This window comes from Photobacterium damselae, assembly GCF_003026815.1.
Taxonomy (GTDB): Bacteria; Pseudomonadota; Gammaproteobacteria; order Enterobacterales; family Vibrionaceae; genus Photobacterium; species Photobacterium damselae.
The window spans coordinates 1-95,051 of the sequence record NZ_PYOG01000015.1; the positions used below are offsets into that span (position 1 = coordinate 1).

Below are 95,051 nucleotides of genomic sequence, written 5' to 3' on the forward strand. Positions count from 1 at the left end.
ATCAAGAAAATGAAGAAGCATTTTCACGTCAAAAAGGTACGCAATACCCTCAAGTTAGAATGGTTTGCCAGATGGAATTAAGTAGTCACCTTATTACTGCTAGTGCCTTTGATAATTACAATACCAACGAAATGGTATTGGCTGAAAAACTCATCGAAACGACACCAGATCATAGCGTAACAATGTTTGATAAGGGGTTCTATTCATTAGGTTTATTAGATAAATGGCACACTACAGGTACAGAGCGACATTGGCTTATTCCTCTTAAAAAGAACGTCCAATATGAGGTCATTCGGCCTTTAGGCCGCAACGATAAGCTTATACTATTACATAGTAATCCAAGGGCTAGAAAATTATGGCCTAACTTACCATCCTCGATTACAGCTCGACTCGTGACTCGGAAAATTAAAGGGAAAGACTACCAAGTCTTAACGTCTATGATTGACCCTTTACGCTATCCTTCGAATGATATTGCAGCCCTCTATGAGCACCGATGGGAAATAGAATTAGGTTATCGAGAACAAAAACAATACATGTTGGGTAATCGTCTCACATTACGAAGTCGTTTACCTGAATTGGTCCGACAGGAGCTTTGGGGGATCTTATTAACATACAATTTGATTCGATATCAAATGGTTGAACTGTGCTTCAATTTAAAAGGGAACTACCTTCCTTATCAATTGAGTTTTAATGGAACATTAGCCCATGTATCAGCCTTATTAGTTGGCTTACCATACTCAAGCCCAGGAGCTATTCCTCGCCAATTAAAAGGCTTTCATGCTATGGCTGAAAGTTTAATTCTTGAAGGGCGAAGGGAAAGATCTTTTCCAAGGGCAGTTAAGCCAAGACCCCAACGGTATCCCAAGAAAAAGAATGCCGTTCACTCTTAAGTGAACGGCATTAGTCTCGATATGAGGCCGTTTTTTTATGGTTGGGTTTAGCACTTATTTGGCTTGATGGGCGCGTAATGAGTGGCGCATGTCTAAATGGGGAATATCATCTTCAAGATAGACCTCAGAGAACGGAGAAAAGCCATGCTGCTGATAGAAATCTTGCAGGTAATGTTGGGCTCCAATCTCAATCGAATGTTGAGGCCACAGACGATAACAATGCTCAATAGCCTGCTGTATGAGTTGGTGTCCAAGTCCTTGCCCACGAGCCGATTGAGCTAAAGCGACACGGCCAATACTGCTTCCTGGATATGAGATGGTCGGTGCCAATAGACGGGCACAAGCAACCAGTTTTTGTTCTTGATAGCCCAATAAGTGATAGACATCCTCTAATGTATCTTTGCCATCTAATTCTGGATAAGGACAGGTTTGTTCAACGACAAAGACATCAACGCGGAGACGCAACAACTCATACAGTTGGTGGGTCGTCAGTTGAGAAAAAGGGAGAAGTTGCCACTGAGTCATTGCTATGCTTCCATCTGATTGAAAAAACTACTCTATTCGGATTTATGGGTTACTGCATTAACTTATGTTAAGTCGGATCTGTTAAGAAGATTTCTTTAATCTGGCTTTGATTCGACTAAGACTTATCGGACTGATGCCAAGGTAAGCGGCAATATGTTGATCCGTGAGTCGCGGTAGCAGATCGGGAAATTGTTGGCAAAACAGAATATAGCGTTGCTCTGGGCTATAGAGCAGCATGAATCGTTCTTTATGCTCTTTGTGAATCAGTTGGTTTTCGAGCAGTTTTAGATAAATGGGGTGTCCTTGTTTGCGCCATATTTGTACAGCAGCAAGAGGGATTTCTACTACGATAATAGGTGTTAAGCTCTCAACCAAATAGGGTGAAGGATGCTGCAAAATGACACTTTCAAAGCCGATGATCCAATCGTGCTCCCAATAGAATTCTTTGCTAAATTCTTTTCCATCTGCAGTGAGATAACTGGCTCGGCATAATCCTTCTAAAAGAAAATAGACCGACTGATTGTGCTCACCTTGATGAGTCAGAATATGACGAGTTGGTAATTCGAGCAGTGAGGCGCTGGCCAGTAAGTTATCGATTTCCGTACGATCAAACTGGTGCTCGATTAAGTATTGACGAAATTTTGTATCCATAATTTTTATAAAAAAACGGCTCTATTTCACTAGAGCCGTTGTTATTTTATTGGTTCTCAACCGTTTCAATAGTTAATGGCCACCCCATATCTGTTTGACGAGTTGCTTCTTGTTGCAACTCCGCTTCAGTTAATGGATTTTGGGTAAGCCATCCTTTGGTTAAGGTCAATGTTAGTTTGTTATCTGTTGCGTTTATCTGAACATCGGCTTGGCAGCGTTGGTCGCGACGATGACATAAAATCACCGCGAGACGCAGTAATCTCAATAGGCGCGTAGCACTTTGAGCAGATAAAGCATGCTGCTCTGGTAGGCTTGATAGCTGTTCACGGAAACGGCGCAGTAGCTCAGCAATTAAATGCTTTTGCGCTCGCGTAAAGCCCGGTAAATCCAGATGATTGATTAAGTATGCAGCATGTTCGCCACTTTTCTTAAATTCAATGCTGATCCCGATTTCATGTAATTGGGCTGCGGCAAATAGCAGTGACTGGGCTTGTGGCTCAAACTGCCATTCTGCATCGCAATCTTGCAATAACGTCATTGCGGTTTTTGCGACTTCTTCTGCGTGTAAAGTATCAAGCTGAAAGCGTTCTTGAACACTGTGTAACGTACGTGTACGGACATCATGATGGCGCATTTGGCTCATCATCTCATACACCATACCTTCGCGCAGTGCGCCGCCTGCTAAGGTCATTGAATCAATGTTGAGTGATTCAAATAGAGCGATCAAGATTGATAATCCGCTTGGAAAGACCAGAGCTCGCTCTAAAGTGAGGCCTTCAATATCGAGATCTTCTAGTCGTTCATACTGCATTGCTTGACGTTGTAGACGTTTCAATTTGGCTAAGGTGATAATTTCATCCATGCCTTGCGCTAACATGATCTCTTGTAGCGCTTGAACTGTTCCACTTGCACCCACACAGGTTTCCCAGCCCAATTGACGGTACTGTTCAACAATAGGGGCAATGGCCATTTTTGCCGCACTGATAGCTGCATTGAAGTTTTCAGCATTTAAGTGACGGTCTTTAAAATAGCTTTCAAGCCAAGTAACACAACCAATTTTGAGGCTGGTTAATGCGTTTGCCTCAAAACCTGTTCCGATAACAACTTCAGTACTCGCACCACCAATATCCACGACAAGACGTTTGTCGCTCCCCCCAGAAGTATGAGCAACTCCTTGGTAGATGATACGAGCTTCTTCTTTACCAGGGATCACCACAATGGCGTATCCTAGGATATCTTTTGCTTTGGCAAGAAACTCATCGGCATTGACCGCTGTACGTAGCGCTGCTGTTCCTACAATGCGAACGTGTTCACTCGGAATATCCTGGAGACGTTCAGCAAAGAGGCTTAAGCAATCCCAGCCGCGTTGCATCGCTTCTAAGCTGAGTTCGTTGTTGCTGTTAAGACCCGCAGCGAGGCGAACCTTACGCTTAATTTTGGCCAAGGTTTGAACATGACCATCGACTTCACGAACTACCCACATGTGGAAGCTATTGGAGCCTAAATCAATGGCGGCGTATAACGGTGATGTTGAGCTTCTTTCCATAGACATAATTCTTTACTACTGTTGCTGCTGTTTTTTCTGAGCAGGACGGCGGCGATTACGCTGACGTGATTGACCTTGGCCCTGTTGATTACTACGACGACCGCCTTGTCGTGGAGTGCGAGTAATACGAATAGGTTCTGGCAGATCTTCAAGCAGAGCAGAGGCATCATACTTTGATAATGGAATGGAATGCTCAATATAGGTTTCGATACCCGGTAAATTGATTGCATACTCTTCACAAGCAAAGCTGATCGAGTGACCGCTTGCACCTGCACGACCAGTACGGCCAATACGGTGAACATAATCTTCACAGTCATCAGGAAGATCATAGTTAAATACGTGCGTTACTTGAGGAATATGGAGGCCTCTAGCTGCGACGTCGGTTGCGACTAGGATATCAATATCACCTTGAGTGAATTGTTCCAAGATGCGAACGCGTTTTTTCTGTGGTACATCACCAGTTAATAGACCAACACGGTGTCCGTCGGCGGCTAAATGGCCCCAAACGTCTTCACAGCGATGCTTCGTATTAGCAAAAATAATTGCGCGATCTGGCCATTCTTCTTCGATCAACGTTTGCAATAAGCGCATCTTATCGTTGTTAGATGGGTAGAACAGCTCTTCTTGGATGCGATGACCAGTTTTTTGCTCAGGTTCAACCACAACGCTTTCTGGCGTATTCATATGTTCAAATGCAAGTTCTTTTACGCGATAAGATAGCGTGGCAGAGAACAGCATATTGCGACGTTGATCCGGTGCAGGCATACGACGGAATAAGAAGCGAATGTCTTTGATAAAACCTAAATCGAACATACGGTCAGCTTCATCAAGTACAACGGCTTGAATCGAACGTAAGTCGATCACTCGCTGCTTGTAGAAATCGATGATGCGACCACAAGTACCGATAAGAATATCAACACCGTCTGTCAGTTTCTTTTGCTGCTTCTCGTACGGTTCGCCACCGTAAGCAAGACCTGCCGTTAGGCCCGTACTTGCAATAAGAGGTGCGGCATCGTTATAAATCTGGATCGCCAATTCACGCGTTGGAGCAAGAATGATTGCTCGTGGCTGGTTTGGCTTTCGCTCTTCTGATGCTGGAGTCTCCAGTAAATGGTTAAAAGTCGCGGTCAAAAAGGCTAAAGTTTTGCCTGTACCCGTTTGGGCCTGTCCCGCAATATCATGGCCGGAGAGCACTACCGGCAATGCCAAAGCCTGAATCGGGGTACAATTATGGAACCCTTTTTCTTCTAGGCCTTTCAAAACCAAAGGATTTAACCCTAGGTCGGCAAATTTCTGCTCTGTGATATGAGTCGTCTTCATACATATAGAATATCAGCTTAGGGTTGCAATACGAAACGGATTCAATTCAAATAGGAGATCGATTTGCCGGTAAAATGAAATCGGCTGTGAAAATCAACCATTGGAGTGGAAGATGAGCGACAAGATTGTGCAGCTTACAGATGCAAGTTTCGACAGCGATGTAGTTAACGCTGCTGGCCCTGTATTAGTTGATTTCTGGGCAGAGTGGTGTGGTCCTTGTAAAATGATCGCGCCAATTCTTGATGAAATCGCTGAAGAGTATGAAGGCAAACTGACGATTGGTAAGTTAAATATCGATCAGAATGCTGGAACACCACCAAAATTTGGTATCCGTGGTATTCCAACACTACTGCTGTTTAAAGACGGCAGTGTTGCAGCAACAAAAGTGGGTGCGCTATCTAAGACCCAGCTTAAAGAGTTCCTAGACGCGAACCTATAAGCCGCTTTTTTTGCAATCTGCGCACAAATTCCCAGTTGTGCGCAGAGCATCTTCGGTCTATGCTAGACGGAGATGAGATTTAGTGCTAACTTATTGCACGTTATTTATACACACGAACACTTCTTGACCAGCTCCATTGGTCAACCGAATTCTCAGTTTTTTCAACTTAACTTACAGAACCCCTATTTTGACAGACAAGAAACCCACCACTATGAATCTTACAGAATTGAAGAAGCAACCTATTTCTAATTTGGTTGCACTTGGTGAAAGCTTAGGATTAGAAAACCTAGCGCGTTTGAGAAAACAAGACATCATCTTCTCTATCCTCAAACAGCATGCAAAAAGTGGTGAGGACATTTTTGGTGATGGTGTTCTAGAAATTCTTCAAGATGGCTTCGGCTTCCTCCGCTCTGCAGACAGTTCTTACCTTGCCGGTCCAGACGATATCTACGTCTCTCCAAGTCAAATCCGCCGCTTCAACCTTCGCACTGGTGACACAATTTCAGGCAAAATTCGCCCACCTAAAGATGGCGAACGTTACTTTGCACTACTGAAAGTCAACGAAGTTAACTACGATAAGCCGGATAACGCTCGCAACAAGATCTTGTTTGAGAACTTAACTCCACTACACGCAAATGAACGTATGCGTATGGAGCGCGGTAATGGCTCAACAGAAGACATCACAGCTCGTGTTCTTGATTTGGCATCGCCAATCGGTAAAGGTCAGCGTGGCCTGATTGTTGCGCCACCGAAAGCCGGTAAGACCATGTTGCTACAGAACATCGCTCAAAGCATCGCGCACAACCACCCAGAGTGTGAGTTGATGGTATTGCTTATCGACGAACGTCCAGAAGAAGTAACCGAAATGCAGCGTCTAGTAAAAGGCGAAGTAGTTGCTTCAACGTTTGATGAACCAGCATCTCGTCACGTACAAGTGGCAGAAATGGTTATTGAGAAAGCAAAACGTCTAGTAGAACACAAGAAAGATGTGGTTATCCTACTTGACTCCATCACTCGTCTTGCGCGTGCCTATAACACCGTAGTTCCATCATCAGGTAAAGTATTAACTGGTGGTGTGGACGCTAATGCCCTTCACCGTCCAAAGCGCTTCTTTGGTGCAGCTCGTAACGTAGAAGAAGGCGGTAGCTTAACAATCATCGCAACAGCACTGGTTGATACTGGTTCTAAGATGGATGAAGTAATTTACGAAGAATTTAAAGGTACAGGTAACATGGAACTGCACCTATCTCGTAAGATTGCTGAAAAACGTGTATTCCCAGCGATTGATTTCAACCGTTCTGGTACTCGTCGTGAAGAGCTACTGGCGAAAGCTGATGAGCTACAAAAGATGTGGATTCTGCGTAAGATCGTTCACCCAATGGGCGAGATCGACAGCATGGAATTCCTAATCGGTAAACTGTCTATGACTAAGACAAACGATGAATTCTTCGATGCAATGCGTCGTCAGTAATCGTTTATTTTAGCAGTACACAGTGAAAAGCTCGGCCTTAAACGGTCGGGCTTTTTTATTGGCTGAAATCTATGAAATTGCTGCTATTCCTTGATTTTAATGCGGTTATTTGCCGTGAAATAGCAGCGATTTAAAGGTGAGTATTACTCAACATCTCGCTATACTGAGCGCAACATATTGATCACTTGGTAAGCGACATGAAGTTTCAAGATTTACGTGATTTTATCGATTATCTCGAAGCACAAGGACAGTTAAAGCGTATCAGTCATCCGGTTGACCCTAACCAGGAGATAACGGAAATTTGTGACCGTACTTTGCGAGCAAAGGGGCCTGCATTACTGTTTGAAAACCCGATTGGCTACGACATTCCTGTTCTGGCTAACTTATTTGGTACTCCTGAACGAGTGGCGATGGGAATGGGGCGAACCGATGTAAAAGAGTTGCGTCAAGTGGGAGAGTGGCTTGCTTATCTCAAAGAGCCTGAGCCACCGCAAGGCTTGCGTGATGCCTTTAATAAGTTGCCTGTGTTTAAGCAAGTGCTCAATATGCCGGTTAAGCGTCTGCGCAAAGCGCCATGTCAGGAAGTGGTGTGGCAAGGGGATGAGGTTGATTTAGATAAAATCCCAGTTATGAGTTGCTGGCCTGATGATGTGGCCCCTTTGCTTACTTGGGGGCTTACCATCACGAAAGGACCGAATAAGAAACGTCAGAATCTAGGAATTTATCGCCAGCAAAAAATTGCGAAGAATAAAGTCATCATGCGTTGGCTCGCTCATCGTGGTGGCGCGCTAGATCTGCGTGATTGGATGGAGACCCACCCAGGACAACCTTTTCCTGTAACTGTGGCATTTGGTGCTGATCCTGCCACGATTTTAGGTGCTGTAACACCAGTTCCAGATACTTTATCTGAGTACGCCTTTGCTGGATTATTGCGTGGTCGCCGTACAGAAGTGGTGAAAAGTCTAAGTAATGATCTTGATATTCCAGCCAGTGCCGAAATTGTCATGGAAGGATATATCGATCCCAATGAGTTTGCTTTAGAGGGCCCTTATGGAGATCACACTGGTTACTACAATGAGACAGAACAGCATCATGTCTTTACGATTACCCATCTTTCTATGAAGCAAAAGCCTATTTATCACAGTACTTATACGGGACGTCCACCGGATGAGCCTGCGGTATTGGGTGTGGCATTAAATGAAGTGTTTGTGCCTATTTTGCAAAAGCAATTTCCTGAGATTGAAGATTTCTATTTACCGCCAGAAGGGTGTTCCTATCGTATGGCGGTGGTGACCATTAAAAAGCAATATCCCGGTCATGCGAAACGGATCATGATGGGGGTGTGGTCGTTCCTACGCCAGTTTATGTACACCAAGTACGTAGTAATTTGTGATCATGATGTTGATGCGCGGAGCTGGGATAGCGTCATACCTGCCATTACCGCAAATATGGACCCAGTTACGGATTCTTTATTTATTGATCATACTCCTATTGATTCATTAGATTTTGCCTCTCCTGTCGTTGGGCTTGGTTCTAAAATGGGGTTAGATGCGACACGTAAATGGCCGGCAGAATTAATTGGTAGATCTCCCGATTGTTCGGTAACTGAGGTTATCGATTTGATTGCTAAAGAGGCCCAGCTGCGTGAGACATATCCACAAATCATTGACTGTTATTTCCCGCCACAAGCAAAAGATCATAGTATGGCTCTAGTGAGTATTGATAAGCAGGCGGTGGGTGATGGTAAAGCGATGATTGAAGCGCTTTGGCATCAAATGAGCCAATTTACGACGCCTAAATTTGTCATCATTTGTGATGGTGATGTAAATGTCCGTGATTGGAATGATGTGATTTGGGCTATTACCACTCGCATGGATCCAACCCGTGATACGATTTCAGTTCCAGCAGGGGCTACATCTAGCAAAATGGGTCTTGATGCGACCAATAAATTGCCGGGTGAAACAGAACGAGAGTGGGGTACCCCCATAGTCAAAGATCGGAAAATCGTTGCCAAAATCGATGCGATATGGGAACAATTAGCCATTATTAAATAATAGGGTTGGAGTTTCTCTGGTTTGTCGAATAAGAGAGATTACCAGCTAGAATCTATCTATGTATCAAGTTCACCTGTTGCCGTTAAATATAAAATTTGTGGTTGATGATAAGCAAACCCTATTGGAGGCAGCGCTCAACGCAGGTGTGGCTTTCCCTCATCGTTGTCAGGTTGGCGTATGTGCGATGTGTTTATGTCGTATGGTTGAAGGCGAAGTATTCTATCAGCTAGAGCCGATGTTAACTGAAGATGAGATCGAACAAGGTTGGATTGCGCCCTGTTCTGCCTATGCAAAAAGCGACTTGGTACTGGATTTACGAGGATAATAAATACATGAAATGCGAAGTAACGTCAGTTGAATCGGTGGCATGCCATACCTATAAAATTTTATTAAAACCTGAGCTTCCGGTTGAGTTTAAAGCTGGCCAGTATCTGCTTGCTGTGATGGGAGAAAAAGATAAGCGCCCATTTTCGATTGCCAGCAGTCCATGTCGCGATGGTGAATTAGAATTACATATTGGTGCTGCTGAACATAATGCTTACGCCTTAGAAGTGGTCGATGCGATGAAAGCGGCATTAGAGCAAGGGGAGGCTATCTCGATTGAAGCACCCCATGGCGAAGCGTGGTTACGTGCCGATAGCGATAAACCTTTACTGCTGGTTGCTGGTGGTACTGGATTTTCTTATGTACGCAGTATTTTAGATAACTGTCTAAGTCGTGGTTTTACTCAACCTATTTTTATCTACTGGGGCGGTCGTGACATCTGTCAGTTGTATGCTAATGATGAGTTACAAGCGCTCGCAAAACAGTATCCAAATGTCACCTATGTACCTGTGGTTGAAACGGCACCAAGCGATTGGCAAGGGAAGATTGGTAATGTGTTAGACGCGGTAGAGCAAGATTTTGTTAGCCTTAGCGATTACGATATCTATATCTGTGGTCGTTTTGAAATGGCAGGTGCTGCTCGAGAGCGTTTTACTAATGGAAAAGGTGCGATACGTGAGCGTATTTTTGCTGACGCCTTCTCGTTTATCTAGACTCTTTTTCTAACTATCTCATCTGATTTTACCGCTTAACGATCATCGCCACCGATTAATGGTGGCGATGTACTTTTCTCATTATGGTGTGAGGTTATAACTTCTCTGCGCCTTTAATCATCTGATTGATCGCTACTTTGCGTTTTACCCAAGTCTCGTTTAACCATAGCGACGCCATAATAATGATACCGCCCACGATTAAACGGGGGTAATCAACATCTCGATTCCAAATAACAATATTCACAATCAGACCTGCTGGGACCAAGGCGTTATTCATTATCGCCAGTGCCCCTGCATTTACCATGGTCGCGCCTTTGTTCCAAATAAAGTATCCCAATCCCGAAGCAACAGTACCTAGGTACACGAGGATCCCCCATTGTAAGTGAGATGTTGGCAGCTTTGAGCTATTACCAAAGAGTAAATACATTGGTAGCGCCACGGCAATTGCACCTAAATAGAACCAGCCAAATACTGTGTGTTGAGGTAAGTCTTGTGGCTCTTTTTCAATGATTTTTTTGTATCCCACTTGGCCTATTGCAAAGCAGAGATTCGCCCCTTGGACAATACAAAAGCCCAAAATAAAGTTTTGGTTGATGCCTTCAAATTTAATAATGGCTGCACCTAATACTGCAATGGCGGCGGTAAGAAGATACCAAGGTGAAAACTGGCGATTTAGAGCGTCGTAGATCAGAGTGACATAGATTGGGGTAAAGATGGTAAATAGTAGAACTTCAGGCACCGATAAATAGAGAAATGACTGATAGTAAAAGCAATACATTAAACCGAGTTGGAAGGCGCCAACGGCCATCAGTTTAAGTGCGAGAGAAGGATGAAGATGCTTTGAGCGTAAAAATGGAGCAAAGACTAAGGCTGCTAAAACGACTCGGGTTAAAACCGAAAACCAAGCATCGACTTGTCCTGCTAAATAAACGCCAATTAGACTAAATGAAAAAGCCCACAACAGAGTAACTGCAGATAAATATCCCATAATGAGAACGATCTTTATTGGTTAGAAAAACTGCAGTGTAGCGAATATTAATGGAGAAACAAAAACGACCAGTACAAAGACTGATCGTTTAGCATTCATATCATGATGATGTTATTTAAGTGGGACCATTAATAGGTCAACCGGAGTGCGATTAAGCAGCTGCTTGGTTGAAGATAGGATCTTACTCCAGAAGTCTTGGTGGTGACCACAGACAACCAATTCAACATGCAGATCTTTAATTGCGTTGCAAATTTCATCACTCAGATCACCACTGCCAACTAAAGTATGAGCAACAGGATATCCTGCTTTTTCAGCTAATACTTGTAGCTGTTGTTGAGCATCGTTTGCAGCACGATCTTGGGTATCACTAAGGTTAATATCAATCAAGCCAGTGTAAAGCTCAGCATAATTGACATCAATATGAATCAAAGACAGTTGAGCATCGAGTGCCTTGGCGAGATCTGCGGCTTTTTTCAATAAAACAAAGCTCTCTTCAGACAAATCCACTGCCACGAGAATGTGTTTGTAAGCCATAACCTGCGCTCCTTAATGGTGGTTTTTCTCTATCCTAGCACTAGACTTAAAGAAAAAATATGGAGCAGATCCCAACTTATTCGCCTTTTGTGTGATTTATTATTTTACTAATTTGAAAATGAATTTTTATTGTATTTTTCGTTAGTTAGCTAAAATAATCAAAGAGATTGTCAAGATGTCTCATGGAGAGTTGCAATCTCAAGTATGCACAGTAACAATGTCTTTATTACACTAAAATAGAAAGGAGTAATACGATGTTAGCTCAAGCAATGGTTGAGAAACTGAACGAACAAATTAACTTAGAGTTTTTCTCTTCCAACCTGTACCTACAAATGAGTGCTTGGTGTGAAGATAAAGGCTTTGAAGGTGCAGCCGCATTTTTACGCTCACACGCTGTAGAAGAGATGGAGCACATGCAACGTCTGTTCACTTATGTGAGTGAAACGGGTGCGTTACCTATTCTTGGCACAATTGCTGCACCAAAACATGAGTTTGCTTCTCTAGGTGATGTATTCCGTGAAACTTATGAACATGAGCAGTTAATCACTGAAAAGATTAATAAATTGGCGCATGTTGCTTTTACAACACAAGATTACTCCACCTTTAACTTCTTACAGTGGTATGTGGCAGAACAACACGAAGAAGAGAAACTGTTTAAAGGTATTTTAGATAAAATTGAGTTGGTTGGTGAAGATGGTAAGGCGCTATTTTTCATCGATAAAGATCTTGCTGAAATGGCAAAGTCTGGCTCAACTTCAGTAATGGACACTCAAGCGGGTTAAGTCTTATTTAGCATGGGCGTAGTTAGTTTCGCTACGCTCGATAGCTTTTCCCCGCTGGTGAAGGAATATTAGGGGGACCCTCTATGATAAGTGGTGATGCATTTTTGCTTGCTCTGTTTTTGGTTGCTGCCGTGAATACCGCTCGTTATGTCAGTACATTACGAACTTTATTAATGGTGATGCGTGAGTGTGATCCTCTTTTGTACCAACAGGTTGATGGTAGTGGCTTTTTTAAGTCACAAGGGAATGTGAGTAAGCAGATTCGACTGTTTCATTACATTCGTAGTCACCAGTATGAGAAGCATCACGATCCCGTATTTATGGCCAAATGCATTAAGGTTCGTCGCCTCTTTATCCTTGCCAGTTCATTTATGTTACTGTTTTTTATCTCCATTTTTGTTGTCGCCTATTTGGGGATTTAATGACGTTCGACGAATAGTTATCTCAAGCTTTTCTACGGTTGGTATTTGGGCTTGAGATAGGTAAAATACCGTCTAAAGATGAAAGGATGCTAGTTTGTTAGCATCCTTTTTTATTGTCGATAGTCAATTAGAGCAAACAACAATGGCAAAAAAGTTTGATGTAGTGGTCATAGGTGCAGGGGCGGCAGGTTTAATGTGTGCGGCTGAAGCGGGTAAACGTGGTCGCTCGGTGCTGGTGGTTGATCATGGCAAGAAACCCGGCCGTAAGATTTTGATTTCGGGTGGTGGTCGCTGTAACTTCACTAACTATGATGTCAACGCTAACAACTATGTTTGCCGTAATCCTCACTTTGTTAAATCAGCTCTGTCGCAGTATACCAACTGGGACTTTATTGCCATGGTTGCCAAATACGATATTGCTTATGAAGAGCGAGATCATGGTCAGCTATTTTGTCTGGATTCAGCAAAAGATATCGTCAATATGTTGCTGGCTGAATGCGATCAACCAACAGTTTCACAACGTTACCAAGTTGATGTTCATAATATCGAACAGACAGATTCGGGTTTTCGTTTAATGCTAAATACCGAATCAGTTGAGTGTGAATCTTTAGTGGTCGCAACCGGTGGTTTGTCGATGCCTAAACTGGGAGCAACTCCATTTGGTTATCAGATTGCCGAGCAGTTTGGTCTGAAAATGGTGCCAACTACCGCAGGTTTAGTGCCATTTACCCTGCATGTTGAAGATAAAGACGCGTTTGCTGATCTCTCTGGTATCGCTATTCCTGCCGTGGTTGAAACGGAAAACGGGGTGAGTTTTAAAGAGAACCTACTGTTTACCCATCGCGGTTTATCCGGCCCGGTTATTCTTCAAGCCTCTTCTTACTGGTTACCAGGGCAAGCAGTGACTATCGATCTATTACCTGATGTTAGCTTAGATGAAACATTTAATGCGATGCGAGAAAAGCATCCGAATCAAAGCTTGAAAAACTCATTAGCCCGTTTGCTTCCTAAACGTTTGATTGAGGTTCTGATTGAACGAGGCGATTTAGTCGATAAGCCACTAAAACAGTTTAATCCAAAAGATATTAGCCAGATGCACCAGTATTTCCATCACTGGACGATTGCGCCTAATGGCACCGAAGGCTACCGAACTGCAGAGGTCACTCTTGGTGGCGTGGATACGGATGAGCTGTCATCAAAAACGTTAGAAGCAAAGAAGGTAAAAGGTCTGTTCTTTGCTGGTGAAGTGATGGATGTGAGCGGTTGGCTTGGCGGTTATAACTTCCAATGGGCTTGGAGTTCAGGCTTTGTGGTAGGGCAAAACGCATAATTTTGCTGTGAATGATGAAATTGCTCAAAGATATAACTTGAGTAATTTCATCTTATTAACATTTATTTTTACTATTTTGATTAATAAACCTTTACAGCGACACAAATTCCCTGAATAATGGCCGTGCTCTGTTGTTCAGAGTTATTAATGAAACATCAAGTCAAAGTAAACCCTCAGTATATCTTCATTTTTGTTGCCATTCTTAGTGTTCCTTCGGTTTATCGTCACATTCAATAATTCAAGCTCAGTGCAAGTGCATCGTAAATTTTTTACGATAACATTATGAATTATATTTAAATAAGGGACAGATTATGTCTAAAGCAACTGGTATCGTTAAGTGGTTCAATGAAGAGAAAGGTTTTGGTTTTATTTCTCAAGACAATGGCGGCGCTGACGTATTCGTTCACTTCCGTGCAATCGCTTCTGAAGGCTTCAAAACTCTAGCTGAAGGTCAAAAAGTATCTTTTGACGTTGAGCAAGGCCAAAAAGGTCCTCAAGCTGCAAACGTTGTAGCTCTATAAGATTTTATTGGCGTAGATAATTTCTATCTACGCCGATTTCCCCTCTCTCTGTAATACTCGCACTATTTCTCATCAAAATCGCTACAAGTTCTTCGTAATTTCTATTCTTGCTACATCTGCTTTTTGTATTTGTCGTTATGTCCTAGTTTACTTTTTTCTTCTTATCGATTTTATAAAATAAGCAGTAATCCCAATAAGGAATAATATGTCTCGTTCAGTAGGTCGTAAGCGTTTTTGGTTTCAGCAAAGTCGCCAAACAAATAAAATATTAAGTAGCAAATAGGAATTATAAATAATGATTATTAATTTTGATTTATTAAAAGAAAAATGCAGTTGGCAGTCGGAAATTCATCAGTTAAATAGTGATATTTTACGTCGACATATATTACTAAATGGTAATGTCGATGATTTAGATATGAAACTCACTTTTTGTGAGCAAAGTGGAAGTGGTGAGATTTTAAATAAAAACAATGAGTTTATTGGTTCATTTTCTATTAAATCCGCCTAATTAATCTGAATATTTAGTTTAGCTTAACCTTTCCCCTCTACCTTTCAATAAATTTATTCCATAAAAGCATGTAAACCTCTTTTGTGCTCTCGTTTTTTATAAAATTACCGCTTAAGATATTATTATCATTCTAAGTGAGTTAACGATGTTATGAAACGACGATACGGTTTTACACTTATCGAGTTAGTTGTCGTTATTGTCATTGTTGGGATTTTAGCTGTCGTAGCGGCTCCAAAATTTTTGCAACTGAGTCATGATGCGAGAGATGCAGACCTTGAAGGTTTAGCAGCAAGCCTACGAACATCAACCGAAACTGTGTATGGCAAAGCTGCTATTGTTGGAAAAGAAACATTACCGAATGCAACCGTTGATGGAGTAGCAATCGCGAATGGATATCCAACAGCCAAAGGGATAACGACAACCTTACAAAATACCCATGATTGGCATATGGTGACCGTCACTCCCAGTGATTTGGGTAATTGGCTCGAATCTTCTATGCTACGAAAAATTAAAACGGGCTTAACTTTTTTTACCTTAAAAGCGTATGGGGAAAAAGGACAGAGCCTTAAGCAGCAAGTAAAAGCCATTGATGCTGGACAGTGCTATGTCGTGTATGTCGACGTTGCCCATAGCGATTCCTCAAAGACAGGTAATAAAACTAAAAATCCAGGTTGGTTTTGGGGATTTGTGTGCGGCAAGATATTAGCGCCATTAGGGATAGATAAGTATGTACCTTGGTGTCCGACTCATCAAAAAAGCGATGCGAATTCACACTTAAACAGTAATCCAACCCAACCTGCTATTGTTGTGGTCGATAGTGGCTGCTAAGTATGAACATGATGCGGTGGGCAGAGGTTCACCGCTCATTTTTTGCTACCCTTTATGGCTAAGGTTTTACATTTCGGCTGATTGGGTTTTGCAGTGAGATCAGCGTTTCTGTTGATTGAACTTCATCAATCGCTTGCAGTTTATTGATCAACACATGCTGTAACTCTTCAATTGAACGGCACATTAGCTTTACAAATATATTGTAAGCTCCAGTGGTGTAATAAGCTTCAACAACCTCATCTAATTGGTTCAATTTCTTCAATGCCGAGTGATAATCTCGGGCCGCATACAAGTTAATACCAATAAAACAGCAGACGTCATAACCGAGTAATTTGGGGTTTACTACCACCTCAGTGCCAGTAATGATGTTGGCTGCTCGCATCTTTTCTACCCGAACATGGACCGTTGCTGGGCTAACATTAAATCGCTTCGCCATTTCAGCATAAGGGGTTCTTGCATCACTCATTAACGCAGCAAGAATATCGCGATCCAGTTCATCAAGGCGGGGTGTTGGCGTCATGTTAAGTCCTTTTTTCTGGTTTATTTCAACCATTCTTCTGTCAATAATCCATTATATTTCGTTGTTAATAGTAGTAAACCAACGGTTAATAAAATTACAATACAGCTTTGGTGGCGATGAAAGCCAGATTTAGCTTAGATTGGATGAATAAGGCGGGTAAGTGGTACTACGTTGGTTTTCTATTGCGCTTTTCTTGATCTCAACATCCGTGTTTGCCGATAGTGTAAAGACGCAAAATGTTTTGGTTATTCACTCGTACCACCAAGGTTTAGGTTGGACCGATGCGGTGCAATCTGGGCTTGAGGATATCACTGCCAATAAAAATATCGCACTTAATGTCAGTTATATGGACAGTAAGCGCTATCAGTCTAAAGCCTATTTACATGAATTAGTGGCCATTTATCGCATCAAACTTCGTAGTGAAAAATACAGTGCCATTGTTGTTACTGATGATCGGGCACTATGGCTCATTGATCAATTGGGTAGTGAAATAGGTAATACACCCGTTATTATTGGCGGTATTAATAATTACTCAGCCAGTAAACACCAATCGATTGCTAAAGTTGCTGGATTTATCGAGCTGCAAGATGCTGGCGATAATATTCAATTAGCACTTAATGTGAAGCCCAATCTTAAGCAAGTTTTCCTTATTGCCGACGATACCTTAACGGGTAAATCAATGTGGCAGTCTGCTCGTAATTATCTACGCCAGCATCCTAACCCAGATATTACTTTTACTCGTATGGGGCAGTACTCATTCAAAGAGATGTTCGATCAAGCCAAATGGCTTCCCCAAGACTCTGCTGTGATTTTTCTCAGTTACTTTATTGATGGCTTAGGAAACTACATGCCAAGCGATGAGTTTTTATCGCAATTTACTGCAAATGCATCAGCTCCTGTATTTGTTCCATACAGTTATATGCTCAATTATGGCGCTTTAGGTGGCGTGGTAACCAGTGGCTATAAATTAGGGCTAGGGCTTGGCGAGTTATTAGAGCAAGTGCTACAAGGAAAGGTTACCCATTACCCTTATATTCGTCCCAATAAAAATGAAGTGATGTTTAACTACCAAGCTTTGAGTCGTTGGGGGATCAGCATTGGTAATGAACAAGCTTTAGTCGTAAATCGTCCACTATCTTGGTTTGAACGTCACCATAAAGAGCTTAAAACATTGGGATTTGTGGTATTGGTGATGGGCTCGGTGATTATTTTATTGAGCCTGATGATTCGCCATTTACGCCGCAGTGAACAACAATTACAGCGCAGCCAAGCTCTATTTGAAACGGTATTTGACCAGAGTTTTCAGTATATAGGGATATTGGACTTACATGGCCATTTAGTTTCAGCGAACTTAGCTCTACAAGAGATGCTTGGTGATGATGGCGTGAAGTTTGATCGACCAATTTGGCGATGGTTATGTTGGAACAGTGATACCGCAAGCCAACTTAATCAGGCTTTTTTAGCAGCAGATACTGAATTTTTACTGCGTTTTGAAGCAAAAGCACAAAGTCAAAACGATGGTATTCGAATTCTTGATATATCACTGAAAGCCATGCCATATCAGGCGGCAACAGAGCCTCAAATTCTGTTTGAAGCTCGGGACATGACCAGTCGTCGGCAGATGGAGCAAAAACTGCGCGAACGTGAAGTGAGTTATCACTTACTGTATGAGCAGCAGCCTGTTATTTTGCTAACGATAGATAATAGCGCAAGAATTCAATCGGTTAATCAGTTTGCTGCGGATCTGCTTGGCTACCACAAGCGGGATCTATTAGGGCATAAGATCACTGAATTTTATCTTGAAGGCATTTTACCTCCGCACCAAATTATTTCTCATTCAGGGGTAGAATCACGAGAAGTATGGCGTCGTCAGGTGCAATATCGTCGAGCCGATGGTGAAACGGTGTGGGTGCGTGAAACGGTTCGTCAGGCTCAGGCGAAACATCAATTGTTGATTGTGGGAGAAGACATCACATCAACTCGTGAATTAGAACAGCGCCTAGCTTATCAAGCCAATCATGATTACTTAACTGGGTTGTACAACCGCAGCTATTTCGAATCACAGTTGGAGTTAGCGTTAGATGAAGTCCAACAGCAAGATGTCCAACATGCGATGCTGTATATCGATCTGGATCAGTTTAAGGTTATTAATGATACCGCAGGCCATGAAGCTGGGGATGAGGCTCTTAAGCAGGTTGCATTAGGCCTACAAAACTTGGCAACGGAAAATACGATTCTCGCCCGTTTAGGTGGTGATGAATTTGCCGTTATTCTACGTCATTGTGATGAAGAGCAAGCGCTCGCTTTAGGGCGGAAAATTTTGCACTTACTCGATGATGCCGAGTTTCTATGGCAAAACACCCGTTTCAATTTTAGCTGTTCATTGGGTATTCGCTTAATTGATAAAACTGCAGGCTCTCCGCAGCAAGTACATGCTCAGGCGGATACTGCGTGTTATGTGGCAAAAGATGAAGGACGTAATCGTCTCCATCTCTACCGTCCTGATGATGAAGAGCTTAAGCGCCGCGAACATGAAATGCATTATGTGAATCGGATTCGTCGTGCTCTTGTAGAGTGTCGCTTTGAACTGTATGCCCAGCAGATTGCGCCTATTGGCCGTAGTAGTAAAAATCATCATTATGAAATCTTACTTAGAATGCGAGAGCTAGATGGTTCTATTGCTTCTCCTGGTGTCTTCATTCCTGCTGCTGAGCGTTACAATCTTGCCCATCTGTTGGATCGTTATGTCATTCAACAGGTATTAAGTTGGTATCAACAACATCCTGAAGCGATTGAGAAGTTAGGGCACTGCTCGATTAATTTATCTGGGCAGTCAATTGGTAATCAAGAGTTTGTAAAGTTCCTATTACATCAAATTAGACATAGTACGGTTCCTGCCAATAAAATTTGTTTAGAAATTACGGAAACCGCGGCCATTGGTAATATGACTCAAGCAATCTCTCTATTTACACAGTTAAAAGAGCTGGGATGTTTGATCTCTTTAGATGATTTTGGCTCGGGGTTATCGTCTTTTGGTTATTTAAAACGAATGCCTGTCGATGTGCTAAAAATTGATGGCATGTTTGTACGAGATATAGATAAAGATGATATGGATTTCGCTATGGTTAAAGCGATCAATGAACTGGCGAAAAAAATGGGTAAACAGACAGTTGCAGAGTTTGTCGAAAACAAAGCCATTTTAGATAAGCTCGAAAGCCTAGGTGTCGATTACGCCCAAGGGTATTACTTTGGGCAGCCTAAGCCCTTAGCAGAGTTGGTCGACGATTTAAGCCAAGAACCTGAACCAATGATATAATCACTTTGAAATAATCATAATCACCGGAGAATACCGTGCACATCGCTTTAATATGTGAAGCACCAGAGCGACAATCAGAGCTCGATACCTTGGCACAACGTTGGGGTTTACACCATGATGACAGCAGTGAGTTTGCGTTAGTATTAACGACAGAGCAGCTGGAACTTCGTAAATTAGATGAGCCTAAATTGGGTGCGGTATTTGTCGATTTAGCTGGTGGTGCGGTAGCCCATCGTCGTAAGTTTGGTGGTGGCCGAGGCCAAGCAATTGCTAAAGCCGTTGGTTTGAAAAGCGGGGTTAACCCTATCGTATTAGACGGTACTGCGGGATTGGGACGTGATGCGTTTGTGCTCGCATCGCTTGGTTGTACCGTATATATGGTTGAGCGTCATCCTGTGGTTGCAGCGCTGTTAGATGATGGCTTACAACGGGCGCAGAATGATAGCGAGATTGGGACTTGGGTTGGAGACCGAATGCATCTACTGCACGCTTCAAGCCATGACGCTTTATATCAATTGGCAGAGCAAGATGGCTTTGTTGCTCCTGATGTCGTTTATCTTGACCCTATGTTCCCTCATAAAAAGAAATCGGCGCTGGTTAAAAAAGAGATGCGCGTTTTCCAAACATTAGTTGGTGCTGATTTAGATGCCGATGCTTTGTTTGCACCTGCGATGGCATTGGCAACAAAACGTGTTGTCGTTAAACGCCCTGATTACGCAGAATTCTTAGCCGGAGAGCAGCCATCAATGGCCATTGAAACTAAGAAGAACCGTTTCGATGTGTATGTTAAATCTGGAATGAAAGCGTAATTAAATCGAGCAATAAAATTTCTAGTATTACGAATCATTATCGTTTAATGTGAGAGGAATATTTCCGTTGTCATTGAAGGAGTGCTATCAATGACTAAATCACTGTGTAAGTATCGTCGTGCTGAAATATCCGATCAGTTTGCATTGATATCGCAGATTGTGAGTGAGCCGAATTATATTTGTAGTAGCTGTACACGCGTTGCCAGTGATAAAGCGTATTTGTGCAAGCCCAGTGCGCTTATTCAGCATAAAGTATTGCTGAATCCTGCACCTTTAGCTATTACTGGGCTAGCAACAGCAGAAGCTTTGATTGTTGATAATAATATTGAAGCCTTGCCTCAACCCTCGGCTGTAGGGCAAGCTCGATTGGAAACACTGGCTGCGGCACAAGCGGAACCGGAACTTGAGGTTCAGGAACAAGAATGTGTTGTAACGAAAGCAAAGAAATTGAAAAAGCTGGCGAAGAAGAAAGCCAAACTGCTGAAGAAAACCGCTAAGGCCGTTAAAAAATACGAGAAAGCCCTCGCCAAAGCAAAGTTAAGTATGGGTATTTAACTGTCCCGAATAAACAAAAAGGCCTCCCAGTGATGTGGAGGCCTTTTTATTAGTTTGATTCTTTGATCAGAACCGCGGTCATCAAGCAAGTAATTACAGAAATTACAATGCCCGATACGATTAACCAAGGAAGCATATCCATAGCCAATTATCCGTCTTGTGAGCAATGAGAAACCATATTGAACAGGTTTTACAATTTGTTAGCAATGGGACAGATATAAGTTGAAATGGCTGTTAACAGTTAGAAACATCTTTGGTTATTTATTGCGATAATCATCGGAATTTGAGATAAAAAAAGCGCCCATCAGGGCGCTTTTAACTCATTTAAATCTTGGTGGTAAATGTTAAATTTTGGCTGGAAGTGCCAAATTTAATGCTTGGAGAGATGCCTGAGCTGCACCTTGGCTATCATCAAGATTTTCTAACGTTTGTACTAGGTGTGCATAATCTGAAACATCTGGACGCAACGCCACTGCTTGAGTGAAGTGCTCTTTTGCTTCTTGCCACTTACCATTTGCAGCGAACATTTGGCCTAATGCACTATGAGTTGCTGCATTACGGCTATCATGGCGAAGTAAGTCTTGTAGGCGAACAATCGCAGGATGGTTATCTGATAGCTTTAGCTTAGGCACTAGGTTAATCAAAGTGTCATCAGATGTCTTCTTCAAGTATTCGCGAAGCACAGTGTAAGCGTCGTTGTCTGCATTGCAGTTAATCATCTGCTCAACAAAAGCGGCAACTAAAACGGATTGCTGTTTTAGCTTACGATTTAGACCATTCCAGTGACTCATCAAGCCATCGCTTCCAGACTGTTTTGCAATCTGTACCATTAGGCCGCGCTGAGCATCAAGTTCAAGCTGGTTTTTGGTCTCTGTGGTGATAACGCCATCTTTTTCAAGTTGTGGCAGAATCTCAAGCAGCGCTTTCCAATCTTCTAGTTGGATATAGCACTCTTTAAGTAGGTTCAGCACAATCAGGTTACGACCATTATCACGCTTAATTTCTTGAAGAGTCGCTAGAGCTTGCTCATATTGTTGCTGGCGAATTTGCAGTTTTGCACGAACTAGACCAACCGCTAGGTTTTGACCGTCACACTCAGCAGCGCGCTTTAGGTACTCATCACGTTGATCGGTATTACCCAACTCTTGTGACGCTTCTGCTGCAGCTAAGTAGTTCAAAACAGGAGCATCACTGTTTTTTGCCGCTTTTGTTACTAATTTCTCTGCTTGCTTCCAATCACCTTCGATAACTTTTACTAAGCCATCTGCAGTAAGAGTTCGTGCTTTACGTGCTTTACGCTGGCTGAACCAACCGCGAGTTGAGCTACCCATGGAAAATAGACCACGAAGGATAAATTCAACAACAAAGAATAGGGCTAGCAGAGCAACAATTAAGATAACCAGAGTGGTTAGGCTCATCTCAATGGTTTGCTCGGCAAATGAGATCAGTACATAACCCTGGCTACCTGCCAGGTCTGGACCGACAACAATACCTGCAATTAAGGCTGCAATTAGGAGGAGCAGTTTTATCATGCTTGATTCTCCTGTGATACTACTTGAGGAGCACTCTGTGTTTCTGTTGCTTCAGTTTTAACTTCAGTCTCTACTTTAGCTTCAGTTTTTGGTGCTGCTTTTACTTCAGAAGCTGCTGGTTTTACCGCTTCTGCTTTACTCTCTTCAGTCGCTAGGCTCTTCACTTGGCTGCGTAAACGCTCACTAATGATGTTAGTTAAGATCGCTTGTGCTTTAAGCTGCTTAGGATATACCGCTTCAATATTTTGGTTTTCTAGCTGCTCAAGTGTTTTGACAAAGCTTTGTACCGCAGGTGATGACATGTCGTAGTACTGTTCAGCCCATTTTTGCGCTGTGATCAGTGACTGTTTGTACACTTCGCCTTGTTCGCGGTAAACCGCACGAATGGCAGTTTCTAGCTTGTTTTTAATGTTCTCTTGTAAGTAGAAATCTTGTTGTGGCGATAGTAGTGGAACAACATTACCGTCACGCTTACGATAGGTGATGAAGTGATCGCTGAAGTTTTCTAGCGAAGTCATTAAGTTCACTTTCCAGTCATTGACTGACTGAGAAACAGTTTGTGCTTTTTGCTCAAGTGCTTTTGGCATTAAAGCGTTAGCAAGAGGCAGGGAATCAACGTGTTGCTCAAGACTCGTTAAGCGTAATACCAAACCATCACGATCAACACGGGCTACCGCTTTAAGTGAAGTGATATCATTGTTTAGTGCTAAACGTAGATCTTTAAGGCTCGGATCGTTCAGTTCTGCAATACGGTGATCTGCCGCTTCTAGTAGCACTGTTGCACTATTAACATCGTGCTCTAGCCACAATTTACGACCTGCCATTTTGGTTAGGTAATCGGCTTCAGCCAATAGCCAGTCGTTTGGACTGCGACCTTTCATTTCAGCCAGAGCCATCTGTAGGCTAGAAATGGATTTCTCTTGTTGGTTTAGCGCAACTTCAGTGCTGGTTAGAGTCGTGTTTACTTTACTCAGAACACTTTGTTCATTACTTGCTAGTGAATTTTTCAAGCCACTTAACTGATTTTGCAGCGCAGTGATTTGAGCTTCTTGAGCGAGGCTTTGTTGGTGGCCGTGATAATACAGGCCACCACCTAGAGCAATGACAAGCGCGATAGCAATCAGACCGGTTTTGCTGCCACCACTTTTTTGTTGTGGTGCCGGTTTAGGTGCTTTTGGTGCAGTGTCCTTTGCAGCTTTCGTCGGTTGAGCTTTTGCACCGGATGGTGCTTGTTGCTTCTCTGCAGCGCTGTCATTGGTTATTTTTTTTTCAGTCATCCGATTATCCCATCGTGCTCATATTGCTTAGGAACGTGAAGAGTGCTTGATTTGAGGCACTACCCACGGTGGAAATATGTGTAAAACCAAGTTGTGAAGCTTGGTCGGCGATACGTTGGCTTGGTACGAAAAGATGGCAATTGAGAAACCAAGCATGATTATGTTGCGGTACGAGTTGGTGGAGAAAAGCAAGTTGCTCACCGCTGGTAACCACCAATTTATCGACCTGTTGTTGCTGCCAAGAGTCTGCCAATGTTGTGCCATCTAATGGCAGCCAGCAACGCTGATAGGTTTCACAATAGTGAACTTCAGCATGGCGAGCGATTAGCTCTTGACGAATAAGCTCTCGACCGCCATTGCCGCGTAGAATCAGTACTCGACGATGGCGAATCTGTTGCAACTCTGGGAGTGCTAAGAGCCCTTCACTATCACAACGGTGTTGCGGCATTAAAACGCTTTGACCGGTAACTTTTGCTAAAGTTGCGGCGGTTTTATGACCAACGGCCATATAATGCACGTTTTTTGGCCAGCTCGCACCTTGTGACTGTAAATAATTGTGCGCTAATTTGACTGCATGATCACTGACTGCAATCAGAAAATCATCAGATTTTAGCCAATTTAGTTGAGAAATGAGTAGATCTACTTCATCTCCTGACGTAATAGCCAGTAATGGTTGATGAATTACGGTTAAGCCCACCGCACAAAGCTGGTGAGCTAACTGTTCGCCATCAGGGCTAGGCCGAGTTACTAAAATGGTCATTAGTGTTCTTGATATAGGCGCTCAAGAATAGGTTTTGCGCCATCGGCTAGCAATTGCTCTGCTAGTTGAGTACCTAAAGCTTCTGCATCGTTGGCAGAACCGCTAATTTCACCACGGACAATTTGGCTACCATCAGGTTCACCAACAAGCGCTCGTAGCCAAATTTGATCGCCTTGCAACTCAGCATAGCTACCAATTGGCACCTGGCAGCCACCTTGAAGGCGGTTATTCATGGCGCGCTCACATAACACACGAGTTGCGGTTTCTTGGTGGTTTAGGGCCGCAAGTAGATCTCGAACGCGAGTATCATCTAAACGACACTCAATGCCTACTGCACCTTGGCCCACAGCTGGTAAGCTAGTTTCAGGCGCAATAGCTGCACGAATGCGGTCGTCCATTTTAAGACGCTTTAAACCCGCACACGCCAAAATAATTGCATCGTATTCGCCATCATCGAGTTTACGGAGGCGAGTATTTACGTTACCACGCAGATCTTTAACAATCAGATCTGGACGTTGTGAGCGTAGTTGACATTGACGGCGAAGGCTTGAAGTACCAACAATTGATCCTTGAGGTAGCTCTTCTAGTGAGTTGTAGCGGTTGGAAACAAAGGCATCGCGAGGGTCTTCACGTTCACAAATAGTGACAAGACCAAGACCTTGTGGAAACTCAACGGGAACATCTTTCATTGAGTGAACGGCGATATCGGCGCGGCCTTCTAGCATAGCCACTTCGAGTTCTTTTACAAACAGCCCTTTACCACCTACTTTTGCCAATGGCGTATCTAAAATAACATCACCTTTGGTGACCATAGGAACTAGCTCTACGACCAAGCCAGGATGCGCTTTTTCCAGTTCTGCTTTGACAAATTCTGCTTGCCACATTGCTAGTGGACTCTTACGAGTGGCAATGCGAATAGGGGTATGGGACATAGTAAAAGGACCTATTAACTGACAGTACTTAAATGAATGTAGACTAATCCTACCACTCATTGCCTATCTGGGTCATGAACTTGTTGTTGTCCTGTTATTTCCCTGATGTTCGTCGTATTATTATTGAGATTTTTGTGAATAACATCACGGTTACTGCGAGCGATCAACAGCTTAGAGAATGGCTACTGCTGACTTATAAGATTCATACTTATTTAATAGGGAAATTTTCAAAATCTGAAGATGACTCATGAGTGCTGAAAAGCTGAGTCATATAGCGTCATTAACTTTACGGGTAATACAAAAACTGTTAAATTGATCACGTTTTTGCTCACAGGTAGCACACAGGCTGCCATATTAATGACAAGATTTGGGCCGCTTAACGCTGGCAGCTCTTGGAAGAGTAATTTGCATAATTATATCAAGACGTTAAAGAGTAGATTAGAGTCGTTTAATCAACTGCGTATTGAACGTGCACGCATTGCGATGGATGCGCAATCAGTACAGGTTTTTGACCTTCTACCAGTCTTACTTCATATCAATCATCCGGCTTTACCTGGATACCTCGACGATGAGGTACCGCAGGGGATTGCTGGTTTCTCACTTTCTCATACTCAACAGCAGTTTGTTGATGACTGTGGTTTGACAGCAGACAAGGTCGTTGCGCCTCTTAACATTGCTGATGATCTTTGTCCGATTACTGGCTTATATGCGATGGGCAGTACTGCCTCGATCGGTCAAAGCCTTACCAGTGATTTAGATATTTGGGTCTGCATTCGTGCCGATCTGTCATCTGAGTTGCGCCAAATCTTAGACAGTAAATGTTCCTTGGTTTCAGAGTGGGCAATGAGCCAAGGGGTTGAAGCGAACTTTTTCTTAATTGATGAAAATCGCTTCCGTCACAATTTCTCAGAAGAGATGACCGGAGAAAACTGTGGTTCTAGCCAGCACTTGTTATTGTTGGATGAGTTCTACCGTTCAGCCGTTTGTTTGGCAGGTTTACCGTTGCTTTGGTTTATGGTGCCACCTGAGATGGAAGAGTGTTACGACCAATATGTCGATTACCTTGAACAGCAAGGTCATATTCGTCGTAATGAGTGGGTTGATTTTGGTGGGGTCAGTCGTATTCCTGCTGAAGAGTATTTTGGCTCAAGTTTGTGGCAACTTTATAAGAGTATCGATTCTCCTTATAAGTCGGTATTAAAAGCGATTTTATTGGAAGCGTATTCTTGGGAGTACCCACACACTCAATTATTGAGCTTAGATGGTAAACGTCGTTTCTTTGCTGAAGATCGCACTGAATACTGTATGGACGCGTACTATTTAATGCTAGAAAAAGTGACGCGTTATCTAGAGCGAATTGATGATCATCGCCGCTTAGATTTAGTTCGTCGCTGTTTTTATCTCAAAACACACGAGAAGCTAACTCGAACTCCAGCGTTGGGTTCAGTGGCTTGGCGTCGTCGTGTGCTGGAGCAACTAACCGAGCAGTGGCAGTGGACTCCAGCTGATCTGTGGGCGCTCGATAATCGCCGTAACTGGAAAGTAAATCAGGTTAAACAAGCGCATAACGAACTGCTTGATGCGTTAATGTTGAGCTACCGTAACCTGATTCGATTTGCGCGCCGCAATAATATTACATCAGCGATAAGCCCTGAAGATATCAGTATCTTAGCGCGTAAACTTTATGCGGCATTCGAGGTGCTACCGGGTAAAGTGACTCTGCTTAACCCTCAGATATCCCCCGATTTGCATGAGCAAGATCTGACATTAATTCAGGTTCCTGCGGGCCGGACAAATACTGCAGGTTGGTATCTGTATAAGCAGCCATTAGAGCCGTATGCCATCTTGGGTCAGCCAGCTCTTGAGCATAACCGTTATCTCTCTAAGTTGGTGGCGTGGGCTTATTTTAATGGCTTATTAACCGAGTCGACATGTCTACATACTGTGGTTCGTGACAGTGATATGGACATTGATAAGCTGTATCAGTTGGTGAGTGATATTCGCAATACTTTCACCATACGCCGACCACAACCAAGCTTGCAGGCGCTATCGAGTCCGTGTGAAATTCGTCAGTTGGGTATCTTTATTAACTTAGAACAAGACCCAACCACGGAATTAAAAAATCGCTCATCGGTTCGTTTTGACTTTAAAAATACCGACATCTTTAGCTATGGCCCAGAGCAACACTGCTTAGTAGGGAGTGTGGATCTGGTCTATCGTAACTCATGGAATGAAGTTCGTACTTTGAACTTTAAAGGTGAGAGTGCGATGTTGGACGCATTGAAAACCATTTTGGGTAAGATGCACCAAGATGCCATACCGCCAGAGTTGGTTGATGTTTTTTGTTACAGCAAGCATATGCGTGGTTTGATTCGAAACTTAGTGTACCAGTTGGTGGCTGAGTGTATTGAAATGCGTTTAAAGCCTGTAGAACAAGAGAAACGTCGCCGTTTTAAAGCCATTCGTATTGGCAACCAGATGTATGGTCTGTTTTTTGAACGCCGTGGTGTTTCGGTTCAGAAGCTGGAAAATTCCATCGATTTTTATCGCAGTATTTCTGCAAACAAGCTGATTGGTTCGGCAAATACTGTAGTGGAAATGGGAGAAGAGCCTCATCCACCTGAAATTGTTGATGCTTATGCCAGTGAAGGTCTAATTCAGTTCTTCTTTGAAGATTGTGATGACGGCTTCAATATCTATATTTTAGATGAAACCAACCGCATTGAAGTCTACCGTCAGTGTGGTGGTGACAAAGATGAATTGGTGCATGGGGTAAACCGTTTTTATACTTCAGCACAAGACCGCTTTAGTTACAGCGCGAATTTCATCAACTTTAATTTGCCGCAGTTCTACGACATCGTTCATAACGAGAAAGGGGTACAGGTGTTACCTTATAAGAGTGGTCAACAAATGCAGCGTCGTCCGCAAACGGGTAATAACAATACGTTGCCAAATATTGCTAATTACTCGCCTCGTTAATTTTGCGGTATAGATAAAAAAGCCTTCAATTTGTGAAGGCTTTTTTGATCGTGAGGCAAAAAGAGATTGGGGCTTACCAATCGACCGATTCGCCAGCATGTAGAGAACATTCACGTTTGACTACATCGAAGAACTCATCACCACTGCGAGTGCAGCGCCATTGACCATCTTGATACTGGAAGTGATAACCCCCTGATTTTGAAGCTAGCCACAGTTCGTGCAGCGGTTCTTGGCGGTTAATAACAATCTGACTGCGATTTTCAAACTCAAGAGTTAATACGTTACCTGTGATTTCAGGTTCAATATCTACCCCTGATTCTTCAACGCCTTCTTCTATCGCCATAAAAGCTTGTTCAGCCAATTGATGGTATTCTGTATCGTTCATCCCACGCTATCCTATTGCTTTTCCTGCTCTGAGTGAGATTATAAAGGGCATTGACAGGATAATCACGGCTTTATAAAAAATGCGTAAAGGTTTAGTAGCAATTTTCATCTTCACAATCTTGGCACTTACTGGGTGTGGTCAAAGTGGCGCGTTGTATATGCCAAAAGATCAACCGGATCAGTCTCAAGCTCAATAACGGTATTGAATAGGCACATATTAACAGGGAAGAAACACATTGGATTATTTTAATTATCAGCAAGATGGCCAATTGTGGGCCGAGCAAGTTTCGGCACAATCATTGGCTGCGCAGTATGGTACCCCGCTTTATGTTTACTCTCGCGCAACGTTAGAGCGTCATTGGCAGGCGTTCGATCGGGCCGTTGCTTCTCACCCTCATTTAATCTGCTATGCGGTAAAAGCTAATTCAAATTTGGCGGTCTTAAATGTGTTGGCAAAACTGGGCTCGGGCTTTGATATCGTATCATTAGGGGAACTTGAGCGTGTGATCGCCGCTGGTGGTGACCCAAGTAAAGTGGTGTTTTCTGGCGTGGGTAAAACTGTGGCCGAGATGACTCGCGCTTTGTCTCTTGGGATAAAATGTTTCAATGTGGAATCTGAGCCAGAACTTGAACGATTAAATCAGGTGGCAGCAGAGCTAGGTGTGATTGCACCTATTTCGCTACGTATTAATCCAGATGTGGATGCGAAAACTCACCCTTATATTTCAACCGGCCTACGTGATAATAAATTCGGTATCACTTTTGAGCGAGCATTAGATGTGTATCGCTTAGCCCACCGTTTGCCAAACCTTAATGTGGTGGGGATGGATTGTCATATTGGTTCGCAACTTACCGAAATTACCCCATTTATTGATGCCGTTGATCGCCTGCTAAGCTTAATAGATACGTTAGCCGACGAAGGTATTACTATCGCTCATCTTGATGTTGGTGGCGGACTTGGGGTGACTTATGATCAAGAACAACCTCCTGAGCCATCAGATTATGCCATCGCGTTATTGGAACGTTTAAACCAGTATCCAGAATTGGAGCTGATTTTTGAGCCTGGTCGTGCCATTGCCGCTAATGCCGGTATTTTGCTAACTCGGGTTGAGTATCTAAAACATTCGGAATATAAGAACTTTGCCATTGTTGATGCCGCGATGAATGATCTGATTCGTCCGACACTTTATTCAGCTTGGCAGGCCATCATTCCAGCCTCTCCTCGTCAAGGTGAGATGCAGACTTACGATATTGTTGGGCCAATTTGTGAAACGGGTGACTTTATCGGTCGAGATCGTCAACTTGCGCTGGAGCCCAATGATCTTTTAGCGGTGCGCTCAGCTGGAGCTTATGGCTTTGTTATGGCCTCAAACTACAATACTCGCGCCCGTGCCGCAGAAGTCATGGTCGATGGTGAGCAGAGCTATTTAGTCCGTCAACGTGAAACACTACAACAGTTGTGGCAGGGTGAAAGCCTGCTACCAGAATAAGGAATGTCATGCAGATTAATTTCTCCAAAATGCATGGACTAGGTAATGACTTTATGGTGGTCGATGCCGTCACCCAGAATGTGTTTTTTTCTCCTGATATGGTGCGGCGTTTAGCTGATCGCCACCGTGGCATCGGCTTTGACCAACTTTTGATTGTCGAGCCACCTTACGATCCGGAAACCGATTTTCATTATCGTATTTTTAACGCCGATGGCAGTGAAGTTGAGCAGTGTGGCAATGGTGCTCGCTGTTTTGCTCGTTTTGTTTCAATGAAAGGTTTAACCAATAAGTACCATATTTCAGTCAGTACTAAGGCTGGAAAGATGTTACTGAAATTGGAAAATGACGATCAGGTTACGGTCAATATGGGTGTGCCGATTTTTGATCCGGCTAAGATTCCATTTCGTGCTAACCAAGCCGAAAAAACCTATATTTTACGCGCTGGTGATCAAACCGTATTTTGTGGTGCTGCCAGTATGGGCAACCCTCATTGTGTAACCGTTGTCGATGATGTTCTTACCGCTGATGTCGAGACATTGGGTCCGCTGCTTGAGTCTCATGAGCGTTTTCCTGAACGGGTAAATGTGGGATTTATGCAGGTAATTTCTCGCAGTGAAGTAAAGTTGCGCGTCTATGAGCGTGGTGCTGGTGAAACCCAAGCGTGTGGCAGTGGTGCCTGTGCGGCAGTGGCAATCGGTCGTCAACAGGGCTTGCTTGATGAAGAAGTGACGGTTTCGCTACCTGGTGGTGATTTGCGTATTCGCTGGAACGGTAATGGCTCAAATCTCTTTATGACAGGACCTGTGGCTCATGTATTTGATGGGCAGGTGCTGCTATGAATGCTTCGTCATCACTGGCAGAGCAAGCAAGTTGTGATGAATTAAGTGCCGAGCAAGTCGCTTCTTATCTGCGTAAAGAGCCAGATTTCTTTGCTCGACACCCTGAGCTATTGTCTCAGATCCGAGTCCACCATGATGAGCGTGGTGCCGTATCGCTGGTGGATATTCAGCTAGAAAAATTACGCGGCCAAGTGACACAACTGCAAGATCAATTAGAGCAATTAACCGATCAGGCAAAACGAAATGATCAATTGTTTCAGCAGTTTTCTTCGTTACAAGCCAAGTTGATGCAAGCTCGTTGTCTACAGCAAGTGATGCCTTTAATGGAGCAATTTGCTCAGCAGTATCAACTGAATATCAGTATTCGGTTATTGGCGGAACCTGAAGCAGCAAAACCGCTACTGAAAGAGATTAATAGTGATGTGGCTTGGCTGTTGCGAGAGTCTTTTACTCAGTTTCAACGCTCATTTATGCCGCAGCAAAATATCTATCTTGGGCGACTTCGTCATGGGCAAGCCGCACTCTTTTTCAGTCAACCGCCAGATTTAGGCTCTTTTGCATTACTGCCATTAAAGCAGCATCAGACGCTTGGAGTTCTGGGTTTTTCCAGTACCGAAGGTGGCCATTTTCACCCTGCGATGGATACGCTTTTTTTACAACAATTAGCCATCGTGATGAGTTCGCAACTTGCATTATGGTTGGATGAGGCAGCACTGTGACGAACCCTGTTATACCAACATCATTAAGTCGACCTTTAGAACGCTTTTATGAATATTTGCGCAGTGAGCGTGAATTGAGTTTACACACTCAACAAAACTACAAACGTCAGCTTTCAACCATTGCTGAACAGTTGGTTGAGATGCAAGTGACTTCGTGGCAGCAATTGGATGCGGGTTGGGTGCGTCAGATCGCCAGTAAAGGCATGCGAAGTGGGTTAAAAGCCAGTAGCTTAGGCATGCGTCTTTCGGCTCTGCGTAGTTTTCTTGATTTCTTGGTGTTTCAAGGCGATTTAAAAGCTAACCCAGCGAAAGGGGTTTCAGCACCAAAGAAAGCTCGCCCATTACCGAAAAACCTCGATGTGGATGAGATGGATCAGCTGCTCAGTGTTGAGGGCGATGATCCGTTATCCATCCGAGATCGTGCGATGATGGAACTGATGTACGGTGCCGGCTTACGTTTATCTGAATTGGTCGGGTTGAATCTAAAAGATATCCAATTGACAAAAGGTGATTTACGGGTGATTGGTAAAGGGGATAAAGAGCGGATAGTCCCGTTTTCGGGCTTGGCAAAAGAGTGGGTTGGCAATTGGTTAAAGGTGCGGGCAACTTTAGCCCATAGTGATGAACCGGCGTTATTTGTTTCTAAGCGTGGTATGCGAATTTCTAATCGTAATGTACAAAAACGAATGGAAGAGTGGGGACAAAAACAGGCCGTTTCAAGTCATATTAATCCCCATAAATTGCGTCACAGTTTTGCCACACATATGTTGGAATCAAGTGGCGATCTACGTGCAGTACAAGAGTTACTTGGCCACGCTAATCTATCAACCACTCAGATCTATACTCACTTGGATTTCCAACATTTGGCCAAGGTTTATGATGAGGCTCATCCTCGCGCCAAACGTGGTCGCCGATAAAAATCGTGTTAATAAAGTAGGAACAGCATGCAACAACTGCGATTAGAAAATTCACTGAACGGGATTAAAGCGCTCAGCTTCGACTTAGACGATACACTTTATGATAATCGAGAAGTTATCGTTCGAGCAGAGCAAGCTATGCATCAATGGTTGGCTGAGTTTGATGAGCGTTTTTTGTTATTCCGTGATGGTTTCTGGCCTCAGTTAAAGCAACGTTTGGCTCTAGCCGATCCTTGGTTAAAGCACGATGTTACCTTATGGCGCTATCAGTCGATTAAAGTGGCATTAATGCAGTTAGGTTATCGAGAGGCGGCTGCGGCGTTGGCCGCTGATCGTGCAGTTGAACATGTCCTTGCCGTGCGCAACCAAGTTGATGTCCCACCTCTTACTCATCAACTTCTCACTCAATTGAGCGCACATTTTCCACTGGTAGCAATCACCAATGGTAATGTGGATATCGATAAAATTGGTTTAGGCACGTATTTCCAGCACCGATTTTGTGCCGGTCCCGATGGGCTCGCAAAACCGGATTCCAACCTATTTGATAAAGCGGTACATGCGCTGCAAGTGGCACCAGAGCAAATTCTTCATGTTGGCGATCATCCAATTAGCGATATTCAGGGCGCTCAACAGGCTGGATTTAAAACCTGTTGGTTTAATGATAAAGGACGTGATTTTAGGGCATTAAGCTCTGACATGAAGCCAGATATTGAGATCCACCAATTGGATGAACTATTGCCTTTAGTGGCGATGAGTTCGGTTAATGAAAGCATTAAGTGAGAAAGAGCCCGCCCCAAAAAGCGGTTTCTTCAACGTTTATCATTGATTGTTTTATCGGTTATTGCTGATGTTTTTTAACTTATGTTTCGCTAAGCCTAGAACATGAGTCGTAGTTTGCATTGTGATAAGCGGATAAAAAGATAACGGAGCATTCTTTTTTTCAGCTGTTATAATTGCAATCCTTGTATAAATAACCAGTAACTCACTATGGATATCTCCCTCCTGTTAGATGGGCTCAATGACAAACAAAGAGAAGCGGTAGCAGCACCGTTAGGTAATTACCTCGTTCTGGCAGGAGCCGGTAGTGGTAAAACACGCGTGCTTGTTCACCGTATCGCTTGGTTGATTGCTATTGAGCAAGCGTCGCCGTACTCAATTATGTCGGTGACATTTACCAACAAAGCGGCTGCTGAAATGCGTGGTCGTATTAATGAATTGATGGAAGGCTCAACTTTTGGAATGTGGAATGGCACGTTCCACGGTTTGTGTCACCGAATTCTTCGTGCCCATTATCTGGATGCTCGCTTACCTGAAGATTTCAATATCTTGGACTCTGACGATCAGCTTCGTCTGCTGCGCCGTTTGATCAAAGCGCAAAACCTAGATGAGAAGCAGTGGCCACCTCGTCAGGGTGCTTGGTATATCAATGGCAAAAAAGATGAAGGGTTGCGTCCTCATCAAATCGAAACCTTTAACGATCCGGTAGAGCAGACTTGGCAACGCATTTATGCCGCTTATCAAGAAGCGTGTGACCGTGCCGGCTTAGTCGATTTTGCTGAGTTGTTGCTGCGTGCGTTTGAATTGGTTCGAGATAATAAATTCATTCGAGAGCACTATCAGGCTCGCTTTAAGCATATTTTGGTCGATGAGTTCCAAGATACCAACAGCATTCAATTTGCGTGGCTACGTTTAATGGCAGGGCCAGATTGCCACGTGATGATTGTGGGTGATGATGACCAGTCTATCTATGGTTGGCGTGGTGCCAAAGTGGAGAATATCTCTCGTTTCTTACGTGAGTTTCATGACGCTAAGTCTATCTTCCTTGAGCAAAACTACCGTTCAACTGGCAATATTCTAAAAGCGGCTAACGAACTGATTGCCAATAACAATGAGCGCATGGGTAAAAACCTATGGACTGACGGTGCTGATGGCGATCGCATCTCCCTTTATTCTGCATTTAATGAACTGGATGAAGCGCGCTTTGCTGTTGGTAAGATCAAAGAGTGGCGCGATCAAGGAGGCACTCTTAATGAAGTGGCTTTCCTTTATCGTAGTAACGCCCAGTCGCGTGTGTTGGAAGAGGCGTTGATTCAAGCAGGTATGCCGTATCGAATCTACGGTGGCATGCGATTCTTTGAGCGTCAGGAAATTAAAGATGCATTGTCTTATCTGCGTCTGATCAGCAACCGTAATGACGACACGGCTTTTGAACGTGTGGTGAATACCCCAACGCGTGGTATTGGTGATCGCACGTTGGAAACCATTCGTTTAGCTGCTCGTGATCGCAGCATGACCATGTGGCAAGCGAGTATTGCTCTGTTAGATGATCAGGTCTTGGCAGGTCGTGCGGCTAATGCTTTGCGCCGTTTTATCGAATTGGTAGATGCGCTAGAAGATGACACCGCCGAGCTTGCTTTGTATCAGCAAACCGATGATGTGATTCGTAATTCAGGACTTCGGGCGATGTACGAGCAAGAAAAGGGAGAGAAAGCCCAAGCGCGTATTGAAAACTTAGAAGAATTGGTCACCGCAACTCGTCAGTTTGAGATCCCAGAAGAAGCACAAGAGATGACTCATCTAGCAGCGTTTTTATCTCATGCCGCTTTAGAGGCTGGTGAAGGTCAGGCTGACGATTTTGAAGATGCGGTGCAACTGATGACCATGCACAGCGCCAAAGGTCTGGAGTTTCCTCTGGTCTTTATGGTAGGCATGGAAGAGGGGATGTTCCCAAGTTCACGCACGACAGAAGAAGTGGGACGATTAGAAGAAGAGCGCCGTTTGTGTTACGTGGGTATGACCCGTGCGATGCAAAAGCTCTACTTAACTCATGCAGAAATGCGTCGCTTGTATGGTAAAGATAATTTCCATAAGCCATCTCGTTTCCTAAAAGAGATCCCAGAACACTTTATTGATGAAGTTCGGATGAAGGCGCAAGTATCTCGCCCTGTGAGTACTGGCCGCTTTAGTCAAACCACAGTTAATGAAAACTTTAATCAAACGGGTTTTAGTTTAGGTCAGCGTGTGGAGCATCCAACCTTTGGTGAAGGCACTATTATTAATTACGAAGGTAGTGGCCCTCAAAGTCGAGTTCAAGTCGCCTTTAATGGTCAAGGGATTAAATGGTTGGTCACTCAATACGCTAAGCTAACCGCAATCTAATGTGACAGAAAAAGTAAAACGCCATCGATGAAAGATGGCGTTTTTTATTATTGTCCAATCACTTTGCCTTCTCGGCGTGGGTCTGCGGCGCCAATAAGCTGAATTGAACCATCGGATTGGGGCTTAAGCGCAATCGCCTGAACGCCTGAATTCAGATCTTTTATTTGCACCTGATATCCTAACTTTTTGAGTGGCTCTGCCCATTGTTCTGCCTCTGTGTTTTGTTCTAATTCATAAGAACCAAAACGGTTATTCATATTGGGTAAATCAATGGCTTGTTGCAGTGATAAATTCCAACTTAAATACCCCAATAGGGTTTTGCTGACATAACCAATGATCTGGCTACCACCTGGGGATCCTATTGCTAAATATGGTTGGCCCTGTTTTAGCACTATCGTGGGTGCCATGGAGGAGCGTGGGCGTTTACCGGGCTCAACACGATTGGCAATTGGCACGCCGTCCACTTGGCTGCGAAAAGAGAAGTCAGTCAGTTCATTATTAAGTAAAAAGCCTCGAACCATTAAGCGAGATCCAAAGCCATTTTCGATAGTTGAGGTCATTGAGACGACATTCTTTTGCTTATCGACAATAACAAAGTGGGAGGTTGAGGGAAGTTCAATCGCTTGGTCATCGGCTTGCTTGATAGCTTGAGGCCAACTTGGCAGTCCGGGCTCGACCTGGGCTAAGGCTTTTTTTCCCTTAAGTAGTTGCGCTCTTTTTTCTATATATTGCGGTGCTAATAACCCCTGTTTCGGCATAGGTACATAGTCGCTGTCTGCCATATAACGGCCTCTATCGGCGAAAGCCAAACGAGAAGCATCGGCCAATAACCGCCAGCTAGTGATATTATTGGGGCCTAATTTTGCCATTGGGTAGTGGCTAAGCATCGCCATAATTTGACCGACGGTTAAGGCTCCTGAACTGGGTGGACCCATACCGCAAATCTGATATTGATGATAAGGCGCGCAAATAGGCTGGCGTTGTTTGATCTGATAAGCTGCTAAATCTAACACACTGAGCACACCTGGATTGGTTGGAGCTTGACGCACGGTTGCCACAATATCTTTTGCTATGGCTCCCTGATAGAAGGCTTTAGCGCCATGTTCGGCAATTTGTTTGAGGGTGGCTGCGTAATCTGAATTAGTAAGAAGTTCTCCACTTTGGCGCGCTGTGCCATCAGGATGGAAGAAATAGGCGCGGGTTGGGGCAAATTTGCTTAAACTCTCTTGGCTTTGGGCTATCGCATTGGCCAGTCGTGGCGAAACAATAAAGCCTTGTTGTGCCAGTTTTATCGCCGGTTGCACCACACTCTTCCACGGCAATTTTCCCAATTGTTGATGGGTTTGCCATAGCAGTTTTACCGTACCAGGGGTTGCAACAGAGCGACCTCCCACCACGGCATCAAAAAACGTCAGTGGTTGGCCTTTATCATCGAGAAAAAGTTGGGGTGTTGCAGCAAAAGGGGCGGTTTCTCGACCATCAAAGCTGGTGAGTTTTTGCTGTTCTTGATCCCAATATAGCAAAAAAGCACCACCACCAATGCCCGACGATTGAGGTTCTACTAAGCCTAAGACCAGCTGGATAGTAACCATGGCATCAATGGCATTACCACCTTGCTGCAATATTTCAGCTCCAGCTTCACTGGCATAGCTATTAGCTGTGGCAACCATCCATTTTTGTGCAGTAATTTGCTGTTGTTGGGTTCGAACATCACCAAGTTCTGGGGCAATATGATCGCTGGTCTGACTGACGGTTGCGATTACAGTATGACTCAGTAGCAGTCCAGAGAGAGCCAATAATAGTTTTTGCGCAAGTTTTGCCATCATCTCATCCTTGTTTAGATAGCTTTGTTGTGAGCAAGAATAGCAAGAACTTGCTCTTTGAGCTTGATTATTCATCAAATATTGGGAGGGGGGTACGTATTTCCTACTCGATAGTTTTATGTCGCGTTTCATTAAGGGCGTGGTGGCTGAACCTAGCATCTTGAGGTGAGTTGGGTATAGAATGACGCCTTTGTCTTTTTTGTTATTGTCGTGCTGTTATGACCCAAACTTCTTTCTGCGATCATCCTACACTTGCTCAAGCACAAACTCTGCTTGAGGATGTATTTGGCTATCAGCAGTTTCGAGATGGGCAACAAGACATCATTACCACGGCTCTCAATCGCAGTGATAGCTTGGTTATTATGCCAACTGGGGGCGGAAAATCGCTCTGCTATCAAATTCCTGCATTATTGCTCGATGGCCTTACTTTAGTTATTTCCCCTCTGATTTCTTTGATGAAAGATCAGGTTGATCAGCTGGTGGCGAACGGAATTCAAGCCGCTTGTATCCATTCAGCACTGACGCGAGATGAAATCGAAACAGTATTTTCGCAGTTGGAGAGTGGTGAGCTAAAACTGCTGTATGTCTCTCCTGAGCGCGTATTGATGCGTGATTTTATTGCTCGATTGCAGCAGGTAAAGTTGGCGCTATTAGCGGTGGATGAGGCACATTGCATCTCTCAGTGGGGGCACGATTTTCGCCCTGAATACGCAGAATTAGGTCAACTTAAACAGATGTTTGCTCCGTTGCCAGTCATGGCATTGACAGCAACGGCAGATGAAACAACTCGACAAGACATTATCTCTCGTTTGGCTCTTGAGCAGCCTCATATTCATTTAGGCAGTTTTGATCGCCCTAATATTCGCTATACCTTACTTGAAAAATACAAACCGCTATCGCAACTGTTGAGCTATCTCGCCAGTGTTCGCGGCCAATGCGGCATTATTTACTGTAATAGCCGTAAACGGGTGGAGCAGATCTGCGAAAAACTGTGTGAAAACGGTCTAAGAGCGGCGGCTTATCATGCGGGTATGAGCGTAAATGATCGCGCCTATGTGCAAGAAGCTTTTCAGCGAGATGACATTCATATTGTGGTGGCCACTGTGGCGTTTGGTATGGGGATCAACAAACCCAATGTCCGTTTTGTTATCCATCATGATATTCCCCGTAATATAGAGTCATACTATCAGGAGACAGGACGAGCAGGACGAGATGGCCTACCGGCTGAAGCGGTATTGCTCTATGATCCTGCGGATATGGCTTGGCTCAGGCGCTGTCTTGATGAAAAGCCAGACGGTGCAACGCGTGAGGTCGAAGAGCATAAACTCAATGCTATGCGGGATTTTGCCGAAGCTCAAACCTGTCGACGCCAAGTGTTGTTGCATTATTTTGGTCAACACAGTGAGAAACCCTGTGGTAACTGTGATATTTGTTTAGATCCTCCCAAACAATTTAACGCAACGGAAGTGGCTCAAAAAGCATTGTCGTGCGTATATCGAGTGCAACAAAGTTTTGGGGTGAACCACATTATCGAAGTGCTACGAGGGATGCAAAACCACCGTATCCGCGACCATGGCCATGAGTTACTCTCCACTTACGGTATTGGTCGTGATTTTAGCCATGAGTATTGGCTCAGTGTGCTACGTCAATTAATCCATCGCGGTTTATTGGTGCAAAATATTCAACGTAACTCGACATTGCAGCTAACCGAGCAGTCACGCAGTGTTTTACGAGGAGAAGTTGAATTGATGTTAGCCGTGCCTCGATTAGATACCGCGGCACGAACTGCAAAACACGATAAGCTAGCTCAACGTCATTATGATAAGAAGTTGTTCGCCAAACTACGTAAATTGCGTAAAGCCATCGCTGATGATGAAAACCTGCCACCTTATGTGGTCTTTAATGATGTTAGTTTGATGGAAATGGCTGAGCGGTTGCCGACATCTCACGGTGAGTTTTTAGCAATCAATGGAGTGGGGCAGCGTAAGTTAGAAAAGTACGGTCAAGTCTTCTTAGAGTTGATTGAAGATCATCTTACGGCGGTAGAAGGGTTATTCTAACGTTCGATAGATAAAAAAAGGCCGAACTTATCCAAGTCCGGCCAAAAATGCGTTAAAAAACATAAACAGGTTATGTTCTATTCGCTACAAAACAGCTTGCGTATTTGGTGAGAGTTTTCATCATCACCCACTGCTTCATCTAAACGTGACGGGACTCGACGCCTAGACATTGAAGCAGTGAGCGTATAAGACCACGTTTTTTAAAAGGTGACCATAGTCTACTTATGGTTTGAAACGCTAAGAAACACTTGGTTACAAGTCTTGTGCTATAGAGTCGATGAAAGGAGAAAACATGCTTAATTTTCGCCAAATCACTACCCTTAGTTATTCGCAAAGTTATCCGCAAAAGTTACAGTTTATTATTCCCAATTTTGATTTTGATCGGTTTGCTGTATATGGCGAACAGATCGCTGCTTTGTTGGATTGTCGTATTCTTGAACGGGAAACCAATGCCGATTTGCAGATCTGGTTACTTGATTTTGAAGGGTGCCATTTATTGCTAAAAGGGGAGTATTACAGCCAAAGCATATGGTTAGAAGCGCTAGATGATTTGGGTGAAGAAAACTTAGTCTTTATCGCTCGTTTATTTCGTAGCAAGATTGATTAAAGAGCCAGCGAATAAGATCTAGCATCTTAAAGTCACTTGAGTATAATCCTTCCCTTCGTCGCTGCGTGGGGGTGAGATCCCGAGATAGGCAGTGAATTTAGTTTGGGTTCCCTCTCCCCCAATGACAAAAAGGTGTAGCATGACAGATCGCTATTCAACCGCCACATCCATTCCGAGCAACATTCAATCTTCTTTTTCTGCAGCACAAAAACAGAAGGCCTTAGGCTACTTGGTACTGTTTCACCTATTGGTGATTGCATCGAGTAACTACTTAGTTCAACTGCCTTTTACTGTATTTGGTTTTCACACCACTTGGGGCGCTTTTACTTTTCCTTTTATCTTTTTAGCGACCGACTTAACAGTACGTATTTTAGGTGCACCTATGGCGCGTAAAACCGTATTGATGGTGATGATGCCCGCGTTGGTCATTTCCTATATTTTATCGGTGCTGTTTTTCCAAGGGGAGTACCAAGGCCTAGCGCATCTTGGTGAGTTTAATTTATTTGTTGCTCGTATCGCGATTGCGAGCTTTATGGCTTATCTTCTTGGCCAAATTCTGGATGTTTCGGTATTTAACCGTCTGCGTCAATTAAAGCAGTGGTGGATTGCACCAACCTGTTCAACTATTTTTGGTAATGCGATTGATACGTTAGCGTTTTTCTCTATCGCGTTTTATCAAAGTCCTGATGCGTTTATGGCTGCGAACTGGACCGAAATTGCTTTGGTCGATTACAGCTTTAAATTGATTATTAGCTTGGGTCTGTTTGTGCCAATGTATGGTGTGCTACTTAACTACTTAGTCCGTAAGTTAACGACCTTGCCAAGTTACAATAACTCACCGCAATCTCAATACAGTTAATTGATTGAATAAAGCCGACACTCAATGTCGGCTTTATTTTTAAGGGGGGAGGGGAATTTATCATTCGTATCTGTGGTGATACTGAGTTATTTAAAATCTTAACAAAGGTTAAGTGCAGTTTTTATTTGGTCTAAATATAGATTTGTTAGGGGTGGTGCTTTATAATAATTAAATCGAGTAGCCATTATAGCGACCGATGTATTATCAATAACTTATTGAATTAACATGAAGAATGGTGATGAAAATGATTGAGACAGTTAGTTTTTTAAAAAAGAATGCTGCCGCTCTTCCTTTATCTGAACCTTTGACGATCACGCAAAATGGCAAACCATCTTATGTTGTGATTTCTTATGAAGAACATGAGCGTAGAGAGCAAGCTATTGCTATGATGAAAATGCTTAGTTTTGCTGAGTCTGATATCAAACAAGGTCGGACATCGTCAATGGAATCACTAAAGGAAAGGCTGGCGGCTCGTAAAAGATAGAGACGCTAATGATTAAAACAAAGCTGGTTTCCTTAAGTACTTTTGAAAATACAACTTTTGATCTTATTGATTACTTTTCACAATGGAATGATGAAAATAAGGTCATAGAACGAGTTGAGAATTTAATTGAACAGTTTGAATCTACTGTTTTAGTCCATCCTGAAATGTATCCTATATGCCAAGATATAAGAGAATTTTTTGGGATTGTTGATTACCGGATATTCAAATCAGATGGGCTTAAAATTGTATATCGTTATGATGCATCTCATGATGTTATTTATGTTATGCTTATGCTTAGTGATAAACAAGATATGCAAAAAATCTTAATAGATTACTGTATTGTTCATAAATAGTTAGTGTTCTTGATTTTTAAAGGCCGCCTATCGAGGCGGTTTTTTCTTATCTAGAAGCTTAAAATCCCCAATCCCAATCAATCCCTTATTCAATTAAATGAAAATAATTCTCAACAAATGCTTGCATTGTAAATGAGAATTGTTATTATTAAACCGCACTCAGGGAGAAGGCGCTAAGTAAGGCTTTTTTCTTTGAAGGCACGACATTGCTCACATTGCTTCCAGTGTACTTCAGCACGGTTTGTTATTGGTGTAGGGCTGATAACAAAGAACCAATTTTGCTGAGCGGCGTTTCCCAAAGTAACGCCGCTTTTTCTTTTCTAGCTATCTGCAATTTTTTACTTTTCTCTTTACCTGACTCCTGCTTGATCTTTTACCTCACGATCACCTAACCCTCTTGTTCCATAACTTCAAGATGCTGATTGAGATCCTCACCTCTGATTAAAATTCAAATTAAACAATGTAGCGCAATAGCACGCTTTTAATTCGTTTAATTTAAGATCATCGGGGGGATTTTGTTGTGATAGATCCTGTTTGTCGATCACGCTTCAGTGGATAACTTTTGATAGCTCACCGTAAATTAATACTAAATAATCACATTAAAGGCATTATTACTCTGTATTACGAGAGAGGTGATTGAAATAGCAGCAATTCATTTGGTTTTGGTTGTCTTTAACAACAAATTAGAGGGTTTTTGTGCAGGAAAATAAAGAGTTTTAATTATTTTTCCACAAGACTTGATCTTTTTTGGATCGAGGATCTCTAAATTTAACTGTATTTAAGTCATTGAAATATAATAGGGTGGTTAGAAAACGTTGTTCGAAAGTGAAAAACGATCAAACGGTTAAAATTAAATACTAACAAAGTTATCCACAGATTTAAGGGCGATTTATAGGGTTATCGGTGGGAAAACAGGTTATCCACTGTGGATGTGATATTTCCTATCGATTCGTGTTAAGGTGGCCAATAAGCTTTTACAATGACGTCTATCTTTGAATTAATGTTAACGTTTTTCGGCTCAAAGTCGGTTAATATTGATGATAACAAGCTCTTAATCTGTTTCTCGATAATATAAGCATAATCCTATGGCGACGATTCCTGAAAATCCATTGATCCTTATCGATGGATCCTCTTATCTATACCGTGCGTACCATGCCGCACCTAATTTCACTAACTCAGAAGGTCAACCTACTGGCGCTGTATATGGTGTGATCAATATGCTTCGTAGCATGTTACGCCAGTTTTCAACCGAACATATTGCCGTTATCTTTGATGCCAAAGGTAAGACATTCCGCGATGAGATGTTTGCGGACTATAAAGCGAATCGTCCACCAATGCCTGACGATCTTCGTGGTCAGATCGAACCGTTACATGCAGTGATCAAAGCGATGGGCTTACCATTGATCTCTATCTCTGGTGTTGAAGCCGATGATGTGATTGGTACGCTAGCAACTCAAGCCTCTAAAGCAGGTATGCCGGTTCTGATCAGTACTGGCGATAAAGATATGGCGCAGTTGGTGGATGAAAATATCACTCTGATCAATACCATGACAGATGTTGTGATGGATCCTGCTGGAGTTGTTGAAAAATTTGGTATTGGCCCTGAGCTTATTATCGATTACCTAGCCTTGATGGGTGATAAAGTCGATAACATTCCTGGTGTTCCGGGAGTTGGTGAAAAAACGGCAAAAGCACTGTTAACCGGTATTGGTGGTCTGGATGCTTTGTACGATCGTTTGGATGAGATCCCAGCTCTTGGTTTCCGTGGCTCAAAAACCATGCCAAAGAAACTGTTGGATAATAAAGAGGGGGCTTACCTTTCTTATCAATTAGCAACCATTAAACTGGATGTTGAGCTTGATATTACTCCGCAAGAGCTAGTTAAAGCAGAACCTGATGTTGATGAGTTAACTCGTCTATTTGGTCAATTGCAGTTCCGTCGCTGGTTAGAAGAGATGCTAAGTGGTAGCGATGGTAAAATTGTTGCTGATGAGAAAGCTGCTCAAGCGGTTGCTTCTGAAAAAGTCATTGCCCCTGTCATTGATCGCAGCGGTTATGAAGTGATTCTAGATCAGAGCCGTTTTGATGCATGGTTAGAGCAATTAAAATCAGCTGAAGCTTTTGCCTTTGATACTGAGACAGACAGCTTAGATTATATGGTTGCTAACTTAGTCGGTGTTTCATTTGCAGTGGAAGAGGGCAAAGCTGCTTATGTTCCAGTTGCTCATGATTATTTAGATGCGCCAGAGCAGTTAGATCGTGACTGGGTGTTGGCACAGCTTAAGCCATTACTGGAAGATCCTAATCAGGCGAAAATTGGCCAAAATCTAAAATACGATGCGAGTGTTATTGCTCGTTATGGTATTGAGATGCAAGGTATTAAATACGATACCATGTTGGAATCTTATGTGTATAACAGTGTGGTTGGTCGTCATGATATGGACAGCTTGGCACTGCGTTATTTAGAGCATAAGAATATCAGCTTTGAAGAAATTGCAGGTAAAGGCAAAGGACAGTTAACCTTCAATCAGATCGATCTTGAACAAGCCGGTCCTTATGCGGCAGAAGATGCTGATATTACGTTGCGCCTGCATAATGCGCTTTATCCAAAAGTTTCGGCGGATGAGAAACTACTGCATGTATTTAGCGATATTGAAATGCCGCTAGTACCAGTTTTATCACGTATGGAGCGCACTGGTGTTTTGATTGATAGCATGAAGTTAAGTGCTCAATCACAAGAGATTGCTCAGCGTTTGGATGAATTAGAAAAACGCGCTTTTGAAATTGCCGATCAAGAGTTTAATTTAAGCTCTCCTAAGCAGTTACAAGCGATTCTATTTGAAAAGATGGGTTTACCTGTTCTTAAAAAGACACCATCAGGCACACCATCAACTAATGAAGAAGTACTGCAAGAGCTTGCTCTAGATTACCCACTGCCAAAGCTTATTTTAGAGTACCGTGGTTTAGCTAAACTGAAATCGACTTACACCGATAAGTTACCAAAAATGGTTAACCCAGCGACAGGTCGAGTGCATACCTCTTATCACCAAGCGGTTACTGCGACAGGACGTTTATCTTCAAGCGATCCTAACTTGCAAAATATCCCGGTACGTAATGACGAAGGACGTCGTATTCGCCAAGCCTTTATTGCGCCACAAGGTTATAAAGTATTGGCAATTGACTACTCTCAGATTGAACTGCGCATTATGGCCCACCTATCTGGTGATAAAGCCCTGTTGGATGCGTTCTGTCATGGTAAAGATATCCACGCGGCAACAGCTGCTGAGATTTTAGGTCTACCTTTAGATCAAGTATCTAGTGAACAACGCCGCCGAGCAAAAGCGATCAACTTTGGTTTGATCTATGGCATGAGTGCTTTCGGCTTGGCTAAGCAGCTTGATATGGGCCGTGGTGAAGCGCAAGAGTATATGAATACTTACTTTGAGCGTTATCCAGGTGTGCTTGAATATATGGAAACCACTCGCACCGTTGCCAGTGAACAAGGTTATGTTGAAACCTTGTTTGGTCGCCGTCTATATCTACCTGATATTAAATCTCGTAACGGTTTGCGTCGTAAAGCTGCAGAACGTGCTGCGATCAATGCTCCAATGCAAGGTACTGCTGCCGATATTATCAAACGCGCGATGGTGCTTGTTGATGAGTGGATAGGTCAGCAAGAATCGGGTCGTGTTCGTCTATTAATGCAAGTGCATGACGAATTGGTATTTGAAGTACAAGAATCAGAAATTGAATCTGTTGCCCAAGAGATTAAAACTCTTATGGAATCGGCCGCTCAATTGGATGTACCTTTGATTGCTGATATCGGCTATGGCGAGAACTGGGACCAAGCCCACTAAGCATTACCACTTCTAATCGTATAAAAAATAATAGCTAGCTGAATCAGTTAGCTATTTTTTTGTTAAAAATAACCGCTTACAAAATTACCATTTGTAAAATTTACTTACGAGAAAGTGAAAAAAAACTACAAATAGGGGTTCCAATATCTGAGCAATTGATATACAGTTAATGACGTAGGGTACAGAGGTAAGATGTTCTATCTTTCAGACCTTTTGTTTCACGTTATTGGATTTGGCTGATTCAGCCGCCCCAGTCTGGTTTTAGACTGGGGCGTTTTTTATTGGGCCTAATTCCACATTTCTCGCTATATTCCATACCCAATCTACTCTTCTACCATAGTCGCAATTTCTTGCTATTTTTGCTTTTAATCGTTGAAATATTAGCCATTAATCGCTATTTATTATTGTTAATACTCATATTCTTTCGGTTCTTGTGTGATTTAGATCTGTTTTTGCTCGTTGTTTAGAGTAAATACTTTAAATTCTGTGCTGAGCCGTTATAATGAAACTAGCTTCTTGTTCATATTTGTTTTTGGTAGACGGTTTTTATTGCCGGCTAGCCAGCAAATCCATGAAATAGCCACTCTTAATTGTTGAGAGTGGCTTTTTTTTATCCATTCTCAATGCCTTTCTAAAAAGCCTTTACTCTTCCTTATGTTAATAAAATGTTGTGTTGCTTTGTTACAGAAATAATATATTTAGCTAAATAAAGGTCGGTAGTTAATTAACCTAGAAAAAGAAGGGGATTAGGATGAGTGTACTGAAAAATAAGTATGAAAAGTGACCGAAGTGAGGGTAAATTGCTTGCTTTGATGGGGGAAATCATCGATCCTTTTTGGATAATAAGAAAACCTCCTATTTCTCTCCCCTTGCCCCACCTGCTGGTGGGGAATTTTTATTGGCTCCATCCATAGAGCCTCAGAATAAGATGCAGACTTAATTACTCTCCTGCATCATACTCTTCGCCAGCTTCCATTGCCGCTAGCATTCTTTGGCGCTCAAGCTCTGGGCCAAACCAAGCATCAAGCTTATGACGCACTTGATCAACACCGATGCCTTTAAGTGAAGAGAAAGCTTCAACTTGTACATCGCCAGCCACATCTGCTAGATCTTTACGAACCTTTAGTACTTGCGCCTTACGAGCACCACTTTTTAATTTATCTGCTTTAGTTAATAGCACTAAAACAGGTAAGCCACTTTCAACACCCCAATAGATCATCTGTTGGTCGAGATCTTTTAGTGGGTGACGAATATCCATCAGTACAACTAAACCTGCAAGGCACTCACGCTTTTGAAGGTATTCACCTAGAGATTTCTGCCATTTGATTTTCATCTCTAGTGGTACTTGAGCAAAACCGTATCCAGGTAAGTCGATAAGGTTACAACCTGATTCCACTTCGAACATGTTGATTAGCTGAGTACGACCAGGTGTTTTTGAGGTACGAGCTAAGCTTTTTTGTTCTGTGATGCGGTTTAGTGCACTCGACTTGCCAGCGTTAGAACGACCAGCAAATGCGATTTCAACACCAGAGTCCTGTGGCAGGTGACGAATGTCTGGGGCACTAGTGATAAAATGAGTTTTGCGATAGTTGAGGGGTTGATTCACTGTTAACTCCGTCAAGTCTTTAAGTAGTCGACTGATTACTTTTTGTAAAAAGTGTGTAAAATATATGATAAATATGCTTAATCGCTGCTGGTATTGTATACCAAGTTGCTGAGCATTACTTGTGGTACGGAAGCCTCAATACACAAACGATCTTAAGCGCTGAGTTTTTAAGCTTCATTTATTAGTGTAATTCAAGACTTAAGTCGTTTGAGTAATAACAATAAATGGAATGTCATGAATAAATTAATAGTGATTTTAGGATTACTCGCCAGTCTCCCTACTTGGGCTCAAGGCGATGTCGCAGCCGGCAAAGCCAAGTCAGTCACCTGTGCCGCTTGTCACGGTGCTGATGGTAATGGCATATTGCCGCAATACCCTAAGCTTTCAGGTCAACACGCCCCTTACTTAGAAAAACAGCTTCACGATTTCAAACTAGCCATGAGCAGTGGTGGAGAACAAGGCCGAGTAGATGCTGTGATGGGAGGTATGGTTATGCCCCTCTCCGAGCAGGATATGGCTGATCTTGCCGCTTATTATGCTTCTCTCCCTATCTCTGATAATACCTCTGCCAAAGCATCCATTCCTATTGGTCAGCAGTTATATCGTTTTGGTGATTCTGAGCGTGGTATTCCCGCCTGTTCTGCTTGCCATGGTCCTCGTGGTGATGGTACTAGCTTATCGGGATTTCCTAAGATATCGGGTCAGAATGCAGAATACATCCAACTTCAGTTAGAAAAATTCCGTGATGGTCAGCGCGCAAATGATATGAATGCCATGATGCGCTCGGTTGCCAGTAAGCTTAATGACCAAGAAATTACGGCATTATCGCAGTATGTTGGTGGCTTGCATTAAGCACAATAAAAATTGCGAGTACAAAAAAGCAGCGTTTTTCACCGCATTTTTACACTTATTCTTGTTGGGAATATCAAATGGCTGATCAGCTTGTAAGAGATCTGCCATACATGCTGTGAATTTTAACTGAAAAAACACCGTTCAAAAGTGGTGTTATCTTTATAAAACAATTGCTTGTGTATTTAACATGGCATAGCAAGAAAAAATTTGTGACGTCTGTCAATGGAATAAGAATCCGTTTCAAGTAAATTATGTCTTGTCGACAGGGAGTGCGGCAACGGAATGGATAAAGCCAATGATTGGCTAAGCAGGAATGCTGAAGGAATTTGGAATTGCGCCATAGATGGCAGAGTATTGATGCTCGAAGGATACACAGGACGTCAACTAGGATGGTTGTTAGTTCGCAAGAAGCGTAGGATTGTTAGGATAACGCTTAAGGACAAGTTAAATCACGAGTGAGTGGTTTATGTCGGTTACTTCTAGGATGAAGTGAACATAAGGATGGTGGAGTTAGCTATTAGGACGATAGCATAGCTTAAAGGAAAGCCAACTTAGGATGAGTTGTTTTGCTATGGAAAGTAGCATGGATTGTTAAAAATCATCAGGATGATGACGAACGAAAGCTTTTGGCATGGAAAGCCGCAATAATAAAGGGATATTTGTCAGACCGGGACGTTGTTATCTGGTTAGGATAGACTGGACTGAATATAGCCATATGGCACCGACATCAAGCGATAGGTAGAAATACCTGTCGCTTTTTCTTTATCTGGCGTTTTTAATTGCTAAATACACATCATTATTTATAGCTATTTATTTGATTTAAAAAATAAAAATGTGGCTAATTGATCGCTTTGTCGCACTTTTTATTACTATCAGATCATTGATTAGATGGGTATAAAACTACATTCTATTTGGATTTGGGTATAGAATACTCCGCTCGATTTTAAACCAGTCCTGATACACCATGACGTTGGACTGCATTGGAGCTTACATTTATGCCTTCATGTCCGTTATGCCATTGTGCATCAAGCCATGACTTTTTCACTGACAAGTTACGTCAATATTTTCAATGTAATTCTTGTTCATTGGTTTTTGCCGATCCAGATGCTCACTTAGCACCTGAAGATGAAAAAGCTGTTTATGATCAGCATGAAAATAATCCTCAAGATATGGGATATCGCCGTTTTTTAGCTCGCTTAGCCGATCCTTTGGTTGAGCGAATTGGGGCTGCACCTTTGTCTGGATTGGATTTTGGTAGTGGACCAGGTCCCACCTTATCGGTGATGTTGACAGAGTTGGGTTATAATATGGCAATATATGACCCATATTTTGCGCCAAATCGTGAAGCCCTTGAGCAACAATATGACTTTGTGACCTGTACTGAGGCCATAGAGCATTTTTATCAGCCTGCGAAGGAGTGGGGGCTATTACTTAGTTTAGTCAAACCAGGAGGATGGCTTGGCTTTATGACTAAGTTAGCAAGAGATGTTGATGCCTTTGCGCATTGGCACTATAAGAACGATCCAACCCACGTGAGCTTCTTTAGCCGTGAGACATTTAGCTTTTTAGCTGAACGTGACGGTTTAGAGGTGGAGTTTGTTGGGAATGATGTGATTTTGCTGAGGAAAACCCAGTAATGACTCGTAAGAAAAAAGGCCGTAAGCCGGGTTCTGAAGGACCTGCGGTATACCGTGAAAAAAGCGTTTCTCAACTAGAAAAAGAAGCAGTTGAGCGTAAAAAAGATCGCAAGCGTAAAGGCTTAAAAGCTGGTAGTCGCCACTCTTCAACAGTAGTGACAAAACAGAAATCTGGTAACAAGCCAAAAGATCCACGTCTTGGCAGCAAAAAGCCGATTCCATTGATTGTGGAAGCGCAAAAGCCAATGACGAAGAAAGAGCGTCGTCTATCTGCACAGCAAGAGCTAGAGATGCTAGAAAATGATCCACAATTGATCACTTTACTTGATCGTCTAGATGCCGGTGAGAAACTGGGTTCAGGCCTACAAAAACAAGTGGATCAAAAACTGGATCGTATCGAACAGCTGATGAAGCAACTGGGTCTACTTGATGAACCAGAAGAAGAGATGATGGACGATGAGTTACCAATGACTCGCGCTCATTCTGATGATGATCTGCTTGATCAGTTCGAAAAAATGGATTTTGACTCATTTGGTAAGGAGTAACCGTTGCAGAATACGATGCTTTGGTTTGGACTAGGTAGTGCGGTTGTTGCTGTATTAGCAGCGTATGCCGGTTACTTATTGTATAAGCTTTATCGTCAACATCAGCGCCATCAGGCGTTTTTAGAACGAACAAAAGCGTTACAAGCTGAAAAAATTGCCCAACGCAATGCAACTATTTTAGACAGTGTCTATATTATTGCAGAAGCTGGAGTCAATGATCAGTGTGATATGTCTGAGATTTCTATTCGCTTATTTAAGTTGATGGAAGCACTGCAGCATGATAAAGCGGTAGACTTTGCCGCTCAATATCCTGCTCTGCATGAGTTATATCAAGTAGTAAAAGATATGCCTCGCAGTGAAGCGCGCCGTAATATTGAAAAGCGTCAGCGTATGCGTCTCGACTTAGATCGAATGAAAGCAGAAGCTCGTTTGGTTGATGATATCAAGCAAGAGCTCAATTCTATTCTGGCGATGAAATCTTAAAGCCATAATGAAGGCATAAGCTTTTGCGCTTGTGTCGGTACGGTAAGTGTTATCCATCATGATACACTTACCGTCTCCTCGCCCTACAAAGTTGGAAGTTCAGTCATGCCAAACACGCAAATTATCTGGGATCAGGCCTTAATCGAAAAATATAACTACTCAGGCCCACGTTATACTTCATACCCAACCGCGTTAGAGTTTCACCAAGAATTTAGTGAAGCCGAATTTGAAACCGCGTGTCACCAGTATCCAGAACGTAAACTGTCGCTTTATGTTCATATCCCATTTTGCCATAAGCTCTGTTATTACTGCGGTTGTAATAAAGTTATCACTCGTCATCAAGAGAAAGCCGATGTTTACCTTGATGCATTAGCGCTTGAAATTGCTCAACGAGCAGCGTTATGTGGCCCTCGCCAAGTGAGTCAGTTGCACTGGGGCGGTGGTACGCCAACATTTTTAACCAAAGAACAAATTACCCGTTTGATGAATTTATTGCGTGAGCATTTTGATTTTGATGCTGACGCAGAAATTTCGATTGAGATAGACCCTCGTCGTATTGAACTGGATATGCTTGATCACTTACGCCAAGAAGGCTTCAACCGCATCAGTATTGGCGTGCAAGACTTTAATAAAGAAGTGCAGAAGGTGATCAACCGCGAACAGGATGAGAAGTTTATCTTTGATTTGGTTCAGCGAGCTAAAGAACTAGGTTTCCGCTCAACTAACCTTGATCTTATCTATGGTCTACCACTGCAAAATCAACAAGCATTCAGTGATACATTGCATGAAGTGTTAAAGATGAAGCCTGGTCGTTTATCAGTCTTTAACTATGCTCACATGCCACAGTTGTTTGCCGCCCAACGTAAGATTAAAGACGAATGGCTACCAGGACCAAAAGAGAAACTGGCTATGTTGCAGCAAAGCATTGCGACATTAACGGGGGCAGGTTATCAGTTTATTGGTATGGACCACTTTGCCTTGCCTGATGATGAACTCGCCGTGGCGCAACGTAATGGTATTTTGCACCGTAATTTCCAAGGTTATACCACTCAAGGTGATTGTGACTTACTGGGGCTTGGTGTGTCTGCGATCTCTATGATTGGTGACTGTTATGCGCAGAACCAAAAAGAGCTCAAAGCCTACTATGCAGATATTGAGCAACAACAGCACGCATTATGGAAAGGGGTACAATTGGACCAAGATGATTTGATCCGTCGTGAAGTGATCAAAGCATTAATTTGTAATTTCCAATTGAAAAAGCACGATATTGAAGCGATGTTCGATCTTAAATTTGATCAATATTTTGCTGAAGACCTACAACTACTTCAAACCTTTATCAATGACGATTTAGTTCGCGTTGATGATGAGATGATTTATGTTGAACCAAAAGGCCGCCTGCTTATTCGTAATATCTGTATGTGCTTTGATAAATATTTACGAGAGCGTGCACGCCAACAGCAGTTCTCTCGCGTTATTTAAGCCAATTAGCTAATGTGCCTGTTTTTTTACCAAAGCAGGCAACTTGCAGCACGAGTAATAATTCTGCCGTTGCAATCGCATCAATAACAGCGCCATGGGCCGGATACGCCGGTAAGCCATGGCGTTGTCGTATCTGGGCTAAACGGTAGTCATTGGCCTTAAGTTGTTGCCGATGAATCGACAGCGATTTTTCAATGGTTAAGGTATCTAACCAGATAATGGGTAATGGCGGCAGTTGGTATCGAGTTGCCAGATAGTGGTTGAGAAAGCGCTGTTCAATCATAGCGCCATGGGCCACCATGATTTTACCTTTCATCGCATTAAATAGAGCTGCCATGGCACAATCTAATTCGACACCATGAGCCAACTTCTCGGTGGTGATATGGTTGATAATAGCCGTTTCTGGCTTCACTTTTTGTTGGCTATCTTTAATCAGTAACTCAGTAGCTGTACTCAAATCGATTCGCTGTTGGCTGATAGTGACAAAACCAACAGATAAAATGTCGTCTTGTTCTGGGTCAAACCCTGTGGTCTCAAAGTCTAATACCAAATACTCCAACTGTGATAATAGGCTATCACTTGGAGGTAATGGGGTGCTTAACCAAGATGACAATGAGTTGGGCAGTGCTTGCTGAACATAACTGTCTCGTTGTTGTTGCAGCTTTTCTAACGGCGACCATCGTTTAAACAGTTGGCTGATGCTCATCGACGTATAAACCGCATTTTGCAGATCTCTTGTAAGTTGGCCACGATACGAAATGCGTCTTTTAAGTGCTTACGTTCAAAACTGCCAAACTGATTAGGATCGATGTAGTTATCTGGAGTATTACCTTGTTTGAGTGCTTGCCACTGATGATGTTGGCGCAGTTGGAGCATAAAACGATAAGCGCCCAATAAATCATCTAAGGTATTTTTATTGATAATTGCGTGCTGGTGGGCATCGATAAAACGTTGTTCGGTGGTCATGGCATCACTTTGAGCGGCCAGTGCGTAAACTCGGGCTAAATCCACCATAATATTAATGGCGTATTTTTTAATATTCAGACTCTTACTGTTGCTACCGTTATGCTCAAGCACCAGGTTATTAAAGATCCCCAGCGGTGGTTTAACCGTTAGTGCATTACGTACCAAAGATGAAAGAAATTGTGGATGTTCATCAATGTGGTTGTATAGTTCTTGGCGCAGTTGTTGAGCAAAATCGTCTTCGCCATAAACGGTACGAATTTCAAAAAATACACTGACATTAAGCAGTTTATCGTACTCAGGGCTGGCAACCCATTTACGATAATATTCACGCCAAATTCGCATTGGTTGGCACCATTGTGGTTTGGCTGCCATAAAGCGCCCAGTACAAAGAGGGTAACCACAAGCGGCCAGTCCATTACAGACGAACATGGCTAAATAGTTAAAGTAGGTTTTATCTTGAGGTTGGCTGTGATCAGAAAAAATAATGGCGCTGTCTTGATCTGAGAGTATATGTACTTCGTTGCGCGCATGAGAACCGGCGACAACCCAGGCATAGGGACATGGCGGAGGGCCTAATTTCTGTTCTGCAAAGGTAATTAAGCGGCGGTTGATAGCATCCATAATCATTGCCATCACTTGGCCAATCACTGCTGGTTGCACATGACCTTCCACCAAAGCTTCATAGATAGCCTGACGCTCGGCTGTTAACTGAGCCAGAGCTTCCACCGTTTGAGCATGGTTGATTTTTTCGATCAAAAAGATGGCTTGAACCCGATGCTTACGCACCAGATCCGAGGTTGTTAATAGGCCAACGACTTGTTGATTATCAACTACGGGCAAACTGCGAATATTGTGCTCCATCATCAAGCCAACGGCTTTGAGCACCAAGTCTTGACTGCCAATAGTATAAGGGTGACGTGTCATGACTTGAGTAATTGGGGCATCAGTACTTACCCCATCAGCGATCACCCGTTTTGTCATATCGCGATCTGTGATAATACCGATAATTTGCTGGTTTTCGATGATGACAGCACAAGAGCTATGGTGTTGATAGCGCATGATGCGAGCCACTTCTTTAATGCTCATCTTACTATCAACAATGGCGGGATGACGCTGGGCAACATCTGCCACAGTTTCCACAAATAGCCCTTTCTCAGCATCGGACCAGACAACATTCAAAGCCGATTCCAGACGAGTTTGGGCCGCGGTTGCAAAATGTTGGGCCTGCTCTGGATATTGCGCCAAGATCGAGTTGAGCTTGCTCACTGGGATGAGATACAGCAGGCAGGCGGTTAGTGTAATAGCTTGATAAGGTTCATGCTCTGCACTATCGGCTAAATGGGTAAAACCAAACAGATCTTCTTGCTCTAGTCGTGCTCGCAATGTGCCATTTGGGTGGCGTTGCTCAACTGTTCCTGAGCGGATTAGATAGAGATATTGCTCCTGATCTTTTTGATCAAATTGGATCTCGCTTTTGGCTGCAAGATAGCTAATTTTAATTGACTGGGCTACCTCAACTAAGGCGACTTTTGGCAATTTATCAAAAGGGTCGATATGAGAAATAAAATCAACAATATTCGGAACTAACGTCTCATCCATAGCTAAGATCTCAAGCACGAAAAGGGTCGATTATAACTTGGATAGAATTAAGATTTGGTGAAGTAGGGCGAGTATTGAATGAAAAGCAACACGCTCTCGTTGACATGGGAGAGCGTGTTGGAACCGATCATAACGCGAATGGTTATTGACCTGTGAAGTTAACTGCTGCGATCAGAGCCAAAATACCTGCTGCAAATTGACCTGAGCCATTAGCGGCTAGTTCACTGACTGCGGGCATTGCGACACTGAAAGATAAAATCGTATCTAACATAACGAGGGCCACCAAAGTATTTGTGATGATAAAGAGTCGTTATCATCAAAAGGGAGCGAGCTTAGTTGGTAAGCTCAGCAAAAAAGTGGCGCTATTGTACTCAATAATACGCAGAAGAAAATTGCTCTTGATTAAAAAAACAACACAAACTGCGTATTGATTGAGATTGAGTTATGGTTAATTAGCTACGCTGTGCCGCCAATGTTTTAAGGGCTTGTTTTTCACTATCTGATAGGAAAGCAAGCTCTAGACCATTGATTTGGGCCTGCCGAATTTGCGCTTCGGTTAAGCCCACTTTTGGTGCTGCAACTTCATATTCGTATGGTAGTTCAATACCTTCAACCGCAGGGTCATCGGTGTTTAAACAGGCAAGAATACCGTGTTCAAGGAAAGCTTTAACTGGGTGTGTCTGGTAGCTAGCAACTGTACTGGTTTGAATATTTGAGGTTAAGCAAGATTCAATACCAATTTTGTTTTGTGCCAAGTAATCCATCAATTTAGGATCGTGGATTGCTTTAACTCCGTGACCGATACGAGTTGCGCCTAGCTCAGTAATTGCCTGCCACATGCTCTCTGGGCCTGCTGCTTCACCTGCGTGGATAGTAATGTTAAGGCCTGCATTACGCACTTGTTTAAAGTGTTCGATAAATTGAACGCCCGGTTGGCCTAGTTCATCGCCAGCAAGGTCGATGGCAACTAACTTGTCTTTATGAGCCAGTAAACCATCCAGTTCTTGCTGACAAGCTTCGGTGCCAAAGGTACGACTCATAATACCAATCAGGTTGGCTTTAATACCAAAATCGCGACAACCGGCAGCAACACCATCAGCAACTGCTTCTACTACGCCAGCAATGGGTAACTGATGTTTCATTGCCATGTAGTAAGGAGAAAAACGCAATTCGGCGTAATCAATTTGTGCCCGTAACGCATCTTCTACGTTTTCATACGCAACACGACGGCACGCATCCAAATCACCCAATACGGCAACGCCCCAATCTAACTTAGCAAGAAAAGCCACTAGACTTGGCTCTGCTTCAACAATTTGTACATGTGGGCGTAGTGATTCCACGCTGTTTGCTGGTAGCTCAAGACCAAACTTTTGGCCTAGGTCTAAAATGGTTTCTACACGGATATTACCATCAAGATGACGGTGTAAATCAGTTAAAGGGAGGTGCTTAGTAATCATGGTTATTTTCATCCCAAGTTAAATCGGTATCCCCAGTATAGAAAATCTTGCCTTAAGCGACAGGTTCATATTGGGGATTAAATACATTAATTGCTCGGTATTGCTTCAGTGTTTACCTTAGCTGTTGCCGATTAACTATACATAATAGTGTATTGTCGATGTAACACGGGAATTAATTATGTGAGCTATGTTTTAATCTTTTATATTGAGTTCCTTAATTTTTCGCGTCAGGGTATTGCGGCCCCAACCGAGTAATTTCGCGGCATCTTGTTTGTGACCACGAGTAAATTCTAATGCTGTTTCCAATAGCACTCGCTCAAAAATAGGTTGTGCTTCACTGAGTAAATTCTCTTGGCCGTGGCGTAAGGCGTCTTGCGCCCAAAGCTGTAGCCCTCGATGCCACTCATGTTGCTCATTCAATGCGGCAGATGGTTTATCTATGTCTAATAGCTCTGGTGGCAAATCGGCTGGTAATACTTCATTACCACTGGCCATCACCGTTATCCAGCGACAGGTATTTTCTAATTGACGAACATTACCCGGCCAAGGCATTTGGGTCAGTAAATCTAGGGTATCTGGGTGCAGTGTTTTTAGCTCTACGCCAAGTTCTTTGGCTGCTCGTTGCAAGAAGTGACGGGTCAGTTGGGCGATATCTTGACGACGATCTTTGAGCGCAGGGAGATGAATGCGAATAACATTGAGACGGTGGAAAAGGTCATCACGGAAATCACCATCTCTTACTAACACTTCTAAATCTTGATGGGTTGCGGCAATGATGCGTACATCCACTTTAATTGGAGCATGGCCTCCAACACGATAAAATTGCCCGTCAGCTAATACGCGTAATAAACGAGTCTGGATATCCAGTGGCATATCCCCAATTTCATCTAAAAATAGAGTACCGCCATTGGCTTGTTCAAAGCGCCCCTGACGAACACTGTTGGCTCCGGTAAACGCTCCTTTTTCATGACCAAACAGTTCTGACTCAATTAAGTCTTTTGGTATTGCGGCCATATTAAGGGCAACAAAGGGCTGTTCACTGCGAGGGCTGTGGCGATGTAGGGCGTGAGCAACCAGCTCTTTACCTGTGCCCGATTCGCCATTGATTAATACCGAAATGGATGAACGTGATAGGCGACCTATGGCTCGAAACACTTCCTGCATGGCTGGTGCTTCACCAATAATTTCAGGGGCGGTGTGTTCTTGTGTTTGTGGTTGTTTGGCTCGACGTTGTTCTTGGCTATGGGTTACTGCGCGATCAACCAAAGTGATGGCTTCATCAATATCAAAGGGTTTTGGTAGATATTCAAAAGCCCCTTCTTGGTAAGCATTAACGGCCGAATCGAGATCTGAATGGGCTGTCATAATGATAACCGGGAGGTCGGGGTAGTGTTGCTGCAACGATTTAAGTAGGGCAAAGCCGTCGATCCCCGGCATACGGATGTCTGAGACTAATACATCCGGTAAGCTTCGCTCTAATGCCTGTAATACGCTATCGCCATCAGCAAATGTCTCGCATGCCAGATCGGCCGCATTTAGGGTGCGTTCTAGTACCCAGCGAATGGAGCTGTCATCATCGACAACCCAAACCATTCCTTTACTCATAGTGGTGTCCTCGATGGTTATTTAATAGGTAGATACACAGTAAAAGCGGTATGGCCTGGCCAACTGACCACCTCTATTTTGCCTTGGTGCTGATCGACCAGATTGCGGGCAATAGAAAGGCCCAGTCCAGTACCGTCAGAGCGTCCGCTGACCATAGGGTAAAATAGAGTATCTTGGAGTTGATCAGGAATGCCCGGTCCATTATCAATGAGATCGATTCGGGCCACTGTACGATGGTGTTGCCCTTTGATATTGATTTGATGCTCGGTGCGGGTTTTTAGCACAATTTTTGGTGCAGGGTTTTGGGATTGGGATGCCAGTGCTTGTAGGGCATTGCGCACAATATTAAGTAGAGCTTGTTCCAGCTGCTCACTGTCCATCTCAAAGTCGGGTAAGCTGGGATCATAATCCCGCTCAATGACGATTGATTCTCCCGCTTCGTACTGCAATAACTGTCGTACTCGTTCTAGTACTGCATGGATATTTTGGCTATGACGTAGCCCAGGTTTTTGCGGCCCCAACAAACGATCGACTAAGTTACGTAGCCGGTCTGCTTGCTCGATAATCATCTGGGTATATTCTTGGTATTGATCCGATGGTAATACTTTTTCTAGTAGTTGTGCCGCACCTCGCAAGCCCCCAAGTGGGTTTTTGATTTCATGGGCTAATCCTCTAACCAGTTCTTTGGCTGCCTGCTGCTGAGCATATTGGCTAACTTCATGGCTGATACGACGTTGTTGATCGACGGCTCGTAGCTCTAATAAAACATAACGAGTACCGTTAGCCATAATAGGACTAGCATCAAGATCTAATGTCAGCGCCTTACCATCACAGAGCCCCCAAATAACTTCACTATCAGAAAAACTTTGCCCATGTTCTAGTGCTTGAATTAAATGCTCACTATCTAACGAACAGTGCTGGCCCAATTCATTCAGTTTACTGCCAACTAGTTTTCGTTGGCTTAGAGAAAAGAGTTGTTCACTGGCAGGATTTACTTCACAGATAGTTAGGGTTTCATCAAGCAGTAATACGGCTGTCACTAAATTATCAATGATGGTTGTGGAATCAGGGGCTGTCACGGTTATCGTCCTTGTATGGGAAGCAAGCCAAGTTCATGCACCAAAATAGTGCAATTAAGTGTAGCCTGTTTATCGAAAATCGTGCAGTAAAATCTAATGATTACTCAGTTTTTGGCTTTACGGGTGGAAACTTGGGTTGTAAGGCCGATGCGCGGTGAAGATAAACAGTAATGTTCTCTGATGAAGCAATAACCTTGCCGTTTTTAATTAATTGAATTTGAATCTGATGAGTACCGCGATTGATGTTTTCTAATTGCCAAGTCAGCGTCTGCTGCGGCGTTAAGTACGCTTTGCCATCTAGCAGCAATTGCGCTTGAGTTTGCGCCGTTAATGGGTGGTTTGCGACGGCTGTAACGCGAATATTACCTTCGTTGTTGCGTATGGTCTGATCATGAATGGGGCTGATAATTGAAACCGTTGCTGGTGGTAATAAAGGTTTACTTGGCTGAGCCTCTGTTGATGCTTGAGTGGTGGTTTGCTTAACCTCTTGACTGGTTTTAACTTGAATAACATCGAGTTGATATTCTTGAGCGTTGGGATTGGTTGGGCGATCAGAAAAATGCACCACTCCGTGTTCATCTTCCCACGAGTAAATGGTGGCATTGACCGTATTGGTTACCATCAATAGTAATAATGTTGTGGTCCATACCGCGCAGAGCCTTAGCATAATATCCCTTTATTTTTATTTGCTTACTTCGGGTATTTTTTCAGCTCTGGGTAAGACAACAAGATCAAAAAGACCTGCTTGTGAGGCAGGTCTAAATCTTTATGCGTAATGTAAGTCGGCTTAATTACACTGAGTAGTAAAGTTCAAACTCAAGTGGGTGAGTTGTCATATTCACTTTCTCTACATCTTGTGCTTTTAGCTTGATGTAAGAGTCGATAAAGTCATTAGAGAATACGCCGCCTGCCGTTAAGAACTCGCGGTCATCATCAAGATATTGGAGAGCATCTTTTAGCGATTCGGCAACAGTTGGGATTTCTGCTGCTTCTTCTGCTGGTAGGTCGTATAGATCTTTATCCATCGCTTCGCCTGGGTGGATCTTATTGATGATACCATCAAGACCTGCCATCAACATTGCTGCAAACGCAAGATATGGGTTTGCAGCAGGGTCTGGGAAGCGCACTTCGATACGACGTGCTTTTGGACTTGGTACGACTGGAATACGAATTGATGCACTACGGTTACGTGCCGAGTATGCCAACATTACTGGTGCTTCAAAACCAGGAACTAAACGCTTGTATGAGTTAGTTGCTGGGTTTGCGAATGCGTTGATAGCACGAGCATGTTTAATGATACCGCCGATGTAGTAAAGTGCCATTTCAGATAGGCCGCCGTACTTATCACCTGCAAATAGGTTAACGCCATCTTTTGCGAGAGACTGGTGTACGTGCATACCACTACCGTTATCGCCTACCAGAGGTTTTGGCATAAAGGTTGCGGTTTTACCAAAGGCGTGTGCAACGTTATGAACGACATACTTGTAGATCTGAATCTCATCGGCTTTTGTCGTTAGAGTGTTAAAGCGAGTTGCAATCTCGTTTTGACCTGCTGTTGCCACTTCATGGTGGTGAGCTTCGACAACAAGGCCCATCTCTTCCATGATAAGACACATTGCGCTACGAATATCTTGTGATGAGTCAACCGGTGCTACTGGGAAGTAACCGCCTTTAACACCTGGACGGTGACCTTTGTTACCGCCTTCGACATCGCTACCCGTATTCCAAGCTGCTTCAATGTCATCAATCTTAAAGAATGAACCTGACATGTCAGTGTGGAATTTCACGTCGTCAAATAGGAAGAATTCTGGTTCTGGGCCTACAAGTACTGTGTCTGCAATGCCAGTTGAACGCATGAAATCTTCTGCGCGCTTAGCAATTGAGCGAGGATCTCGGTCGTAACCTTGCATGGTTGCAGGCTCAAGAATGTCACAGCGGATATTTAATGTTGATTCTTCAGTAAATGGGTCTAATACTGCACTTGAAGCATCTGGCATCATCACCATGTCTGATTCATTGATACCTTTCCAACCCGCAACCGATGAGCCATCAAACATTTTGCCTTCTTCAAAGAAGTCAGCGTCAATTTGGTGTGCTGGAATACTGATGTGCTGCTCTTTACCTTTAGTATCGGTAAAGCGTAGGTCTACAAATTTAACTTCGTTCTCTTGGATCAGTGCTAATACGTTTTCTACTGACATTCTAACTAACCTCCGGTGTTAAAGACTGGGCATCGGCCTAACTAGGGCATGGAGCAATTCTGTTACTTTTTACATAGCGAGAACCGTGCCAATATTTTTAATCATTAAAAATCAAATTGTTATATAATTTTCTCTGATTAGGTCATCCTTTGTTGCACAAATTTGGGGATTTAATGCACTAATATGGTGCAACTATCGTCGTTGTCCCATTTGCTGAACCAAATTTGTGCTTCTACTATTCAATGATGGCCACTTATTGTCAATCTCTTGCTGGCTGAGCAAAGATTTTTCTCAAATTGACTAGAAAAAAAATAATTTAGGCAATTAACCATACTGCTCTGTGTTTTTGTTTTTATGTGTATGGTTTTAAAGGTTTTTATTTTTATTTTTGATGGTTTTTTTGATGGGGAAAGTAGTAAAAAACAGCAAAAATGTACGGTTGATAAGAAAATATCGAAAAAACCTGGTGATATAAATCACATATTTCGTGGGTTTTGGAGTAAAATCTGTTAGATTATGAGCCGTTTTTTTAACCAAGTAGCGCCATTAGGGTCGCTGCATGTTCTGAGTGAATGTGAAACCCATGTCTAATCCACAGATCGATAAATTAAGAAATATCGCAATTATTGCGCACGTTGACCACGGTAAAACAACGCTGGTTGACAAACTGCTTCAGCAGTCTGGCACGTTAGAGTCTCGCGGCGAAGCCGAAGAGCGCGTAATGGATTCTAACGACATCGAAAAAGAGCGTGGTATCACCATCCTTGCTAAGAACACAGCGATTAACTGGAATGATTACCGCATCAACATCGTAGATACCCCAGGACACGCCGATTTCGGTGGTGAAGTTGAGCGTATCATGTCAATGGTTGACTCTGTACTTCTTATCGTTGACGCAGTTGATGGTCCTATGCCTCAGACTCGTTTCGTAACGCAAAAAGCGTTTGCTCACGGTCTTAAGCCAATCCTTGTAATCAACAAGATTGACCGTCCAGGTGCACGTCCTGAGTGGGTAATGGATCAAGTATTTGACCTATTCGACAACCTAGGTGCAACTGACGAGCAGTTAGACTTCCAAGTTGTTTACGCTTCAGCTCTAAACGGTTGGGCAACAATGGAAGAAGGCGAAACTGGCGAGAACATGGAACCTCTATTCCAAGCTATCGTTGAGAACGTAGCAGCTCCTGACGTTGACGTTGACGGCGCACTACAGATGCAGATCTCTCAGCTAGACTACAGCTCTTACGTAGGTGTTATCGGTGTTGGCCGTGTAACTCGTGGTTCTGTTGTTCCTAACCAGCAAGTATGTGTGGTTGGTGCAGACGGTACTAAGCGTAACGGTAAAGTAGGTACAGTACTAGGTTACCTAGGTCTTGAGCGTCACGATGTAGAAAAAGCAACTGCAGGTGACATCATCGCAATCACAGGTCTTGGTGAACTTAAGATCTCTGACACAATTTGTGATGTAAACACTCCAGAAGCACTTCCTGCTCTTTCTGTTGACGAACCAACAGTTACTATGACTTTCCAGGTAAACAACTCTCCGTTTGCTGGTAAAGAAGGTAAGTACGTAACTTCACGTAACATCCTTGAGCGTCTACAAAAAGAACTTGTACACAACGTTGCACTACGTGTAGAAGAAACTGAAGACCCAGATAAATTCCGTGTATCTGGTCGTGGTGAACTTCACCTATCTATCTTGATTGAAAACATGCGTCGTGAAGGCTACGAGCTAGCTGTATCTCGTCCAGAAGTTATCATCAAGCGTGATGAGAATGGTGATCTACAAGAACCGTTTGAAACTGTGACTATCGACGTGATGGAAGAGCATCAGGGCGGTATCATGGAAAACATCGGTCTACGTAAAGGTGAGCTAACTGATATGGCTCCAGATGGCAAAGGCCGTGTTCGCATGGACTTCATGATGCCTTCTCGTGGTCTGATCGGTTTCCAAACTGAGTTCATGACTCTAACTTCAGGTTCTGGTCTTCTTTACCATACATTTGACCACTACGGCCCACACAAAGGCGGTAACATCGGTCAGCGTAACAACGGTGTGTTAATCTCTAACGCAACAGGTAAAGCGCTAACTTACGCTCTATTTAACCTACAAGAGCGTGGTCGTCTATTTACAGAGCACGCAGACGAAGTTTACGAAGGTCAGATCATCGGTATTCACAACCGTTCTAACGACCTAACTGTTAACTGTCTAAAAGGTAAGCAGCTAACTAACGTTCGTGCATCTGGTACTGACGAAGCTCAGGTTCTTTCTCCAGCTATCAAGTATACTCTAGAGCAAGCTCTTGAGTTTATCGATGATGACGAGCTAGTAGAAATCACTCCTGAAAGCATCCGTATCCGTAAGAAACTTCTTACTGAAAACGATCGTAAGCGTGCAGGCCGTACTAAGTAATTATTACTACTTAACGCTTTAAAAAAGCCCCTGTAGCCAAAAGGTTACAGGGGCTTTTTGTTTGTATTGAGATGATTAATACTACAGCCGGCTCTTTGAAGTCGCTCAATGTGAAGAGACGAGAACCAAAGTTTGATAATTATGGTAATTAAAGTGGCGAAAAGATGGGAAAGATAGGGAAATGATATGACAGGCTGTGTGATCCTAACGGGAGGACCTGGAGCGGGAAAAACGTCGGTTATTAATTGGCTTGCTCAACAAGGTTGGCTGACGTTTGAAGAGGCTTCGCGTTATTTAATTATTGAGCAAAGTCAGCATGATAACGGTATCTTACCTTGGACGGATTTACCTCGTTTTGCTGATCTCTGCTTCGCTATGATGAGTGAGCAAAAGAGAGCGGCAAAACAGCAACCCTGGGCATTTTGTGATCGAGCAATGGGGGATATCTGTGCGTATTTAGCTCTTGGTAACCAAGCGATCTCTGTAGAACTGAAACGTGCTTGCTCTGGATATTACCCTCAAGTTTTTGTGTTTACGCCAAAGCAGGAAATTTATCAGCAAGACAGTGAACGTCCTCATACCTTTGCTGAAGCGATGGTTATCCATCAACAATTGGTGGCAACCTATCAGCAATTAGGCTATCAGGTGGTTGAGGTTCCTTGGGGAGAGATAAAAAAACGGGCCGAGTGGATACTGGCCCGTTTAGAATTGGAATCACTTAAGTGACTTACGCTTTTTTCAGATGAGAGATAAAGCGGTTAGATTCGGCAATTGCTGCGTTCATATCACGGATTGCCTGTTGAATCTCACGTTGCAGTGAATTGAATTCGCCTTGTAGAGAACCAATAGCCGCAGCGTTGAGGTTATGTTTTAGGTATAACGTATTGTCACGTAAGGTATCTAAAACGGGCTCCATTTTTTTCTCTGCTCGGTGCATAGAGGCAATCATTTTTTTGTATTGCGCTTTCGTTGCACTTAATTTTCGCTCACTGTCTCGGCGTAAAGTAGCACTTTTATAGAGTGATAATTCATCTTGCCATTCAGCAAACAGAGCTTCGGCAACATTCTCAATAGCATCGATACGGTCATTGACATTTTCTACCGCATCTTCGCTCGCTTGGTACTGATCATTGATGTTGTTATAAGCTGCTTCAAGTTCACCACCATCAAATTTGTGCAGTGCTTTTAATGCATCTAGCGCGCTGGTGAACTGCTTTTGTGCATCTTGCTGAGCTTCATTGGCGCTTTCTACTCGATCAACCATGATGTCGCGTTTATGCACGCCGACTTGTTCCATTGCTGAATAATAAGCACTTTGACAACCGGTTGTGGCAAGGGTGCTGAAGGTTAAAAAGAGTGCGAGCAAATAACGCATTGATAACTCCTAACAAGACTGACTGATAAACTCTGTACTGTTATTCTTCTGCTGAATAATCACGGCAGAGCAGTAAATATTTTTTATTACACTCATTATACTCAACTTATCTTGGTTTGCGTGCATCAAAGCGCGGTGTGACCATGATAATGCCAAGTTTTGACAAACAATTAAGAAAAAGTTTTCCGTTTATGGCTGACAACAAATCCAGTAACAAGTTGCATTTTACAACTCGAATATCCATGACTTTTGCCTATTTTCGCTACCTATTTCAGCGAATTAACCATGATCGCTTAACCGTAACCGCAGGTTCAATGGCTTATGTCACTCTCTTATCTTTAGTTCCCCTTATTACGGTTGTGCTATCGGCATTATCGAGTTTTCCCGTTTTTCAAGGCTTAGGAGAGGTGCTACAAAATTTTGTCATTGAGAATTTTGTTCCGGCAGCAGGAGAGGTGGTAAAGACCTATCTGAATCAGTTTGTTGCTAATGCCGGCAAAATGACCGCGGTAGGTATCGGTGCGCTGTTTGTGGTGGCAATGATGTTGATCTCATCAATTGATACCGCCTTGAACTATATTTGGCGAGTCAGCGAAAAACGTCGTCCTGTGATCTCGTTTTCTATCTATTGGATGGTGTTAACCTTAGGCCCGATATTAGTTGGCTCAAGTCTTGCTGTAAGCTCCTACTTGGGTTCTTTGAATATTATGGGCAGTGATGCCGTAAATGGCTTGTTGCAACAATCGCTGCGTTGGTTGCCAGTGATGATGTCGACCATGGCTTTTCTTGGCCTGTATCTCTTAGTCCCCAATACCAAAGTGCGCTTTCATCATGCGGTGATTGGCGCTGGATGTGCCAGTTTACTGTTTGAATTAAGTAAGAAAGGGTTTGCGCTATACATCACTAATTTTCCGTCTTATCAGGTTATTTATGGCGCCTTGGCTGTGATTCCGATTTTATTTGTTTGGGTGTATCTATGCTGGTGTATTGTGTTACTAGGAGCGGAGATTACAGCCAGTCTTGGTGAGCGAAAGCATTGGGATTTTACGCAAGTTGAGGCACAATCAGAGCCTGACTCCATTATCGAAACGACCACAAAGGATAAATTATGATAGCGCTTATTCAACGAGTTACAGAAGCCAGTGTGACTGTCGATGGTCAGGTAACAGGCGCCATAGGTAAAGGGCTATTAGTCCTACTTGGGGTCGAAAAAGGGGACGATGAAGCCAAAGCTCAACGTTTACGAGATAAAGTTTTAGGCTACCGCGTCTTTGAGGACGAGCAGGGAAAAATGAACCTTAATGTGCAGCAAGCTGGTGGTAGTGTGTTGGTTGTGTCGCAGTTTACGTTGGCCGCAGACACCAAAAGTGGTATGCGCCCAAGCTTCTCATCTGGTGCAGCGCCTGCTGATGCGGAACGTATGTATGAGTATTTTGTCCAATGTTGTAAGGATAAAAAAATTCAAACAGAAACAGGGATCTTTGCTGCAGACATGAAAGTGGCACTGCTTAACGATGGGCCGGTAACTTTCTGGTTGCAAGTCTAGTTCACATTTACTGCTAAAGGACGACGAGAGAGGGCTTTCATGTTTCGTTTAGTCACGCCACAATCAGAGCAAGAGCTTAAGCTATATTTTCATTTTCGTTGGCAAATGCTGCGCGAACCTTGGCAACTTCCTATCGGCTCAGAGCGCGATGCTTATGACGATTTAAGTTGTCACCGAATGATTTTAACTGATGCCGGAGAGGTTATTGCGATTGGCCGTTTGTATATGACCGCAGATAATGATGGCCAAATTCGCTATATGGCAGTTCATCCTGATTTTCGCCATCGCGGTATGGGAGCTGTAATACTAATGGCTCTTGAGGGGTTGGCACGCCAAGAAGGAGCAAAACGATTGGTGTGTAATGCCCGTGAAGATGCCATTCCATTTTATGTTCGTAATGGTTTTGTTAGCCAAGGTGAGCTTAGTGATGAGCGTGGGCCTGTGCGCCACCAACAAATGCTTAAACAACTAGAAGCCTTGTCTGATGTCGTCCGTCATCCCGATTGGTGTCAAGAGCTCCAGCAATTGTGGCTTAACCAGATCCCCATAAGCGATAAAATGGGGATTCGCATTCATCAATATACTGGCTATCGATTTGAAGTTGGTGCACTGTTTCATGCTAATTTAAACCCTAATGAATTTATGTTTGCAGGCAGTATTTTTACGATGGCGACATTGGCTGGGTGGGGTTTCCTTTGGATGTTATTAAAGGAACACAAATTTGCCGCCAATATTGTGCTAGTTGATAGTCATATCCGTTATCACAACCCGATTGCTGAACGTCCTCGTGCTATAACCTCGGTTGAGCAAGTTGAAGGTAATTTTGATCGATTAGCCAGAGGGCGTAAGACTAAAATTACCGTTGAGGTTTCTGTATATGGTGGCGACACATTAGCTTCGACGTTTACTGGGACTTACTTATTGCTTCCAGTACAAGATGATGCTGTTGTTACTTGAGATTTATCCTGTCGCCAGTGACGATTCAGTTGCTGGCAATCTTGAATAAGGTTGAGCTGTAAGTCGGTTTCTCTTTGGGTGAAATCCCACTGTCCAGTAAGAGTCCCACTTAGGGATGGGCTCTGCCAGTGCCATGGAGAGACAGAGGCAATACCGCGATTTAATTGTAGCTGTAAAGGCGCAATATCAATGGCGTGCGGTTTTGTATCTTTGGTGATCTTAGCCATTGCTTTTGGCTGCCATTGAGCTTGTTGCCAGTCTTGAAAATATTGCTGAGCACTAGCGATAAACTGATTATCACGCCATTGGGTGTAGATATGACCACTGAGACTGTAATCTAAGGCCGCTTTATCTGAGCTTAAACCGTGTAGTTGAATTTGATTATCCATTACTCCAGTTATAGGTAATGGTAGTTTCAGCCAAGCATGAAGTAAGCGGGTTGGCACAGAATCACCATTTATCGACAGCTGCCATGGCCGACCTGATTGGCTAAGTTCTATTTTTCCTGTGGCGCGTAATAATCCATCTTTAAACGGTAAAACTGCCCGCTTAAGTTGCCAGTTCCCCTGATCACTGCTCATTTCCATAATAGGATCGTTGAGTATGATTTGATTTATACTGCTAAAACTGCTGCTAACTGCTAGCTCGCCCTGCCATAGCTGCCAAAAATCTTTATGGTGCCAAGTTAGTTTATCTCCGGTGATATCCAGCCCAGCCATTTGTATTAACCAATCAGGATCGGTACTAGTGAGTAGCAGGTTAGAGGTATCCAGATGTTGAATTTCGATCTGTTGCCATGGCAAGTTAAGCTGTTGAAATTGAGTTAGCCAACCATTAGGTAATATCCATTTTATACCATTGATAATGACTTTTTTAAGCGACAAGGTCGTTGGTGTGATAGTGCCATTTAGATTGATATAGCCAGATAAAAGCTGACTTGATAAGCCAGAAATAATGAGCTGATCGGGTTGCAACTGCATATCGAGGATTGGATTATCAAAGGTGATGTGTTGCCATTGAATATTGTTGGCGCTAAGGGATATTTGCCCCTGCTGTTGCCAGAGATTTTTGGGCCAAGTGATATTTTCCAACGAGAGGTTGACGCCATTTGCGGTCAGTTGTTTTAGCTCTACACTGCTCTCTAATAGGTCAAAACGCTCAATGTCTAATGTGTTGATATATGGCTTGAGGGTGTCATTAAGAGAGTATAAAACCGAGTCTTGTTGTAGTTGTAACCCTTGTACCGTGAATTGAGCTAAGGTAAGGCGTTTTTCTTGCGGATAATAAATGGCCTGCCCACTGACTTGTGCATGTTGCCAAGTGAAAGAGAGACCATCAAAAAGCCATTTATCGGTCGTACTATGACGGCCATTTATAAGTAGCTGATTCAACTCTTGTTGGTGGTAATAAATGCGATCGGCACTGACAATAAATTCGCCCTGAAAGCTTTGCCACCACGGATATTGAGCAGATGAGTGCCAGTTATTGAGCTCAACCTTGCCACTTTTCATCACAAAGTTGGGGGTGAGCAGTGAAACGTCAGTTAAAGCCAGGCGCTTGGCGGCAAACGCAGGCAAAGTGAATTGACTTGGCTCTCTGTAGTTAATACCTGCGACTAGCACCGAATCAAATTGACGAGGGTGGGCAAGATTGGCCGACCACCATAGTTCAACGCGCTGAGCTATGGGTCTTGTTTGCTCTAAGCCTGACCATGAAGGGCCAATAAAGGTCATGTGCCAAGGCTGCTTAAGTGAGTAGCTGACTTGTTGAAATTGGATTGGATACGGTGAGTATGTGGCCACTCGGTTGATAATCGGAGTCGCAAACCGGCTTTGCAGCAGAGCGAGAGTTACGGTAATAAGCAATAGTAACAAGATTATCAATGTGACAATCCATTTCGCTAATATACGCATAAACACTTCCTTATTGCTGCTGTTTTATCTGATTGTATTACACCTACTTTGATTATTCTCTGAACATTTAAGTGATGGATGAACAGAACACATAAATAGTTGATCAGTTAGTTGTTTTAGACAATAAAAAAGCCTTCGCCACAAGACGAAGGCTTAATAGACTAGAGTGAACAATTAGTCGAGCTGAGGACCTGCTGCAACTAGATTTGCACCTTCAGTTGTATCTGTGTACTTATCAAAGTTATTAACAAAGCGCTCAGCTAAGTCTTTTGCTTTGCTTTCCCACTGTAGAGGATCTGTATAAGTATCACGAGGGTCAAGAATGTTGCTATCAACACCTGGAAGTGCTGTTGGAACTTCTAGATTGAAGATAGGGATATGCTTGGTTTGCGCTTTATCGATAGAGCCATCAAGGATTGCGTCAATAATGCCGCGAGTATCTTGAATCGAAATACGTTTGCCCGTGCCATTCCAGCCAGTATTAACTAGATACGCTTCTGCACCTGCAGCTTCCATGCGCTTAACTAAGACTTCTGCATACTTGGTTGGATGCAGAGTTAGGAACGCATTACCAAAACAAGCAGAGAATGTTGGCGTTGGTTCGGTAATACCACGTTCAGTACCTGCCAGTTTCGCGGTAAAGCCAGATAGGAAGTGATACTTGGTTTGTTCTGGAGTCAGTTTTGATACTGGAGGTAGAACACCGAATGCGTCAGCAGATAGGAAGATCACTTTATTAGCATGACCGCCTTTAGATACTGGCTTAACGATATTATCGATGTGGTAAATCGGGTAAGAAACACGAGTATTTTCTGTTTTCGAGCCGTCATTAAAGTCGATAGAGCCATCGCCACGTACGGTTACGTTTTCAAGTAGAGCGTCACGACGGATGGCATTGTAGATATCTGGCTCAGCTTCTTTTGATAGGTTAATTGTTTTAGCGTAACAACCGCCTTCAAAGTTGAACACGCCGTGGTCGTCCCAACCGTGTTCGTCATCACCGATTAGTGCTCGTTTTGGATCGGTTGAAAGTGTTGTTTTACCTGTGCCTGATAGGCCGAAGAAGACAGCCACATCGCCATTTTCGCCCATATTGGCAGAGCAGTGCATAGAAGCAATATCTCGTAGCGGTAGGAAGTAGTTCATCATAGCGAACATACCTTTTTTCATTTCACCGCCGTACCAAGTACCACCAATTAACTGCATCTTCTCGCTAAGATTAAACACGGTGAAGTTTTCAGAGTTCATGCCGTGCTCTTCCCATTTAGGGTTGGTGCACTTAGATCCGTTCATGATAACAAAATCTGGCTCAAAACCTTCAAGCTCAGCTTCGGTTGGACGGATGAACATGTTCTTCACAAAGTGAGCTTGCCATGCTACTTCAGTAATAACTCGAATGCATAAACGAGTATCTGGGTTTGCACCGCAGTAACCGTCAACTACAAATAGACGCTTACCAGATAACTGATCAGTAACAAGAGCTTTTAGATCATTCCAAGCTTCTTGGCCTAATGCTTTGTTATCGTTCGTACCTTGATCAGCCCACCACATTGTGTCGCGAGTGGTGTCATCTTTTACGATAAACTTATCTTTTGGCGAACGGCCAGTAAAGATACCAGTATCTACTGCAACTGCCCCTAGCTCAGTTACGACACCTTTTTCATATCCTTCCAGACCTGGTTTGGTTTCTTCTTCGAACAACATTTCGTAAGAAGGGTTACGAACCACCTCTGTAACATTCTTGATACCGTATTGAGATAAATCCATATTTATTGCAACCTTTTTTTCGACGTCCATAGTAGTCATAGGTGCTCCTTGGGTAAGATGTTGTTTAACTGTTGACCATGCTAACAACCCTAACGAGGTAAATCAGGGAGCTTTATCAAAAAATAACCATTCAAATGTTAAGGTTAAGTAAAAGTCTTAATATTTGTTGGAGTGGTTAGTTTACACAGATGTAAAACGATTGCGCTAGATCCAAAAATTAATATTTTGGTTAAAAGAAGTGCAGTGTTGGCAGCAATTTTGCGTCTAAATGGGGAGTTTTCGGGCTAGAAATAAAAAAATAGCCAGAACGAATCTGGCTATTTAAGCAATACATTAGGGTGCTTTTATCGTGAGACGAATTAATTAATGCACTTGTTCGTTATTGGTGTCTTGACCATTTTCAAATAGGTTCGCCACATCAATACTGTCAAAATTGTAGCTAGTACCACAGTAATCACAGTGTAGAGATACTTTACCTTCTTGAGCCACAATCGCATCTACTTCTGCACGATCAATAGAACGAATAGCTGATGCACTACGCTCACGAGAACAACCACAGAAGAAGCTTACTGGTTGTGGTTCAAACAATTTCACTTCTTCTTGGTGGTATAAACGGTATAGAACATCTTGTGCATCTAAACCGAACAGTTCTTCATCTTTAACTGTTTCGGTTAGCGCTTCTAGATGTTCAAAATCACCTTCATTACCTTGTTCATCCGGTAGGATCTGTAGCAACATACCAGCCGCTTTGGCTTGACCTTCAAATTCACCAGTACGTAACAGGATTCGAGTCTTTAACTGCTCTGAATTTTTAAAGTAGCTTTCTAAACATTCTGCAAGTGTATCGCCTTCAAGACCAACCACACCTTGGTAACGCTCACCCTTAGTTGGAGTGATAGTGATAACTAAATAGCCTTTACCCATTAGCTCATGGATATTGTTAATTGCAGGAATTTCACCTTCAAAACGAGCAACACCACGTAATTTTTGATCGTGATCGCCGTTAATTACCGCAAGACTAACAGGACCGTCACCTTGTAGCTGGACTGTGATAGAACCTTCAAACTTTAAGGTTGCAGTGAGTAGGCTAGTGGCAACCAATAGTTCACCTAATAGGTTTTGAATCGGTGCTGGATACTCTTTGCTAGCAATGATTTGTTGGTAAGTGTCGCCTAATTGAACCAGTTCACCACGAACGGACACACCATCAAATAGGTAGCGGTAAAGATTATCAGTTGTCATTGTTTTTTCTCCGGCAAGGGATCTTAGTAACAGCGCTGTGCTCGATTATGTATTGTAGAGCAAATGGATGATAACACCTGCTTTTGCCGCTGAACTTTATAATCGATATCAACTCTAATAGCGCTAGTTATTAACGTTCTTAAATTTAATTATATCGCGACGTTGTTTTTTATCTGGTCGCTTTTCAGGACTTGGGCTTCCGAGAGCATTTAGTTTACGTAACTGAGCATTACGTTCTCGTTGCTCAATACTGCTGTCGGTTTCCTGATATAAAGTTTGTGCTTCAGGAGCGCCACGACGCGCCGCTGAAATTTTTTCTATGGTAACGGTTTTTTCATCGTTACCTTGGCGTAATTTAATTTCAGCTCCAACTTCAACGATCTTACTTGGCTTAGAGCGCTGACCATTGTATTGCACTTTACCGCCTTCAATCATTGAACGTGCGATAGAGCGTGTTTTATAGAAACGAGCCGCCCATAGCCATTTATCAAGACGGACGGCGTCCTCTACTGAGGGAGTTTGTCGACTCATAAGAATCCTTAATAACTCTATGGGATTATTGTCGTGTATGTATCAGTTTAAGCTTAATGCTTTCTGTCTCTCTACTAAATGGTGATCTTGCCCCTAAATTTCAATCGTAGATACGAGAAAAAGTTGGTTTTTATCATTTCATCGTAGAACAATGGACGAATTTAGCTTTTTTCTAGGCTTTTCTCGCTCAACCTAACTTATATGAGTTGTTATGCACCTTTCTGTTCATAACTCTAGGTGAATTAATGGTGATAAGCGTACAATAGCGTTTCATCGCAAAAATGGATCAAATCATGGTTGTTTTCAAACAGTTAAATCAATTTAAAATGCACTCTCCTATGCCTATAGCTAAAGTGGCACAAATAGTTACTTTGCTGTTGGTGATTTGGTTTGGTTGGATTTTGGGTCGATTAGTCTGGACTGTTATCCAACCTGCAGAAACGGTCACCTCTTGGCAGCCTAGTCAGACACAATCTGTTGGCCAACAGCAGAAATTCCCAGTTGCTGACCTAATTGCTATGAACTTATTTGGTCTTTACCAGCAATCAGCTCAACCTGTGGCAACACCAGTTAAGCAAGATGCACCTGAAACACGATTGAATTTAACCCTCAATGGTGTCGTTGCCAGTTCTAACCCAGAGAAAGCGTTAGCCATTATTACCAATCAAGGTAAGCAAAATACCTATGGCTTAAATGAAGCGATTAAAGGGACTCGGGCAACATTACAAGCTGTGTACGCTGATCGCGTTATTATTCGCAATAGCGGCAGCGATGAAACATTAATGCTTGATGGTGTTAAGTTCTCAAAAACATCAACAGCAACACAACCTACGGCTCCTGTAACTACTCAGTCATCAAGTTCATCTGGTGAGCTTGAAAAAATTAAAGCCGAAATAATGAAAAACCCACAGAACTTGTTCAGTTATATCCGCCTGTCACAGGTTAAAAATGATGGCAAGTTGATGGGATACCGAGTGAATCCAGGTAAGAATAAGATTCTGTTTGATGAGGTTGGTTTGGAGCCAAATGATCTTGCTGTCACTCTAAATGGCAATGATCTAACTGATCCTACGGTCATGACCAAGTTATGGTCGGAATTATCACAGGCATCAAGCTTTACACTAGGTGTTGAGCGTGATGGCCAACTACACGATATCTATATTGAGTTGCAATGATTGTAGCTTATGAGACATGCGAATACGCAGGAGTTTTTTGTGAGAAAGTTAGTGAGTAAGAGCGCAGTGTGGTTAGCCAGTAGCCTGCTCTGCAGCTCTGCACTGGCGAGTGAATATAGCGCTAGTTTTAAGAGTACCGATATTCAAGAATTTATTAATGTGGTTGGACGTAATTTACAAAAAACCATCATTGTTGATCCATCGGTACGTGGGCAAGTTAATGTCCGCAGTTACGATCTATTAAACGATAAACAGTATTACAGCTTTTTCCTTAATGTGCTGGAAGTGTACGGTTATGCTGTCGTAACAATGCCTGATGGTGTGCTTAAGGTCATTCGTAGTAAAGATGCGAAAACGTCAGCGATTCCAGTGGTTGGCTCAGACAGCAAAACCTACGGCGATGAAGTCGTTACTCGGGTTATTGCGGTAAAAAATGTCTCTGTACGTGAGCTTTCTCCGTTGCTACGTCAGCTCAATGATAATGCAGGTGCCGGTAACGTGGTTCACTATGATCCGGCTAATATCATTATGATTACGGGCCGAGCTGCGGTGGTAAATCGCTTAGCTGAAATCATTGAGCGTGTTGACCGTGCTGGTAATAAAGATGTTACTATTGTTTCTCTGAACAACGCCTCAGCCTCTGAAATGGTACGTATTGTTGAATCGTTAAATAAGAGTGCTGATAAGTCAGTACCTGAATTTTTGGTTCCTAAAGTGGTTGCTGATGATCGCACCAATTCAGTTTTAATTTCAGGTGATCCTAAAGTTCGAGCTCGCCTTAAGACCCTTATTCATCAGCTTGACCGTGAAATGGCCACTCGAGATGATAACCAAGTTATTTATCTTAAGTATGCTAAAGCCGAAGATCTGTTAGAAACCCTAACTGGCATTTCTGAGAATTTGCAGGCTAAAGAAGGTGGTCAGGCCAAGTCTGCTTCTAGCAGTAAAAATGAGGTGAGTATTAATGCTGATAAAGGCACGAACTCACTGGTTATCTCTGCGCCGCCAGATCTAATGCGTAAGTTAAAAGATATTATTAGTCAGCTCGATATTCGTCGTGCTCAGGTTCATATTGAAGCCATGATTGTGGAAGTTCAAGAAGGTGATGGCCTGAACTTTGGTGTGCAATGGGGCTCCGAAGATGGCGGTATTATTCAGTATGGTAACTCGCCTGTGGGTATCGGTAGCTACATGGTGGCGAAAAAAGAAGCCGAAGATCAGACCAAAGTTGAAACTCGCTATGACTCTGATGGTAAGCCATATACTTACGAAACTAAGGAATCAGGTGATTACTCATCGTTAGCAAAACTGCTTGGTGGGGTGAACGGTACTGCTGTTGCTATTGCCATGGGAGACTGGACTGCACTAGTAAATGCGGTGCGCACAAATCGTAATGCAAACGTACTTTCAACGCCGAGTATTACGGTACTTGATAACCAAGAAGCAGAGCTTTCTGTTGGTCAAGAGGTTCCTGTTCAAACGGGTTCAACGTCAAGTTCTAACAACGACAACCCATTTACAACGGTTGAGCGTAAAGATGTTGGTATTCAATTAACGGTAACGCCACAGATTAACGAAGGCGATTCTGTAAAACTGGATATTAAGCAGGTTGTTTCTCAAGTTGCAGATGCTCAAGGTGCAGTTGATATTCGTTTTGATAAGCGAGAGCTAAATACAGCAGTATTAGTAAAAGACGGCAGCATGATTGCGCTTGGTGGCATGATGCAGGAGAAGGCGTTAGAGTCTGAATCTAAAGTGCCAATTCTAGGTGATATTCCTGTTTTAGGTTCGCTATTCCGTTCAACCAACAATGAAACGGTTAAGACCAATCTACTTATCTTTATTAAGCCAACCATTATCCGTGATGGCATGACAGCTGACGGTATTACGCAACGTAAATACAACTACATTCGTGCCCAACAGTTATACGAAGCAGAGAAAGGCATGCGTCTACTGGATAAAGATAAGCCTGTATTACCAAGATATGGTGATGATATGGATCTGCCAGCAGAAGTTCGCGCCTTTGTTTCTCAATTGGAGCATAAATAATGGATTTGACACCTTCTGTCGATCATCCATTGCCGAGCCTAACCCGGTTACCTTTCTCGTTTGCTAAGCGTCATAAAGTGGTGCTTGAGTATAACGAGCAAGGGTTACACCTATTCTACAGCAGCCCATTATCGGCTGCTGTACTGGCTGAAATTCGTCGAGTCACAGAATCAAGTTTTATGGCGGTTGAACTCACCGCTGAAGACTTTGAGCAGAAGCTGACCGAGAGTTATCAGCGAGATTCATCAGAAGCTCGTCAGTTAATGGAAGATCTGGGTTCAGATTCCGATGACTTTTTCTCTCTGGCTGAAGAATTACCAGAAACAGAAGACTTGTTAGAGTCGGAAGATGATGCACCTATCATTAAACTGATTAATGCCATGTTAGCTGAAGCGATCAAAGAGTCGGCTTCGGATATCCACATTGAAACCTTTGAAAAAGTGCTGTCTATTCGTTTCCGAGTCGATGGTGTGTTACGTGAAGTGCTCCAGCCAAGCCGTAAATTAGCGCCGCTGTTAGTCTCTCGTATTAAGGTTATGGCAAAACTGGATATCGCTGAAAAACGTGTACCACAAGATGGTCGTATCTCCTTACGTATCGGTGGCCGTGCAGTGGATGTGCGTGTATCGACTATGCCATCTTCTCATGGCGAGCGCGTTGTACTGCGTTTGCTTGATAAAAATGCTACGCGATTGGATCTTCACAGTTTAGGTATGACTCCAAGTATTCATACCAATTTTAGTAAGATCATCCAACGACCTCACGGCATTATTTTGGTGACGGGCCCTACAGGTTCCGGTAAATCCACCACTTTGTATGCTGGTTTGCAGGAGCTTAATAGTCCAGATCGTAATATTTTGACCGTTGAAGACCCGATTGAATTTGATATTGATGGTATCGGTCAAACTCAAGTTAATAGCAAAGTGGATATGACCTTTGCTCGTGGCTTGCGTGCGATTCTTCGTCAAGACCCTGATGTGGTAATGATTGGTGAGATCCGTGATTTAGAAACGGCTGCGATTGCGGTTCAAGCTTCATTGACAGGTCACATGGTATTGTCAACGCTGCACACCAATACTGCAGTGGGTGCTATCACTCGTTTACGCGATATGGGTATTGAACCATTTTTGATTTCATCATCACTTTTAGGGGTATTGGCACAACGTCTGATTCGAACCTTATGTCAGCAGTGTCGAGAGCCTTATCTAGCCGATAATGAACAGAAAAAACTGTTTGGTCTCTCTGAGCAAGAAGAGTTAACGCTGTATCGTCCGTGTGGTTGTGAGCACTGTAATGGCAAGGGATACCGTGGTCGTACTGGTATCCACGAGCTGTTATTGGTAGATGATAAAGTGCAAGAGTTGATTCATGCGGAAGCGGGTGAGCAAGCAATTGAACAATATATCCGCCATACCACACCAAGCATTCGAGCTGATGGTTTGAGTAAAGTGCGCGCTGGTATCACAACGTTAGAAGAAGTGATGCGAGTAACAAAGGAAGGGTAAATGGCGGCATTTGAATATAAAGCACTCGACAGCAAAGGACGACAGAAAAAAGGGGTAATGGAAGGCGATACCGCTCGCCAAGTACGCCAATTATTGCGTGAAAAGGGGATGGTGCCGCTGGAAGTGACCCAAACCCAAGCGCAAAGTAAAAAGGGTTCGGGGCCCAGCTTTCATTTTCGTCGCGGTATCAGCACCAATGAATTGGCATTGATCACCCGTCAGATTGCAACGTTAGTACAAGCATCCATGCCACTTGAAGAGTGTTTAAAAGCCGTTGCCGAACAAAATGAAAAGCCAAGGCTGAAAAATATTTTGTTAGCGGTACGCTCTCGTGTGGTTGAAGGCTACACCTTAGCTGACAGCATGGCCGAATTCCCTCATATTTTTGACCAGCTGTTTCGCGCTATGGTGGCGGCTGGCGAAAAATCAGGCCATCTTGATGCGGTGTTAAATCGTTTGGCCGATTATGCGGAAAATCGCCAGCAAATGCGCAGTAAGTTACAGCAAGCGATGATTTATCCAACCATGCTGACGTTGATTGCCATTTCGGTCGTGTCATTTTTGCTTGCGACCGTGGTACCTAAAATTGTCGATCAATTTGTGCGTACTGGTCAGCCACTGCCAACGATTACTGAGGTTTTGTTAGCGGCCAGTAATTTTGTTCAGCATTGGGGACTTCTAGTACTGGTGGTGATTGCAGTTGTGGTCTTTGGAGTGAAGTATGCGCTAAAGAAGCCGAGCTTTCGCCTAAAGTGGGATCGTACTGTGTTGCACCTGCCTGTGATCGGTAAAGTGGCTCGCGGTTTAAGTACTTCCCGTTTTGCTCGTACGCTATCAATTTGTACCTCAAGTGCAATTCCTCTGTTAGATGGTATGAAAGTGGCGTCTGATGTTATGACCAATACTTATGTCCATCAGAAAATTCTTGAGGCTTCTGACAAAGTTCGTGAAGGGGTAAGTTTACGTTTGTCTCTAGAGCAGAGTAAGCTTTTCCCGCCAATGATGCTGCATATGATCGCCAGTGGTGAACGCAGTGGCGAATTGGAGCAGATGTTAACTCGTGCTGCCGATAACCAAGACCGAGATTTTGAATCTTTGGTGAACATGGCGCTGGGTGTCTTTGAACCGCTATTGATTGTGGCAATGGCGGGTATCGTTATGTTTATCGTGATCGCAACCTTAATGCCAATCATTGAATTAAATAACATGGTTGGGATGTAACTGTATTTATGGAGAAAGCAGAAATGCAACAGAAACAACGTGGTTTTACCTTACTTGAAGTCATGGTCGTTATCGTGATTTTGGGTGTTCTAGCAAGCTTAGTTGTCCCTAACTTGCTTGGTAACAAAGAGAAAGCCGATCAGCAAAAAGTAGTAACAGATATTAGTGCGCTTGAGCAATCTCTGGATATGTATAAGTTGGATAACAGTGTCTACCCAACGACCGATCAGGGTTTAGAAGCTCTAGTATCAAAACCATCTTCTTCTCCTGAGCCTCGTAACTACCGTGAAGGTGGCTACATTAAGCGTTTACCGCAAGACCCTTGGGGTAATGACTACCAATACGTTGCCCCAGGTGAGCACGGTGCTGTTGATATCTTCAGCCTAGGTGCTGATGGTCAAGAAGGCGGTGAAGGTATCAATACTGATATCGGTAACTGGAACATGCTGGATTATAAAAAGTAAATTGTTATGAGTTTGAAGCGTGCAGCAGGCTTTACCCTGATTGAGATTATGCTGGTGATGGTGTTACTGGCATTAAGTTCGGTCGCCGTCATTATGACTATGCCTAAAAATCAGAATGATGAAGCTAAAAACGAGGCTGTACGCTTCTATCAACTCAGCCAATTACTGAGTGAAGATGCGATGTTGACTGGACGTGATTATGGCATTGATGTTTCAGCACATCGTTATCATTTTGTTGAGCTAACCCAAGATGGTTGGCAAGAAATAAAAGAAAAAACAAAATATTACAATCAAGTAGAAACGCCGAAAGCCATCACCTTAGTGTATGAAAAAGGGGGCGAATGGCAGAAAAAAGATCGGCTGTTTAAGCAAGATAAATTGTTTTCTCAAGAGGATCTATTTGAAAAAGATCCTGATGAGAAAAAGCGCAAGCCACCGCAAATAGTGGTGATGGCCAGTGGTGAAATCACCCCATTTACGGTGAGTTTTGAGACCAGTGGCGAGCATCAATATTGGCGTGTTGTCGCAACGGAAATTGGCGATGTGAAATTGCTAGAGCCAGGGCAAGAGCTAGAGATAAAAAAATGAGTCAGCAACGGGGATTTACGTTATTAGAAGTGCTGGTGGCATTGGCAATCTTTGCGGTTGCGGCTCTAAGTATTATGAAAGCGGTCAGCCAGCATTTAAATACGGTGAGCTATCTAGAAGAAAAGACGTTTGCATCAATGGTTGCTGATAATCAACTGGCGCAGTTGCAGTTAAGCGGTGAGATCCCAAGCAGTACTAAGCGAGGAAAATCCGAATTAGCCGGACGAGAGTGGTATTGGACCATTAAATCGACCAAAACTGCCGATGGTTATTTAAAAGCAGTGGATGTCTCCGTTGCAACCGACAAACAACAAAAATATTCCGTATTAACAGTTAGAACTTATGTCGCGAATAAATAACCTACATTCAGCTCGAAACAAGGGCTTTACCTTACTCGAAGTGTTAGTTGCCATTGGTGTTTTTGCCATGTTGAGTTTATCTGCGTATCAGGTGCTAAATGGCGTACAACGCAGCAATGTGCAATCACAAGAGCATAATCAGCGTATTAGTGAGATTCAGCGAGCGATGATTATTATGGGGAATGATTTTAGCCAAATTGTTGCCCGACAAACCCGTTCTAACGATGAAGAACCGAGTAAAAAATTGGTGGAATCGGGGGAGTATCTTCTTGATTCATCAAGCCAAGGTATTCTGTTTGTTCGCGATGGTTGGCAAAATCCAGAAGCGATGTTCCCTCGCGGCGATGTAACGAAAGTTGGTTATCGTATTGTGGATGATAACTTGGAGCGTGTTTGGTTTCGTTATCCAGATAATACCGCTGGCACTGAACCTCTAGTGAAAGTGATTTTACCCAATGTCACTGAGATGAAGTTGGAATTTTATACCAATAAACGTTGGATAAAAAATTGGGACAGTGAAGGTAAATTACCCGACGGGATTAAAGTTACGTTAAAACTGAAAGACTTTGGTGATATAGACCGAGTGTTTGTGTTACCAAAATCAGAGCTTGAGAATGAGCAGAATAAGGCGGAGTCCTAATGAAAAAGCAGCAAGGTGTTGCGCTCATTGTGGTACTGCTTCTTGTTGCCTTAATGAGTTTAATTGCTAGTCAAATGACCGAGCGGTTACAAAAGAATTTTTATCGAGTGGAAAGCCAAATTTTACATCAGCAAACCTATTGGTATGGTTTCGGTATTGAAGCATTGGCCAAAGTGGCAATTGAACAGAGTTTAAAAGACAGTGATACCGCAACACTGAACCAGCCATGGGCAACCAAAGATCGGACTTATCCATTAGATAATGGCGATGTCACCGGCACCATTATCGATCGTCAAGCTTGCTTTAATTTAAATGCCTTAGCAAAAGTGAAATCTACGACCGACGGTAAGAAACCTTATTTGGTTGGAGTGCTACAAACCTTATTAGAAGACTCTGGGGTAGAGAGCTATGCGACTGAAACTATTGCTGATTCGAGTTGGGAGTTTGTTGATAGTGATGATGCCGTTCAATCGGCTACTGGTGCTGAAGACAGCACTTATGCTGGGTTAAGCCCTGCTTATTTACCGCCCGACAGTTTGCTTGCTAATGTGACTGAGTTTCGTGCTGTAAACGGTGTGACAGCGAAGATTTATAATGAAGTTTCACCGCTTTTATGTGCGCTTCCCACCACTGAATTTAAACTTAACGTGAATACGCTAGATAAACGCGATGCACCTCTTCTTGCCGCGATGTTTGCACCAAATTTATCGGTGAGCGATGCTGAAAAACTTATTGCAGATCGCCCCTATAATGGTTGGGATAAAGTGGAAGATTTTCTTGCTGAATCGGTAATTAAATCGGTTAGCCAAGATACAGTTAAAAAGGCCAAAGCGCATTTAGATGTGACCAGCCATTATTTTCAGTTAGATGCTGAAATCAACGTTGATCGCATGCATATGCGTTTGGTCAGCTTATTAAAACGAGATGATAAAAATAAGGTGACGGTTGTTCGTCGCCAGTATGGAGGAATCCGTGAGCGAATTTCTGACGATAAGGCTGAGTAGCCAAAGTACCAGTCCGGTGCAATGGCTGGTCTGGTCGCCAACAGAGCGGGAAGTGATCGCATCGGGTCAATTACCAGACAGTTCACATTTAGGTGATCTCACGGAATATGCAGCACAACGTCCCGTGTATGTAGTTGTGCCGACCAGTGAAATGTTGCTTACTCAAGTAACAATTCCTGCGGGTAGTAGTCGTCAATTAAGTGCTGTTTTACCGTATTTACTTGAAGAAGAGTTGGCACAAGATGTTGAGTCTTTGCATGTTCAACTGCTAAAACGCGAGAAAGATATTGCCAGTGTTGCCGTAGTTGAACACAGTAAAATGGCTTATTGGCTCGAACAGTTCAAACAACATCATTTTGAAGTGCGTAAGTTATTACCCGATAGCTTATGTCTGCCTCTGTTTAATGATGGTTATAGTGCTGCACAGCTAGAACAACAGTGGTTAATTCGCCAATCAGAAACGTTGGGAATTAATGTTGAGATCAGCTGGTTAGATGCATGGCTAAGTGCACAAAAAGCGCCAATTGTTTTAACGAAAGATGAGCAAGATGAATCAACAGAAGAGAGTGCTGCTGAAGGTGAAATTATTGCTACCACTGAAGCAATAGCAGCACAGGACGAAGATTTATCTCAGGTCATCATTCACCATTATACGCCGGCTCCTGAGGTACAGTTGGGTCGTTGGCGAGCTGAAACACCAGAGCTGGTGATGCAGTTGCTGGCTCAAGGTGCTGAGAGCTCAAAGCTTAATTTATTATCTGGCGCGTATAAGCCACAAGCGGCTTGGCGTAAGCACTTACTACCATGGCGAAAAGTGGCTATTGCAGCAGGTTTAGTCTTGACCGCATTGGTGGCTGAACATGTGATTGCGGTGAATCAGATGGAAAATCAAGCTCAAGCCTATCGTACTGAGAGTGAGCGCATTTTCCGTCAGGTGTTACCGCAATTTAAACGCATTCCATCGCAAAGTTATCTACGTAATCAGATGAAGCGTGCCGTTGCGAGTATGGGGGGCGAACAACAGCAAGGTTTGCTGACTTGGCTTCTTGAACTGCAACCTATGTTAAAACAAGTGTCACAGATGCAGTTCACCAATTTCAAATACGATCAAAAACGCGGTGAGCTGCGTATTCAGGCAAATTCAACCGATTTCCAACATTTTGAAAAATTGCGTACGTTATTAGCAAAAGATTTTACGGTTGAGCAAGGCCAATTAAGTAAAGAAGATGGCCGAGTAAATGGTGCCTTTGTACTAAGGAGACACGGATGAAAGCATGGTGGAAATCCTTAAGCCAACGTGAGCAGCGATTAGTGATGGGGGCCGGGGGTGCTTGTCTACTTGCTGTCTTATATTGGGGGATCTGGCAACCAATGACTCAGCGTGCCGAGATGGCTGAGCGAAACCTAAATTCTCAGCGTCAGTTATTGTCTTGGGTGCAAACAAAAGCCAATCAGATTGCAGCATATAAGCAAGCAGGTGGCGCGGTTGCCGTTAGTGACAAAGGTTTAAGCCAAGTTGTGAACGAAACGACATCACGCTATAAAATTGAGCTGATTCGTATGCAGCCTCGTGATAACGATAGCGCGCTACAGGTGTGGGTTAAGCCATTACCGTTTAATGCTTTAGTAAACTGGCTTACTGTACTGCAAGAGCAATATGGTATTGATGTGCAGTTTATTGATGTTACGAAGGGTGAGCGAGATGGAACCGTTGAAGTGAATCGATTGCAATTAGGACGAAGTTAACGTGAAATTTAAATTAGCCCTAGGCGCATCATTTGGTGCCGTTTTTATTGCCAGTGCGATTGCTCATATTCCGGCAAGTTGGGTCTGGCAGCAAGCGCCTGCGGTACCAGGATTAACGGTAACGGGGATTTCAGGGACTGTATGGCAAGGCCGTGCCGATAAAGTCAGTTGGCAGCAGCAATCTTTTGGTCAGGTGTATTGGGACGTAAATGTACTCGATCTTTTAACTGCCAAAGTCAGTGCCGATGTTCGTTTCGGTCAAGGTAGTGATATGGCGCTGCGAGGCCGAGGTGAAGTGGGATATACGCTATCTGGTGGTCCTTATGCTAAACAGTTAATGGTCTCATTACCTGCACAACAAGCCTTAAATTACGCTAAGTTGCCCATTCCTCTAACCGCAACTGGGCATTTAGAGCTAGCATTACAAGAGTATCAATTTGCGGTACCGTACTGTAAAAGTTTAACTGGGACGCTGACTTGGAGTCAGCCTAAAGTCGGAACTCCAATGGGAGATCTGGCGTTAGGACAAGCTAAAGCGGATCTGCGTTGCGTTAAAGGTAATCTTCAAGCCAGCGTTAAACAGAGTTCTGCCGATGTAAGTAGTGAGTGGAGTGCCACTTTGGATCAACGCCAGAATTATCAAGTATCAGGTTGGTTTAAACCGGGAGCTAACTTCCCAACCGCATTAGGTTCTCAGCTGAAATGGCTTGGCAATCCCGATAGCAAAGGGCAGTATAGAATTAATCAGCAAGGTCGCTTATAACTAAGCTCTTTTGCTCGCAGTACATGAACACAGTAGAGAATGAGTATGGCAAAAAATACGAAACCAGAAATTCTATCAAGCCAAGTGGTAGCAAAATCTCGATTGTTTACCGTTGAGTCGCTGGATCTTAAATTCAGTAATGGTGAAGAGCGAACGTATGAGCGTATGCAGCCAAGTGGGCGCGAAGCTGTACTCATTGTTCCTGTGACAGCTCAAGGTGATCTACTGTTAATTCGTGAATATTCAGCGGGTACTGAGCGCTATGAATTAGGCTTTCCCAAAGGATTGGTTGATTTAGGGGAAAGTGCTTTATCAGCGGCAAATCGTGAATTAAAAGAAGAGATCGGTTTTGGTGCTCATGTACTAACACCCTTAAAACAAGTTGTTCTGGCGCCTTCTTATTTTTCTAGCAAAATGACACTATTTGTTGCCGAAGATCTCTACCCTGAGCAATTGGTCGGAGATGAGCCTGAGCCATTGGAGATTGTTCGCTGGCCACTATCGCAAGCTGAAGAGTTAGTTCATCACGTTGATTTTGCTGAAGCTCGCAGTATTACCGCACTCTTTTTGGCCCTTCAATATTTAGCCGCAAAGGAGGAGCAGTAATGATGACGACTTTATTACCACAAGTGATTGATATTGCTAAAGCGTCTGGTCAACTGATTGCTGATATTTATCAACAAGGTCAGTTTGAGCAGATGATAAAGCAGGATGATACACCCGTCACCAGTGCTGATTTAGCGGCCCATCAATTAGTGGTTGAACGCCTGCAAGCATTAACACCAGACATTCCGGTATTATCTGAAGAAGATACTAAAGTTCCTTTGAGTATTCGTAGTCAATGGCCTCGTTATTGGCTAATCGACCCGCTTGATGGTACTCAAGAATTTATCGCAGGAAGTGGTGATTTTGCGACTATCATTGCATTGATTGAAAACCATCAACCCGTAATGGGAGTCGTATATGCTCCAATGTCACAAGTGACGTATTACGCTTCTCGTGGTCAAGGGGCATTTAAGCTATTACCGAATGGTGAGCCTCAGCAAATACAGACTCGCAAATTGTCAGTAGATACTCATTCACTCACTGTTGCGATCAGCCGTCGTCAGAAACAAGAAACGATTGTTGAACGCTTAGGTGCTCGTTATCAATTGGAGTTATTGCCATTAGGGTCTGCATCATTAAAAGCATGTCTTGTTGCTGAAGGTAAGGCCGACTGTTATTTACGCTTAGGTCCTACAGGGGAATGGGATACGGCTGCGACGCAATGTATTGTTGAAGAGGCGGGAGGATGTATAGTGAATACTCACATTGAACCGTTAACCTATAATTTGCGAGAGACACTAGAAAACCCCAACTTTATTACGCTTGGCGACACGCATTTGCCATGGTCTCAGATTCTTGTTCCTGATGATCGTATGCCTCAGTAACAAAAGCAGTAAACAATGAAGCCGATTAGCCTAAACCTAATCGGCTTTGTTTTTATTCTGTTTTGGCAATGATGAGTGCGATTATTAATGAACACCGCTAGAACAGGCGATTTAAACCATTTAGCGCTGCTACGCGATATGCTTCTGCCATTGTTGGATAGTTAAATGTAGTATTGGCAAAATATTCAATCGTATTGCCAGCCCCTTTTTGTTCCATGATCGCTTGTCCGATATGAATGATCTCTGCTGCTCGTTCACCAAAGCAATGGATCCCGAGGATCGCTTTGGTTTCACGATGAAATAGGATCTTAAGACTTCCCACCTCAGTTCCGGCTATTTGAGCACGTGCTAAATGTTTAAATTGAGAGCGACCCACTTCATATGGAATTTTCTCTGCAGTTAACTCTTGCTCTGTTTTTCCAACTGAGCTGATTTCTGGAATGGTATAAATTCCCGTCGGAATATCGGTGATCAGTTGGTTTTGAGCTTCACCTTTGGCAATAATTTGAGCCACAAAACGACCTTGATCATAAGCGGCACTGGCAAGGCTTGGATAACCAATTACATCGCCGACTGCGTAAATGTGGTCGGCTTCGGTTTGGTAAGTCTTATCGATATTCAATTGACCGCGAGAATTGGCCTTAAGTCCTATTGCTTCAAGGTTAAGAGTATCGGTATTCCCCGTTCGTCCATTGGCATAAAGGATACAGTCGGCTTGCATTTTCTTACCCGATTGCAAATGAACAATTACCCCATCGTTGTGACCGTCTATCGTTTCAAATAGCTCCCCATTGCGGATCATCGCACCGTGATTGGTTAAGTGGTAGGAGAGCGAGTCGGAGACTTCATTGTCGAGAAATTCCAACAGACGATCACGCGTATTTATCAGATCAACTTTTACGCCAAGCCCTCGGAAGATTGAAGCATATTCACATCCGATAACTCCTGCGCCATAAATAATAATATGGCGAGGATCATGTTGGAGCTGCAAAATGGAATCACTATCGTAGATTCGAGGATGGCTAAAATCGACATGTTCTGGATGATAAGGACGAGAACCTGTTGCGATAACAAACTTTTGTGCTTGATAGCGTTCTATACGGCCATCAGCTTGTGTCACCTGAACGGTATGACTATCGATAAATTGAGCTTGTCCGTAAATAAGATGACAATGGTTACGATCATAGAATCCTTGGCGCATGCGAGTTTGTTTGCTGACCACTTCTGCGGCATGACCGAGTATTTGACTAAAAGTACTGTGAAGAGTCATGTTATTTTTACAATACAGTGGGTTATGGTTGAACTCGATAATACGACTGACCGCATGACGCAGCGATTTAGAAGGAATGGTTCCCCAGTGTGTACAGCCACCGCCAACACTGGATTCTCGTTCAATGATGGCTACATTCAGTCCCGCTTTTGTTAAGCCCATAGCGGCACCTTCACCTCCAGGACCACTACCAATAACAATGACATCAAATTGATGATTAGGAGTTACTGCATTATCTATCATCGAACCATCCTTGGGTTTCTGTAGCATTATTGTTGCTGTAGTGTAACGTTTTATTTAGACTTAGCCTATTCTGCTGACTTGATAGTCAGCTTGAGATCACGTTGGCAGTAATAACAGAGTGAAATTGTTAAAATTCAATTATCTTCACAGTGTCTGACTTTGTGGATTGTTGATTCAATGTCATAATTTCATCCTTTGATTCAGTCTTTATCAGGATTACTATGATTCACTGTTAATGACTAGATTTTTAACTAGTGAATTAACACCATAGGTAATATTGGTACAGATCACAGAGATACAGAACATTCATGGGAATTAGGGCTCAACAAAAAGAAAAAACACGACGTGCATTGATCGATGCCGCTTTTGGTCAACTCAGTGCCGATCGTAGTTTCTCCAGTCTAAGTCTACGCGAAGTGGCTCGAGAGGCCGGTATTGCGCCTACCTCTTTTTATCGTCACTTTAAAGATATGGATGAGCTTGGCCTTACCATGGTTGATGAAGGTGGCTTAATTCTCCGTCAGTTAATGCGTCAAGCTCGTCAGCGAATTGCAACGGAAGGCAGTGTTATTCGAACCTCGGTAGAGACCTTTATGGAATTTATTGAGAGTAGTCCAAACGTCTTTCGCTTGTTATTGCGAGAGCGATCGGGCACATCTACCGCATTCCGTGCAGCGGTGGCGCGAGAGATCCAACATTTTGTTGCAGAACTGACGGAATACTTAGAGGCCAAAACCGGGGTAACTCACGAAGAGGCGTTTACTCAGGCAGAGGCATCAGTCACTTTGGTGTTTAGCTCAGGAGCTGAAGCACTGGATCTTGACAGTCACGCGCGTGCTGAGCATGCGGAGCGACTGATTATGCAATTACGTATGATTGCAAAGGGTGCCTATTGGTACCGCAAAGAGCGTGAGCGTCGTGAGCTCAGGCAGAAACTCTAACCCTCTAGTTGGTGATGATGGATATGGATAAGCAACAAATTAAAGCAGAGCGCAAAACACTGATTTTATCTTTGTTAGCGGGCTTATGTGGTAATGCGACATTGGCTGTTTTCTTTTCAAGCCATGTAGCTTTTTCGATTTTCCCAGTGATCGCATTTGGTATGGCAGTGTACTGTCTGTACCAAGAGTATTTACGTAAGCCTATGGTAGAAGGCACACCTGCAGTTGCAACGGCGTGTTTCTTTATTGGTGCTTTTGGTTACTCAGGTTTCCAACGCGCAATGACGCCAGAGATGGGCTCTAACTTTATTTCACTAATGATTGCATTGGTATTGCTGTTCTGGGTGACCTACAAGCTAGGCATCATGGAAGGTAAAAAGGAAGAGATCCAAGAGCAAAAGTAATGATTTGTTCTTAACTAAAAAAGGCGCTCAGTGAGCGCCTTTTTTGATCAATCTATTTCAGCTAACGTTTATTTACGCTCAAGAAATACGCCCGCTTCCATATGATGGGTATACGGGAACTGATCAAACAGTGCAAAGCGAGTGATACGGTGAGTTTCGCTTAAAATATCTAGGTTCTCTTTTAGTGTTTCTGGGTTACATGAGATGTACATAATACGCTCGTAACCTTGAACCATACGACAAGTCCCTTCATCCATACCAGATCGAGGTGGATCGACAAAGATCGTATTGCAGTTATAGCTCTGTAGATCGATGTTATTATCTTTTAAGCGGCGGAACTCACGACGACCTTCCATCGCTTCAGTAAATTCTTCTGCTGACATACGGATGATCTGAACATTATCGATGTTATTCACCGCAATATTATATTGAGCAGATTCGACCGAAGGTTTTGCTAATTCTGTTGCTAATACGCGTTCAAAATTTTGTGCTAAGGCCAAAGAGAAGTTACCGTTACCACAGTAAAGCTCTAATAAGTCACCTTGGCTGTCACGAGTACAATCTACTGCCCACTCCAACATCTTTTGGGCTACAGTTCCATTTGGTTGAGTAAAGCTATTTTCAACCTGCTTATAGGTTAATGTGCGATCAAACACATTTAGCTTTTCAATCACAAACTCTTGGTCTAGTACTTTCTTTTGCTTACGAGCACGACCAATAATATTTAACTTGAAGCCTTCATCGTTTAGTTGCTGTTTAAGCGCTTTAGCTAGAGTTTCCCACTCTTCATCAAGCTGGCGGTGATACAGCATTGATACTAAGATTTCACCACTTAGGGTAGAAAGAAAATCTACTTGGAATAGCTTGTGGCGTAGTGAACGATGAGGTTTTACCGCTTCAATCAATAGAGGCATTAAGTCATTGATTAAACGACTTGCTGCAGGGAATTGGTCTACACGATATTTTTCGCGAGTCTGCTGATTAAACATGATGTAATACAGATCTTCGCCTTCATGCCAAACTCGAAACTCTGCACGCATACGGTAATGCTCAGCAGGGGAGGCATATACCTCTAGCTCTGGGGTGTCGAAATCCGCAAAGATGTTTTGAATACGTTGTGCTTTTTCGTCCAACTGGTGCTGGTAATCCGCAGTATTAAAAACGCTGGATGCCATAGTAAGTGCCTCTACTGCTCAAAATAAGAGCGCAAGATTTTATTGGATTGAACACTGATGTCCAGTGCTGTGGATGATAAAAGTGTAGTTTACCTCGATTATTTCTATGCAATAACAAACAAGACTAGACAGATTTTGCTTCACTCTCTAGGATGCCTGTTGCGCTGGTTAACCTAATAGTTAGGTGAGGGAATATGGTGTAAATCCATAACTGACGCGCAGCGGTGATAGAGAACAAACGCAACAGGGACGCTGTTCCAGACACTGTTTTGCTCTAATTTATATTAGAAACAAGATGGGAAGTCGTTGCCTAGGCGGTGAATACCTTGCTCTTAAGTCCGAATACCAACCAGTGAATCACCCAACGCGACTTAAGGTAAACATAAATGAAAAAATCTTTTTTAGCAGTGTCAGTAGCGACGCTGTGCTCTTCCTTTGCACCGTTAGCTTTTGCTGCTGATGATGTCGATTCTAATGATGTTATGGTAGTAACGGCCAACCGCTTTGCTCAACCTTTAAAAACCGTTATTGCTCCTATCTCAGTTGTAACTAAAGAAGAAATTGATGCGATTCAGGCAAAATCAATGGCAGAAGTCTTGCGTTTGTTGCCTGGGGTTCAAGTGGTTTCTGGTGGCTTGGGGCAAAATACCGAAGTGTATGTTCGTGGTACTTCTAGTAAACACTTATTGGTGATGATCAATGGTGTCCGTATTGGTAGTGCGACATTAGGTAGTGCTGACTTTAGCCAGATCCCTCTTACCGGTATTGAACGTATTGAACTAATTCGTGGTTCTCGTGCAGCGCTATATGGTTCAGATGCGATTGGAGGAGTCTTAAATATCATTACCGCTTATCAACCAGGTGAGCAACAAGTACAGGCGACCGTTAGTGGCGGCAGTGAAGGTTATTATCAGGTTGGAGCTTCTGCTGCAGGACAGATTGGTACTGAAGGTTGGGGTAAGTTAGCGATTCGAACAGAAGGTAATGATGGTTTCTCAGCGCGCCAACTGCCTTATGAGCAAGATAAAGATGGCTTTACTAGTAAAAATGCTGTTGCTGAGCTAGGGCGTCATCTGGGTGATAATTGGAAAGTGAGCCTACAAGGATATTTCCACAAAGGTAAAAACAAATACGATGATGCGGACTTTTTTGGCAATAACAAACCAAATCCGAAAGCGGAGAATGAGCTTTATAACATTGCAGGTAAAGTAAATTATTCTACAGCTCAATACAGTAGTGAATTAACCCTTGCTCAAAACCAAGATAAAGCGAAAAATTACAATGACATTGAAGTTGGAAGTGAGATTAAAACTACCCGTCTTCTAGCAAACTGGCAAAACCACTATCAAGTGAATGAGAATTGGCAAATTGGTGGTGGAACAGAATGGCACCGCGATAAAGTTTCGAACAGTACTCAGCAATACAGCAAAGATCAACGCGACAATACAGCTTTCTATTTAACGTCTATCTATAAATTACAAGATTGGCAGTTTGAAGGCAGTGCTCGTACTGATGATAACCAAAGCTATGGTCGTCATAATACTTGGCAGTTAGGGTCATCTTATCAAATCACACCAGAAGTAAAGTCTTACGCAAGTGTAGGTACCGCTTTTAAAGCACCGACATTTAATGATCTGTATTGGCCTGCTAGTGGTAACCCTGATCTGCAACCGGAAGAGTCTACTAACTATGAGTTAGGGTTAAGTGGTCATCATCAATTGTTAGATTGGAGTGTTACAGCTTACCGCAATGATATTGACCAATTGATAGCTTGGGCTCCTAATGCAACGGGTATGTGGATTCCGCAAAATGTGGCCAAAGCTAAAATCAAAGGGGTTGAGCTTACAACTGGGTTTGCAACAGGCCCTATCTATCATGATATCAGTTATGACTATCTAGAGCCGGAAGACGCGGCAACAGGAAATCAATTAATCCGACGCTCTAAACATAATGCTAAGTGGCGTATGAGTTATTTGCTTGATGATTGGCAGTTTGATGTGAATACTATTTATCATGGTAGTAGTTATGAAGATGCGACCAATAAGCAAAAAATGGATGCATATACGCTGGTGGATCTAGCAGCAAGTTACTATATGACAGAGCACCTTACACTGCGTGGCCGTATTGGTAATCTGTTTGATGCAGATTATCAGACTCGTACAAGCTATAACACTCCAGAGCGTACTTATTACGCAACAGCAACGTATCAATTCTAATTACTTACCGGAGCCAGCCTTAACCACTGGCTCTGATCATTTTTATATATGATGAAAAAAATCAAAGTTATTATTAGTTGGTCTTCTGGGAAAGATTCTACCTTGGTGCTATGTCGTTTATTAGAAGATCCTCGGTATGAAGTCGTTGGGCTCTATACGACCTATGTTGGTGAAGAAGTCCCGTTCCAAGCCACACCATTATCTGTAGTGGAAAAACAAGCTCACTTGTTGAATTTGCCTTTAGTCTTAATTGCCTTGCCTGAAATTTTCCCACCCAATGAAATTTACCAACAAAGTGTAGTGGATGGATTAAAACAGAGTCAGATTGATTTTGATGCGGTGGCGTTTGGCGATATGTTTTGTAATGGTATTGCAGATTATCGACGTAGTTACATTGAACCTGTTGGTTGGCAGTGTGTTTTTCCTCTGTTGGGTGAAAGCAGTAGTAAATTGGCAACAGAGATTGTATCAAGAGGGATAAAGACCCGATTGATTACTGTCGATACTAGCCAATTAGACAGCCAGTACTGTGGTCAGTGGTATAACGATGAGCTAGTTAAGTCACTTCCTGATAGTGCCGATCCTTGTGGCGAGGATGGCGAATTTCATACCTTAGTTGTGGATGCGCCCTGTTTTGTTGAGCCACTACAACTTCATTGGCTCAATATTGAACGACAACCTCGTTTTCATTATTTGCGCTACCAGTTGGTTAATAATCGGTAAAGCTTTATAAAGAGAGATTCGATTTTTTCTCTGCACGCAGTATGATGTGCACTCTTGATGTTTATTGATATATGGTGTCGCGTGAAAAAGGTCGTAATTTTTGACTCTGGGGTTGGTGGGTTATCTGTCTATCAAGAGATCCGAGCGCGACTGCCTCAAGCGCAATATATCTATGCATTCGATAATGCGGCTTTTCCTTATGGAGAGCTACCACAACAAGTATTGATTGAGCGGGCTTGCCACATCATTACTAACTTGGTGGCCCGTCATCAAGCAGATCTGGTTGTTGTCGCTTGCAATACAGCAAGTACCATTGTCCTTCCTGCATTACGTCAGCAACTGACTATTCCTGTTGTTGGAGTAGTTCCTGCTATTAAACCTGCAGCTCAAGCTTCATTAAGTAAATCGATTGGTCTTTTAGCAACGCCTGCAACCGTAGAGCGACCTTATACTCATGATTTGGTCAAACAATTTGCTCAGGATTGCCAAGTTCTGATGTTAGGAACTACTCGTCTGGTGGAGATGGCAGAAGAAAAATTGCAAGGTGAGGTGGTTTCGCTTAATGAATTGACCCAAATCTTAGCACCATGGTTGGGTAAGGTAGATACCATAGTACTGGGCTGCACTCACTTTCCTCTTATGCGAGCTGAAATCCAGCAGGTATGTGGTGCGGGGGTAACAATTATTGATTCAGGCAAAGCGATAGCCAATCGAGTGGTATCGCTATTGCCTGAGAGTGCTACACAAGATGCAGCATTAGAAGAGATGGATAACTTGACTTACTGCAGTGCCAAACCGACTCGGTTAGATGCGCTGAATAAAAGTTTACAAGAAATGAAATTGGGTGCTATTCAGTGTCTGAATTATCCATATTTTTAGGTTCATTAGCTTCGCGAACTTTCAAAGTACGTTGACCGTATTCCTTATTATTGAGTTTATCGACGGCAAGTTCAGCTTCTTGGCTTGCCATAACAACAAAACCGAACCCTCTACGTTTACCTGTTCTTTTATCCTTCATTAAACGAACCGCAAAGACTTCGCCGTATTCAGAGAAAAGCTCCTTCACATCACTTTCATTGGCTCGATAGGGTAGGTTACCGACATAAAGTGTTTTGCTCGCGTTATTCAACGACGGTGCTGGTTGTACTTTACCCTCAAGCATAAAGAGAACCGTTAGACCTGAGATTATTGTCCCGATAGCAAACGCTAATGCTGCTGGTATGGCGATAGCATTAAAAATTAATGCGCCAATGACTGCAATAGCGATGATCGTTATGAGTATTTGATTTTTTAACTTCATAGAAAACTACATCGTCATATATTTATTAGAAAAGAATGCACTATTGGTTATTTTAACAACAGGGTCACAAGAATCTTACTTTTATTAAGATGTAATTGCTAGAAAAGGAGTGTGACCATACTCTAATGTTGTAAAAACACCCTTTATTCACACATTAGTTTAAATTATCAACAGACGGTAATTTTTTTCAAAAAAAGGCTTGTCAGATAAAACTTTCTCCCTATAATGCGACCTCACTGACACGGACAACGGCGCAAGCGGTTACCGAAAGTCAGTATTGTTCTTTAACAATTTGACCATGCAATCTGTGTGGGCACTCGTGAAATGATTTAGTCTAAAAGATTTAATCAATGAAACTGAGTGACCAAGTGATACGTAAGTATCAGCACAGTCAATTCATTCATCATTTATGATGAATTAACAGTATTCATTGAGCCGTATCGTTAGATACAACAAAACTTTAATTGAAGAGTTTGATCATGGCTCAGATTGAACGCTGGCGGCA

Annotated in this window: 89 protein-coding genes and 1 riboswitch; of the genes, 59 read left to right on the top strand and 30 right to left on the bottom strand. The window is 43.1% G+C overall.

Annotation, left to right across the window (positions count from 1 at the left end):
- The coding region (locus tag CTN07_RS13520; protein ID WP_107183723.1) for an IS4 family transposase at positions 1–890 on the top strand (890 nt) is incomplete at its 5' end.
- A gap of 54 nt (positions 891–944) precedes the next feature.
- Here CTN07_RS13520 and CTN07_RS13525 read toward each other — a convergent pair.
- The 4 genes from CTN07_RS13525 to rhlB form a co-directional block, all read right to left on the bottom strand.
- Positions 945–1,415, bottom strand: a complete 471-nt coding sequence (locus tag CTN07_RS13525; RefSeq protein ID WP_036764590.1) for a GNAT family N-acetyltransferase — start codon at positions 1,413–1,415, stop codon at positions 945–947.
- Between the two features lie 81 nt (positions 1,416–1,496).
- Positions 1,497–2,066, bottom strand: a complete 570-nt coding sequence (locus tag CTN07_RS13530) for a Crp/Fnr family transcriptional regulator (protein ID WP_005302093.1) — start codon at positions 2,064–2,066, stop codon at positions 1,497–1,499.
- 46 nt (positions 2,067–2,112) lie between these two features.
- Complete coding sequence (gppA, locus tag CTN07_RS13535) at positions 2,113–3,612, bottom strand: guanosine-5'-triphosphate,3'-diphosphate diphosphatase (protein WP_005302090.1); 1,500 nt, start codon at positions 3,610–3,612, stop codon at positions 2,113–2,115.
- A gap of 15 nt (positions 3,613–3,627) precedes the next feature.
- Entirely contained in the window at positions 3,628–4,932 is a 1,305-nt protein-coding gene (gene rhlB, locus CTN07_RS13540; RefSeq protein ID WP_036764588.1) for an ATP-dependent RNA helicase RhlB, read from the bottom strand.
- 112 nt (positions 4,933–5,044) lie between these two features.
- Here rhlB and trxA point away from each other — a divergent pair, with 112 nt between their 5' ends.
- From trxA to fre, 5 genes are all read left to right on the top strand, one after another.
- Positions 5,045–5,371 carry a thioredoxin TrxA gene (gene trxA, locus CTN07_RS13545; protein ID WP_005302085.1) on the top strand — a complete coding sequence of 109 codons (327 nt, stop codon included), beginning with the start codon at positions 5,045–5,047 and terminating at the stop codon, positions 5,369–5,371.
- Between the two features lie 211 nt (positions 5,372–5,582).
- Complete coding sequence (gene rho / locus CTN07_RS13550) at positions 5,583–6,842, top strand: transcription termination factor Rho (protein WP_005302083.1); 1,260 nt, start codon at positions 5,583–5,585, stop codon at positions 6,840–6,842.
- A gap of 197 nt (positions 6,843–7,039) precedes the next feature.
- Positions 7,040–8,896 carry a 4-hydroxy-3-polyprenylbenzoate decarboxylase gene (gene ubiD, locus CTN07_RS13555; protein ID WP_005302080.1) on the top strand — a complete coding sequence of 619 codons (1,857 nt, stop codon included), beginning with the start codon at positions 7,040–7,042 and terminating at the stop codon, positions 8,894–8,896.
- Positions 8,897–8,954: 58 nt separating this feature from the next.
- Complete coding sequence (locus tag CTN07_RS13560) at positions 8,955–9,221, top strand: 2Fe-2S iron-sulfur cluster-binding protein (RefSeq protein ID WP_036764586.1); 267 nt, start codon at positions 8,955–8,957, stop codon at positions 9,219–9,221.
- A 7-nt stretch (positions 9,222–9,228) separates the two neighbouring features.
- A complete protein-coding gene (fre, locus tag CTN07_RS13565; RefSeq protein WP_005302074.1) occupies positions 9,229–9,933 on the top strand; it encodes an NAD(P)H-flavin reductase in 705 nt (234 codons plus the stop codon).
- A 94-nt stretch (positions 9,934–10,027) separates the two neighbouring features.
- On the opposite strand, the gene CTN07_RS13570 is transcribed toward fre, so the two are convergent.
- Positions 10,028–10,921 (bottom strand): carboxylate/amino acid/amine transporter, encoded by an 894-nt coding sequence (locus CTN07_RS13570; protein ID WP_005302072.1) that lies wholly within the window; start codon positions 10,919–10,921, stop codon positions 10,028–10,030.
- 111 nt (positions 10,922–11,032) lie between these two features.
- On the bottom strand, positions 11,033–11,455 hold the full coding sequence (locus CTN07_RS13575; RefSeq protein WP_005302069.1) for a universal stress protein: 423 nt from the start codon (positions 11,453–11,455) through the stop codon (positions 11,033–11,035).
- 254 nt (positions 11,456–11,709) lie between these two features.
- On the opposite strand from CTN07_RS13575, the gene ftnA reads away from it, so the two are divergent.
- From ftnA to CTN07_RS23250, 6 genes are all read left to right on the top strand, one after another.
- Positions 11,710–12,237 carry a non-heme ferritin gene (gene ftnA / locus CTN07_RS13580; RefSeq protein WP_005302067.1) on the top strand — a complete coding sequence of 176 codons (528 nt, stop codon included), beginning with the start codon at positions 11,710–11,712 and terminating at the stop codon, positions 12,235–12,237.
- Positions 12,238–12,320: 83 nt separating this feature from the next.
- Positions 12,321–12,659, top strand: coding sequence for a universal stress protein UspB (uspB, locus tag CTN07_RS13585; protein ID WP_036764584.1), 339 nt, complete (start codon positions 12,321–12,323; stop codon positions 12,657–12,659).
- A gap of 142 nt (positions 12,660–12,801) precedes the next feature.
- Complete coding sequence (locus CTN07_RS13590; protein WP_036765196.1) at positions 12,802–13,989, top strand: BaiN/RdsA family NAD(P)/FAD-dependent oxidoreductase; 1,188 nt, start codon at positions 12,802–12,804, stop codon at positions 13,987–13,989.
- Between the two features lie 311 nt (positions 13,990–14,300).
- A complete protein-coding gene (gene cspE / locus CTN07_RS13595; protein WP_005302062.1) occupies positions 14,301–14,510 on the top strand; it encodes a transcription antiterminator/RNA stability regulator CspE in 210 nt (69 codons plus the stop codon).
- 295 nt (positions 14,511–14,805) lie between these two features.
- A complete protein-coding gene (locus CTN07_RS13600) occupies positions 14,806–15,018 on the top strand; it encodes a hypothetical protein (RefSeq protein WP_036764582.1) in 213 nt (70 codons plus the stop codon).
- 150 nt (positions 15,019–15,168) lie between these two features.
- Positions 15,169–15,846 (top strand): prepilin-type N-terminal cleavage/methylation domain-containing protein, encoded by a 678-nt coding sequence (locus CTN07_RS23250; protein WP_005302060.1) that lies wholly within the window; start codon positions 15,169–15,171, stop codon positions 15,844–15,846.
- Positions 15,847–15,904: 58 nt separating this feature from the next.
- Here the strand turns inward: CTN07_RS23250 and asnC are convergent, their stop codons facing one another.
- Positions 15,905–16,366 carry a transcriptional regulator AsnC gene (gene asnC / locus CTN07_RS13610; protein ID WP_036765193.1) on the bottom strand — a complete coding sequence of 154 codons (462 nt, stop codon included), beginning with the start codon at positions 16,364–16,366 and terminating at the stop codon, positions 15,905–15,907.
- Positions 16,367–16,526: 160 nt separating this feature from the next.
- Here asnC and CTN07_RS13615 point away from each other — a divergent pair, with 160 nt between their 5' ends.
- The 3 genes from CTN07_RS13615 to CTN07_RS13625 all read left to right on the top strand — a co-directional run bounded on the left by CTN07_RS13615 (position 16,527) and on the right by CTN07_RS13625 (position 21,046).
- Complete coding sequence (locus CTN07_RS13615) at positions 16,527–19,682, top strand: bifunctional diguanylate cyclase/phosphodiesterase (RefSeq protein ID WP_005302056.1); 3,156 nt, start codon at positions 16,527–16,529, stop codon at positions 19,680–19,682.
- Between the two features lie 35 nt (positions 19,683–19,717).
- Positions 19,718–20,491 carry a class I SAM-dependent methyltransferase gene (locus tag CTN07_RS13620; RefSeq protein WP_005302053.1) on the top strand — a complete coding sequence of 258 codons (774 nt, stop codon included), beginning with the start codon at positions 19,718–19,720 and terminating at the stop codon, positions 20,489–20,491.
- 90 nt (positions 20,492–20,581) lie between these two features.
- Positions 20,582–21,046 (top strand): hypothetical protein, encoded by a 465-nt coding sequence (locus CTN07_RS13625; RefSeq protein WP_036764580.1) that lies wholly within the window; start codon positions 20,582–20,584, stop codon positions 21,044–21,046.
- 344 nt (positions 21,047–21,390) lie between these two features.
- Here the strand turns inward: CTN07_RS13625 and CTN07_RS13630 are convergent, their stop codons facing one another.
- From CTN07_RS13630 to hemC, 4 genes are read right to left on the bottom strand one after another with little or no spacing between them, the layout of a single operon-like run.
- A complete protein-coding gene (locus CTN07_RS13630; protein WP_005302048.1) occupies positions 21,391–22,578 on the bottom strand; it encodes a heme biosynthesis protein HemY in 1,188 nt (395 codons plus the stop codon).
- The gene (gene hemX, locus CTN07_RS13635) at positions 22,575–23,855 is read right to left on the bottom strand and encodes a uroporphyrinogen-III C-methyltransferase (RefSeq protein WP_005302046.1); all 1,281 of its coding nucleotides are present in this window, start codon (positions 23,853–23,855) and stop codon (positions 22,575–22,577) included. The genes CTN07_RS13630 and hemX overlap by 4 nt, the downstream gene beginning before the upstream one ends.
- A gap of 4 nt (positions 23,856–23,859) precedes the next feature.
- Entirely contained in the window at positions 23,860–24,615 is a 756-nt protein-coding gene (locus CTN07_RS13640) for a uroporphyrinogen-III synthase (RefSeq protein ID WP_005302043.1), read from the bottom strand.
- Entirely contained in the window at positions 24,615–25,547 is a 933-nt protein-coding gene (hemC, locus tag CTN07_RS13645; RefSeq protein WP_036764578.1) for a hydroxymethylbilane synthase, read from the bottom strand. Before hemC ends, CTN07_RS13640 begins: the two co-directional genes overlap by 1 nt.
- A 405-nt stretch (positions 25,548–25,952) precedes the next feature.
- Between hemC and CTN07_RS13650 the strand changes: the two genes are divergently transcribed.
- Positions 25,953–28,526, top strand: coding sequence for a class I adenylate cyclase (locus tag CTN07_RS13650; protein ID WP_036765189.1), 2,574 nt, complete (start codon positions 25,953–25,955; stop codon positions 28,524–28,526).
- A 73-nt stretch (positions 28,527–28,599) separates the two neighbouring features.
- Here CTN07_RS13650 and cyaY read toward each other — a convergent pair whose 3' ends face one another.
- The gene (gene cyaY / locus CTN07_RS13655) at positions 28,600–28,911 is read right to left on the bottom strand and encodes an iron donor protein CyaY (RefSeq protein WP_005302033.1); all 312 of its coding nucleotides are present in this window, start codon (positions 28,909–28,911) and stop codon (positions 28,600–28,602) included.
- Positions 28,912–28,990: 79 nt separating this feature from the next.
- On the opposite strand from cyaY, the gene lptM reads away from it, so the two are divergent.
- From lptM to uvrD, 7 genes are all read left to right on the top strand, one after another.
- A complete protein-coding gene (lptM, locus tag CTN07_RS13660) occupies positions 28,991–29,107 on the top strand; it encodes an LPS translocon maturation chaperone LptM (RefSeq protein WP_005302030.1) in 117 nt (38 codons plus the stop codon).
- Positions 29,108–29,146: 39 nt separating this feature from the next.
- Entirely contained in the window at positions 29,147–30,400 is a 1,254-nt protein-coding gene (gene lysA / locus CTN07_RS13665) for a diaminopimelate decarboxylase (protein WP_005302027.1), read from the top strand.
- 8 nt (positions 30,401–30,408) lie between these two features.
- Positions 30,409–31,239: a diaminopimelate epimerase gene (dapF, locus tag CTN07_RS13670; RefSeq protein ID WP_005302025.1), complete on the top strand. Its 831-nt coding sequence runs from the start codon at positions 30,409–30,411 to the stop codon at positions 31,237–31,239.
- Positions 31,236–31,958 carry a DUF484 family protein gene (locus CTN07_RS13675; RefSeq protein ID WP_005302022.1) on the top strand — a complete coding sequence of 241 codons (723 nt, stop codon included), beginning with the start codon at positions 31,236–31,238 and terminating at the stop codon, positions 31,956–31,958. The genes dapF and CTN07_RS13675 overlap by 4 nt, the downstream gene beginning before the upstream one ends.
- The gene (gene xerC / locus CTN07_RS13680; RefSeq protein ID WP_005302019.1) at positions 31,955–32,875 is read left to right on the top strand and encodes a tyrosine recombinase XerC; all 921 of its coding nucleotides are present in this window, start codon (positions 31,955–31,957) and stop codon (positions 32,873–32,875) included. The genes CTN07_RS13675 and xerC overlap by 4 nt, the downstream gene beginning before the upstream one ends.
- A gap of 36 nt (positions 32,876–32,911) precedes the next feature.
- Positions 32,912–33,655, top strand: a complete 744-nt coding sequence (locus CTN07_RS13685; protein WP_107183724.1) for an HAD-IA family hydrolase — start codon at positions 32,912–32,914, stop codon at positions 33,653–33,655.
- Positions 33,656–33,862: 207 nt separating this feature from the next.
- Positions 33,863–36,034: a DNA helicase II gene (gene uvrD, locus CTN07_RS13690; protein ID WP_036764576.1), complete on the top strand. Its 2,172-nt coding sequence runs from the start codon at positions 33,863–33,865 to the stop codon at positions 36,032–36,034.
- A gap of 47 nt (positions 36,035–36,081) precedes the next feature.
- Here the strand turns inward: uvrD and ggt are convergent, their stop codons facing one another.
- The gene (ggt, locus tag CTN07_RS13695; RefSeq protein WP_050787778.1) at positions 36,082–37,857 is read right to left on the bottom strand and encodes a gamma-glutamyltransferase; all 1,776 of its coding nucleotides are present in this window, start codon (positions 37,855–37,857) and stop codon (positions 36,082–36,084) included.
- A gap of 218 nt (positions 37,858–38,075) precedes the next feature.
- On the opposite strand from ggt, the gene recQ reads away from it, so the two are divergent.
- The 7 genes from recQ (at position 38,076) to spfP (ending at position 46,317) form a co-directional block, all read left to right on the top strand.
- Positions 38,076–39,917: an ATP-dependent DNA helicase RecQ gene (gene recQ / locus CTN07_RS13700; protein WP_005302007.1), complete on the top strand. Its 1,842-nt coding sequence runs from the start codon at positions 38,076–38,078 to the stop codon at positions 39,915–39,917.
- A 292-nt stretch (positions 39,918–40,209) separates the two neighbouring features.
- Positions 40,210–40,524: a DUF3630 family protein gene (locus tag CTN07_RS13705; RefSeq protein WP_050787777.1), complete on the top strand. Its 315-nt coding sequence runs from the start codon at positions 40,210–40,212 to the stop codon at positions 40,522–40,524.
- 139 nt (positions 40,525–40,663) lie between these two features.
- A complete protein-coding gene (locus CTN07_RS13710; protein ID WP_005302004.1) occupies positions 40,664–41,383 on the top strand; it encodes a 7-cyano-7-deazaguanine/7-aminomethyl-7-deazaguanine transporter in 720 nt (239 codons plus the stop codon).
- Positions 41,384–41,627: 244 nt separating this feature from the next.
- Positions 41,628–41,867 (top strand): type II toxin-antitoxin system prevent-host-death family antitoxin, encoded by a 240-nt coding sequence (locus tag CTN07_RS13715; protein ID WP_080551739.1) that lies wholly within the window; start codon positions 41,628–41,630, stop codon positions 41,865–41,867.
- An 8-nt stretch (positions 41,868–41,875) separates the two neighbouring features.
- Positions 41,876–42,220 (top strand): type II toxin-antitoxin system RelE/ParE family toxin, encoded by a 345-nt coding sequence (locus CTN07_RS13720; protein ID WP_050787776.1) that lies wholly within the window; start codon positions 41,876–41,878, stop codon positions 42,218–42,220.
- A gap of 1,085 nt (positions 42,221–43,305) precedes the next feature.
- Positions 43,306–46,077, top strand: a complete 2,772-nt coding sequence (gene polA / locus CTN07_RS13725) for a DNA polymerase I (RefSeq protein ID WP_005302001.1) — start codon at positions 43,306–43,308, stop codon at positions 46,075–46,077.
- A gap of 192 nt (positions 46,078–46,269) precedes the next feature.
- Entirely contained in the window at positions 46,270–46,317 is a 48-nt protein-coding gene (gene spfP / locus CTN07_RS23385) for a small protein SpfP (RefSeq protein WP_438616993.1), read from the top strand.
- A gap of 700 nt (positions 46,318–47,017) precedes the next feature.
- Here spfP and yihA read toward each other — a convergent pair.
- On the bottom strand, positions 47,018–47,683 hold the full coding sequence (yihA, locus tag CTN07_RS13730; RefSeq protein WP_005301998.1) for a ribosome biogenesis GTP-binding protein YihA/YsxC: 666 nt from the start codon (positions 47,681–47,683) through the stop codon (positions 47,018–47,020).
- A 234-nt stretch (positions 47,684–47,917) separates the two neighbouring features.
- On the opposite strand from yihA, the gene CTN07_RS13735 reads away from it, so the two are divergent.
- The 5 genes from CTN07_RS13735 to hemN all read left to right on the top strand — a co-directional run bounded on the left by CTN07_RS13735 (position 47,918) and on the right by hemN (position 52,679).
- On the top strand, positions 47,918–48,535 hold the full coding sequence (locus CTN07_RS13735) for a c-type cytochrome (protein WP_005301995.1): 618 nt from the start codon (positions 47,918–47,920) through the stop codon (positions 48,533–48,535).
- Between the two features lie 995 nt (positions 48,536–49,530).
- A complete protein-coding gene (locus tag CTN07_RS13740; protein ID WP_005301992.1) occupies positions 49,531–50,172 on the top strand; it encodes a class I SAM-dependent methyltransferase in 642 nt (213 codons plus the stop codon).
- Positions 50,172–50,717, top strand: a complete 546-nt coding sequence (yihI, locus tag CTN07_RS13745) for a Der GTPase-activating protein YihI (RefSeq protein WP_005301989.1) — start codon at positions 50,172–50,174, stop codon at positions 50,715–50,717. Before CTN07_RS13740 ends, yihI begins: the two co-directional genes overlap by 1 nt.
- Before the next feature lie 3 nt (positions 50,718–50,720).
- Positions 50,721–51,200, top strand: a complete 480-nt coding sequence (locus CTN07_RS13750) for a DUF2489 domain-containing protein (protein ID WP_225314504.1) — start codon at positions 50,721–50,723, stop codon at positions 51,198–51,200.
- Positions 51,201–51,305: 105 nt separating this feature from the next.
- A complete protein-coding gene (gene hemN / locus CTN07_RS13755; RefSeq protein WP_005301982.1) occupies positions 51,306–52,679 on the top strand; it encodes an oxygen-independent coproporphyrinogen III oxidase in 1,374 nt (457 codons plus the stop codon).
- On the opposite strand, the gene CTN07_RS13760 is transcribed toward hemN, so the two are convergent.
- The 8 genes from CTN07_RS13760 to glnA all read right to left on the bottom strand — a co-directional run bounded on the left by CTN07_RS13760 (position 52,672) and on the right by glnA (position 61,586).
- A complete protein-coding gene (locus CTN07_RS13760) occupies positions 52,672–53,385 on the bottom strand; it encodes an exonuclease domain-containing protein (RefSeq protein WP_005301980.1) in 714 nt (237 codons plus the stop codon). The genes hemN and CTN07_RS13760 overlap by 8 nt on opposite strands.
- The gene (locus tag CTN07_RS13765; protein WP_005301977.1) at positions 53,382–55,244 is read right to left on the bottom strand and encodes a DUF294 nucleotidyltransferase-like domain-containing protein; all 1,863 of its coding nucleotides are present in this window, start codon (positions 55,242–55,244) and stop codon (positions 53,382–53,384) included. Before CTN07_RS13765 ends, CTN07_RS13760 begins: the two co-directional genes overlap by 4 nt.
- 142 nt (positions 55,245–55,386) lie before the next feature.
- Positions 55,387–55,515 carry a hypothetical protein gene (locus CTN07_RS23255; protein ID WP_005301973.1) on the bottom strand — a complete coding sequence of 43 codons (129 nt, stop codon included), beginning with the start codon at positions 55,513–55,515 and terminating at the stop codon, positions 55,387–55,389.
- Positions 55,516–55,696: 181 nt separating this feature from the next.
- The gene (add, locus tag CTN07_RS13770; protein ID WP_005301970.1) at positions 55,697–56,701 is read right to left on the bottom strand and encodes an adenosine deaminase; all 1,005 of its coding nucleotides are present in this window, start codon (positions 56,699–56,701) and stop codon (positions 55,697–55,699) included.
- Positions 56,702–56,893: 192 nt separating this feature from the next.
- A complete protein-coding gene (gene glnG / locus CTN07_RS13775) occupies positions 56,894–58,306 on the bottom strand; it encodes a nitrogen regulation protein NR(I) (protein ID WP_005301967.1) in 1,413 nt (470 codons plus the stop codon).
- 17 nt (positions 58,307–58,323) lie between these two features.
- Positions 58,324–59,385 carry a nitrogen regulation protein NR(II) gene (gene glnL / locus CTN07_RS13780; RefSeq protein WP_005301964.1) on the bottom strand — a complete coding sequence of 354 codons (1,062 nt, stop codon included), beginning with the start codon at positions 59,383–59,385 and terminating at the stop codon, positions 58,324–58,326.
- Positions 59,386–59,485: 100 nt separating this feature from the next.
- The gene (locus CTN07_RS13785) at positions 59,486–60,052 is read right to left on the bottom strand and encodes a DUF4124 domain-containing protein (protein WP_005301962.1); all 567 of its coding nucleotides are present in this window, start codon (positions 60,050–60,052) and stop codon (positions 59,486–59,488) included.
- Between the two features lie 124 nt (positions 60,053–60,176).
- Positions 60,177–61,586, bottom strand: a complete 1,410-nt coding sequence (gene glnA / locus CTN07_RS13790) for a glutamate--ammonia ligase (protein WP_005301960.1) — start codon at positions 61,584–61,586, stop codon at positions 60,177–60,179.
- Between the two features lie 583 nt (positions 61,587–62,169).
- Between glnA and typA the strand changes: the two genes are divergently transcribed.
- Entirely contained in the window at positions 62,170–63,999 is a 1,830-nt protein-coding gene (typA, locus tag CTN07_RS13795) for a translational GTPase TypA (protein ID WP_005301957.1), read from the top strand.
- Between the two features lie 186 nt (positions 64,000–64,185).
- Positions 64,186–64,725 (top strand): AAA family ATPase, encoded by a 540-nt coding sequence (locus CTN07_RS13800; protein WP_036764572.1) that lies wholly within the window; start codon positions 64,186–64,188, stop codon positions 64,723–64,725.
- Position 64,726: 1 nt separating this feature from the next.
- Here CTN07_RS13800 and CTN07_RS13805 read toward each other — a convergent pair whose 3' ends face one another.
- Complete coding sequence (locus CTN07_RS13805; RefSeq protein WP_005301955.1) at positions 64,727–65,374, bottom strand: DUF2959 domain-containing protein; 648 nt, start codon at positions 65,372–65,374, stop codon at positions 64,727–64,729.
- Positions 65,375–65,565: 191 nt separating this feature from the next.
- Between CTN07_RS13805 and CTN07_RS13810 the strand changes: the two genes are divergently transcribed.
- Genes CTN07_RS13810 through CTN07_RS13820 form a run of 3 tightly spaced genes read left to right on the top strand, consistent with a single transcriptional unit; the run spans position 65,566 to position 67,877 of the window.
- Entirely contained in the window at positions 65,566–66,486 is a 921-nt protein-coding gene (locus CTN07_RS13810) for a virulence factor BrkB family protein (RefSeq protein WP_050787774.1), read from the top strand.
- Complete coding sequence (gene dtd, locus CTN07_RS13815; protein WP_036764570.1) at positions 66,483–66,920, top strand: D-aminoacyl-tRNA deacylase; 438 nt, start codon at positions 66,483–66,485, stop codon at positions 66,918–66,920. The genes CTN07_RS13810 and dtd overlap by 4 nt, the downstream gene beginning before the upstream one ends.
- 39 nt (positions 66,921–66,959) lie before the next feature.
- Positions 66,960–67,877, top strand: a complete 918-nt coding sequence (locus CTN07_RS13820) for a bifunctional GNAT family N-acetyltransferase/hotdog fold thioesterase (protein ID WP_005301948.1) — start codon at positions 66,960–66,962, stop codon at positions 67,875–67,877.
- On the opposite strand, the gene CTN07_RS13825 is transcribed toward CTN07_RS13820, so the two are convergent.
- The 4 genes from CTN07_RS13825 to hslR all read right to left on the bottom strand — a co-directional run bounded on the left by CTN07_RS13825 (position 67,835) and on the right by hslR (position 73,330).
- Positions 67,835–69,790 (bottom strand): AsmA family protein, encoded by a 1,956-nt coding sequence (locus CTN07_RS13825; RefSeq protein WP_005301944.1) that lies wholly within the window; start codon positions 69,788–69,790, stop codon positions 67,835–67,837. The genes CTN07_RS13820 and CTN07_RS13825 overlap by 43 nt on opposite strands.
- A gap of 174 nt (positions 69,791–69,964) precedes the next feature.
- Positions 69,965–71,596, bottom strand: a complete 1,632-nt coding sequence (gene pckA, locus CTN07_RS13830) for a phosphoenolpyruvate carboxykinase (ATP) (RefSeq protein WP_036764568.1) — start codon at positions 71,594–71,596, stop codon at positions 69,965–69,967.
- 324 nt (positions 71,597–71,920) lie between these two features.
- Positions 71,921–72,799, bottom strand: a complete 879-nt coding sequence (gene hslO, locus CTN07_RS13835) for an Hsp33 family molecular chaperone HslO (RefSeq protein WP_005301939.1) — start codon at positions 72,797–72,799, stop codon at positions 71,921–71,923.
- Between the two features lie 123 nt (positions 72,800–72,922).
- Positions 72,923–73,330 carry a ribosome-associated heat shock protein Hsp15 gene (gene hslR, locus CTN07_RS13840; RefSeq protein ID WP_005301936.1) on the bottom strand — a complete coding sequence of 136 codons (408 nt, stop codon included), beginning with the start codon at positions 73,328–73,330 and terminating at the stop codon, positions 72,923–72,925.
- A 293-nt stretch (positions 73,331–73,623) separates the two neighbouring features.
- Here hslR and gspC point away from each other — a divergent pair, with 293 nt between their 5' ends.
- Genes gspC through cysQ form a run of 14 tightly spaced genes read left to right on the top strand, consistent with a single transcriptional unit; the run spans position 73,624 to position 86,274 of the window.
- Positions 73,624–74,505, top strand: a complete 882-nt coding sequence (gene gspC / locus CTN07_RS13845; protein WP_005301933.1) for a type II secretion system protein GspC — start codon at positions 73,624–73,626, stop codon at positions 74,503–74,505.
- Positions 74,506–74,544: 39 nt separating this feature from the next.
- The gene (gene gspD, locus CTN07_RS13850) at positions 74,545–76,554 is read left to right on the top strand and encodes a type II secretion system secretin GspD (RefSeq protein ID WP_036764566.1); all 2,010 of its coding nucleotides are present in this window, start codon (positions 74,545–74,547) and stop codon (positions 76,552–76,554) included.
- Positions 76,554–78,059, top strand: coding sequence for a type II secretion system ATPase GspE (gene gspE, locus CTN07_RS13855; protein ID WP_005301927.1), 1,506 nt, complete (start codon positions 76,554–76,556; stop codon positions 78,057–78,059). The genes gspD and gspE overlap by 1 nt, the downstream gene beginning before the upstream one ends.
- On the top strand, positions 78,060–79,280 hold the full coding sequence (gene gspF, locus CTN07_RS13860) for a type II secretion system inner membrane protein GspF (RefSeq protein WP_005301922.1): 1,221 nt from the start codon (positions 78,060–78,062) through the stop codon (positions 79,278–79,280). It abuts the gene before it with no gap.
- 23 nt (positions 79,281–79,303) lie between these two features.
- Positions 79,304–79,744 (top strand): type II secretion system major pseudopilin GspG, encoded by a 441-nt coding sequence (gene gspG / locus CTN07_RS13865; protein ID WP_036764563.1) that lies wholly within the window; start codon positions 79,304–79,306, stop codon positions 79,742–79,744.
- 6 nt (positions 79,745–79,750) lie between these two features.
- Positions 79,751–80,332: a type II secretion system minor pseudopilin GspH gene (gene gspH / locus CTN07_RS13870; RefSeq protein WP_005301914.1), complete on the top strand. Its 582-nt coding sequence runs from the start codon at positions 79,751–79,753 to the stop codon at positions 80,330–80,332.
- The gene (gspI, locus tag CTN07_RS13875) at positions 80,329–80,691 is read left to right on the top strand and encodes a type II secretion system minor pseudopilin GspI (protein ID WP_036764561.1); all 363 of its coding nucleotides are present in this window, start codon (positions 80,329–80,331) and stop codon (positions 80,689–80,691) included. The genes gspH and gspI overlap by 4 nt, the downstream gene beginning before the upstream one ends.
- Entirely contained in the window at positions 80,675–81,331 is a 657-nt protein-coding gene (gene gspJ, locus CTN07_RS13880; protein WP_005301910.1) for a type II secretion system minor pseudopilin GspJ, read from the top strand. The genes gspI and gspJ overlap by 17 nt, the downstream gene beginning before the upstream one ends.
- Positions 81,331–82,335 carry a type II secretion system minor pseudopilin GspK gene (gene gspK, locus CTN07_RS13885; protein WP_005301907.1) on the top strand — a complete coding sequence of 335 codons (1,005 nt, stop codon included), beginning with the start codon at positions 81,331–81,333 and terminating at the stop codon, positions 82,333–82,335. Before gspJ ends, gspK begins: the two co-directional genes overlap by 1 nt.
- On the top strand, positions 82,304–83,605 hold the full coding sequence (gene gspL, locus CTN07_RS13890) for a type II secretion system protein GspL (RefSeq protein ID WP_225314503.1): 1,302 nt from the start codon (positions 82,304–82,306) through the stop codon (positions 83,603–83,605). The genes gspK and gspL overlap by 32 nt, the downstream gene beginning before the upstream one ends.
- Complete coding sequence (locus CTN07_RS13895; protein ID WP_036764559.1) at positions 83,602–84,081, top strand: type II secretion system protein M; 480 nt, start codon at positions 83,602–83,604, stop codon at positions 84,079–84,081. Before gspL ends, CTN07_RS13895 begins: the two co-directional genes overlap by 4 nt.
- A 1-nt stretch (position 84,082) precedes the next feature.
- Entirely contained in the window at positions 84,083–84,844 is a 762-nt protein-coding gene (locus CTN07_RS13900) for a type II secretion system protein N (protein WP_005301901.1), read from the top strand.
- A gap of 45 nt (positions 84,845–84,889) precedes the next feature.
- Positions 84,890–85,450: an ADP compounds hydrolase NudE gene (gene nudE / locus CTN07_RS13905; protein WP_036764557.1), complete on the top strand. Its 561-nt coding sequence runs from the start codon at positions 84,890–84,892 to the stop codon at positions 85,448–85,450.
- The gene (cysQ, locus tag CTN07_RS13910) at positions 85,450–86,274 is read left to right on the top strand and encodes a 3'(2'),5'-bisphosphate nucleotidase CysQ (RefSeq protein ID WP_005301898.1); all 825 of its coding nucleotides are present in this window, start codon (positions 85,450–85,452) and stop codon (positions 86,272–86,274) included. The genes nudE and cysQ overlap by 1 nt, the downstream gene beginning before the upstream one ends.
- Positions 86,275–86,371: 97 nt before the next feature.
- On the opposite strand, the gene sthA is transcribed toward cysQ, so the two are convergent.
- Positions 86,372–87,787, bottom strand: coding sequence for a Si-specific NAD(P)(+) transhydrogenase (gene sthA, locus CTN07_RS13915; protein WP_005301894.1), 1,416 nt, complete (start codon positions 87,785–87,787; stop codon positions 86,372–86,374).
- Positions 87,788–88,095: 308 nt separating this feature from the next.
- Here sthA and fabR point away from each other — a divergent pair, with 308 nt between their 5' ends.
- Positions 88,096–88,728 carry an HTH-type transcriptional repressor FabR gene (gene fabR, locus CTN07_RS13920; RefSeq protein WP_005301890.1) on the top strand — a complete coding sequence of 211 codons (633 nt, stop codon included), beginning with the start codon at positions 88,096–88,098 and terminating at the stop codon, positions 88,726–88,728.
- A gap of 23 nt (positions 88,729–88,751) precedes the next feature.
- Positions 88,752–89,132: a YijD family membrane protein gene (locus tag CTN07_RS13925; protein ID WP_036765178.1), complete on the top strand. Its 381-nt coding sequence runs from the start codon at positions 88,752–88,754 to the stop codon at positions 89,130–89,132.
- Between the two features lie 68 nt (positions 89,133–89,200).
- Here the strand turns inward: CTN07_RS13925 and trmA are convergent, their stop codons facing one another.
- Entirely contained in the window at positions 89,201–90,307 is a 1,107-nt protein-coding gene (gene trmA, locus CTN07_RS13930) for a tRNA (uridine(54)-C5)-methyltransferase TrmA (protein ID WP_005301885.1), read from the bottom strand.
- Positions 90,308–90,455: 148 nt separating this feature from the next.
- Positions 90,456–90,675: riboswitch (cobalamin riboswitch) on the top strand.
- 18 nt (positions 90,676–90,693) lie between these two features.
- Here trmA and CTN07_RS13935 point away from each other — a divergent pair.
- The 3 genes from CTN07_RS13935 to murI are packed head-to-tail and all read left to right on the top strand — an operon-like array spanning position 90,694 to position 94,125.
- A complete protein-coding gene (locus CTN07_RS13935) occupies positions 90,694–92,523 on the top strand; it encodes a TonB-dependent receptor domain-containing protein (protein ID WP_005301882.1) in 1,830 nt (609 codons plus the stop codon).
- Between the two features lie 51 nt (positions 92,524–92,574).
- The gene (locus CTN07_RS13940) at positions 92,575–93,246 is read left to right on the top strand and encodes a Dph6-related ATP pyrophosphatase (protein WP_036765177.1); all 672 of its coding nucleotides are present in this window, start codon (positions 92,575–92,577) and stop codon (positions 93,244–93,246) included.
- 57 nt (positions 93,247–93,303) lie between these two features.
- A complete protein-coding gene (gene murI / locus CTN07_RS13945) occupies positions 93,304–94,125 on the top strand; it encodes a glutamate racemase (RefSeq protein WP_005301876.1) in 822 nt (273 codons plus the stop codon).
- On the opposite strand, the gene CTN07_RS13950 is transcribed toward murI, so the two are convergent.
- Positions 94,094–94,546: an RNA recognition motif domain-containing protein gene (locus CTN07_RS13950; RefSeq protein WP_036764554.1), complete on the bottom strand. Its 453-nt coding sequence runs from the start codon at positions 94,544–94,546 to the stop codon at positions 94,094–94,096. The genes murI and CTN07_RS13950 overlap by 32 nt on opposite strands.
- Positions 94,547–95,051: the final 505 nt, after the last annotated feature.

What these genes read in the sequence shown, in the direction of transcription:
- CTN07_RS13525 (WP_036764590.1), bottom strand. Translation starts at nt 1,415, where the DNA reads ATGACTCAGTGGCAACTTCTCCCTTTTTCTCAACTGACGACCCACCAA.
- CTN07_RS13530 (WP_005302093.1), bottom strand. Translation starts at nt 2,066, where the DNA reads ATGGATACAAAATTTCGTCAATACTTAATCGAGCACCAGTTTGATCGT.
- gppA (WP_005302090.1), bottom strand. Translation starts at nt 3,612, where the DNA reads ATGGAAAGAAGCTCAACATCACCGTTATACGCCGCCATTGATTTAGGC.
- rhlB (WP_036764588.1), bottom strand. Translation starts at nt 4,932, where the DNA reads ATGAAGACGACTCATATCACAGAGCAGAAATTTGCCGACCTAGGGTTA.
- trxA (WP_005302085.1), top strand. Translation starts at nt 5,045, where the DNA reads ATGAGCGACAAGATTGTGCAGCTTACAGATGCAAGTTTCGACAGCGAT.
- rho (WP_005302083.1), top strand. Translation starts at nt 5,583, where the DNA reads ATGAATCTTACAGAATTGAAGAAGCAACCTATTTCTAATTTGGTTGCA.
- ubiD (WP_005302080.1), top strand. Translation starts at nt 7,040, where the DNA reads ATGAAGTTTCAAGATTTACGTGATTTTATCGATTATCTCGAAGCACAA.
- CTN07_RS13560 (WP_036764586.1), top strand. Translation starts at nt 8,955, where the DNA reads ATGTATCAAGTTCACCTGTTGCCGTTAAATATAAAATTTGTGGTTGAT.
- fre (WP_005302074.1), top strand. Translation starts at nt 9,229, where the DNA reads ATGAAATGCGAAGTAACGTCAGTTGAATCGGTGGCATGCCATACCTAT.
- CTN07_RS13570 (WP_005302072.1), bottom strand. Translation starts at nt 10,921, where the DNA reads ATGGGATATTTATCTGCAGTTACTCTGTTGTGGGCTTTTTCATTTAGT.
- CTN07_RS13575 (WP_005302069.1), bottom strand. Translation starts at nt 11,455, where the DNA reads ATGGCTTACAAACACATTCTCGTGGCAGTGGATTTGTCTGAAGAGAGC.
- ftnA (WP_005302067.1), top strand. Translation starts at nt 11,710, where the DNA reads ATGTTAGCTCAAGCAATGGTTGAGAAACTGAACGAACAAATTAACTTA.
- uspB (WP_036764584.1), top strand. Translation starts at nt 12,321, where the DNA reads ATGATAAGTGGTGATGCATTTTTGCTTGCTCTGTTTTTGGTTGCTGCC.
- CTN07_RS13590 (WP_036765196.1), top strand. Translation starts at nt 12,802, where the DNA reads ATGGCAAAAAAGTTTGATGTAGTGGTCATAGGTGCAGGGGCGGCAGGT.
- cspE (WP_005302062.1), top strand. Translation starts at nt 14,301, where the DNA reads ATGTCTAAAGCAACTGGTATCGTTAAGTGGTTCAATGAAGAGAAAGGT.
- CTN07_RS13600 (WP_036764582.1), top strand. Translation starts at nt 14,806, where the DNA reads ATGATTATTAATTTTGATTTATTAAAAGAAAAATGCAGTTGGCAGTCG.
- CTN07_RS23250 (WP_005302060.1), top strand. Translation starts at nt 15,169, where the DNA reads ATGAAACGACGATACGGTTTTACACTTATCGAGTTAGTTGTCGTTATT.
- asnC (WP_036765193.1), bottom strand. Translation starts at nt 16,366, where the DNA reads ATGACGCCAACACCCCGCCTTGATGAACTGGATCGCGATATTCTTGCT.
- CTN07_RS13625 (WP_036764580.1), top strand. Translation starts at nt 20,582, where the DNA reads ATGACTAAATCACTGTGTAAGTATCGTCGTGCTGAAATATCCGATCAG.
- CTN07_RS13630 (WP_005302048.1), bottom strand. Translation starts at nt 22,578, where the DNA reads ATGATAAAACTGCTCCTCCTAATTGCAGCCTTAATTGCAGGTATTGTT.
- hemX (WP_005302046.1), bottom strand. Translation starts at nt 23,855, where the DNA reads ATGACTGAAAAAAAAATAACCAATGACAGCGCTGCAGAGAAGCAACAA.
- CTN07_RS13640 (WP_005302043.1), bottom strand. Translation starts at nt 24,615, where the DNA reads ATGACCATTTTAGTAACTCGGCCTAGCCCTGATGGCGAACAGTTAGCT.
- hemC (WP_036764578.1), bottom strand. Translation starts at nt 25,547, where the DNA reads ATGTCCCATACCCCTATTCGCATTGCCACTCGTAAGAGTCCACTAGCA.
- cyaY (WP_005302033.1), bottom strand. Translation starts at nt 28,911, where the DNA reads ATGAACGATACAGAATACCATCAATTGGCTGAACAAGCTTTTATGGCG.
- lptM (WP_005302030.1), top strand. Translation starts at nt 28,991, where the DNA reads ATGCGTAAAGGTTTAGTAGCAATTTTCATCTTCACAATCTTGGCACTT.
- dapF (WP_005302025.1), top strand. Translation starts at nt 30,409, where the DNA reads ATGCAGATTAATTTCTCCAAAATGCATGGACTAGGTAATGACTTTATG.
- CTN07_RS13675 (WP_005302022.1), top strand. Translation starts at nt 31,236, where the DNA reads ATGAATGCTTCGTCATCACTGGCAGAGCAAGCAAGTTGTGATGAATTA.
- uvrD (WP_036764576.1), top strand. Translation starts at nt 33,863, where the DNA reads ATGGATATCTCCCTCCTGTTAGATGGGCTCAATGACAAACAAAGAGAA.
- ggt (WP_050787778.1), bottom strand. Translation starts at nt 37,857, where the DNA reads ATGGCAAAACTTGCGCAAAAACTATTATTGGCTCTCTCTGGACTGCTA.
- recQ (WP_005302007.1), top strand. Translation starts at nt 38,076, where the DNA reads ATGACCCAAACTTCTTTCTGCGATCATCCTACACTTGCTCAAGCACAA.
- CTN07_RS13705 (WP_050787777.1), top strand. Translation starts at nt 40,210, where the DNA reads ATGCTTAATTTTCGCCAAATCACTACCCTTAGTTATTCGCAAAGTTAT.
- CTN07_RS13710 (WP_005302004.1), top strand. Translation starts at nt 40,664, where the DNA reads ATGACAGATCGCTATTCAACCGCCACATCCATTCCGAGCAACATTCAA.
- CTN07_RS13715 (WP_080551739.1), top strand. Translation starts at nt 41,628, where the DNA reads ATGATTGAGACAGTTAGTTTTTTAAAAAAGAATGCTGCCGCTCTTCCT.
- CTN07_RS13720 (WP_050787776.1), top strand. Translation starts at nt 41,876, where the DNA reads ATGATTAAAACAAAGCTGGTTTCCTTAAGTACTTTTGAAAATACAACT.
- polA (WP_005302001.1), top strand. Translation starts at nt 43,306, where the DNA reads ATGGCGACGATTCCTGAAAATCCATTGATCCTTATCGATGGATCCTCT.
- CTN07_RS13735 (WP_005301995.1), top strand. Translation starts at nt 47,918, where the DNA reads ATGAATAAATTAATAGTGATTTTAGGATTACTCGCCAGTCTCCCTACT.
- CTN07_RS13740 (WP_005301992.1), top strand. Translation starts at nt 49,531, where the DNA reads ATGCCTTCATGTCCGTTATGCCATTGTGCATCAAGCCATGACTTTTTC.
- yihI (WP_005301989.1), top strand. Translation starts at nt 50,172, where the DNA reads ATGACTCGTAAGAAAAAAGGCCGTAAGCCGGGTTCTGAAGGACCTGCG.
- hemN (WP_005301982.1), top strand. Translation starts at nt 51,306, where the DNA reads ATGCCAAACACGCAAATTATCTGGGATCAGGCCTTAATCGAAAAATAT.
- CTN07_RS13760 (WP_005301980.1), bottom strand. Translation starts at nt 53,385, where the DNA reads ATGAGCATCAGCCAACTGTTTAAACGATGGTCGCCGTTAGAAAAGCTG.
- CTN07_RS13765 (WP_005301977.1), bottom strand. Translation starts at nt 55,244, where the DNA reads ATGGATGAGACGTTAGTTCCGAATATTGTTGATTTTATTTCTCATATC.
- CTN07_RS23255 (WP_005301973.1), bottom strand. Translation starts at nt 55,515, where the DNA reads ATGTTAGATACGATTTTATCTTTCAGTGTCGCAATGCCCGCAGTCAGT.
- add (WP_005301970.1), bottom strand. Translation starts at nt 56,701, where the DNA reads ATGATTACTAAGCACCTCCCTTTAACTGATTTACACCGTCATCTTGAT.
- glnG (WP_005301967.1), bottom strand. Translation starts at nt 58,306, where the DNA reads ATGAGTAAAGGAATGGTTTGGGTTGTCGATGATGACAGCTCCATTCGC.
- CTN07_RS13785 (WP_005301962.1), bottom strand. Translation starts at nt 60,052, where the DNA reads ATGCTAAGGCTCTGCGCGGTATGGACCACAACATTATTACTATTGATG.
- glnA (WP_005301960.1), bottom strand. Translation starts at nt 61,586, where the DNA reads ATGTCAGTAGAAAACGTATTAGCACTGATCCAAGAGAACGAAGTTAAA.
- typA (WP_005301957.1), top strand. Translation starts at nt 62,170, where the DNA reads ATGTCTAATCCACAGATCGATAAATTAAGAAATATCGCAATTATTGCG.
- CTN07_RS13800 (WP_036764572.1), top strand. Translation starts at nt 64,186, where the DNA reads ATGACAGGCTGTGTGATCCTAACGGGAGGACCTGGAGCGGGAAAAACG.
- CTN07_RS13805 (WP_005301955.1), bottom strand. Translation starts at nt 65,374, where the DNA reads ATGCGTTATTTGCTCGCACTCTTTTTAACCTTCAGCACCCTTGCCACA.
- CTN07_RS13810 (WP_050787774.1), top strand. Translation starts at nt 65,566, where the DNA reads ATGGCTGACAACAAATCCAGTAACAAGTTGCATTTTACAACTCGAATA.
- dtd (WP_036764570.1), top strand. Translation starts at nt 66,483, where the DNA reads ATGATAGCGCTTATTCAACGAGTTACAGAAGCCAGTGTGACTGTCGAT.
- CTN07_RS13820 (WP_005301948.1), top strand. Translation starts at nt 66,960, where the DNA reads ATGTTTCGTTTAGTCACGCCACAATCAGAGCAAGAGCTTAAGCTATAT.
- CTN07_RS13825 (WP_005301944.1), bottom strand. Translation starts at nt 69,790, where the DNA reads ATGCGTATATTAGCGAAATGGATTGTCACATTGATAATCTTGTTACTA.
- pckA (WP_036764568.1), bottom strand. Translation starts at nt 71,596, where the DNA reads ATGACTACTATGGACGTCGAAAAAAAGGTTGCAATAAATATGGATTTA.
- hslO (WP_005301939.1), bottom strand. Translation starts at nt 72,799, where the DNA reads ATGACAACTGATAATCTTTACCGCTACCTATTTGATGGTGTGTCCGTT.
- hslR (WP_005301936.1), bottom strand. Translation starts at nt 73,330, where the DNA reads ATGAGTCGACAAACTCCCTCAGTAGAGGACGCCGTCCGTCTTGATAAA.
- gspC (WP_005301933.1), top strand. Translation starts at nt 73,624, where the DNA reads ATGGTTGTTTTCAAACAGTTAAATCAATTTAAAATGCACTCTCCTATG.
- gspE (WP_005301927.1), top strand. Translation starts at nt 76,554, where the DNA reads ATGGATTTGACACCTTCTGTCGATCATCCATTGCCGAGCCTAACCCGG.
- gspF (WP_005301922.1), top strand. Translation starts at nt 78,060, where the DNA reads ATGGCGGCATTTGAATATAAAGCACTCGACAGCAAAGGACGACAGAAA.
- gspG (WP_036764563.1), top strand. Translation starts at nt 79,304, where the DNA reads ATGCAACAGAAACAACGTGGTTTTACCTTACTTGAAGTCATGGTCGTT.
- gspH (WP_005301914.1), top strand. Translation starts at nt 79,751, where the DNA reads ATGAGTTTGAAGCGTGCAGCAGGCTTTACCCTGATTGAGATTATGCTG.
- gspI (WP_036764561.1), top strand. Translation starts at nt 80,329, where the DNA reads ATGAGTCAGCAACGGGGATTTACGTTATTAGAAGTGCTGGTGGCATTG.
- gspJ (WP_005301910.1), top strand. Translation starts at nt 80,675, where the DNA reads ATGTCGCGAATAAATAACCTACATTCAGCTCGAAACAAGGGCTTTACC.
- gspK (WP_005301907.1), top strand. Translation starts at nt 81,331, where the DNA reads ATGAAAAAGCAGCAAGGTGTTGCGCTCATTGTGGTACTGCTTCTTGTT.
- CTN07_RS13895 (WP_036764559.1), top strand. Translation starts at nt 83,602, where the DNA reads ATGAAAGCATGGTGGAAATCCTTAAGCCAACGTGAGCAGCGATTAGTG.
- nudE (WP_036764557.1), top strand. Translation starts at nt 84,890, where the DNA reads ATGGCAAAAAATACGAAACCAGAAATTCTATCAAGCCAAGTGGTAGCA.
- cysQ (WP_005301898.1), top strand. Translation starts at nt 85,450, where the DNA reads ATGATGACGACTTTATTACCACAAGTGATTGATATTGCTAAAGCGTCT.
- sthA (WP_005301894.1), bottom strand. Translation starts at nt 87,787, where the DNA reads ATGATAGATAATGCAGTAACTCCTAATCATCAATTTGATGTCATTGTT.
- fabR (WP_005301890.1), top strand. Translation starts at nt 88,096, where the DNA reads ATGGGAATTAGGGCTCAACAAAAAGAAAAAACACGACGTGCATTGATC.
- CTN07_RS13925 (WP_036765178.1), top strand. Translation starts at nt 88,752, where the DNA reads ATGGATAAGCAACAAATTAAAGCAGAGCGCAAAACACTGATTTTATCT.
- trmA (WP_005301885.1), bottom strand. Translation starts at nt 90,307, where the DNA reads ATGGCATCCAGCGTTTTTAATACTGCGGATTACCAGCACCAGTTGGAC.
- CTN07_RS13935 (WP_005301882.1), top strand. Translation starts at nt 90,694, where the DNA reads ATGAAAAAATCTTTTTTAGCAGTGTCAGTAGCGACGCTGTGCTCTTCC.
- CTN07_RS13940 (WP_036765177.1), top strand. Translation starts at nt 92,575, where the DNA reads ATGAAAAAAATCAAAGTTATTATTAGTTGGTCTTCTGGGAAAGATTCT.
- murI (WP_005301876.1), top strand. Translation starts at nt 93,304, where the DNA reads ATGTTTATTGATATATGGTGTCGCGTGAAAAAGGTCGTAATTTTTGAC.
- CTN07_RS13950 (WP_036764554.1), bottom strand. Translation starts at nt 94,546, where the DNA reads ATGAAGTTAAAAAATCAAATACTCATAACGATCATCGCTATTGCAGTC.